An 82,535-nucleotide genomic window follows, 5' to 3' on the forward strand; every position below is an offset into this window, starting at 1 on the left:
CCTGCGCATGTTGCCGGTCTGGTTGGCGTTTCGGTCACCACACCGGCCGGCACGGGATCGGGCCTTGGCCTGTTCACCTATGTGCAGCCGCCGCCATTGGTGGTTCTTGCCACGCCGCTAATAGGGTCAACGGCCGGCGGTACGCCCGTCACCATCACCGGTGTCAATTTCACCGGCGCAACTGCTGTCTCCTTCGGCGGAGTGGCAGCCACAGGCGTAACCGTCGTCAACGATCTGACGATTACCGCGATCGCGCCGGCCCATGCGGCCGGCCTCGTGAATGTGGCCGTGACAACGGCGAGCGGCACCGGTTCGGGCATCGGTCTATTCACCTATGTCCAAGCGCCACCGGTCGTCGTGCTGGCCACGCCACTGACCGGGTCGACATCGGGCGGGACGTCGGTGACGATCACCGGGGTCAACTTTACGGGTGCGACGGGCGTCACCTTTGGCGGAACGGCCGCCACAGGCATAACGGTCGTCAACGATACGACGATCACGGCGACAGCGCCGGCCCATGCCGCCGGTCTGGTCGACGTGACGGTCACCAATGCGGGTGGCACCGGGATCGGCCTTGGCCTGTTCACCTATCTGCCGTCATTGCCGCCATCGGTTCTTCTGGTTGCTCCCCTCACCGGCTCGATCAACGGCGGAACAGCGGTGACGATCACCGGCGCCAATTTCACCGGTGCCACGGCTGTCCGTTTTGGCGGCACTGCCGCCACCGGTGTAACCGTGCTCAACGACACGACCATCACCGCAACCGCACCGGCACATGCCGCCGGACTGGTCGACGTGTCCGTCACCGCGTCCGCTGGCACCGGCATCGGGCTTGGTGTCTTCACCTATCTGCCGACCGCCCCGCCCTCCGTGCTTCTGGCCACGCCTTTGACGGGACCAATAAGCGGCGGCACGGTGGTGACCATTACCGGCGTCAATTTCACAGGCGCAACGGCTGTGCGTTTCGGCGGCACGCTGGCGACAGCCGTCACCGTCATCAACGACACGACGATTACGGCAACCGCGCCAGCACATGCCGCAGGTCTGGTCGATGTGTCGGTAACATCGGCGACTGGCACCGGCCTTGGCCTCGGTCTCTTCACCTATCTGCCGACGGCGGTACCGTCCGTCCTGCTGGCCGCACCGCTGACGGGACCTGCTGCGGGCGGCACGCCCGTCACCATTACCGGCCTCAACTTCACCGGCGCGACGGCCGTGCGTTTCGGCGGCACGCTGGCGACCGCCGTCACCGTCGTCAATGATACGACGATAACGGCAACCGCGCCCGCACATGCCGCAGGTCTGGTCGACGTGACGGTAACATCGCCTGCCGGAACGGGCCTTGGCTTGGGGCTCTACACTTATCTGCCGGCACTGCCCCCTACAGGCATAGCCGTTCTTCCGCTGACCGGCCCGACATCCGGCGGAACGCCGGTCACCATCACCGGTGTCAATTTCACCGGGGTAACGGGTGTCAGCTTTGGCGGAACGGCCGCAACCAGCGTGACTGTGGTCAACGACACCACCATCACCGCCACAACGCCCGCCCATGCCGCCGGCATCGTCAACGTGTCTCTCACCTCCCCTGCCGGGACAGGTACGGGTGTCTCCCTGTTCACCTATCTGCCGGTGGCGCAGCCTTCGGTCCTGCTCGTCGCGCCATTGACCGGCCCGATATCCGGCAACACAACCGTGACCATAACCGGCCTCAATTTTACCGGTGCGACGGCCGTCAGTTTTGGTGGAACTGCCGCAACAGGCGTGACCGTCGTCAACGACAATACGATCACAGCGATTACACCTGCCCATGCTGCCGGTATCGTCGATGTCTCGGTGACGTCGGGCGCAGGCACCGGCCTTGGATTGGGACTGTTCACCTATCTGCCGACAATCCCGCCGAGCACGCTCGCCGTGCTTCCGCTGACGGGTTCGACGGCGGGCGGAACGCCGGTCACGATTACCGGTCTCAACTTCACCGGCGCCAACGCAGTCAGTTTCGGAGGCACGCCGGCCACCAATTTCCAGGTGGTCAACAATTCGACGATCACCGCGACTGCACCGGCCCATGCGGCCGGCCTTGTCGACGTCAACGTGACATCGGGCCAAGGAACGGGCGTGGGCACCGGACTGTTCACCTACCTGCCGACGGCGGCTCCTTCCGTCCTGCTGGTCGGCCCGCTCACCGGCTCCATAAATGGCGGCACCACCGTCACCATCAGCGGCCTCAACTTTACAGGCGCAACCGGTGTCACATTCGGCGGCACGGCCGCCACCAACGTCACCGTCGTCAACGACACCACGATCACCGCCACCACGCCGGCGCATGCGGCCGGCCTTGTCAATGTCGCCGTGATGTCGCCCAACGGCACCGGTCTCGGTCTTGGCCTTTTCACCTATCTGCCGACCGCGCAGCCCTCCGTGCTTCTGGTCGGACCGGCGGCAGGCTCCGCGGATGGCGGCACCAATGTTGTCATAACCGGTGTCAATTTCACCGGTACGCTTGAGGTCCGTTTTGGCGGCATCGCAGCAACCGGTGTGACCGTCGTCAATGACACAACCATTACAGCGACGACACCTGCTCATCCAGCAGGGATCGTCAGTGTAGATGTTGAAACGCCGAATGGAACCGGCTTGGGGGCTGGCCTGTTCGTCTACCTGCCGACCGCACAGCCATCCGTTCTCCTGGTCACACCGCCGACAGGCTCGATCGCCGGCGGCACGTCCGTGACGATAAGCGGACTGAATTTCACCGGTGCGACAGGTGTCAGTTTCGGCGGCACCGCGGCAACCAGCGTGACCGTCGTCAACGACACCACCATTACCGCGACGGCACCGCCGCATTCCGTGGGTGTCGTCAATGTTTCCGTCACCGCGCCGGGAGGAACAGGCATAGGCCTTGGCCTGTTCACCTATCTGCCGACCGCGCAGCCCTCCGTCATCCTGGCGGCGCCGCTGGCCGGACCCGTCTCCGGTGGCACGACGGTGACGCTGACCGGTTTCAACTTCACGGGCGCAACCGGCGTCAGTTTTGGCGGCACGCCCGCCACAGGCGTCACGGTGGTCAACGATACGACCATCGTCGCCACCTCACCGGCACATGCCGTCGGCCTGGTGGATGTTTCCGTCATATCTCCTTCGGGAACAGGCATCGGACTTGGCCTCTATACCTATCTGCCGACATTGCCGCCCTCCGTTCTTCTGGCCGCTCCATTGGCCGGCCCGGTCACCGGTGGCACCAGCGTCACCATCAGCGGGCTTAATTTTACCGGCGCCACCTCCGTCAGCTTTGGCGGGGTTGCGGCCACCGGCGTGACCGTTGTCAACGACAGCACCATTACCGCAACAGCGCCGGCGCACCCGGCTGGTCTGGTCAATGTTTCGGTCAGTTCGCCCACCGGTACTGGTCTCGGGCTTGGCCTCTACACCTATCTGCCGACACTCCCGCCCTCCGTTCTTCTGGTCACGCCGCCGGCCGGCGCAATCGGAGGCGGCACGCCGGTGACGATCACCGGTCTGAACTTTACCGGTGCCACGGGGGTTACGTTCGGAGGCACAGCGGCAACGGGTGTCACCGTCGTCAACGACACGACGATTTCGGCCATTGCCCCTGCGCATGCGGCCGGCATCGTCGATGTGGCCGTGACATCATCGACGAATGGAAGCGGGGTGGGCCTCGGCCTGTTCACCTATCTTCCCACGGCGCCGCCATCGGTTCTCCTGGTCGCACCGCTCACCGGCTCAACCGCCGGCGGCACACCGGTGACTATTACAGGTCTCAATTTCACCGGCGCAATAGACGTCGATTTCGGCGGAACGCCGGCAACAGGCGTCACAGTCGTCAATGATAACACGATCACCGCAACTGCCCCGGCACACGCTGTCGGCATTGTTGATGTCTCCGTCACCTCGCCGGAAGGCACGGGTCTCGGCCTTGGTCTGTTCACCTATCTGCCCACATTGCCGCCATCGGTTGTTCTGGTCGCACCGTTGACCGGATCGACCACCGGCGGCACACCGGTGACCATTACCGGTGTCAATTTCACAGGCGCAACGGCAGTCGACTTCGGAGGGACACCGGCAACCGGCGTGACCGTCATCAACGACACGACGATTTCCGCCACCGCTCCAGCGCATGCGGCCGGTATCGTCGATGTTTCCGTGACATCGCCGGCCGGCCCCGGACTGGGTCTTGGTCTCTTCACTTACCTCCCCACAGTGCCGCCATCGGTTCTTCTTGCAACGCCGCTGACCGGCACCGCCAGCGGCGGAACGACGGTGACACTGACGGGCCTCAACCTGACCGGAGCGACTGACGTCAGCTTTGGCGGAACACCGGCCACGAATGTCGTCGTCGTCAACGACACCACGGTCACGGCAACCGCTCCGGCGCATGCGGCCGGCATCGTCAATGTGTCGGTCACAACGCCGGCCGGAACCGGTCTCGGCCTTGGCCTGTTCACCTATCTACCGATCCTGCCACCTTCAGCCATCCTTGTAACACCGCTGACCGGTTCCACGGCAGGTGGAACAGCGGTCACGATCACCGGCCTGGATTTCACCGGCGCCACCGGCGTCAGTTTCGGGGCCACTCCGGCAACGAATGTGATCGTCGTCAACGACAATACCATCACCGCGACAGCCCCGGCGCATGCGGCCGGCCTCGTCAATGTCTCGGTCGAGTCAGGCGCGGGAACGGGGATTGGAACCGGCGTCTTCACCTATGTGCCGACCCTGCCGCCATCCGTCGTCCTTGCCACTCCGCTCACCGGCTCAACAGCTGGAGGAACACCGGTTACATTGACCGGCCTGAACTTCACCGGCGCCACAGCTGTCAGTTTCGGCGGCACACCGGCAACGAATGTCACCGTCGTCAACGATACCACCATCACGGCAACAGCTCCGGCGCATGCCGCGGGTCTCGTCAATGTTTCCGTCACATCGCCTGCGGGAACGGGCCTCGGTCTTGGCCTCTTCACCTATCTGCCGAGCCTGCCACCGTCCGTCGCTCTGGTTGCGCCGCTGACCGGCACGTCTTCCGGAGGAACACAGGTCACGTTGGTCGGCCTGAATTTCACCGGCGCAACCGCGGTCAGTTTCGGCGGCACACCGGCCACGAATGTGACCGTGGTCAATGATACGACCATCACCGCCACAAACCCGGCGCATGCGGCCGGCATCGTCAATGTGTCCGTCACATCACCTCAGGGAACCGGGCTTGGTCTCGGCCTGTTCACCTATCTGCCGACATTGCCGCCATCCGTCGTGCTCGCCTCACCGCTGACCGGCCCGACAACCGGCGGAACGCAGGTGACGCTGACCGGCCTGAACTTCACCGGTGCCACCGCCGTCAGTTTTGGCGGCACGCCGGCCACGAATATCGCCGTCGTCAACGACAGCACCATCACCGCCACCGCTCCGGCGCATGCCGCAGGCATCGTCAACGTCTCCGTCACATCACCATCCGGCACCGGGCTGGGTCTTGGCCTTTTCACCTATCTGCCAACGGCGCAACCGGTTGTTTTGCTGGCCACGCCGCTGACAGGCCCGATCGGTGGCGGAACTCTCGTCACCATCAGCGGGGTGAATTTTACCGGCGCGACCGCTGTGAATTTCGGCGGCACACCGGCGACAGGCGTGACGGTTGTCAACGACAACACGATCACGGCCATCGCTCCGGCCCATGCTGCCGGCATTGTCGATGTGTCGGTGACGACGCCTGCCGGATCCGGTCTCGGACTTGGCCTCTTCACCTATCTGCCGGCATTGCCGCCAGTGGTGATCGCGGCTCTGCCGGCAACCGGCTCCACCGCCGGCGGCACGCCCGTCACCATTACCGGCATCAACCTGACCGGCGCGACCGGCGTTTTGTTCGGCGGCACCGCCGCAACGAACATCACCGTCGTCAGTGACACGACGATTACCGCAACCGCCCCGGCCCACGGCGTTGGTATTGTCGATGTGTCCATCACAACGGCGCAGGGAACCGGGATCGGGATCGGCATCTACGCCTATGTTCCGGCAGCACCGCCAACCGTCGTATTGGTCACCCCGCCCACCGGCTCCACGGTTGGTGGCACGGCTGTGACGATCACCGGCTTCAACTTCACCGGCGCGACAGGCGTGAGTTTCGGCGGCACACCGGCCACCAGCGTGACCGTCGTCAACGACAATACGATTACGGCAGTTTCGCCGGCCCACGCTGTGGGTGTTGTCGATGTCTCCGTCACATCGACGCTGGGAACAGGAATTGGTCTTGGCCTGTTTGCCTATGTGCCGGACCTGCCGCCTTCGGTTGTCGCCGTTACGCCGCTGACCGGTTCGACGGCAGGCGGAACCTCGGTGACGCTGACCGGCCTCAACTTCACCGGCGCCACGGACGTGAGCTTCGGTGGAACACCGGCGACCAATGTCACCATCGTCAACAACACGACGATCACAGCGACGTCGCCGGCGCATGCTGCCGGCGTGGTCAATGTCTCAGTCACATCACCGGCGGGAACGGGGCTGGGCCTTGGCCTGTTCACCTACCTGCCCACCTTGCCACCTTCGGTTTTCCTTGTCTCGCCATTGACAGGCTCGACAACCGGCGGCACGTCGGTCACGCTGACCGGCCTCAACTTCACCGGCGCAACCGCGGTCAGCTTCGGCGGGGCACCGGCCACCAACGTCACCGTCGTCAACGATACCACGATCACGGCGACCACGCCGGCGCATGCGGCCGGTATCGTCAACGTGTCCGTATCGTCGACAGCCGGGACCGGCCTTGGTCTTGGCCTGTTCACCTACGTGCCGACCTTGCCGCCGTCGGTCCTTCTCGTCACGCCGCTGACCGGTTCGACGACCGGGGGGACATCGGTCACGCTCACCGGTCTCAATTTCACCGGTGCGACTTCGGTCAGTTTCGGCGGCACACCGGCAACCGGCGTGACCGTGATCAATGACACGACGATCGTCGCAACGGCGCCACCGCATGCGGCCGGTGTCGTCAATGTGTCCGTCACGTCGCCGGCAGGAACCGGGCTTGGCCTTGGCCTGTTTACCTATGTGCCAACCCTGCCACCGGTGGTCGCACTCGTTACACCAGTCTCCGGCTCGGCTGCCGGCGGAACTGCAGTGACCATCACCGGCCTGAACTTTACCGGCGCAACGGCCGTGAGCTTTGGCGGCACGCCGGCCAGCAATGTCGCCGTGGTCAACGACACCATCATCACCGCAACCACGCCGGCGCATGCCGTCGGTGTCGTCAACGTCTCCGTCACATCTCTGGACGGGGCCGGCATCGGTATCGGCCTGTTCACCTACCTGCCGCCGACAGGCCCGGTCATCCTGTCGCTTTCTCCTGCCAGCGGCCCGACGGCCGGAGGCAATTCCGTTACCATTTCCGGCATCAACCTGACCGGCACGACAGCGGTTACGTTTGGCGGCGTGGCGGCAAGCGGTGTCACCGTTGTCAATGACACGACAGTGACGGTGGTTGCACCGGCCGGCAGTGCCGGCACAGTCAATGTCGCGCTCACCGCAGCCGGACAGACATTTACAGCCAGCAATGCCTACACCTATCTTGCCGCCCCCATAGCCAATGCCGTTGCCGTGACCGTGCCCGGCAATGCCGTCGGTTTTCCAATCCCGCTGAACATAACCGGCGGCCCGGCAGCCTCTGTCGCCGTTGATACGCCACCCAGCCAGGGCATTGCCACGGCATCGGGAACCAGCATCAGTTACACACCGGTGCCCGGTTACTCTGGGCCGGACAGTTTCACCTACACGGCGACCAACGTATCCGGCACATCTGCGCCGGCAACGGTCAGCATCACGGTCACGCCCAATACGCTGGCCTTGTCACCGGCAGGCGGCGAGCTGCCGGCCGGCAATATCGGTAGCGTCTACCCAGGTGCAACAATCACCGCCTCAAATGGCGCGGCACCCTTTACCTACGCAGTCACCGCAGGGACCCTGCCTGTGGGGCTGACGCTGAACGCCGGAACCGGGACGATCAGCGGCACGCCGACCATTGCAGGCCTGTCGGGTTTCACCATAACCGCAACGGATGCTGCCTCTGCAACGGTTTCGGGAGCCTATACGATCAACATCGGCGCTTCCGCGCTGCCGACCGTGGCAACGGTTGCCCCCGCATGGGACACTACCGCCGGCGGTGCGACGGTGACGATCACCGGGACAAATCTGAGTGGTGCAACGGCTGTGACATTCGGTGGTACAGCCGCCACCAATCTGGTGGTTGTCAATGCAACTGCCGTGACGGTGACGGCACCGGCGCATGCGGCCGGCGCCGTTGATGTGGTCGTCATCACACCGGCAGGTTCGGCGGTCGGTACCGGTCTGTTCAGCTATATCGAGCCGGTTCGCCCGGACCCTTCACTGGATCCGGAAGTTATCGGCCTCGTCAATGCCCAGGCAGCGTCGGCGACCCGTCTGGCGCGTAACCAGATCCGCAATTTCCAGAGCAGGTTGGAACGGCTGCACAATGAACGCGAACGCCGTGCCGCCAGCATGGACATCCGTATCGGCACACCTTCCGAACGTGAGAAAGACCCGATCGAACGCCTGATGGATCGCCAGAACGATCCACGCGGTGATGCGATGGTGAGAGCCCCTCAGTCTTCGGCCTCTGATACCTATGGTTATGGCACCGGCAAAACCGGCCCGGTTTCCAGTGCTGCAGGCGGCGGCGCTGGAGCGGGAGGCGGATCGGATGAAGGTGAGGAATTCAGCCGGCTTGCCTTCTGGTCGGGTGGTTTCGTCAATTTCGGCGACCGGGACGACGAGGGGCTGGATATCGGCCACACGACGATCGGCATCAGCGGCGGCTTCGACTACCGCTTCTCGGAAAAACTGGTGGCCGGTCTGGGCATTGGTTATGGCCGCGATCAGGCCGATATCGGCGACAACGGCACGGAAAACCGCGCCCAGTCGTTCAGCGCCGCGCTCTACGCAAGCTACGAGCCGATCGACAATTTCTTCCTCGACACCTTGCTTGGGGCCGGAACCCTGAACTTCGACAGCAAACGGTATGTGACCTCCACCGGCGATATCGCAACGGGAGAGCGCAGCGGCAGCCAGGTCTTTGGATCTGTCACCGCCGCCTACGAAATCAGGGAGGAAAGCTGGCTCGTCTCACCCTACGCGCGGGTCGAGTTCTCCCGCTCCTGGCTGGATGGTTTTACCGAACAGGGTGGCGGTATCTACAGCCTGACCTATGGCAGCCAGACGGTGGATACCCTGTCAGGTGTCATCGGTGTTCGCGCCAACAAATCGTTCGAGATGGACTGGGGTACACTCACGCCGGGCCTGCGGCTGGAATATGTCCATGATTTCGACGGTTCGTCCAAGGTCAAACTCGGTTATGCCGATCTCGGCACGCTTCCTTACGAAATCGACGGACGCGAAACCGACCAGGATTATGTGACACTCGGCCTGTCGGTGAACATGCAGTTCGAGAATGACTGGGATCTCACGCTGGATTACCGGGCAATGTTTGGAGAGGACGGCAATGCGGACCACACGGTGGGGGCGCAGCTGAGGGTGAAATTCTAGGGAGAAGAAACGTTCAGCGAATCCGGATGATTGCGTCGGTGATCTGCCACTGAACTTTCATCCGGGCGCGACGAGGACAAACCGTCATTCATCGCAGCGATAGCATCTCGGCAGCGAGATATAAGCCACAGGGTTTCCAAGCGGACGGTAGGGAAAATGAAAACAAAACATGGTTGGTACCAACTGATTGACACCAAACTCGCAACCTATTGAATTTTCTGAGGTTTAATGGTGCCCGGAGGCGGATTTGAACCACCGACACGCGGATTTTCAATCCCGGTCGGATCGCAACTCGGCCACGAGTTACGGCAAATTTGACGTCAAACGAGATAGGCAAAATCAAGCACTTAGCCAGCGTTGGTCAAACAGAAATTGGCGACATTTTGCGCTTGTGCCGACCAGTCAACCGCGCTCAAACACAGCGCTGTATCAGGAGCCGGCTCACGCCGGCTCTCTGATGGCCTCCACTGACGGGAGGCTGGCATGAGCGCGTCTAGACCATTTCGAGAAGTGAAGCTGCAGTGGCTCCAGCAGTTGAGTTGCGACAAGGAACTGAGCGACAGCGCTCGATCGATTGCGCTGCACATCATCACCACACATGTAAACGGCCACACCGAGAAGGCGTGGCCGTCTTATCAAACGATTGCCGAAGCGACCGGCAAGAGCGTCAAGACCATTCAGCGCGCGGTCCGCGAACTGGAGCTTAAGGGCTGGTTCGAGATAAAGCGCGGTAACGGCGTTGGGCACAACACGGAATATCGTCCCTCTGCAGCATCGATAATACGCGCAACAGAGGCCCGCGAAAAGACGGACAAAATTGTCCCCCTTCATCCGCGGGAAGGCGGTCAAAATCGTCCTGTGAGGCGGTCAGATATGTCCAGTGAAGGCGGTCAAATATGTCCACCAAACCTAGAGAAAGAAAAAATATATAAATCTAACCCGCGCGAGGGCGCCCCTCCGCGCAAGGAGGCGCGACGGGCCATCCCGCTTGTCTTTCTGGACGAGCGCAAAGCGAAACAGATCTCGTTGTGGCGCGCCTGGCTGCACCGTTACGGCCTCCCGTCGCTTGAGGCTGTCAGAGCCCGAACAATGCGAGGTGGAAGGTTCGGTTACGACTTGCCCGGCTACTGGCCGCCAGAAGATGGCAACGTCGCAACCCTCGACTGGATCGCGTTTTTTCAACGCTGCGGCGGCAGTGGCTGCACAAAAGCTTTTGAGACCATCGAGCTTCTCGAGGCCTCGTGATCAGCGTTGCACATACCCCGCTTAGCAACTTCCGTTATTTCAGCGCTGGCAATGGCATTCGCATAAAGTAGGTATTTCACCTAAACTACCTAAGTAGCTTGGAGACTTGATCATGAAGCAGTTTTCTTTTTCCGACATGAACCGTGTTTCGGGGAAATTCTCGAGAAAACCGGCTTATCACGGTCGCCACCCGCCAGCTGAAATTGCCATAAAGCGTGTAATCGGAAGACAGCAACCGGATGCCATGTTCCTTCATTTTGCCTTTCAAGAAATGCGCCAGCTCTCCCATCTCGATACCGAGCGCCTTAGCCTCCGCGCAACAGACGGAAGTCCTAATCGGCTGCACCTCAATCGAATGCTCGCATGCGCGCGCCCGAAACCCGTTCGCTGCGTGCCAACCATCGCAGAGGCAGCAAGATTGCGATCCATTCAGTCATCGACAGATGCACCACGCCTCTTACGAGGAGTTTGGTCATGCTGCAGCATCGCACAGCCCGATGCGCTGAATGCTAACTTTACGGTGCCTGAGCTTAAGGTATCTGAAAGATGGGTACTACAAACGCTTACCTGCGACGCGAAATTCGATAACGCAACTCTAGCCAACGTGCCATCAGAAGGAATGGCGCGATACGCGCAATGATGCACCAGGGCTTGGGCGAAAAGCCCAGTTCGCGACGCCGGATGGTGTCCATTTCCTTCAGCCCGGTCGATGACATCTGGCTGGATGTCTTTTGCAAGCCGTGAATGCGAAACAGACCCAGGAACGCCGGAATATGTGCCATCCGGACGCCACTGGCGGAGAGTCGCAGCAGAAAGTCCCAATCGATGGCGAATGAGAAACTTTCGTCAATATGGCTGTCGACGATATCCCAAGCCTCTCGCTTCCAGAACAAGGTCTCTTGAGGAACGAAATCAGCCCATTTCAGAACTCCTTGGGAGTGTCCGGGCAGAACCCAACGGCCGATCTCGCGTCCTGCCTCATCGATGACGATACGGTTCCCATAGACTACTTGCACGTTGAGGTTAGCCTTAAAATATCTGTGGATGCGCGCCAGAGCGCCCGGGGCAAGCATGTCGTCGGAATTGAGCCAAGCCATGATGTCGCCGGTCGATCGCTGAAAGCCCTTGTTTATCGCCGAAGCCTGCCCGGTGTCTTTTTCGCTCACCCACCACGCGAGCTTCGATTCGTATTGTCGGATCACTTCCAAGGTGGAATCCGTTGATCCTCCATCCACCACGATCAGTTCTAAATTCGGATATTGCTGATCGACGATCGATTTCAGGGTATCACCAAGAAAAAGCCCCTGATTGTAGGACGGCACGACAATCGTTATGCGCGGAGGGTTGTCTGGTATGGCGACAGGGTGTTCGGCTTGGCTAGGAAAGGCAACAACGCGCGGGTCGTAGGTACCTAATTGGCCTATCCCCGGTCGCAAATAGCGCATGATTCGCAATGAAACCCCATCCTTCGCAATGTATATTTTGCTCGCGACCTATTACTTGATGAGCGACTTGTACCAAACCGCGTATGGCTGGGCTATCCACCATTTTAAAGGCACATGGCCATTATGCTTTCGTACAATCGCGATTGCTTCGCGATAATGGCGACGTCTTTGTGTCTTCGTTTTCGTGTCGTCGTGCTCGCGATTGATGGCAACGAAATCGTCAAGAAAATGCAGCGCGCCCTGGTTTTTGAACAAACGCCACCAGAGATCATAGTCCATAACCATATGCAGCTTTGCGTCCGCTCCGCCGACCGCCTCCCAGGCGCTTCGCCGTATCAGGGTAGCGGGCTGCGAGATAAAGCAGCGTAGTGAAAGTCGATATTGGCTAAACTCCTCGACCCAGACGGGGTATCGCCTTCCAGTCTCTTGAACTTGATTCCAGGCACGTCCATAGACCGCCGGCGCGTCTGTCGCGCCCTCCAGCGCTGTTACCAATTTCTTCAACGCACCAGGCAGGAAAAGGTCATCACTGTTCAACCAACAGACATAAGGAGCTGATCCGAGTGCTATCCCCTCGTTAATTGCCGCGGCCTGACCGTCATCTTGGTGACTACGCCATCCGGAAAGCCGGTCTTTCCACTTTTCGATCACGTCTGCGGTACGATCGGTCGATCCGCCGTCCATCAGAAACACTTCGATCGGCAAATCCTGCTCGAAGATCGAACTCAGCGCCTCGTCGAGAAACTGGCCCTGATTGTAGGATGGAACGGCGACAGTAACCAAAGGTCGCTGCATTTTTACCGGTCCAAACTTTTGAGATAATCGGCGTAGGCCATACCGATCCCGTCCCGCAAGGAGGTCTCAGCCTGCCAGCCGAGCGCAGACAGCCGTTCGACACTCAAAAGCTTGCGGGGCGTTCCATCCGGCTTGCTCGCATCGAAGACTACTTTGCCGTCAAATCCTACGATTTCCATTACTGTATGCGCCAGTTCACTGATACTGACGTCGGTGCCAGTGCCGATATTAATCAAGCCTTCCGACACGTCGTTTTCCATAAGATAAACGCAGGCGTCAGCGAGATCGTCCACATACATGAACTCCCGCATCGGTTGCCCGGATCCCCAAACGGTCATCTGGTTGTCGCCGCGCACCTTGGCTTCGTGCGCCTTGCGAATTAGCGCTGGTAGGACGTGCCCGGTTTGCAGATCGTAATTGTCATTAGGACCATAAAGATTGGTCGGCATAGCACATAAATAATTTGTTCCGTACTGGCGATTATAGCTCTCACACAGCTTCACGCCAGCGATCTTGGCAATAGCATAAGGCTCATTCGTTTGCTCGAGTGGCCCCGTCAGCAAGCTCTCCTCGTGAATTGGCTGAGCGCTGTCGCGTGGATAAATACAGCTTGAGCCGAGGAATAGAAGGTTTTTTACGCCGGTGCTGTAAGCGGCGTGAATCACATTCGCCTCAATCATCAGGTTACGATAAATGAAGTCGGCGCGGTAGGTTTGATTGGCATGGATGCCACCCGTCAGAGCTGCCGCCAGGAAAACATAGTCGAATCTCTGCTCCTCGAAGAACGCCGCTGTCCGAGCCTGATCCATAAGGTCAAGCTCGACACGGGTTCGCACGATGATGTTGTCGTAGCCGTCTGCTTCCAGACGGCGTACAAGTGCAGACCCGACCATCCCCAGATGCCCTGCGACATAGATTTTCGCTGATCGATCGAGCACCTTACTCGTGATAGTCATAAGCAGAATATCCGCTCTTTTTCACCAATTCGTCGCGCTCCGCGTTGCGCAGATCTTCACGTGCCATTTCGGCAACGAGTTCGTGGAAGGCAGTCTTTGGTGTCCATCCCAGCTTTTCCCGCGCCTTAGTCGGGTCGCCGAGCAGGGTTTCTACTTCGGTCGGTCGGAAATAGCGCGGGTCGACGCGTACAACCACATTTCCATTCTGATCAGTGGCCGTCTCATCGACGCCTTCACCCTTCCAGGTCAGGCTTATCCCAAGCTCGTTGGCAGCCGCATCTACGAACTGGCGAACGCTGTACTGGACACCCGTGGCGATGACAAAGTCTTCCGGCACTTCCTGCTGCAGCATCAGCCACTGCATCTCGACATAATCGCGCGCATGGCCCCAGTCACGCAATGCGTCCATGTTGCCAAGGTACAGGCAATCTTGGAGATTTAGCTTGATGCGGGCCAAGGCACGAGTGATTTTACGTGTCACGAAGGTCTCCCCACGCAGCGGCGACTCGTGATTGAACAGGATGCCGTTGCATGCGTAGAGACCGTAGGCTTCACGATAATTCACCGTGATCCAGTAAGCGTACATCTTGGCGACGGCGTAGGGGCTACGTGGATAGAACGGTGTTTTTTCGGTCTGTGGTGTTTCTTGAACCAGACCGTAGAGTTCTGATGTTGATGCCTGGTAGAACTTTGTCTTTTTCTCAAGGCCCAGGATGCGGATGGCCTCAAGGATACGCAATGTGCCTATTCCATCGGCGTTCGCTGTGTATTCCGGCGTCTCAAAACTCACAGCTACGTGACTCATCGCCGCGAGGTTGTAGATCTCGTCCGGCTGAATGCGCTGGATGATACGGATAAGATTCGTCGAATCTGTCAGGTCCCCGTAGTGGAGGATAAAGTTAGCATTGTCGACATGAGGATCTTGGTAGAGGTGGTCGATACGGTCGGTATTGAAAAGCGAAGACCGCCGCTTGATACCGTGAACGACGTAACCTTTCTTCAGCAGAAGCTCCGCCAGATAGGCGCCATCCTGGCCGGTTATGCCGGTGATAAGTGCGACTTTCATTCGTTCTGGTTCCTCATATGGATACGTTGGCGACGCCTCAGAGCCGACGAACGGTTCCCGATCAGGGATATTCGGAGCCTCGGATTATCTACCACCGCGAAATTCGTGCGTCTTGCGTTCTCGCGATTTATAGGGGTTGATGCCTCTGGTCAATTGTGGCTTGGCTCCATACGTCATTGCGCTATCGAAGAAAGCTGGTTAAGGGATCACTGCGTTTGCACTTGGCGGAGATCCTGCAACGTCGCGCTCGCCGTGGCCGGCTGCAGCACCAGTGGGCGCAGTGATGACGCGCGACGCACGGCCAGATTTTGGCGCTACATCGACGCTGACAGAGTTCGGATTAAATATGGTTGAGGCGGAAAGAAATGGCAGCGGAAGGCTCGATTAACTCGTTCTCCGGGCGGCGCGTATGGGTCACAGGACATCGGGGAATGCTCGGCTCCGCCATGATGCGCAACCTCGAGACATCGGGTGCGACATTGCTGGTCGCCGGCCGTGCGGAACTGGATCTGACGGATGCCGTCGCGGTCCGGCGCTGGATGGAAGAGAACCGGCCGGAGCTGGTCTTCCACATCGGCGCGAAGGTCGGCGGCATCCATGCTAATGCAACGCTCCCGGCCGATTTCCTCTACGACAACCTGATGATACAGACGAACGTCATCGACGGCGCACACCGGACTGGCGTCGAGAAGCTGGTGTTCGTTGCCTCGAATTGCACCTATCCGACCAATGCCGAACAGCCAATCACTGAGGAGGCGATGCTGACCGGCCCGCTGGACACCAATATCCGCGCTTATGCAGTCAGCAAGATTGCCGGCATCGAGATGTGCCGCGCATATCGCACCCAGCACGGTTCCAATTTTGTCGCCATTATTCCACCGAACCTCTACGGCCCCGGGGACAATTACCATCCCCAGCACAGCCATGTGGTCGCCGGCATGTTGCGTCGCGCCCATGAGGCTAAGCATGCGGGGGCCCGCGAGTTTACCGTATGGGGCGACGGCACGCCGCGGCGCGAGCTGCTGCATGTCGATGACCTCGCGGCGGCACTGAAATATGTCATGCTGGCGCCAACCACGCATGAACTTTACAATATCGGCTGCGGCCACGATCTTCAGATTTCCGAACTGGCAACATTGATTGCCGAAGTCGTCGGTTTCGAGGGAGAGATCGTCTACGACCGGTCCAAGCCCAACGGCACCATGCGAAAGTTGCTTGACAGCAGCAAAATCAGAGCGCTCGGCTGGCTTCCCGCAGTCGATGAGCGCGCTGGGCTCGCCACCGCCTACGCGGACTTTCAACGTCGCCATACTGCACTCGCGCAGGAGCAAGCGCCACACCGCTTCTGAGCCCGTTATCGCCCGATGACCGTGGGTCTCACGCAAGCCAAATTGCTAGGAAACACAGGATGAACATGGACGTCTGGGTCCCCACAGGCATGCTCAAGCGTTTTGCCGTCGTCAAGCTCTGGCCGGAGCTGAAGACGGCAGAGGATGAATGCATTGCGCGGCTGAAGCTCGCCGCCGAGGCGCTCGGCATCGAATGCATCGAGGTGCATTCGGACGGACGGCTGATCTCCGATCAGGACACCATCGTGTCGAAGCAACTCGTGGACTTCGTGCTGCATCTGCATTTCGACACGCCGAAGAATTACGACGCTTTCTCTTTCGTCGCGCTGTGGAACCCGATCAAATTCTATCACGAGTGGGGTTATTTCCGTTGCTCGCGCAACCTCGTCACCCATGACGATTTTATCAGCTGTAGCTCTAGCGCTGCGGATGACCATGTCAATCGAATGATCCGCGGCACCGGAACCCACCTGTCGCCGCGCTTTCATCTCTATCATTCGACACCCGACATCGTTCATCGACCGTCGCTCGGGGACGGTATGCTTGCCTATGCCGGCATCAACTGGGATGCGCTGCGCGGCGGCCGCTCCCGCCACCAAGAAATGCTAAAACAGCTAGATACCACCGGACTGCTTAGGATCTATGGCCCGACGGTCTTCCAGGGCGTCAAGGTCTGGGACGGATACCAAAGTTACGTGAAGGAAGTGCCCTTCGACGGTGTGTCGATGATCGACGAGATCTCTAAGGCAGGCGTCTCGCTGGTGCTGTCGTCGCAGGCTCACAAGGATTCCGAGCTTATGTCGAACAGGCTGTTCGAAAGCATCGCCGCTGGTGCGCTGGTGATTTGCGACGAGAATCCGTTCGCCAAGAAGTATTTCGGTGACTCGCTACTCTATATCGACACCCGCGGAACTACCGAGGCGACGGTCGCCGAGATCTTGACGCATCTTGATTGGGCCAAGAGCAATCCGGCCGCGGCACTTGCAAAGATCGAGCGCACGCAGGAACTTTTCCGCGAAAAATTCAGCCTGATCAGCAATCTCACCGACCTCTACAGTAATCTCGACCAGCGCAAGGCAGAGCTTCTGAAGCTGCAGTTCGGGGCCGAGGATACGGCACGGCTCAGCGTCCAGCTGAACCTGCTTATGCCGGTCTACTCTTCCAAGGTGCTGCGTGCCCATCTGGCGAGCGTGGAGAGCCAGGACTATGCAAATGTACAGGCGGTGCTTCGGGTCGACGAGGTTGAACTCGTCGCGCATCGCGCCGAGATCGAGCGGCACATCGAAGGCTCCGGCGCGTCGGTGAGGGTGGTGGGCGTGCATTTCACCGATCGGCTGGAGGGCGCGTCGGCGACCTATCCACGCATGATGGGCCGGGTGATCCAGGATGTCGTTGCGGATGCGGCATCCTGCGATGCGGTGGTGATCGTCGCGCCCAACGAGACCTTGCTCTCCAACCACCTGACTGTCCTGGCCGCCGCGCTGCAGCGCGACCATACCGCCCAATGTGTTGCGACCGCGGCAATCCTCAACAATGGCACCGAAACGGTCCACTCAGTCAGCGAACTAATCGATTTTGGCCATGTCGACAAGAACAATCCGCCCGGCTACGGGCGCTTCATCTTCCGCGTTGCTGGGCTGGCGAAGGATCTAGGGATCGCGCTGCCCTACCTGCACGGGCGCCCACTGGCCGTTCTGCGCGGCGACAATCCGATCGAACAGCAATTGCCGGCCACCATCAGCATAGATCTGACCGAGGAGTTTCCGAAGCGGACCTGGGACGATGCCGCTGAGGACGAGGTGATTCGCAGCTTTAGCCCGCACGCGCTTGTGCCGGCGGTAGGAACGACGCCGGTCAGCCCGGCCGTCCAATTGCTGCCGGTTGTCACTCGAGGGCGGATCGGGCTTCTGATGAGCGGGTTCTGGTGGAAAGCCCAGTACCATGCTCTGCGTCGGCATGGAGTGCAGGCTCGGATGTTGGCTGTGAAAAGGAAATTCCTCGGATGAATCCCCACGCGTCTGCCTCCGCTAGCTTGGGCTCGATGGCGGCCAGCCTTTTGCGGAACCGAGACCTAATTCTGCAATTGACGAAGCGAGATGTAGTGGGTCGGTACAAGGGATCTGTTCTCGGCGTTTTCTGGTCCTTTCTCAACCCGATTATCCTCCTTGTAGTCTACACCTTCGTCTTCTCTGTGGTATTCAAGGCGAAATGGGGCGGCGTCGATGAGGATCGGGCGCAGTTCGCGGTCGTCCTTTTCGCGGGGATGATCATTCACAGCCTCTTTTCCGAGGTGTTGCTGCGAGCTCCGACTCTGATCGTGTCAAACGCAAGTTATGTCAGCAAGATACTTTTCCCGATCGAGATTCTGCCGGTCATTACCATGGGAACGGCATTCTTCCACGCCCTCGTCAGTATCTTGGTACTTGCTGTAGCGATAATGGTAATAAGCGGGTCGCTACCCTTGACGATCGTTTGGGTGCCGCTCATCCTTATGCCGCTCATCCTCATGGCGCTCGGCTTTGCTTGGGGCATTGCCTCGTTGGGCGTCTTTCTCAGGGACGTGGCACAGCCAATCGGCTTGCTAATGACGGTGCTTCTCTTTGCGTCGCCGGTCTTCTATCCGATTTCCGCGCTGCCCGAGGGGATTCAACCTTGGCTGCTGCTAAACCCCTTGACCTTCATCATCGAGCAGATGCGCGCGGTGATGATCTATGGTCGGGTGCCGAATTTCGGCACGTGGTCGCTCTATTCGGTCGTCTCAATCTTCGTTGCCTGGGGCGGCTACGCATGGTTCCAGAAGACAAGGAAGGGCTTCGCCAATGTCCTCTGACGTCGCGATCGACATTTCTGGCCTATCCAAGCGGTTTGAGATCTATGAGCATCCACGCGATCAGCTGAAGCAGTTCCTCATCCCGCGCCTGAGGCGAGCCGTAGGTGCTGGTGTACGCGATTACTTCCGCGAATTCTGGGCCTTGAAAAATATCAACCTACAGATCCGCAAGGGCGAATCATGCGGCATCGTCGGTCTTAACGGCAGCGGCAAGAGCACGCTGCTGCAAATCATCACCGGCACGCTCCATCCGACCCATGGTCGCGTCGAGGTTAACGGTCGCGTTGCGGCGCTGCTGGAACTCGGATCAGGCTTCAATCTAGAATTCACAGGGCGTGAGAACGTCTATATCTACGGGGCGGTGATGGGCTTCAACAAGCGCCAGGTAGATGCCCGGATCGAGGATATCGAGGCATTTGCTGATATCGGATCCTATATGGACCAGCCACTCAAATCCTATTCGAGCGGCATGCAAATGCGCGTTGCATTTTCTGTTGCCACAGCCTTTAGTCCTGACATTCTGATCGTCGATGAAGCCTTGGCGGTAGGGGATGCCTATTTCCAACAAAAATGCTTTCACAGGATCGAACAATTCAAGAAGGCCGGAGGTACGCTGCTTTTCGTGTCGCATGATGCCAACACGGTTAAACAGCTCTGCGACAAGGCAGTGCTCCTCAGCCACGGTGATTTGCTCAGCGAAGGATCGCCACGGACGGTCATCGATCTCTACCAGGGACTGATCGCCAAGATGACCGACTTCGGAGATCGCAAAGTCGAGGTGAAGCAGAGGGAAGAAGACATCGCGCAAGCGGAGGAGCAGACTTCCACCTGGTCAAAAGCAACGACGATTACCACTGACAATAACGTAGAACTGATCGACTTTTGGCTTCGGAACGACGCTGACGAGGAAGTCATCCACCTACACAGCGAAGAAGAACTCGTGGTCGGGTATCGCGTTCGTTTTAAGGAAGCGTTTGATCGCCCGGCCTTTGGCCTGATCGTCCGCGACAAACTTGGCAGGTCCATCTTCGAGACCAGCACATATGCGATGCGAATGGCGATTGATCCTATCGGGGAAGAGCAGGTAGCGACCGTTCGCTTCACCTTCAAGTTCAATCTCCGAGCCGGTCAGTACTCGTTCTCCGTCGGAGTCGCCAATCGAGGATTCTCCCGCAGCGAGTTCGAGCAGATGAGCCTGCTGATGCACGACGTCCAGCAGCTTCAGGTCCTCGACTGTCCAACGGCGGCATTCTACGGCGGGATCTACAACATGAATCCCGGGGTCGATGTGATGATCGAGGGGAAGCACCATGTTTAGCCGTCTGCGTGCCATGATACGCGTACGGGCGCTTCTTGCGGATCTGGAAAGCTGCAGATCGACGGTGGCGGAGCAAGGCCGGCAGATTGCATCACACGCCGAAAGTTTGGCGCACGTGACTCGGCTGGTCGATGAGAAGTCGTCTCTTCTGGAGGACCAGGCGACCCTTTTTGTGGAACAAGCACGACAGTTAACTGAGGCAAGGCAGGTAATCCAGCACCAAGCATCCCAGCTCGCTCAGCTTGATCGGTTCGGCATCCTGCTTGCCCATATTGAGAAGCGGGTCTTCTCGCCTGAGGTGCTTCTTGATATCAGCCCGCACATCAAGCGTAATATCCTGCCCAATGATGACGCGGCCCTGCAGAAGCTAATGATGGCGACCTGGGCAGCTGACCCTAAATCGGTGCTTGACTACGCCGACCTGCTGGCCAGCGGCTTTCGGGTGTTCTCGCAGAACGACGAGGATGGCGTTCTCTTACGGATCTTCAGCAAGATCGGCATGACGAACCGCTACGTGCTGGAAATCGGCAGCAATTGCAGCGGATCCGACATCGGCATCCCGGAAAACCTGTCGGCCAACCTGATTATTCATCACGGCTGGCATGGTGTTGTCGTCGAACTTGATCCGGTAGAGTGTGAGAAGATGCGCTACTTCTTCTCGCGCAACCTCGCGACAAAACACTTTCACATGACGGAGGGGGAACGCCATAGCTATTTCTCCCCCAATATTCTCCAGCGGGAAGTGACGCCTGACAACATCGACGCGCTGTTTGCCGAAGCGCGAGCTCCTGCCGAACCCGACCTCTTTATCATTGACATCGACGGCGGCGACTATGCTGTGATGGAAAGTCTCTCTACGGTCAGGCCACGCGTCGTGGTCGTCGAATTCGAAAAGCGATTCCGCGAGCGGTTTTGTGTCGTACAGCCGGATCGGGCAAATTTCAGCCGGCGTTATCCACAATCGGGAACGGCTAGCCTGAGCGCCTGGCAGGCACTCATGGGCGCACGCGGCTATGCGCTGACAGCCATCGCGACCTGCGGATTCAATGCCTTCTTCGTTCGCAACGATCTGGCTGAAGGTCAATTCGCGCCGCTAAGCGCGGATGCTGCTTTCGACCAGCACCCGCTGTTGTCCACCGCGCCCGACAGTCTGTGGCTCGAGCCGGACGACACATGGGTCGAGATCCGGCATGAAGGCAGGTTGCCCACCGCTTAAGATGCGCTCGCTGCTCACCGTGGAGGCATTCCTCCCCTGGCGACGCCTCAAGGAGTGTTACGGCTTTTAACGATCCTTATGGTCAACCAGAAAATGCGCCCTTGTGTTCGATTGCCGCAGCCGATAACTGAAGCGAGGGGAAGATCGAGGCGTTCGAGGGAAATGACACATTTGAAGATATCGGTCGTGGTCCCGTGCTACAATGAAGAGGAAGGCTTGGCCGAACTCTACAAGCGTGTCACCGCGGTCTGTCAGGCGACGGTGCAGAAGTCCTACGAACTGGTGCTGGTGAATGACGGCTCCAAGGATCGGACCTGGGATCTGATGCGCACCTTCAGTGCTACAGATGTTCATATCGTCGGCATCAACCTCTCCCGTAACCACGGCCACCAGTTGGCGCTGTCCGCCGGCCTGAAGATGGCGCGCGGCGAGGCGATCTTCGTCCTGGATGCGGATTTGCAGGACCCTCCGGAACTGCTGCCCCAGATGCTTCTGCGCCTCGAGACCGGCAACGACGTCATCTACGGCCAGCGTATCAAACGCGAGGGCGAGACGGGCTTTAAGCGCCTCACTGCATTTGCCTTCTACCGCCTGCTCAACCGGATCGTCGACATTCACATTCCGCCCGATACGGGGGATTTCCGATTGATGAGTCGGCGTGCGCTCGACGTGCTCAACAGCATGCCAGAGCACCATCGCTTCATCCGCGGCATGGTCAGCTGGATCGGCATGCGCCAAGAAGCCTTTCCCTACGAACGGGCCGCCCGCTTTGCCGGCGAGACAAAATATCCGCTGAGCAAGATGATCCGCTTTGCTATCGATGCGATCACGGCGTTCTCCACGCGTCCCTTGCGCTTTGCCACCTATACAGGAATGTGCTTTGCTCTACTCGAAGTGTTTCTGATCCTGTTCGTCGTCTACCGCTATCTCGCTGGGCATACGATCGAGGGCTGGACATCGCTTGCCGTGATCATTCTGGCCGTCGGCAGCATCCAGTTGTTCGTGGCCGGCATGATGGGAGAGTACCTGGGCAGGCTCTACATGGAAGCCAAAGGTCGGCCGTTATTCATCATCCAGGACATTGTTTGTTCCGATGAACTGGTCCAGCCGCAATCGATCACGCCCACCCCCCTGACGGAACGAAGAGCATGACCGAGAGTCGACCCCACTCCGAGAAGACGCTGCAGGCGGAGTTCGATCTGTTGGCGGACGAATACCGGCAGGTGCACAGCCAGAACATCGCCATCACCGGCGAAGGCCCGGAATATTTTTCTGAATACAAGATCTCAGATCTGCGGCGGTACGCAGACAAAGAGCACCTTGCCGGCAGCCAGATCCTCGATTTCGGCAGCGGCATCGGCAATTCGCTGCCCTACTTCCGCAAATACTTTCCAGACGCGACGATCAACTGTGCCGATGTCTCGTCGCGCAGCATCGAGATTGCCCAGACCCGCTTTCCGGGAAACGAGAACTATCTCCTCATCGACCGGGGGCTGCCACTGGCGGACAACAGCCAGGACATCGTCTTTTCTGCTTGCGTCTTTCACCACATCCCGCATGGCGAACATCACCACTGGCTGACCGAACTCGCCCGGGTCACGAGACCGGGCGGGATCCTGGCAATATACGAGCACAATCCGCTCAATCCGCTTACCCTGCGCGCCGTGAACACGTGTCCGCTGGACGTCAATGCCCATCTGATCCGCGGCGGCGTGATGCGCAAGCGCGCGCTCGATGGCGGCTGGCAGGAAGCCGACGTCGCGTACAAGGTGTTCTTCCCGTCCCTGCTGGGAGCGCTCCGACCGGTCGAGCAGCATCTCGAGTGGCTGGGATTGGGCGCGCAGTATCGCATGGTCGCGCGCAAGGCATGAACGGGCTGGTCCGGCAGCTTGTCCGCTTCGGTCTTGTCGGACTTGTGAACACATCGGTCGGCCTACTTGCCATCTACGCCTTGATGTATGTGTTCCAGGTTAGCCCTGGCTTTGCCAATGCCGGCGGCTATGCGCTAGGCTTGTGCATCAGCTTCCTATTAAATCGGGACTGGACATTCCAGGACAACAGCAAGATCTGCCAGACGCTTCCCCGCTATCTCGCGGTCGCCGCTGTCTGCTACAGCCTCAACCTGGCAATCGTCCTGTCTGCCGTGCACATGCTCGGCATCGATCCATATGTTGCCCAGTTGCTCGGTATCGTCGCCTATACTGCCTGCATGTTCGTCGGGTGCAGGCTATTCGTGTTTGGCGCAAGAACGTCCCACACCAACACCATATGAAAGCTTGTCTTGTGAACGAGTCGTTGCAATCATCTCCCGAGTCTGTTCGGCGGCTATGGCTCACACGGCTGACAGTCGCCGTATTCTTAACGATCGTTCCAATGGTGCTCGCCTGCTATTTTGCTGGACTGGCAGGTTGGAACCTGTCGGTGCCACTGGCTTACGTCGGCGGAGATGACGTCTGGCAGTTCGTGCTGACCAAGGTCTTGGTGGATACTGGTTGGATCCTATATAACCCCTTTCTTGGCGCACCTGATATTGCAAGTTGGCATCATAACGCTGCGGCTCAGACGAGCGCGTTGCATTCTGTTTTTATGCTCGGCCTTTCCATGTTCATTGGCGATGCGGTAGAGCTTCAGCAGGTCTACTATATCCTCAACTTTTCGCTGATTTCTGTCAGTTCCTACGTCGCCTGCCGCCTTATGGGAATAGGGCGACAGCCTGCAGTCGCTGTCGGTCTCCTGTTTTCGTTAACGGCGTTTCGGTTCAACGCCGGCCACTACGCATTCATCGCCAACTATTTCGCCGTCCCTGTGGCGCTCGTTCCGCTCTTCTGGCTCCTCTCGGGACGCTATGCACGCATTTCACAGGGCGAGGGGAGCATACCATTCAGAATTCGCAACCTCCTGACGTCACGCGAGTTCCTGCTCGGATTGCTTTTCATCGTTGCAGGCGTAACCACCGATGGATATTTCGCCTTCTTCTTGCTGCTTCTCTTCGGCTTCGGGCTCGGCGTTCGATTGATCTCCGGCGCTGCGCGCCAGCCTATGGAGCTTCTGGTCCCGTCAACCTATCTGACGACCATCCTCCTTCTGTCTATGCTGCTGCAGCTTCCCCTCGTTGCCTACCAGAAAAGTCACATCGACGAATTCATGCCAGGAGGTGTCAAGGATACCACGCTGATTAAGCATCCGTTCGAAGCGGAAGTCTATTCGACCACGTTGAAGATGATGATAGCCCCACCGACGGACCACCGGGTTCCGGTTCTGGCCCATCTTGGAAAGTATATGCTTCAGTCCAGCGAAGATGCCCGTCGCTTCAAGACCGGTGGCACCATGGTGCCGCTTGGACTCGCGGCGTCGCTCTTTCTGTTGGGATCCTTCACGCTAATGGCTGCACCGGCATGGCGTCGTCGCTTCGTCGATTGGCTCTCGCGGCGCCGGGGCGGCGACGCGCAACCCACACTCGACGCATTCATCTCCGTCGCCTTCTTTGCCTTTCTCTGCTCCATCATGGGGGGCGTTGGTAGTCTGATTGCACTCGTGTTCCCGACCATCCGGGCCTATGATCGCTTCCCGGTCATTCTGATCTTTACCCTGTTGGCGGGCGCTGCCTATGTTGCAACATGCGTGAGCAAGCACGTCAACGGGCGACGGAGCGTAATTGTCGCGGTGGTGGTCGCTCTTGTTGCGACGCTGGGCATCCTCGACCAGGTTCCGATCGGCGCTAAGAAGCGCTCGAAAGAGGTCGAGGAAAAATTTCTCGCTGAGCGGCGGTTTGTGCAGGGAGTCGAGGGATCAGTTTCGCCGAACTCGATGATCTACCAGTACCCGCATTCTCAATATCTGCAGAACAGCACCTATTACGGCTGGGGATCGTTCGCCCACGTACGCCTCTACCTTCATTCCAAGGCCTTGCGCTGGAGCAATGGCGCCTCAAAAAACAGCCCGGTCGAGAACTGGCACTCGCGCATTGCGCAACTGCCGATGGATCAAATGATCGACGAGGTCAGGGCTGCCGGTTTTGCTGGAATGATCATCGACCGGTCGGTCGTGCCGGACGCCGAATACCAGCAGCTGGCGTTGCGTCTCGAAAGCCGCGGTCTGACCGTCACCAATGATGTTCCAAGCAAACTCGCTTTCGCCAAGCTCACCTCTTCAGGGCTGCGTCTTGAATACGCGAAAGACTATAGCCAGGCGGATCGACTTATCGTTACAGACCGCACGAAAATTGACCCGAGCGCCCTGCCATCGGCACTCGATGACCAGACAGTCGCACGCTGGCTGAGGGATGCCTACCCCGGTGAGAACACTTTCACTGTCGAGCGGGTCGGTCATCCCGATGTATTCGTCACCGCAAAGGAAATCGAGCAGGGTACCGGCCTTGCACCGGCGGATCCGCCGTCCTTGCTGCAAGGCACGCTCTCCTGCCGTCCGCTGGCGGGTGGCGATGAGGTTGAACTCACGCTGGAAAACAAGTCACGCTTCGATTGGACGCTGCGGTCGGGCCCTTACCCGATCGCGTTCGGCGTGCACGTAAAGTCGGCCAGTGGCGAGATGATCCGCTTCGACGATGGTCTGCGTTTCCCGCTGGAAAAGAACGAGCCGGCTGCGGTGCAGAAGCAAGTCGAGAAGGTCGTCGTCAAGCGTGGCCAGGCGACCAAGCTGGTCCTGTCAATGAAGGAACTCGTTAGTCGCGATCTGCCGAGCGGGCCGCTGACGGCCCAGTTCGCGCTGGTCCAGGATGGCAACGCCTGGCTCAACGGCATCAGCTGCGAGGTGCCAATATCAAAATAGATTAGCCTCCTTTGTAAGTCGGAGATTGCAGCCAAAGCATGATCCGTCACGCACGCTTTCCAGAACACCTGCCACGCAAGCGTCATCGTCGCCCACGAATTGCGCCTGCTACGGATCGGCCAAAAGGTCGAACCAGGGCGAGGATTCGCGAGTTGTCGAGGATCAGCTGTTGACCTGGCCGCGCTGAAAGCAGGACTGAGGGCGCCGTCGACACGGAGGCTGAGATCCAACGCTTCAAATACATCACGCCGGGCGCCGGCCAGGCCATGACCTACCAACAGAAGGTGGAAGAGGTTCGTGCGCTGGCGCAGGCCCCAGAGCCGAATGCTGCTCATCACCCGATGCTTTCCGTTGAGATTGGCATCACGGCTCCAAGCCTCGCCGAGGTTGCGGCTGTCGTTCTCGCGGCCTATCAACAGTGGCAACAGATCGGCGCCGCGATCGGGGCTACCCGGCTGGGCGCAAAGGCGGCGATTAGCCTCGCTACGTCGTCTGAGGAAGCTGAGGTTGCATACAGCTCCATACATTGGCCTTAGCCTTAGAACAGGCAGGCAATGATTCGATCTAAGGTAGCTGCGAGCGGTATGCAGCCGATGCGGCCGCTGTAGGGTGCGGCGGGCTTTGCCATTTTAAGTGGTTTGCACGTCTGTCGATTAGCAACACCATCGGGACGGCGATTGCGACCGACGCGACAGCGAAGAGAAGGCCTGAAGGCTGAAAGTAGGTTCCCAGCATCTGGATTACCTGGAAGTGGACAATGTACACCGGATAGGAAAGATCACCGATAAAGCCGTCTACTTTTCCGCCGGAGGTGAGGGAGAAAAGTATTGGTATCGTGAGTGTTAGCCCGACAAACTGCCACCATGGAAAATCCGCAGTTGGGAAAAGCGTATCACCAAATATTGCAACTCCTCCGAAGGCGCAGACCATCAAGCCAAAGGATATTCTTGGGCGCCGATCGGAAGAAGTGATTTCCATATAAGCACCGGCCAGCAGGCTCCCCAGCATAAAAAACCAGAGGTGGTCCGGTGCGCGAAGGTGTTCGAGCGCGAGTGGAAGCCCGAGGTACCACACGAGCCATAACCAGGCCCTTCCGAGGTAACCGGTGGCGCTAAGAGCCAAGATTACCGCCGACAGCAATGGCCTTGTCACTACCCAGGGAGCGACGAGATAGAAAACAATTTCAACTCCGATTGTCCAATACTGGCCGATGAAGATGAAACCCATTGCCCAGGCTCCATCGGCCGATCTTGGGATCAACTGACCCGTTTCCCTAGCTAGATCGAGCGCGAGAAACGAATCAATGAAGAGGCCTGTAATATTCCCTAGTGCAGCTAGTAAGAGGGTGCCCGATGAAGCTGCATTCGCATGTTCACTCCAAAACATGGCTGCTTCACGCGATCCGTCGATAACCACTTTCTGATATTCAATGGCGGTGGCCACCGTGAGGTACAGCAAGACGGTGATGATGAGCCAGGCCCAATACATCGGGTAAAGCCGGATCGCCCTATTCCAATAGAAGTGCAGCCGGCCCAAGCGCGTAGCGGCATACTTCTTGTTCAACCCGACCGTTATTAGAAATCCGGAGATCGTGAAGAAGACGAGAACCGCTCCTGCCCCATCCAAAAGATGAATGCCTAGAAGAGTGGTCAGCCCGTGGCTCATTACGACGCTTAACGCCAGATACAGTCTGAGTACGCCCATTTTTGCCTCACCGATAATGAGATTTTAGGGGCCTCTTCGGTAAAGAGCAACAGATTACAGGCGCAGCGACGCAGCGATTTCGAACGCAGGGAGGATCTGGTGGTGTCTTGACTACTACGAGCCTTCCCTTTTCAGAAGCTATCCCTTTTCGCTTGGGAGAAGAAACAAGGCTGAGTGCAGAAGTGCCCGGTCAGGGACAAATCGGAACGTTGACTTCAATGGTTGGCATGGTTGCAATTCGTTCAGCAAATCCGTGGTCTGCCGACCGTATATCGATCCAGTCCTGAATCATGCTGCAGATTTCGTTGCAAAAGATGTCAACTTGGATTTGCAGCTTTCCTCCGGGGGAGGATTTCAGGTGGGAGATACATCCGTTTCCAGGAGGCGACGAGATAAAAAAGTGATCGAGCGACCGCCGTGGCACATGGTCCTTAAGCCGAGTGGTTCCCTCATGACAGAACGCGGCGGGGACCATGCTTTCGCTCTCATCAATCTTTCGACAGTGATATTTTCCGCAGAGGAACGGTCCGAAGGGTCAGCTCAAGACCAGCAATCATAAAATGCAGAAACAATCCAACACACCTTAATTTTATAATATATTGCTAAAACATCACACTCTTATCAAAATCAACCATTCCGCGCATTAGTCATCAGACATATTTCCAGCTTCTTGCTATCCAAATTGAAGGCTGAGTCGTTTTGTCTTGCGTCGCTCTGACCGGGTTTTCAACCAGGGGGATGCTTGATGCCGATTTGTGCGCGTTCTGGACCAGTTCGTTTTCCGTCAATCCGGATTTCATCGAGACATCACCCTCGCATCATAGTCCGCCAACTCGCTTCGGCTGCATATCTGCTGATCCTGTGTAGCATCTTCCTCCTTCAGGCCGCAGCTGCCCAAGCGGCACCAACGATCACCCTTGTTTCTCCCAACACAGGCTCCACCGCTGGTGGATCGATCGTGACCATCACCGGCACGGAATTTACCGGCGCGACCGTCGTCAGGTTCGGCACTTCGGCCGCCACATTGGTGACTGTTGTCAACGCGACCACGATCACCGCCAGAACGCCTTTTCGCCTGACAGCCGGAACCGTGGATGTGACGGTGGTTGCGCCAACAGGAACGATCGTTGCAGCCAATGCCTTCACCTATGTCCCTGAAGCCCCGCCGACAGTCCTTCTGGTCGCACCGCTCACCGGCTCGACCGCCGGCGGTACGAGTGTCACCATCACCGGCACAAATTTTACCGGTGCCACGGCCGTGAGCTTCGGAGGCGTTGCGGCGACAAATGTGACCGTTGTCAACGCCCTCACAATTACGGCGACAACGCCTGCGCATGTTGCCGGTCTGGCTGGCGTTTCGGTCACCACACCGGCCGGCACAGGATCGGGCCTTGGCCTGTTCACCTATGTGCAGCCGCCGCCATTAGTGGTTCTTGCCACGCCGCCAATAGGGTCAACGGCCGCTATCTGACCTTTTACAATAGCCGACGCCCACATTCCTCCCTTGACCGGAAGACGCCGGATCAGGCCTACTTCAACGCGCTGGCACCAATGATGGTGGCGGCATAATCGAGGCGGAAATCCACTTCGCAAAACGCCCGAAACTGTTCAGACAAACCGAACCACCTCTGCCTGTCGGTGAACATGCAGTTCGAGAACGACTGGGACCTCACGCTGGATTACCGGGCAATGTTTGGAGAGGACGGCAATGCGGACCACACGGTGGGGGCGCAGCTGAGGGTGAAATTTTAGCTGAACAGAAGCATCCGGCGCGGAAAAATTCTGCGCCGGATCAATCCCAAAGCTAATGATCGGGCAACCGTATCAGATGGAAAGAAGAGGGCCGAGATTAATTGACGGCACATAATGAGAGCTTTCGGTACAACACCGAATATCTCTCGACCATGGACTTTGAGGCCAGCATGTCGACGTAGTGTTGTCTTGCAGAGATCGGATAGTCTTCAACCTCGGCTGTTTTCTTCAATACTCGCATCATCGCCCGAGCCAGAGCCCTGGCATTCTGCGGTGGCACCACGATCCCCGTTTGCCCGTCCTTGTTGACGAAGCTCGTGCCTGTGCCGATCTCGCAAGTGATCATCGGCTTGCCGAACATGGCGGCCTCCACCAGAGAAAGCCCGTAGGCTTCCGACCTCAGATGCGACGGAAATACAAATGCCGTGCACAGCTCCAAAAGAGCCGCCTTGTCGAGATCGCTGACACCACCCAGGAAATGCACATTGGCCAGACCGGCGTGAGCAGCCTGCGCCTTTAGCTCGCCCTCCATCGGCCCCTCCCCGGCAATTAGGATATCGGCATCCACATCCTTTGCCGCCTCAATCAGGGTGTGCAGGCCTTTGTAATAGCGCAGCACGCCGACGAACAGGAAGAACGGCTTTGGAAATCGGGCCTGCCAGTTGGCCTTCAAATCGTCCGACGCGCGAGGGTAATCCGCCTCGTCGAGGCCAATCGGGATGACCTCAGTCTTGTCCCGGAAGCCCTGCAGCACTTCGCTGCTCTCCAGATAATTCGGCGAGGTCGCGATGATACGATCGACGCTGCCGAGGAAGCGATGCATCAGCGGCTTGTAGAGCCGCAGAAGCAGCTTCTGTTTGACGATATCGGAGTGGTAGGTGACAACGCTCGGCTTTCCCGGCGGATGCAACACATGCAGCAGGTCCATGAACGGCCACGGAAAATGGTAATGAACCACGTCGGCCCTGACGCTCAGGGCCTTGAATTTGGCAATGACATCCAACGAGAAGCCGGTGGAGGCAAATTCGAAATCGAGTTTGGCCTTGTGCGCCATATGCCCGTCGAACTCGACCGTATTGGCTATCGGATCGCGGCTAAGCGACAGTACATCGGACTGGATGCCATACGCCAAAGATCCCTTGGCGATGGCATGGATCGTCCGTTCGACGCCGCCGAAAGTATCCGGATAATACGTCTTGAAGACATGGAGAACGCGCATTTCAAAGCCTCGAATGCATCGTTGCCCGACGCCGTCCACCAAAGCAACTGCGCCGAGAGTTGATTTCGGGCTTTACCCGCGACCGAATTCGTCGGAGACCCGAACGATATCGTCTTCGCCGAGATAGGAACCTGTCTGCACTTCGATCATTTCCAGCATGATACGACCGGGGTTGTAGAGACGATGAAGGTCTCCCTGCGGGATATAAACGGATTCGTTTTCGCGCACGAAGGTGACCTTGTCGCCAACAGTCACTTCTGCCGTGCCCTTGACGCAAATCCAGTGTTCCGAACGATGGAAATGTTTCTGCAGCGAGAGCTTTTTGCCAGGTAGCACGAACAGACGCTTCACCTGGAAACGGTCACCGTTGAACAGCGAGGTATAACCGCCCCATGGACGATAAGAGGTCGGGTGAGTTTCCGTCAGGCTCGATGTCGCCTTGGCCTTGGCCAGGTATTTTACCAGCTTGCCGACTTCCTGCGCTTCGTCGAGGCGGCCGACATAAACGGCATCTTCGCTGGCGATAACCGCGACGTCCTTCAGTCCCTGTACGGCCAGATGCGAGGCGCGCGACAGAACCAGAGAATTTTCGGTGTTCATGACCGTGGCATGCCCGATGACGACATTACCATTCTCATCCTTTTCGCCGAGTTTCCACACGGCATCCCAGCTGCCGAGATCCGACCAAGTGAAAGAAGACGTGACGACCGCGGCATTCGTGGTCTTTTCCATGACTGCATAGTCGATGGAGATGTCCGGGCTTGCGGCAAAGCTCGCCTCGTCGAGACGGACGAAGTCAAGATCGACCGCAGCCTTGGCGACGGCGGCACCTGCTGCCTCGTGCACGGATGGTGCATAGGATTCGAGTTCGCTCAGGAACAGATCGGCGCGACACATGAAGATGCCCGAGTTCCAGAAGAACCCGCCTGCGGCCAGCATCTGCTCAACAGCGGCAGGTTGCGGCTTTTCGACGAACCGCTTGACCTTGTGGGCGCCGGTCGACAGAGCCTCTCCCTGCTCGATGTAACCGTAACCCGTAGCCGGTTCGGTCGGTTCGATGCCAAAAGTGACTATTTTGCCTGAGGCAGCGGTCTGAAGTGCCGTTGCGATCGCATCTCTCCAATCATTGCCGGCATCGATCTCGTGATCGGAGGCAAGAAGCAGAAGAATGGCATCTTCACCAAAGGTCTGCGTCAGGTGGAAAGCGGCAGCAGCGATAGCAGCAGCCGTATTGCGCGCCACCGGCTCAAGAATAATGGCTGACAGATCGACGCCGACTTCGCGGGCCTGTTCCGCTACCGTGAAGCGAAAGTCCTGGTTGGTAATCACGACGGGCGCTTCATAGACAGCGCTGTCCACGACGCGCTCCAGGGTTTCCTGAAACAGCGTCTTTTCGTCGACCACCTGGATGAACTGTTTCGGTGCGCTGGAACGCGACAGAGGCCACAAACGCGTGCCTTTGCCGCCGGCCATGATAACTGGAATGATCTTCTGGGTCATAAAATATCTCCGGTGGTCGGACGGATCGTGTTGTAGTCGGGCAACCTTGAATAGGCAATCAGCTCAATGCGTTTCAGCCCATTGACGCACAAGAGACAGACCCTTGCCCAACAGCAATGATGCCGCAGCTTCGTCTTCCGCCTCCACATAACACCGCATTTCTGGCGCATTGCCGGAAGGGCGTAGGTGAATGACGGTTCGATCAACAAGCGTCACGCGCAAACCGTCGATGTCGCTGATCGAACCGACGTCACCGAGCGGAGCAAGGAAGGCGGTAAGATTTTCAGGTGCTTCCCGTAGATGCGCCATTAGCGCTGCACTGGTATCGACGGAAAAATTCTCCAGCCGGTCAGCAGCAGCGACGGGCAAACCAAATCCCTCAGCGATGACGGAGAGCGGCTTGTCGCGTCCTTTGGCGAGAGACAGCGTTGCCAGAACCGGCAGAAAGCTGTCGCGCGTAGGAAGGGCGGTCAGCGTAGCGGCATTGGCAACGAAGAACGCTGATTGGGTCAGAACGCCGCCATTGGCCTCGAACCCCATCACACCCGTCTCGCCGGCCGCTGCCGCCTGGTTCATGCCTTCGATAACAAACGGGGAACCGACTTTGGTGCGCGTGACACGATATGTGCCGGCCGCCTCGATACCGGAATTGGAAGTGACCGGTGTGACGACCACCTTTGCATCGAGAAAACGGGCGACGATAAGGCCGAGCAGGTCACCGCGCAGCGGCGTGCCAGCTTCATCGGCCACTAGCGGTCGATCCCCATCACCATCGGCAGAAACGATAGCGTCGAGGTTGTGCTCCTGCGCCCATGCCTGCAAAACCTCGATCGTCTGGGGCGACACCGCCTCGGTGTCGACCGGAATGAAGTGCTCCGAATGACCGAGCGCGACGACCTCTGCACCGTAACCGGCGATCACATCGACAAGACTATCGCGGGCAACCGTGCTGTGCTGGTAGACACCCACTTTCAAGCCGGAAAGAGCGCCTGGCGTCAAAACTGCGCGGTTGCGCGACAGGAAAAGCGCCTGCGCCTGGGCTTCCTCATGCAAGGCGGCACCTGGTGTCAGGTCGATTATACTGTCAGAAATTTGTGCTGCGATGCGGGTGATGGCAAGCTCGTCGGTCTTGTCGATTTCACCATCCGGACGATAGAACTTGATGCCGTTGCGATCGGCGGGAATGTGCGATCCTGTTACCATCAACGAAGGCGCGCCTCTCGACATCGCATAAAGCGCCAGTGCCGGCGTCGGTATCGCACCACAATCAACCGGCGTCAGACCAGCTCGCGCCAAGGCGCCAATGCAGGTGGCTGCGATATCGGGGCTGGAGGGCCGGTAATCCCCGGCAACATAGATGCGATCACCCGGCTTTACGAAGCCGGCATCCAGAAGATATTTTGCAAAAGCGGTTGCATACAATACCGATGCGTGACCTTGGAGATCCGTTACCAGGCCGCGGAGCCCGCTGGTGCCGAACTTCATGAATGCTCCTAAAACTTGGTATTTGTATTTTCGGTAACGTGCGGCGTCACTCTCGCAACTCGCCCTCGTGTTCACGACGGTAACTCCCATTTCTCTCATATGATCCGGCACGTTTGTCAAACGAGACTTGGCCGAACTCGGGCTATACCCTCGGCGCCTGGTTGGAGATGGCGAAAATCGATCGTGGCCCTGTGTTTCGCAAGATCGATCGCTGGGGCAATATTGCCAACCGCGCTTGATCCGCAGGCCGTCAATGCCATCGTCAAGCAGCGCGCCGAGATGGCTAAGTTGGACAGCGGGGAATTTTCTGCACATGGGCTGCGATCGGGCTATCTGACCGAGGCAGCCAATCGCGGCATCCCCCTGCCCGAGGCGATGGAACAGTCTCGGCATCAGTCGGTGCAGCAGGCGTCCACCTATTACAACAACGCAACGCGCCGCAGTGGTCGCGCAGCGCGACTATTGTAAAGGCTAATTCAGTCTTAGAATTCCCAGGGCGAGATCAGTTCCAATCCTGTCGTCTGGAAATCCTTGAGGTTGCGTGTCGCCAGACGGCCTCCGTTGATCCTTGCGATCGCCGCGATCATGCCGTCGGGAGCAGACATTGCCCTGCCCTGACGGACCGCATCACCCATGATCTCACCGTACAACAGTGCCGCGTCTTCCGTGAACGAGAACATCCGGTCAGAGAAACGGCGGCGCCAACTCGAAAGCCCCTCCTCCAATCGGTCAGCGCGTTTATCCGGTCGGATTTTGCGAATACCAAAAGCGATTTCCGCAACAGCAACTGTGGGCAATGCAAGTTCCGCGTCATGGCGAACCAACCATGCGATAACCGCCGGGTCGGGCATTTTCTTCAGCGTCTCTGACACAACATTTGTATCCAGGAAGATCAAAGTTCTACGCCTTCGTGAGGAACTCTGTTTTCGTCGATGATGATTTCCAGATCGACATCTGTGCCCGATTGAGACGAAAGGCGTCGATAGAAATCCACAGCGAGCTCACGCCCTGCTTCACGAGATTCATATGTCTCGAGTGCACGTTCCACGATATCAGCGATAGTACGATTCTCGCGACGTGCAAGACGATGCGCAATATCGCGTGCTTTTGAACTGCGAACCGAAAGCTGTGGTGCGGCCATGTTCGTCTCCTTACAGCTCAAATATACTATCACGCACGCGTGCCATCAAGATGGCATTTGCAAGCTTGATGGCATGATCATCTAATGCCGCTTTGCATTTAGTTGCCAGGCTCCGCATCAATTGATTTCAACGAGATGGGCGAGAAGCAGCCAAATTTACTCCACATTGCGCGCCAGATGGGTGCTGCAACTTTTAGATATTCAGAATACTGCGCGTCCACCATGAGTTCAAAATGAAACAGGCTCCGCATCACGATGGCAATGTCATTGTTGGTCTGGTGCTCTTACTCCGAAACTCTGCTCAACAGGCTACTCTTCGGTGGAAACCTTGATGTCGCGCGCTACAAGCGCCTTCAGAAGCTTCGCGCTGGGCTTGCTGTTCAGTAGCATCCGTCGCGGGAGGTTCATGCGCCGGATGAAACCTTAAGCTGATCATCCAGCAACCGCATCCGATGACCATCGGTAAGTATCGCTTATCGGAAGTGAGCACGCCACCGGCCTGACCGACCTTTGTGGCTCGTCCTGGATGGGCGAAAACGCCCGGCTTTCTGGTCTTCAGGCGTATTCTGGCTTGGATCGATGGATGTGATTATAGTGCTGGCCTGAGAGTTTAGGATGTGGGGAAAGTACGTACGGTCTTGGCAGCCTATAGCCGGTTCCACGAACGGATATGGGTGCATAAGTCACTGAGCCGCTCCCGTAGGTCTAGATGATCTAACTCCTCACCTTCAAATACTGATACTACCGAGTGAGCAATCCCAACTTTGTTCTGTTGAAATTGCTTGAGATAGCTGTGTTCTGGGACCTCATCATACAACTCTGCTTTGAAAGGTCCCTTTTTGACTAAGCGCTCGTAAACACCGTTAGGTACATAGTTCTCTATTTCTCGTCCTTCTGTTATCCAGACAAAACCGCCCATTGCTTCAACCTCATCCTTGATTCGCCTCTTAGTGGAGTTGATTGCCACGCGAGGTTTTTTAGCCTTCGCCTTGCCGACGGCGGGTTGTCCAAGATGTCTATCGCTATCAATTACAATTGCGGAATTTCGGTTGAGGCCGAGGATTGATATCAATTCGCGATTGTCCCCGGGCGGGGAGCTTTCCAGGTGGGAAAGCAATCGGCCGCCATAAAACATCATCGAGTAGTGAACCCCTTCTTTCAGTTCACCGTCGGTGAAAAGGTCAATCCACTTGCGAATGTATATTCTATCGGATGGTCCTTCGACCCAGATGACGCCATTCGCTTGTAAGAGGTCGGAAGCCCTGATGTCCAAATCATCTAGTATGGCTCGCTGCTCCAGATACATCGATGATGAAGTTGCAGAGGCGACCCCACTGACATTTTGAACATGGATTATCTGGCTATCCTCGCGTCGCGACGCCCAATCGATGCCGATTGGTGAGTGAGATGTTATGACAAGGATGAAGCCGTGCTCGTCCCGCTTCCGGGCCAAGAAGTTCAGGAGGCGACGTAGCAAGGCCGGATGTAGGTTGTTTTCGGGTTCCTCGACAGCGAATACGATTTTCCTCCAATTCAGACCTCCTAAGACGGAGTGGAGGCGGAGATAGCAGAGGATGATGAATACCGATTGTAGGCTGCTGCCTGACTGTGACAAGCGGACTTCTCCCTTGACACTCTCTTCGAGGAAGATTTCCCAGAGACCATTGTTATCCTCTCTGCATGAAATCCGCTGGAAGTCGCTATCACCTGAGTAAATTTCATTCAGTTCCCTTAGTAAGTCTACCTCCACTGTAGCGCGGGCGTATTGCTCTTGGTTTATGAAGCCACGAATAGCATTTGTCGTTCCTTTCCCATTTGGGGAAAGCGAAAGGGTCGGGTCTCGGATCTCGGGAACAACGTCACGCTCCGCCGCTACCCGGATCAATTTGAAATCCTTGAATGGCCAATTGCTATTGTTGGCGATGTCTGAACCCAATGAACGTGCGGTGTCATCGCTGACACCATCAATTGTGATGCCTTCGAGTAAGGTAACCTGACCTCGTTCGTTGAGTGATTTGGTAATTATGGAATTTGCAAACCTTCTACCGTACTGCCAATGATTGCCCGGCAGGTGGCCGCCGCTGGTGTTTTCCGGAAAGATGCGGCGAAGTTCGGTCTCAGTAAGTGTCGTTGATACAATAACCTCGAATTCCCCTGCTCCGCGCCGATGTTGTCGGGCGACAAATGATTGTCCGTGCGAGGAGGCTAGGTCGAACAGATCCACCAAAGCCGATTTGCCGGTGTTATTTTTTCCAATGATGACGTTAATAGGTTTAATGGATTCAAAACCGGCCGGCACCTCACCGAAGCATTTGTAGTTCTTGACCTTCAACAGAGTATTCTCAAAACCCGAAATTTTAGACATTAAATCACTCAGATTACGGCATTACCTGATTGGCTCAGCCGTATCCTCAGGTGTTTGAATGAATTTTTTGTTGCTTTCGAGAGCTGTTTTGCGGGCCCACCATCCCCAACCGACATGATAATGGCCAGCTTCTCATCGTCGCGCCATCGGCGCCGACGTTCCTGCCCAAGAATCTCAACGCGCATCGCAATCCCCGCATAAGACACGTCGCTAACGACGTCGTTAAATACGTGTCTTAGGCCATCAGGGCGCTAGGCGGCAGGCGGTGCCAATCGGACGGTTACGACCGACCAGCCGTACCGCGAGCTTTTGACCTTCATCCATAACTTGGTGTCCACCTCTTTTTAAGTGGACACCACATGCCAAAGCTCAATCAATTGCAGAAGGTGCGGAGAAATTCGCGCTTACGGTCATGCCGCTGGAGCGCCGCGACAAGCGAAACGCTTCGCTGCCACAGCATCACGAAAAGATGGCCCAAATCATCGCAATCAATAAAAAGGAGACGGTTGCAATCATGACAGGGCGAAAAATATAAAATCTTTGCCAGTTTGTGAGGTTCAGATCATAAATCTGGATTCTGGTGTCGATTTTGAGACGATCCAATCTGCTATCGAGAGAGAAATTCCAAGCATTCGATCTGTAAAATTGGTACTCGAGAAACTGTACCATGGCTTGATGGATTAAAAGGCCTGTCACCGCTGCAACAGTCGCGAATACAGCTGCGAACTCGAGAAAAATCATGTCATCTCCAGACAAAGGTTAATTTTTCCTATCGGAATCGCGTTTTTGGCTGTCTTTTGGTTCACATGAAATTTCATCCGACGTACTCAATATTTCTTGAGTTAAGTCTAATAATTTCGGTCGGATTTAGGATTTATGCTATCGTACAAGATATCCGATCACATCAATCGGGCTGCTGCTGGCATTTGATGGGGGTTACGTACCATCGCCTATGTATACGTCCGGAGAGCCCGTTTGCGCAGTTCCTCCACAGTCGATGGCATCGCCGATACGGCCAGCAGGCTTGCCATTGATGTATACGGTTGACGAGCCGGCAGCTAAAGCGCGCGAATGGGAGGGCTGGGGGCAAGATGGACATCCGTGCGCTACGTAAGCATCTCCAACCCGCATTACCGAGCGATTATTGGCAAACACATTGGAGCTACCACCGGTCGCTTGCGTTGCAGGGAAGTGGCATGAGTGCGCAGAGCCGATGTCTGCTTGCCGGTGAGCACTAGGCATTTATTCATCACTCTTCAGTTGGAACAGAAGCTTCAAGTACGGAGCTCCAAGATCTGTCGTACCAATGGGCCAAGCAAGGATCGGTCGCGTTCATCGAGCTCTGGAGCAGTTGCTGCTGGCCGCGATGCCACGACGAGAGCGATCGCAAAATCATCCCAACCTGCACGCAACAATGCAGACAGGCTCGCGCTAGGTATGGCAGCTGGATTAATCATCAAAGCCGCGAAATCGCCACCGATCTCAGGGCTGATTTTCCAGTCAATAATTTTCGCACGTTCAACAATTTCGCCGAGATTGACCGTGCTCCCGCACCATGAAAGCGCACTACATCCAAGTGGCGTCCAACCTTGACCATCGCATAACTGACGCCAGCGTTCGGCCGGAAAGCCGGAGAGATTCGACAACACCGCGTGTTGAGATGCTATGGCGCGCAAAGCTATCTCAGGGTTCGACGCAGGATTATTCAAAAAATCCAGATAAGTATTTCTCCACTGTCTCTCGGACGAGTGAAGTTCCAACCAAATACCGACCGGATTCGAGCCGTCCGAAAATGTGATAGGAGTTGATAGCATGTTCTACCGCCCCTCATAGAAGATGTGCTGCTTATCAAAATCCACCCAAGGAAGAAATGGGTTGGTCTCGGGCGCTCGTTGACCTGCGTAAAACTCTTGGGTCATTTCCACGGAACGTTGCAGAGCATAATTCTTGTCCGGAAATCCGTAATGTTCTGGCCGTTTCTGCATATCGTCCGTAATACCGTTAATGATTTTGTCCTGTTTTTCTACGATTTCCATGCGTTTGTAATAGCTGTATTCCTCTGATTTCAACTCCCGGAAATACGGATGAACATTGTAGGCTTGGAATGGATATTCTTCCTTTCTGGATTGGTAGAGCTCAGTCCAGAGTGAGTACCACTTCTTAACTCGCCAGAATCCCATCATTGAACCAAGAGACGCTCCGATAAGGGTTTCGCCACCTTTGATATTCAGGGCGGTAGCGCCTTTAAAGAGATTACGTGCGTCTGCTATATAGTACGTTCCGGTGCCAATCGCCGCATCGACGGAAGCACCAGAGACCCAACCAAATGTGTAATCCAAATCCATCAGTGAAAACGGCTTAAGAGCGCTCATCCCATTATGCTGAGCGGACAACGACCGATAGATTTTCTCTGCTGAGTCAAACTCATCGCCCGCCCTCGGAATTTCCGATAGATCTTTATAATCTTTCACTTTCTCGAGACGCTCGAGTTGCTCTGATGCACCGCCCGAGGGTCCAATCCGGTTTGATTGCCCCCCTCCCCTTTCAACCTTCTTCGCTGCTTTCGACATCCCGTAGCCGGCAGTAATCCCTGCACCGTAGAACGTTGCCACACAGGCACAAAGATTCTCTCTTCCGAACAGCAGAAATGTGTGTGCGCCGAGGATTAATGACGCTCCGCTATCGTATCCGATCAGCCAAGACTGGGATTTGGTGCTGTACAACCCGGCCCATGCATTCGGATTTTTCAGGTCGTTGCCATAGGGGAACAAATCATCGCTCATCGGCTGTCTTGGTCTTTTTGAAATGGAACATAAGGGACGAATGGCTTTTTAGGATCGAAGTTACTTTGTCCAGGATATAGGAGGCAGTACAATTTACTCTCATAAGCGACTGCCAGCGGGTAGCAGGTGTCTTCCTTTGTCATTCCTCCGGAATTACACTTTTGAAGACCTTTAAGGATGTCGGTGGATTGGCATCTTTTACTGGGGCATTCGTGCTCGACGATGCGGTGATGACCTTTAGAGTAGAAAATAGTGGTTTTGCTATACTCTCCAAGCGGCTTGATCGCTTCTGATAGCGCTTGATAGGAGCGATCTACCTCTTTCATTTCTCCCATGTTGAAAGTCGACGGGCTGTCCGATGCGAAGTCGAATTTTGCCGCGTCAACTTCGCAGGTCAAGGCGTGGGATATCGAAGAAGTTAGTGTGAGTGACACACATGTCGCCGCGAGGAGTTTGAAAGCCGAGTATGTCAATTTAGGTCGATCCTTCCACCATTGATGACAACTCGCTGCTCTCCGTTGATTTCGGCTTCATCGAAATCAAGGAACAATTTGCTGCCACTGATTACGACAGTGCCATCCTCATGCATCAATATATTAGACTTCCCGCATGTCAGATGGAGCTCGCCCCCGCTATGGACTGTTGTACTATTCTGTGCGGTAAATGACATCGTGTCATTACTCATCAAATTTACGCGCGTCCCCGCGTTGACGCTGTATGACTTACCAACATTGGTCGCCATTCCAACACCGACGTTGACGCCATTGAATATTCCAACACTTTCGGTTTTGTTCTTCTCTACGATAAGCGACAGGTTGCCCTCGCCGGGATTGAGCAGCCCAGGAAAGCCGAGATTTTTGGCAACATCACCGATGCCGGATACAAGGGAAGTCAAGAGCGAGTTCACGACGCGCCCGATTCCACTTGGACCAACGGTAACCATCATATTACCACCGACAACCTCGTGATGGTTGTTTCGAACCTCGATCGATTTGTTGTGTCCAATGGATTGAACCCAATTGTTGTCGATCTGCTCAGTGTGATTGTTCCGGATCTTTTCATTTCGATCCTTCTGGCCATGGATGTAGATTTCTTCCCTGCCCTTGTCATCCTCAAAGCTCAATTCATTGAACCCGACACCTTTATGGGTATTGGTCCGGAACGTGCTCTTCGTCTTGTTCGCCGGAAGCTCATATGGCACCTGTTGCATCGCATTTGGCACCACCCCCGTCACCAGCGGCCGGTCGGGGTCACCGTCCACATAGGCGATCATCACTTCCATGCCGATGCGCGGGATAACCTGACCGCCCCAGGTAGAGCCGGCCCAGTTTTGCGCTACACGTACCCAGCAGGTATCCGATCCGTCCTTCTTCGCCTTGCGGTCCCATGGAAACCACACCTTGATGCGGCCATACTGGTCCGGATGGATCTCTTCGCCCTCGGGACCGGCAACGATCGCCACCTGCGTGCCTTCGATGCGCGGGCGTTTGGTTTCCCGGTGTGGCGTCATCGGCACGCGAGAGGGAACTGCTTCGAACTCGTTGCGATATTCTGGTTCGTTGCTGTTGGTCTCGTAGGAGCGATCCACCACCGTCTGGATCGACTTGATGATCACATGCTCTTCGTAGGCGTGATCGGGATGCGCGACCTCATAGGGCGTAAAACGACGACCGGTCTCGATGATGCGGCTGGTGGAGGCGCCGAACACGCGGTCATGGTCGGCTTCCGATGCTTGGGCACGCAGTTTTTGCGCACGTTCGGCTTCCGCCACCGATGAGATGCGGGCCGGGTATTCGTAAAGCTCGCGTTTCGTGGCATCCGGCATCTGCACCAGAGACGGTGTCATCGTGCCCGGCACCATGCGCGGGGTCTCAAAATTCCAGTCGGCGCCGGCGCGCTGGCCCGGCACGTAGGAGAAACGGCGCGCCCATTCGTTGATATGGTTGCGGTCGGACGAGCCTTGGGCGAGGCGCACTCTCTTTTCGCCCTGCGCCGACGCTGACGGTCCGAGCCAGCCATTGGCCGTATCGGCGACGTGGAGTTTGTGTTTCCCGTCTTCGTGGCTGAACCAGTAGAACAGGCCGTCTTCTTCAAAACGGCGGCAGAGATAGTCGAGGTCTCGTTCGTTGAACTGAACCGAATAATGCTGTTTTGGCGGAGCTGTGATCACACCCGATGTATCGGGGGCCGGAATGCCGTGTTCGGAAAACAGGATTTCGGCGATCTCGATCGAGGTCTTGTCCATCCAGATGCGGCAGTCGGAACGGCGGGTCAGCAGCCACATCTGCGGACGCAGCACCATCGCATAGGAGCGCAGGCCGCGGGTGATCGGCGGACCTTCGTTGAGTTCGGTGACGAGACCGTTGAACGGGCGGCGGATGGCCGGCACGTCTTCGCCATCACCCTGCTGCACTTCGACCGAAACATCGAGCAGACGGCCGATCAGCTCTTCCGGCTTGATCTGCTCCTTCTTGGTGCGGGCGACGAGGCGGATCTCGAACAGCGAGGAAATGCCTTCCTCGATCGTCACGCGCTCGGGCAGGAGCTGGTCTTCACCGAGCGGGGAATTGATTTTCAGGATGCGGCTCGCCTGGATGAAATCGGCGGCGGAAGATGCATTGTCCATAAGTGGCTCCGGCAATCTGAAAACCAAGAAAAGCACAACGGGAACCAGAAAGCGGACACCGGTGATGCCAAAAAATGCACGTCTTAATCGCGGCGAAAACTAGAGCCGCGATCCGTCAGGTCAACCCTGAATGGGCAGGGGTTTGCAGATAGGGGGAATTTACGGGACCCAGCGGTTGCATAAGCTGCCGCGGAAAGCGGGCATTGTCTGTTGCAAAAATCGATGAGACCGGCATCTTTGGTGCCGCGCTTCGATCGAACGGAATTCGGCTTGGGGTGCGGCATGAGGCAAGGCAGACAGGCGGGCGAACAGTTGGCTAGGAAAAAAGACGACAAGGAAGTTATCGCTCCGCCTGCAGACGATGCCGACACCTATGCGCTCAATCGCGAAAAGCCGAACGAACGGCGAGGCGGCGGCTGGACGGTCGCGCTGCGTCGCCGTGGAAAGAAGATCGTGCGGCTGTTCAAGGACAGTATCTACGGATCGTCCGAAGCGGCTTACGCCCAGGCACGTGCCTATCGCGATGCCATCATCACCGCCCTGCCCCCCCCGACCAATCTCGAGCAGGCGGTGAAAATCCGCAAGAACAACAAGAGTGGCATCTCAGGCGTGCGCCGGGTCGAGACCGAAGAGGGTGACGTCTGGCAGGCGACGCTGATGACCAATGAGGGCCAGAAACGCGAGAGCTTTTCCATCGGCCGGCTTGGCGAGGAAGCTGCGAAGTCAGTGGCGATCGCGCAGCGCATGCGCTGGCTAAAGGCGTTGCCAGTCAAACATCTGGCCTATGCCCATCATGCTGAAGAGATCACACGCCAGAACTTTGACCACCAACTCGATGTCGTTGCCGATGTCGCACCGCAGGTGCAGATCAGCGAGGAGGAGGTCGTTGCCCGCATCGCTGCGATCAATGCCCGCTTTGATACCTATCGCCCTCCCCGGCTAAAAGTTCGTGTCAAAAGCTACGGTCGTGGACTATTGGCGGTGGCTGTCTCTGATGGCGGTTCGCCGGCAAAGCGGAAATTGGTCACCCTCAACACGGTGAAGCTGATGCATGGCGGAGCGTTGGCCGCTGCCACCACAATCAGGGACGTCATCGAACAATTCTACAACCCCGGTGTAGGTCATTGGTTTGCCACTGAGCACGGCAATGCGCTGCTCGCGCCGGAGAGCTTTGATCCAGCGATCGGGTTCAACGTCACCGTCTGGGTTCCGGAGAAGCTTCTCGGTTCTGCCTGACTGAGCGTCCATCGATCAAAACCCCAAACTCAAACCTTTGCCGAGCCTCCGAGCCAAAACATAGCGGCGCGACAGTTCCTGCCGTTGAGCATGATCGGCTATGCGTGCCACTTTGACGATCCGGCCGATACGGTCGGCAAGATTCTGATCCAGACGCTCTGTATTCCTGATCAAATCCCGCGGATCGGAACCACCGAACCGTTTTTGCAGCGCCGATACGATCGCGTTGGCCTCGTCCATCGCCTGCTTCCCCTCCGGCGTGTCCATGATTTTCGCGAGAAACACGTTCTTTTCCTCGTGCGGCTTGGCCTCGAGCTCGCTGAGGATGCGTTGGCTACGAGGCGTCAGCCCCGGTACCTCGATCACATCCTGCTTTTCCCGTTTCCAGGTTTCACTCTCCCTCTCTCGATCAAGATGCCGTGCCCAGGCCTCGACGGCAAATCCAACGTGAGCACCAAGCGCGATGGCCGCATGGCGAGCCTCCTTGCGCTGGCCGTTGTCACCGAACATGCCGGTCTTCCCGAGGAGTGGCCCGAACTGTTCCGGCATTTCCGCCGTGGCACGGCCAAGCAACTGGATATCGCCCCCCTGCCCGATGATCATCGACTTCAGGACGGCGGACACGACGGCCGGATCGGCGTAGACCTTGCCGGCCATCTGCCGCACCGTTTCCATCTTTCGGTCCAAGTGCGTAATAGCCTTCGCCTGAGCAACCTCCTCGATGGTCTTGGCATAATGCGTGACCGCCGGCACCAGCGGCTCGACCTTCTCGACGCTCGGCTTTGTGTCCTGCAGACTGGTCGGGTCAAGCCGCACATCGATCTCGCTGCGGATGATGCCTTCCAGCAGACCGCGCCGGTCGGCAAACGCCTTGGTGTAATCGAGCGTGGTTTCCTTGGCGCCCGAGCGGCCAAGGCTGGTGCCAAGCGCTTTCATATCCTTCAGCTCATCCTGCCCAGCATAGAGCCGAACCTGATCACGATGACGGGTCATGGCGACATAGGTCAGATGACGATCCATGGTGGCCGATGCCATGACGAATGCCCTATCGACGGTGGCGCCTTGGGATTTGTGGATGGTGGTCGCATAACCATGGTCAAAAGCCTGGTAACTTTTGACCGGTAGAGTGACGTCACGGGTCATGTTCAGCCCGTTGCCGTCGAGCCGCATTTGTATTGCGTCTGGCTCGACGGCCAGGACCGTTCCCAACATGCCATTCTTCACGCCGAGGTCGCGATTGTTCTCCAGAAGCACGATTCGGTCACCGGGCGCGAATGATCGCGCGCCGTCATTGGTCTGGTAGGCGCGCTCTGACCCTAGCATGTTATCCTGCCCCAGCTGCCCATCCTCTCCACGCGCCAGCTTCCCCTTTTCCTGCAGCGCTTCGCGGATGTCGGCATTGATCGCCCTGACATCGATACGACGATGCGCCAAAGCGATGCGAGAACCGGACGGACGCTGATCGAGATCGGCAAGATAGTCGGCTACGAGATCTACGCGCGTTGCGTCCCTATCGGCAAGGAAACGCACATCCCCCCGCTCGGCATATTTCTCCAGGCCTCCCTGCGTCCGATGGGTGGCAAAGGCGGTCGACGCCTCTCGCTGCCACTCCTGTTTCTGCCGGCGGATTTCCGACAGCTCGACCGCGCCGACTTGCTCGACGATCGCCCGGAACGGCGAGCCGGCGCCGATCGCCTGCAGCTGTTCGTGATCACCAACCAGTACCAGCTTGGCGCCTTTCGCCTGCACCTCGCCGACGAACATCGCCAACTGCCGGCTGCTGACCATGCCGGCCTCATCGATGACAAAAATATCCTGCGGGCCAAGCTCGCCCCTGTCCCGCTGCCAGCCGTAATCCCAGGATGCCAATGTGCGTGATGCGATACCCGAAGATTCCTCCAGACCCTCGGCCGCCTTGCCGGCAAGCGCCGCACCATGGACGCGATATCCCTGACGCTCCCAAGCATCACGCGCCGCCGCCAACATGGTCGATTTGCCAGCACCCGCAAAGCCAACGACGGCCGCGATCTGCTCCGACCCGGTGATGTGCTCGACGGCGGCACGCTGCTCCTGGCTCAAGCCGGCATTGGCGACGTTGCGATCGCGATCCTGTTCGGACATGCGTCCATCGTTCACGCTCTGTTGAAGTGATACGGCAACACCCGCCTTGATTGCGTCATCCTGTACGCCCAGAGCGGCCGCGACGTTTTCGACGTTGATGCCATGGCGTTGTGCACCCCCCATCTCAGATGCGCGCGACGCCATGGTGTGTTCGATCTCCACCATCTCCTTTGTTGAATAGCGCGCCAGTTCGCCATCCTGTTCCGGCCGCAGTTCCACCAGTGCCGGCAACGCCATGACGGCTGCAAAGGCATTCTGGAATTCCTGACCATCGTCGATGTAACGATGCAGCGTGCGCGCCACGTCGTGCCGATCGAACACGCTCTTTTCGCCAGTGATCAGTGTCAGCGCCTGCTCCGGTTTTTCACGGATCAGCGCCGCGTTCTTCTTTGCCGCCGCTGCCTCGTTGCGGGCGCGCGATACGCCAAGCCCGCGCCGGTCCATCTGTGAGGCATGCACGCCCATATGCTCGGTCGGTTCGATCTCGAGGCCGCGCTCCTGGTGCGAGCGATGATCGACACGGATATCGAGGCCAGCCCGCGCCAGTTCACGGTTGGCGTGGTTCTCCCAAGATTGGCGGATATCCCGCAACTGCATGTGCGAGGTCGGCTGATTGTTGTTGAGCAGCCATTTGTTCTCACGCTCGATCAGCGTCTTTTCGCCGAGGCCCTCGGCCGTCACCTCTCGCGTCGTCATCATCACATGCGCATGCACATTGCGGATGTCGGTGTCACCGGTTGGGCGGTGAATGGCAAAGTCGACGGCAGCGCCGTAACGGTCAGCGAGATCCTGCGCGAAGGCGCGGGTCAGCGCGATCTGCCGCTCTCGGGAAAGCTCATGCGGCAGCGCCAGTTCGAATTCGCGGGCAACGCGGGCATCCTTGCGTTTTTCCGCCTGCTCCACCGCATTCCACAAAGCGGCCCGGTCCTTTGCCCATTCCGCCTCAACCCCTTCCGGAGCCAAGATCTCGCAACGATCGACGCCGCGCTTGGCGGTAAAATCATGCATAAGGCCATCGCGTTCGTTCAAAAGGCGGCTTGCGGTGCGGTAGGCGACCGCCGCCACGGCGCTGCGGCCGCCGCTGCGCGCCACCGGCTTCATGCTGCAATGATAAATTGCCATGACCGCCTCCGGACGAGGAAAGAGCGTTTTTGAGCGCTGAGTTGCGCAGCAACTCGTAAGTGCGCCCTTGGAACTCTTTTCGCTTCGCTCCCATCGTTACGGGACTTCCCGCTGCGCGGACACCGTAGGATTCACAGTATTGCGACAAATTCTCAGCGTCGTAGCCTCAGTGCGTACCAAAGGAGGTAAGCATGACCAACTCGGATATCACGACAATGGCGTTGCTGATCGACGCTAACACCACGTCGCCAAAATTTGCTCCGGCACTTCTTTCGGAGATCACCCAATACGGAGTAGTCGGCGTCAGGCGCATCTATACCGACTGGACAATTGCAGCGTCGAACGGATGGAAGGAATTCCTGGCGCTCTACGCCATTCAACCGATGCAGCAGTACACTGACAGCCCCGGCAGGAATGCCGCCGATGGTGCGTTGATCATCGATGCGATGGACCTGTTGCATACGGGACGCTTCTCCGGCTTCCTCCTCGTATCCAGCGATGACTCCCTCGCCCGACTGGCCCTACGCATCCGACAACAGGGTGTCATGGTCTACGGCTTTGGCGAGCGACATACGCCCCGCTCATTCATCACCGCCTGCGACCGGTTCGTCTACCTCGACACACGGGAACCATCATCTTCTGAGCCGGAAAGTGTAGAGCCGCAGGACGCCGGTCGCAGTCCGCTTCGCGCGCTAATCGACAAGCGCGTGATGGCGAAAGCGAAGGAGGTATGCCCGCCCCCCGGCCAGCAGAGGCTGGCAAAACAACGGTGCAGGTTTGACGACCCGGTCTTCGACGAAATCGCGCAAGCGGTCTACGCCATCGCCGACCAGGACGGCCGAGCGACACTGGGCGCTGTGGGTACGCAAATCCTCAAGCAGATGCCGGGTTTCGATGTCCGCGACTATGGCTATGCCAAGCTGAGCGATCTCGCGGAGGACTGCTTCTTCCTGGAGGTCGAACGGGTCGGCGACATCATGCAGGCGATCACCGTCAGGCTCGTATCGATCCATTCGGACGTACCGATACCCATGGACGATCACGGGAGGCATGAAGATCGTCGGCAAAGTGGCGGCCAATGACCCGCAAGCCTATCCCGCAAAGGATTGCCGAACTCGAAGAGCGGCGACGGGTTCTGATGACGCGTCTGGGCAAACAGGAGCGCGCCCGCGACACGCGACGAAAGATCCTCATCGGCGCTCTTGTTCTCCACCGGCTGGAGAATGCCAGGGATCCAGCTTTTTCGATGCGGTTGCGCGACTGGTTGCGCGCCGAGCTTCCCGGGTTTCTCACCCGGGAAGGCGACAGCCAGATGTTTGACGACATTCTCGGTTCTGGACCAGCTCAACCTGGACACGATCGTGAGGAAGGTCGATGAGCTTTTCCCATATCCTCAAGTCGCTGTTGGCCGCGCCATTATTCGTGCTCATCTGTATGATCATCGGAACGGTGTTTTCCGCGCTGATCCTGCTGATCAATTCTGCCATCCTGGTCATCGGTGACGTATCACCAGGACGGATCAGCGAAACGATTGCGTTGGTCGCCCAGTATGTCCCGATGGTCTTTGGCATTCTCGGCGCCCTCTCCGCCTTCATGACGGACGGTCCAATCCCTGCCGTGTTCGGGACTGCGCGATGGGCGGACAGGAAGGAGAGGAAACAGCTCACGGCCGGGAACGATGGCCTCCTGATCGGCCGCGATCCGCAGACAGGCGAACTCCTCCGTTATGACGGACCGGCGCATTTGCTGACCATGGCGCCAACCCGAACCGGCAAGGGCGTCGGCACGATCATTCCCAATCTGCTGACGGCGGATAGATCGGTGATCTGTATCGACCCAAAGGGCGAGAATGCCAAGGTCACCGGCCGCGCACGGCAGATGTTTGGGCCGGTCTTCTACCTCGATCCGTTCGAGGTCACCGGCCGGCCAGGTTCGGCATTCAATCCGCTCGATGGTCTGATGGCCGACGGGATGGATGTGGCCGAAGATGTCGGCATGCTCGCCGACGCAATCGTCGTAGACGAACCGGGCATGTCTGGTGATGCGCATTGGAACGAGGAAGCGAAAGCGCTGATTGCTGGCCTACTGCTCCATATCGTTGCAGCTGAGCCACCAGGCGAAAGCAATCTTGGCACGCTGCGCAAACATCTGACGCTGGCACCTCAATCGTTCGCAGCATTGCTGGCGGACATGCAGGTCATGCCGGACTGCAACGGGCTGATCGCCCGGACCGCCAACAGGCATCTCGGCAAGTCCGATCGCGAGGCGTCCGGCGTGTTGTCGGCGGCGCAGCGGCACACCCATTTTCTCGACAGCCCACGCATGACGACCGTCATGGCACGATCGGATTTTGCCTTCTCGGATCTGAAACGGCGGAACGCATCGGTGTTCCTGGTGCTGCCACCAGATCGGCTTTCGACCTATTCGCGATGGCTGCGGCTGCTCATTACCCAGAGCCTGACCGACATGGCACGCGACGCGACCACGCCCCGCCACCCGGTGCTCTATCTCCTCGATGAGTTTGCAGCTCTCGGCCACCTCGCTCCGGTTGAACGCGCCATGGGCTTGATGGCCGGTTATGGCGTGCAACTCTGGCCGATCCTGCAGGATATTCATCAGCTACGGGCGGCGTATGGGAAACGCGCCGGCACGTTTCTATCGAATGCGGCCGTGCTTCAGGTGTTTGGGGTCAATGATGTGGAAACGGCCGAACTCATCGGCAAGGCGATCGGAAAGACCGATGCAGTCTACACCACACAGTCCTGGGGCGATGGAAAGACATCGACATCGCAGCACATATCGGCGCGGGATCTGATCAACCCGGATGAGATCATGCGGTTGCCGCCGGACCGGATGATATTGCTTCGGCAGGGACAACGGCCGATTTGGGCTGAGAAGTTGAAATACTTTGAGGACGCGGAGTTTGAGCAATGGCTCTAGTAAGGCTCGCGTTGATTGATCGGAGGATGTAGTGCCTATTTACGGTGGATGATCGTTTCGACAATCGCTGCCACGAATGCGAAACCAACGACAATCAACGTCGAAATGCCCAGCCCTCCGGATAAGTCCGTGACTTTGCCATCGCCGCTAACTCCTCCAATTGAGAAACTCAGCCCCAGCGACTGAAACGTCTGCTGAGCTCGCAGCTACCCCGAAGGTCGCAACCAAGGCCCTGCGTAGAGTATATTCTGGCTCCGGTATTAGCGGAGAATTAGCTAAAAGCCCGCAATTGTTAGGACGGGGGCAGCAAGCACGAACCAGTCGACCGCTCCAATGGGAGCCTCAGTGCACCTATACCAACACAGACGCTGAATGCTGAGATACCAATCGTCGTTGGAGCAAGTTGATGGCCGGCTTTTTTCGGCGGTCGAATGTTGGGCCGCAGCCCCTTTTTCAATCGAGATCAAAACCCCTTAGCCCGGCAACTCCGATCCATCACTCTTCCTGCTCAGCAGAGGTGCCGGGATCGCCTTTGTTTGCCTCTCTGAGCCGAAGCTCTTTCTCTATTGCCTCACGGATAAATGCCGCGACCTGATAATTGCCAACCAGTGCCTTTATCCTTGCACGTGTTTCCGGCGAAAGGCGGACCTTGGTTTCTTCAACGTTGAGCGGCGGACGTCCCATATTCGACAGTCGATATCCGTTGTTATTCGGCCTCACGATGTAGCGTTGACGCAATAAACGGGGACGTTTACTATCGGGTCGCTATCGGCCGAATGACGTGCTCCAACACGTTACTCGGCCTGACCACATTCAAGCTATTGGGAGCTCAAATCATGGCTGATTCTGAGACTAGCAGAACTTTGCCTGAAGATGCCCGCAGAAAACGCAAAATTCGCACGGGTCGTGACACCGAACTTCCATCGCGGATCACTCGGCAAAACCTTTTGAGGGCAACCGCGAAAGTATTGCTGTCGCGTACCTCCGAATTGGAGAAGTCACCAGAGCGGAACGTGCCAGGTCCAACGTCAACGGCACGCCTTTGGCTCAACTGGTATCAAGCCCATCAGCGACGGGTCCGTATTACCAAGTATCAGCAGAAGATCGAGGCGAAGGTGCGAGCGATGGCCGGGGCATTTCCGGTGGTCCGAATCGAGATCTCCGCCGATGAGCCGGATGTGACCGTCTATTCGCTTGCCGAAATCAATCGACTGAAATCCCGCGTTGCTCCGGAAAAATTGGCAGCCGCACGATCTCTTATGCGGAAACGTCGGGAGAATTGGAATGCTGCCGATAGGAAGCTTGGGTACAGCCCTGCGCTAGCTTTCGAGCACGATTTGGCGGAACAGGAACAACGGCTGTCGCGCGTGCTTTCCTTATCGAAACCGAAAACATCTGTAGAAGTTGCTGCGAAATTGCATTGCCTTTTGAGCATGCACGATCCCGGCAATAAATTCACTGATGCCCCGTGGGCAGATTTGAGAAGAATATTGCTCGACCTCATCGAGGTTATTCGGTCCCCTACTCTGTAAAAATCCCCCTGCCAATCCTTGCCACGGTTTCTTATAGGTGCCGCGCCGCAGGGTGATTCAGCCGGGGCACGGCATCCGCTGTATCAGTGATACCAGACTAACCGGAAACCTCGGTTTCACCCCGCTCGCCCTGGAGCACGAGCTAAGGAACAGATACTCTTGGGAAAGAATCTGCCTGTCCATCTCAGTGCACGACGCTGACCAGCTTACTCCACACCGAACATAGGGTTTCAGACGCACCCAAAGACAATCTACCTCGTCGCATCGAAAAGTAGCATTACGATATTTGCCGTTCAAATTTTGCGACGATGCGAATGGCAAAATCTCTCACGGAAATGGCTTCGATTTCCCGATACTTTTTCTTTCCCTGGAATGAAGTGATCAGAGCAAGCGGCAAGAAGGTCACCCCATAATCTCTTTCGAATAATAAACGTATATCTATTTTTGAGAAAAATTCATGTTCATTGATACGATGCCTAGACGCAATTTCCTGAATATATATTCGGAATCTTCCCCCGATATAAATTCGAAATTGTTGAATGTATCTGACGAAGATACTTTTCTAGCGTCGATATTTTCGTAATAATTATTCAAGACGGATTGAATAAATTCAATAACGAAATCTATTTTTCCGGGTCCACAGTGAAACCTCTCAGTCAGTACGCTGCCTTTGGAAGAATCGTCTCTTGCAAAAACTGCGTCAGGAAACTCGGCTCATTCCGGCATTTGGCGACACATTGATCAAGAGCGATCAAGTCAGCGGCGAGTAGCCAACTGGACATTTATCCGACTGACAGAGACACCAGAATAGCGCGGCTCTGGACCGATTCGGACACTTCTGCGGTAGCAGCTAGATCACCCCGGACGATCGCTGAGGCACCCCGCCCGTGCTTCATCACAGCCCCGCATAGTTCGAAAATACGCCGGCGAACCAGAGCAAAACCGATCCCGGCATCTTTCGCAAATGCCTTCCATCCATCGGCATCCATCTCAGCCAAGGTCGCTCGCTTCCCAATCCTCATGGCCATTTTTGACGACAAGTCAGGGTAGGCTACCGTCGAAAGCAAATCATACAGTGGCGCCATTCTGGGTCCCTGGTCGTCGTAAAGGATCGAGTAATTCTTGCCGTGAGCATCGGCATTTCCGACAATGAGATTGAAAATCGCTGCATCCAGCAGCTTCGCGATATCCGTCGCCGGCCGCGCCGACACACGCCGCAGCAGCTCAAAGCAATCCTTGAAGGTCGGCCCGCCTTCGCTGGCATATTTGCTTTCCGGTGGCACCCCGAGCGCCTGACAAAAATCTTCCTGGTGGACACGGTGCATGACGCCGAGATCATCGCGCACGCGATCATATCGCTCGACCAAGAGGAATGGACGGCCCTCCGCAGTCCTTGCCTCTACCGGGGCAACGTCAAGGCCTATCGCGGCGGCGAGGCTCATCACGAATGCTTCGTTTTCGGTCGTGCCTTTAAAACGCGCTATCGGCGGCTTGAGAATGTGCGTGGTCGGTTGCCCCGGCAATGGAAGGGCAATCCGCCCATTAATGACCACAACAGGCACCTTCGATTGCGCGCCAGCCAAAGATAGCCTCAACCCCTCCTCCCCGGCTAGTAGAGGCCTGTTAGGAAGAGCGTCCAGTATTCGGACGATCCCGGCATCATCCAGTGGTGTCGGCTGAGTCCCGGCATTCACCGTTACATCAGGCGGCAACTCACCGTCCGGCAGCAGCTGAAGCGCACCGGCGACGTCGCCGCCTAAACGATCGAGAAGCGCGAAGTCGTTCCCTGGCGAAACGCCCAGAGCCTGTGCAGCAACCAGGCGCTGGCTCTCTTCAGGGAGAAGCCCACCAAAAAATGGGCGGCATTCGCGACGAGAGAATTGTTCCGGCCGCTTCGGCAAAGAGGCGGAAAGCGGCGGCGTCGCCTGATCGCCAAGCCATGCGTCTGCATACTGAAAAGCGATATCACCGTGTTTGTCCTGGGTAAACTGGCCGACGACACGGCTATCCCACCATACGTTGAGAACCTTAGTCGTCATCGCCTGCGCTCACCAGGTTCCAAAATGTCGATCGAACAACCGAGCGTTTGCAGAACTTGCAATACTTTTCCGATCTGCGCTGTCGGCTTGCCGGCTTCGAGATCGACAATGAACCGCAGGCCAACCCCCGCGACACCGGCAAGCTCGTCCTGCCGCAAGTTTTGTTCCTTGCGTGCGGTTCTAACCAGGGCGCCGATATCGGCTGGACTATTCACTTGTTTTGCCATTTAAATTTCCCGATCGGGAAAATAACAGCGTATGCGCCGGATTGTCCAGAAAATTTTCCCGATCGGGAAAACACCCCATGTGAACGAGAAAACATCCACCAAAATTCCCGAACGGGAATATTTTCGTTTAGTAAAAGTGCTCTGCAAACCAAAAAAGAGCGTTAACGTTGACGCATCAACGTTGATCTTAACGCATCATGACGCTTTACGCAGAATACTCAGACGCCCGCTCGATCCATCAACTCTTTCAATGCTTCAGGGTAAGACATCCTGTTCTGTTCGCAGAACTGCAAGAACCGGTTGAAGGTCGTCACTGGCGGTCGGATATTGAGATTGGCAGACGGTTCAGACGGCTTTCGCCGTGTCAGCTTTTGTATAGGCTCTCGAGCAACGAACCCGTGTCGATCACCGATCGCGTCGACCTTGGCATCGGTGACGCCAAGACTGTCGTCTTTGTCAGGGGTGATATTGGCAAGCCTGCCGCCAAATCCTAAATTTTTCCCGCTCATGCCGCTTCCTTCGCGCCAATTACCAGATTGACCAGTTCCTCAGCCAGCCGGAACGCGTTGTCACGCGCTGCCGGCAAACCATTGACATCGCGGCTATCGAGCTCATTCAAATCGAGTTGGTAGAAAAACATAGCTTTGTAAGCTGAGCGCTCATTCAGGTGGTTGCGAAACATTGGCACTTCGCTCGCTTTAAGCTGGGATGTAATCTGCCGCTCCAATTTAGTTGCGATTGCAGGCGACGTCCGTGTGAACAGGATTTGATAGGGTATGATCTTCTCAAATGCCTGCTCTTCTTCCTGAATGAGGTTGATCGCACGCGCGGCGAGCTCAGCATCCGTTGGGCTTGCTTGAATAGGGATGACGACCAGTTGAGCTCTAGCGAGCGCCCTGGACATAAGCCGGCTTGCTGTTCCCTCTAGATCGACAAAAACGAACTGGAACTTTTTACGATACTCATCGAGCTTTGCTGTGATGGAACTCTCGGTGACGTCGCCATCGACAAGCACCGGATTTCGGGAAGAACCCGCCCTCCAACCCTTGATCGCTCTATTGGGATCGCAATCCAAAATAACCACGCTAGCCCCCTGCTCCGCCAGAGAGGTTGCAAGAACTAGTGTAGCGGTCGATTTCCCTGCCCCGCCTTTAGGATTAGCTACGGTGATGACAGGCATATCCGATCCCCATTTCCGGTTTAACGTTGACGCATTACCACGCATCATGATGCCTTACAACGCTTCACCGTCAACGCGCGTCAATCATAACGCAATTATGTGTTGCCAACCAAATTTGCAACGGTCTGAATTGATGCCACTTTTCTAGTTAGGCAATGTTTTTCATATGCCCCGGCACACCCCCGTAAACCTCGATTATCCCGCTCAAAAGAGCGCTCATTAAGCTGATTACTGGTCGGATCTCAGGCCGAACAATACCGACATGCTTGGCTTCTGTTCGATGGCATTCCGCTGAGCAAATCCTGATCCGCGGTATTCAAGAATCAAAAAATGAGTTTGATGATCAAACGCCCCGCCATGTTCTTCTTTCGTTCTACGTAGAATTCTACAGTTTCCAGAACTCGTGGAATCGTAGTCCAATGGACCACATGAAAACATTTCGGAGAGAGCGGCGCACCTTCGTTAGTCGTCAAATGGTGTCAAACCAATGGTGCACTGGTTTCCGCAGAACCTTGAAGCGATCGCATAAACATTCTGCCCCAAGCCGAAACTACAAACTAGCAAAAGGAAAAACGCAATGGCGAATGCACTTTTGAATATCCGCATCGTTCAGCCGCGAATGATTTCATTGAAGCAAGCAGCAGACTATGTCGGCCTGCCACTGAAACGATTTCCAAGGATCTGCTCGGTCCGACCAGTCGAAATGCCTGAAAGCGAGAAGCGGTATGATATCCGCGATCTCGATCAGTGGCTCGATCAACTCAAAGCGGGCGACACCGAAGCCGATCAGGACATCTTGGAGCGACTGGGATGACAAAGGCGGAACGGAGACGATCCAACAAATACAAGGGCTGGCAGATCTTCCGGGATAGGAATGGTGACTGGCGCTGCTATCACCGCAAAACTAGAGCTACGATTGATTGCCGAAAGTTCGAAACCTACTCGCTCGCATTTGACATGGAGATCCACCGGATCAACGAGACGATGATCGAGAAACAAAGCAAGCCGGGAACGCTTGGCATGCTAATAACAAAGTATCGTGCCGGCACAAGATTCCAAAAAGAACTCGCACCGCGCACCCAATCTGACTACCAAAAATGCTTCGATTACCTCCAGGCTATAGAGGACACGCCGCTGGACCGGTTCACGCCGCCGCTTGTCGCGAAAATTCGAGACAAGGCACTTGAGAAGCGCCAGTTCAGGTTTGCCAACTATGTACGCTCTGTACTTTCGGTCATTTTCGATTGGGGCCTTGAGTACGGGTACACGACGGACAATCCTGCGGCGAAAGTCAAACCTGCAAGACGACCCAAAACTCTACCGGACGCCAACCGCCCATGGACGGACGCTGAGCGCGAAACAGTGCTGGCAGCCCTTCCGGCGCATATGGAGCTCGCTATCGCACTCATGATGTTCTACGCACTGGATCCTCAGGATGCATTGGCACTCCCGAGATCGGCGATAAGCGAGAAAGGTCTCGATACGCGCCGCAACAAAACCGGCCGCCCGATTTACCTTCCTCTATTTGAACCCGTCGCATCAGCCATGGCGCGGGCACCGAAACACGATGCCGTTACAATCTGCGCTAACAGCTGGGGCCGCCCTTGGACCTATAGCGGTTTCAGCTCAAGCTGGATCACGTTGAAAGGAAAGATGGAGGCAGAGGGTGTCATCCAGCCAGGACTGACACTCAAAGGGCTCAGACACACAGTGGCAACCATCTTGGCCGAAATGGGCAAGGACCACGGAACGATCGCGCTCGTGCTTGGCCATGCCACCGAAGCGATGGCAAAACACTATTCGAGACGCGCGGACATGACTCGGCGTGCAACATCCGCGGTCAGCGATTTTGAGGCCGAATTGAACAAACGGAAAACGAACTCTGTCAAACAAACAGTTTGAAACTGTCAAATCTCTAAACTGAGAAGGTAATGAGAAAGTGAAAAACAATATCTACGTCAAGGACATAGAATGGTGCCCGGAGGCGGATTTGAACCACCGACACGCGGATTTTCAATCCGCTGCTCTACCAACTGAGCTATCCGGGCATCTTGGCTTTTTTCGAAGCCTACCAGCCGTTTCCGGCTGACCAGAGGATGTTTCCTCCGGGAGCGAGCGGGGTTATAACATCTTGTTCGGCCATGGCAAGCGCCCCATTGCAATTTTTTGACAGTTCCACGATTTTATCAAAATCGACCTGTGCAAAACCGCGAAAACGCCTGCAAACCAAGCGCTTACATCAATTATCGTCGAAGTCGTCCGCCTTTGATTCATCGTCCGCGACCGGGATGGCATAGGAACCCTTCAGCCATTTCGACAAATCGAGCGTACGGCAGCGATCAGAGCAGAAAGGATAGTGGTCACGCGCCGACGGCTTTTTGCAGACGGGGCATGGCATGGTCTTGCGCAAGGGTTCCACCTTGCCGCCAGTCCTGATCGGATCAGACATGGATCGTCCTTTCAATATTCGTCCGAGAGCCGCCATCCCTTTAAAGGGAGCGACCAGCCCGCTTGCGGGCCAGTCTGTTGCGGCATCTCACGTGGCTCAGCCCTCGGCCCAGCCGGTCGTCACGTCAAAACCCTCGCCGGACAGCAGGCCAAGCGTCTCATAGAGCGGCAGGCCGACGACATTGGTATAGGAGCCGACAAGTTTCTGCACGAAGCCACCGGCGATACCCTGAATGGCATAAGCGCCTGCCTTGCCACGCCACTGGTCGGAGGCGAGGTAGTGTTCGATCTCGTCGCCGGACAGGCGTTTGAAGCGCACCTTGGTTTCGACGACGCGAATGCGCGCCTGACCACCGGGGGTAATCAGGCAGATGCCGGTATAAACCTTGTGGCCGCGACCGGAGAGGAGATGCAGCGCTGAAGACGCTTCATCCGAGTATTCCGTCTTCGGCAGAATGCGCCGCCCGACGGCCACCACCGTGTCGGCCGAGAGAATGTAACTATGGCGCCATTCGAGATCGCCCTTCAGCACAGCAAGCGACGCTTCCGCCTTTTCCGTCGCAAGACGACGGGCGAGCGAGCGCGGATGCTCCGACTTCTTCGGGGTCTCGTCGATATCCATCGGCATCAACCGAGCCGGCTTGATGCCGGCCTGGTTGAGCAGGTCGAGTCTGCGCGGAGACCCGGAGGCCAGGATGAGTTTCTGTTCCTGTGCCATGAAGACCGCTTACTTGAAGCGGTAGGTGATCCGACCCTTGGTCAGATCGTACGGGGTCATTTCCACCAGAACCTTGTCGCCGGCGAGAACGCGGATACGGTTCTTGCGCATGCGGCCGGCGGTGTGAGCGATGATCTCGTGTTCGTTTTCCAGCTTCACGCGGAAAGTCGCGTTCGGCAACAGTTCCGTCACGACGCCCGGGAATTCGAGAACTTCTTCTTTAGCCATCTAGAGCTTGTCTTCCTGTTTTCTTGAATGCGGAATAGGCCGCCGAACCGGCAGCCTTGAGAATTTGCGCGGAAACTACACAATCAGCGGCGCTTTGTGAACATTGATTCTCGGTCTTGTTCGCAAGCGCCGAAATCAATGCTTTTGCGGCACCCGTCAGGGCGTTTGCGCACGGTGGCGCAGACGACGCGCCAGACGTTCATCGATCAACGCCCAGAGCCGGTCCCGCACACCGCGATAGGCTTCCAGCCGCTGTTCGCGCGAACCGGTCTCCACAGTCGGATCGGGCGTCGGCCAGTAGATCACCTCGACCGCGTTCGACCGCGTCAGTTCAAGGGCCGCGTGATGCGCCTCAGGTGCCAGCGTGATGATCAGGTCGAAAAAATCGTCCTCGAGGTCTTCCATCGTGCGCGGCACATGGCGTTTTTTCAGCTCTAGCCCGAGCTCCTCCAGCACGACGCCTACAAACGGATCAGCGTCGCCGGCCTTCACCCCGCCCGACTGGATATAGATATCAGGTGGCAGAAGGTGTTTTGCAATGACTTCCGCCATTGGCGAACGAATGGCGTTCATACCGCAGACGAACAGGATCGCGTTCGGGCGCTCTATATGGGTTTCGAAAGGAGGGCTATCCATGGTCTCCATGGAGGCTACCCCTTCCAATAGAGCACGCTGACCAGCGTGAACAGCCGGCGGGCGGTATTGAAATCCACCTCGATCTTGCCCTTCAGCCTTTCCTGCAGGGTTTCCGAGCCTTCGTTGTGCACACCGCGACGGCCCATGTCGATCGCCTCGATCTGGCTCGGCGTCGAGGAGCGGATCGCCTCGTAATAACTTTCGCAGATCAGAAAGTAGTCCCTGATGATACGGCGAAACGGCGTCAGCGACAGGATGTGGGTGGCGACGTCACCGCCCTCTTCCGTGGTGATGGCGAAAACGAGGCGTGGGCCTGCCACCGCAATGCTCAGACGATAAGGCCCGCCATCATGGCCGATCGGCTCGAAGCGGTTTTCCTCGACGAGATCGAAAATGGCGACGGCGCGTTCATGCTCGACATCCGGCGTCGACCGGCCGACGCTGTCGTCGAGCACGATGTCGCAGAGCCGGAAGTCGCCAGCCGCCATGGGTCAGCTCTCCTGGTTGAGCCGGATGGCAACGGAACGGGCATGGGCATCCAGCCCCTCGGAATGGGCAAGGGTGATGGCCGCCGGCCCAAGTGCCCGCAGCTGCTCCGGGCCGAGCCGCAGGATCGAGGTGCGCTTGACGAAATCGAGCACGCCGAGGCCCGACGAGAAACGCGCAGACCGCGCCGTCGGCAGGACGTGGTTGGAACCGCCGACATAATCCCCGATCACTTCCGGCGTGTGGCGGCCGACGAAAATAGCACCGGCATTGGTGATTTTTGCCATCAGCGCGTCGGGATCGGCAACGGCAAGTTCCAGATGTTCGGCGGCGATGCGGTTGGCGAGCGGGATCGAGTCGCTGAGATCCTTCACCAGAATGATCGCGCCAAAATCGCGCCAGCTGGCGGCAGCGGTTTCTGACCGCGACAGGGTTTTCAGCTGGCGTTCGACGGCAGCCTCGACCGCGCGACCGAATTCGGCATTGTCGGTGATGACGATCGACTGGGCGCCGGCATCATGTTCGGCCTGGGCCAGAAGGTCGGCGGCGATCCAGTCCGGATCGTTTTCAGCATCGGCAATCACCAGCACTTCAGACGGGCCGGCGATCATGTCGATACCGACAGTGCCAAAGACATGGCGCTTGGCGGCAGCGACATAGGCATTGCCGGGGCCGACGATCTTTGCCACCGGCGCGATGGTTTCGGTGCCATAGGCGAGAGCGGCCACGGCCTGCGCGCCGCCGACACGATAGATTTCCGTGACGCCGGCAATGCGGGCGGCAGCCAGCACGGCGGGATTGATGGCACCGCCACCGGCGGGCACGACCATGACCATGCGCGGCACGCCGGCTACGCGAGCCGGTACGGCATTCATCAGCACCGAGCTTGGATAACTGGCGGTGCCACCCGGCACGTAAAGACCGACCGCCTCGATGGCCGTCCAGCGCGAACCGAGGCCGACGCCGAGCGCGTCCTCATAGATATCGTCCTTGGGCATCTGGCGGGCATGGTGTTTTTCGATGCGTTCGGCCGCAAGCTTCAGCGCGTCGAGCACTTTGGCATCCGTGGCGGCGACGGCGGCATCGATCTCTGCTTCCGTCACCTGCAGGCCGACGGTGTTAAAATCCACCTTGTCGAAACGCAGCGAATAATCGGCGAGTGCTGCGTCGCCACGCACCTGCACGTCCTTGATGATATCGCGCACCACGGCGTTGACGTCTTCCGACACTTCCCGCTTCGTCGTCAGGAAAGTCTTGAATTTTGCCTCGAAATCGGCCGCCTGCTGTTCAAGCCAGATCGCCACTCGTCATCCCCTTACACATTCAATTCAGTCTGCCAATTCAGCCTGCCGGTTACGCGCCTTATCAGGCGTGATCCGGCCTGTTGGTGGTTTCCCAGGCGCCGCCGGTATCGGCCAGCTGTGCCTCGATGCATTCGACGTCGAGGCTGATGGCGGCGTCACCGGCCAGCGTCAGCTCGATCGTGCCATCTGGCCCCTCGCCCTTCTGTTCGAAGCGGATGGCCAGCAGTGCATGCACCGCCTCGTCATTGCCACGGCTGACACCGAGCGAGCGCACGGCCTGCACGCGCTTGAACACCAAAAGCGCGCGGCGGCGCTCATGCCCCTTGGCACGGCGATCGCTCTTTTCCCAGACGAAACGGTTGACGGCCACCGAGAACTGCTGGTGCTTGGCATCCCAGGCGATATCCGGTGCCTTGAAGACGCTGTCCTGCATATGCGCCGAGACGATATCGAGATCGTCCTTGTCCATGGCCAAAAGCCTGAGATCGCTCATTGCAGGTTTCCATCCTTGGCGCGCTTTCCACGATGGAAAACGGCACATCTATTCATGGCTCTGGAAATAGGATGGCACGAGACGAGAAGCAACAGCAATGCGGCAAAGGTGGCATGATGCGGTGAAGCGCGGGCGGAGCGATTTTGACGCCCCGCCCTGCCGGTATTGGCCTATGACGGGAAGTCGGCGCCGAGGCTGGCGCCCTTCAGGCTTTCCACCTGCGCCAGACGTTCCTTCAGCTTGGATGTCACGCCTTCGAAAGCGAACTTGCCGAGCACGAGATGGCGTGGCGGCTTGTCGCTTTGCGTGGCCGCAATCATCGCCTCGCCGGCGCGCACCGGATCACCCGGCTGCTGGCCGCTGTAACCGGCGGTGGTTTTCATGCGGGCACCGGCCGTTTCCTCGTACTCAGCGATTTTCACCGGCGTCTGTTTCAGCGAACGGCCGGCCCAATCGGTGCGGAACGGCCCCGGCGCCACGCAGGTGACATGGATGCCGAGCGGCGCGGTTTCTGCCGCAAGCGAATCCGAAAATCCTTCGACGGCATGTTTGGTGGCGGCGTAATAACCGGAACCGGGGAAGCCGGCGAAACCGGCAAGCGAGGTGATGTTGAGAATATGCCCCTGACGCCGCTGCCGCATGCCCGGCAGCACGGCCCGCGTCATCGCGAACAGGCCGAACACATTGGCATCGAACATGGCGCGGATGTCCTCTTCAACGCCTTCCTCGATCGAGGCCTGATAACCGTAACCAGCATTGTTGACGAGCACATCGATGCGACCAAAGCGGTCTTCGGCGGCTTTCACCGCTGCTTCGACCTGGGCCTGATCGGTGACGTCGAGATCGAGTGCGAGAACGTTTTCGTTGCCGTTTACCAGATCGGCAAGGCGGGCCTTGTCACGCGCGGTGACGACCGTCGGCCAGCCGCGGGCGATGGTGAGTTTGGCCAGTTCGTGGCCGAAGCCGGTCGAGCAGCCGGTGATGAACCAGACGGGATTGGATAGCGTGGTCATGAAAACTCCGTGTCATGCCTATGTCGACAATCATTGATCGCCGGCACGTTGGAGATGGTCGTTCGATGGGAACACGGATTTAGATAGGCATGCGAAAACGGGCGGCAAGAGATGCTCTGCCGCCCGTTTCAAAATGTCACGAATGCTCGAGAAAATTATTCGCTGACGCGCTCGACGATGGCGCCGCAACGCGTGAGCTTTTCTTCCAGACGCTCGAAACCGCGATCGAGGTGGTAGACGCGGTTGACCAGCGTTTCGCCTTCAGCCGCAAGACCGGCAATGACCAGCGATACCGAGGCGCGCAGATCGGTTGCCATGACCGGGGCGCCTTTCAGCTTGGACACGCCTTCGACGCGAGCCATCTGGCCCGACAGCGAGATCTTTGCGCCCAGACGCGCCAGTTCCTGCACATGCATGAAGCGGTTTTCAAAGATGGTTTCGGTGATGTGCGACACGCCCGAAGATTTTGTCATCAGCGCCATGAACTGTGCCTGCAGATCGGTCGGGAAACCCGGGAAAGGTTCAGTGACGACATCGACCGGCTGGATGCCGTTGCCATTGCGCACGACGCGCAGGCCGGTTTCCGTCTGGGTGATGGTGGCACCCGCCTGACGCAGGGCATCCAGCGCGTTTTCGAGAAGCGCGCCATTGGTGCCTTCGAGCGTCACGTCGCCGCCGGTCATGGCAACGGCCATGGCATAGGTGCCGGTTTCGATACGGTCGGGCAGGACGCGGTGACGGGCGCCGTGCAGCGACGACACGCCTTCGACGGTGATGGTCTTGGTGCCGGCGCCTTCGATCTTGGCACCCATGGCGGTGAGGCAGGCGGCGAGATCGACGACTTCAGGCTCGCGGGCAGCGTTTTCGATCACCGTCGTACCCTTGGCAAGCGTTGCCGCCATCAGCATGACATGCGTGGCGCCGACAGAGACCTTTGGGAAGGTATAGTGCGTGCCGACGAGGCCGCCCTTGGGCGCGGTGACTTCGACATAACCGCCATCGATCTCGATGGTGGCGCCGAGCGCCTGCAGGCTTTCGAGGAAGAGATCGACCGGACGCGTGCCGATGGCGCAACCGCCCGGCAGCGAAACGCGGGCCTTGCCTTCACGGGCCAGAAGCGGGCCGATGACCCAGAATGAGGCACGCATTTTCGAGACCAGCTCATAAGGCGCGACCGTATCGACGATGGTGCGGCAGGTGAACTGGATGGTGCGGGCGTAGCTTTCAGCCTGGCCTTCACGACGACCGTTGACGGAGAGGTCGACGCCGTGATTGCCGAGAATGCGCATCAGCTGCTCGACATCGGCCAGATGCGGCACGTTTTCAAGCGTCAGCGTATCGCTGGTCAGGAGCGATGCGATCATCAGCGGCAGGGCCGCGTTCTTGGCGCCCGAAATCGGAATGATGCCGTTCAGCTGATTGCCGCCGATAACTCTGATGCGATCCATTTTTGACAACGGGCCGGGCCCGCCTTTCTTGTTCTTGCGCGAAAGCGGGCGTCTTAGACGATATCCCGCGCGGCTTCAATTCGTTGAAAATACACCCGGAGAAACAGGGCTCATGAGAAAGTCGAACACAATCACGATGATTCGTCCGTTTTTGCGGCAGGAAGGCCAATCGTTGGATCTTCCTCGCCGGCGCGGCGGGCACGCGCCTGCTGTTTGCGCCGCTGCAGGTTTTCGCGCAGTTTTGCCGCAGCCCTAAGCTTGCGCTCGGCCTCGCTACGCTCGCCGCGCTTCAACAGCTGTTCTTCGGTCGCCTCTGCGCCCTTGTGAACAGGCGTTCCGGCGCGGTTCTGCTTGTCGTTTTCGTTCATGAGATCGACATAGAACAAAAGCGGCGCGACCGAAAGCCATCCCAACTTTTCCACGCAAATGTCACGAAGTCGTTTTTTGCCGCTTGCGCTCTCGAAAAACCTATGGCAATAGGCCGCATCCCAACGCGCCGGGGACATCAACCGGCTGCCAGATGCTGCTATAGCTCAGGGGTAGAGCACTCCCTTGGTAAGGGAGAGGCCGAGAGTTCAAATCTCTCTAGCAGCACCATTCCATCCCCCGGAAAACACTCAATCTTTGAGCTTTAGGGCTTTTGTAACTGCTCCTTTGGTACACCAGAGTGGTACACTTGCTATGGTTCTAAGAATGGCCAGCCCCTTTCTCAACGGCTCAATTTACTGGCTCCGGAAGAAAATTCCGGAGGATCTCCGCCCTGTCTTGAAAAAGAGGGAGGAGAAATTCAGCCTGAAGACCAGGGATCCGGCGGAAGCGAAAATTCGCTTTGCAAGAGCGCTGGCGGAAATCGAGGAACGGTGGGGCCGGCTACGCCAGGGCGTGAAGTCTCTGTCCCACAAAGAGTCCTTGGCGATGGCAGGGGAAATCTACCGACGGATGATAGCGGAAGAAGAAGAGAACCCTTGCGGGCTTCTTTTACCGATGCTCTTCGAAGGATATTTTCATGGTCGATCGAAGGTCTTCATTGCGGGAACTGACCCGGAAGCGTCCCAAAGGATGCTCCAGAAGATGGTCGACCGCCGGAATACTGAAATCACGAAAAGGATTGAGAGCTTCCTCGTTGATGGAGGCTATCAAATCGACGATGTCAGTAGGTCGACTCTCCAAAAACACACTGAAGATGCCGTCCTCAAGGCACGTAGAAAGATCTACCAAATGGCTAAGGGGGACTACAGCCCTGATCCGGCTGCTGCTTCCTTCCCACCATACGTGCCGCCACAAAAAATACTGGCTGCTTCTTCGCCATCTCATGCGCCGACCTTATCCACCGCGATCGCCGGCTGGGTGAAAGAGAAAACCCGGAACGAAGGCGACTGGCGCAAAACAACCGCCGCCGCCAATGAGCTTTGGGCTCAGCGCTTCATGGAACTGGTGGGCGACAAGCCGCTCAGGGCCTACACCAAAACCGATGCCCGCACGTTCAAGCAGGCCGTCATGTCGCTCCCGCCCATGTATGGTAACAAGAAGGGCTTCGAAGGACTGAGCTTCTCGAAAGCAGTCGAACGGGCGAAGACCGCCGAAGTCGAACCCATGTCCGACAGGAATGTGAACAAGATTCTCGGCTTCGTCCGTGCGTTCTGGAATTGGGCCGAAGCCCAGTATGACGAGGTACCCGGCAACCCTTTCAACGGAATGAACCTTCGTGTGAAGTCCAAAGCCCGAGACGAGCGTCTACCGTTCTCGATGCCGCAGTTGCAGGCAATTCTCAATGCGCCATTGTTCACTGGATGCAAATCGGAAAAGTCATGGCTGACGCCCGGTGGGCATGTTCCTGCTGACCAGGGAATCTATTGGGTGCCGCTGATCGGCTTGTTCACGGGAGCGCGCGCCGGCGAGATCATTCAACTACGTGTCGACGACATCAAGGATGAGGGTGGTATTCTTCACCTCAACATTACCGATGACGGCGAGGAACAGGAGGTCAAGACGGATACCTCTATCCGTACGATCCCGGTTCATCCGATCCTCAAGAAGCTGGGCTTCGAAAAGTTCGTTGCCGCACAAAGGAAGAGGGGCGCCCGCCTGTTTCCGGATTTCCCCAAAGCGGCGGACGGGTATTATTCGACGGCCTATTCCCCACGATACAAGCGCTTCCTGGAGAGCATCGACGTGAAGATGCCCAAGATCACGTTTCACAGCTTCCGGCATTCCTTTGAAGATGCCTGCTTGAACAGCAGAATTCCGGTAGAGTTCACCAACGCCCTGCAAGGACATGCAGGTAGCGGCATGGCTGCTCGCTACGGCACTGGCATCCTAAGGCTTCGTCTTCTCAACGAGGAGATGGAGAAGCTCGATTATGACGGGTTGGATTTTTCTCGACTGATTGCGGCAAGAACCATTTGATTGCCGACCTTCATCGGGACCCTCATGTGCCAATCCGCGTGACTCCTTCAGACGGAATAAAACCGCATCCTCTGCGTGCCAAGCGGACCGCATGTGTAGGGATCGACGTGCTTGCAGTTTGCCGACGACTCCACGAACTAAGCCCGTGTGCTGCGCACAGACGCATATCCAGGGGCCTTCAAGCGAAACTCGTTGCTTTTCGCCCCGCGAGGGTATGCCGTGCAATCAGGCCATTGCGGATTTACGTCGACTAAGCAGTCCGTGCTTTGAGAGGCGCTACCTGCATATCTACTTCCACGCTACCCATTTGGAAGATCTGATGGGCATACTTGTAGTGGTCCCGCCATTTTTCATCTCTCGCGGGATCGCTGTCACCCGTCGAAACCACAACGCGGCGTATGCCGGCGGCCACAATAGCCCGAGCGCAATCGGCGCAAGGTAGCAGTGTTACGTAAAGTGTCGATCCGGACGACGTTTCGCCCTGCTCCCGCGCCGCTCTGATAGCGTTGCGTTCGGCGTGTTCGAGCAGAAAGTATTTCCACTTAGGATCAGCCATGATTTCCGAATGCGACTCCTCGACTGTGAGTCCAAATTCGCGGGGGGGAGAATTACTGCCCTGGGCGATGATCCGACCTGTGGGATCCACGATAACGACTCCGACCTGCCGATGAGGATCGTGGCTTTCGCGCTTGACCTCCTCGCACATCATCAGAAATTTGTCGTCACTCGGAGAAGTTGTCATCGTCTATCCATTATGGCACAGCTTTGAGAGCACAGCTTTAGGGGGGATTTATGACACTAATAGCGGGACAAGCATTAGATCCGAAGAAATTTTTCAGCAGTGGTGAGGGGGTAGTTCACGGATCCAGTATCGATCTGACTATTGGCGAAATCATCGACGGGAAAGGGAAAATGGCGAGCGATCCGTTTGTACTCGGTCCCGGCGAAATTGTGCAGGTGGTCTCAGCGGAAGTCTTCAATCTGCCCGGACATGTCACTGGTCATGTCACATACAAGACGACATTGACGCACCAAGGCATCTGGGCGCTCACGGTCGGCATTGTCGATCCAGGATGGACTGGACCGCTGACCACAACGCTCCTGAATTTTGGAAAGGTCTGCTATCCGATCCATAGGGGTGATGAATTCCTGCGAGTGAGTTTCTTCGACCATGCCCCGGTTCATGAGGAACACATGCGCCCCGCACCCCCTCTGCGCGAGTATGTGAAGAAGCAGCAGAAGGCAGCCGCCTCGTTGTTTCCCAAGACGTTTCTTGATCGGGATGACATTGCCGCCAAAGCTACGCGCAAGGTAATGAATCGCCTCCGAACCGAGGGACTGGCATGGGTGGCATTGATAGCCATCGTCTTAGCGGTAGCGCAGTATGTTGCGGACTTTGGCTCCTACTCTTTTCCGCCGGGCCAGAGCGTGGAAGAAGTGAGATCAGAGATGGAAAATCTAAGGCGTGAGATCGCAACTCTGAAAGAGAGGGTTGATGCTCCGAGAGCGCCAGACGTAACAGAAAATTCCTCGAAGCAACCTTCTACAGAAGTTCAGAAGGCACCTCCTCAACAGCGTTAGGATAGCGTCGTTCCGGCATCCTTGGCTGTCGACTTGGTACGTGAACCTAGAAAGGTCTCCAGCTCTTCCGCCAGGATATCAGGCGTCTTGATCCCGCACTCCCAAATCACCAGAACTCTATATCCCAGTCTTTCCAGGGCGCGTAGGTTTTCGGCATCCCGTTCAACGTTGCGCTCAAGCTTCGCCCTCCAGAACTCCACCCTAGTCTTGGGAAGGACGGAATTCCTGCATTGCGGGTCAGCATGCTGATGCCAGAAACACCCGTGTACGAATATCACTGCTTTTCGAGACTCGAATACGAGGTCCGGTTTTCCAGGAAGATCTTTCCGATGGAGCCTGTATCGATAACCTAGAGCGTGCACTAGGCGACGAACTACCATTTCAGGCTTGGTATTTTTACCCTTGATTCGGGCCATGTTAGCGCTTCGGCGCTCAGGTGTTATCCTATCCATCTGGCGATCAAATCCTCAAGGAATAAGCCGGGTCTCCTCTATCTGGTGATAGAGCCTGTTCAGGTCGCTGTGCCGTATACGAAACTGACTTCTCCGCTTCGCACGCGGCCGAGGAGAATTGATGTTCTCCAGCTTGAGCCCCGGATCATAGTAGATCGCGCCGGCCGCCAGCGCCTTGAGGAACATGTCAAAGTCGGTCCCGACACAAAGTTGCACCAGATCGCTGTAGGCGTATTCCATGGGCGGCCCCCTTTTTATGGAGGGAATGTATACGGTCTTGGCATGCTTTCTGTTCCAGTGCTCCAGGATGCCTGTGAAGTTCCAGATCGCGGCTGGTGTGCCGTCGTTGCTGAGGAGCGCAATCCCTTGGGTCATGTCGGTAATGACTTTCTTCTCATAATCGAAACCGAGTAAATGGAGCCGGACGCCCGTGTTGGCATTGGCCGGCGCTCCGACCTTATAAATCCCTCCGAAGTTGAGCCTGTCTGCTCTTCCACGCTGATCCGGATAGCCGAAGCGGCGAATGAAGACTTCGACTCCCTCGTCCCTGTAGATCCCTGCGGTAGGCTCTGGCGTCAACAGGGTCACAGGATTCTGCGCGATGTTTGAGATGAAGTCGTTCACCGCGTACTGCTTGACCTCCCATCCGAGGAAGTCAGGTTCCGCATAACCATTGGGTGAGATGCCGAGCTCGGCCTCCAACGTATAGCCGCCGCCATTCGCGGCAACGTATGGCACGGCCAATCCGCCTGGTCCCATGCGTCGCGAAGCAATCCACGATTTCGCGTGGATAGCCCGGAGTGTTGCAAGAAGCTGCCCTCTGGTATCTCCCACGGCACGGGCATCGACACTCAGCTCAATGAATACCCCTTCCTGTGGCGGTGAGCCTAAAGCATCTAGTTGGCTACGTAGCGCGCTTCCTGGCATAACCGCGTGAGCAAGAACGCGCCCGTTGGGAGTGGTTCCCAAGAATAGGGTACGTCCGTCGCAGCGCTGTCTCATAATAGCCGAGGGTGCCATCTCTGAGCGCTTGAGAAACCCCGAGAGGCGAACCTCGGGATACTTCGGGTACAGAATCAGCTTCGCTTCAGGAGCTTCGTGTATGCCGTTTTCATCGAGCCAATAGAAAGACAGCCACGCTTTCGCACGATCCCGCTTCGAGCCTGCCTTGCTGTCGCTATCTGTATCCACCTTGCCAAAGGGAAGGATGTTGAGCGCTGAGTAGTCTCCGCCCAGGTAAACCTGGTTCTTGGAATTATCGTTCGATGCAAGCTTTTTGGCATAGAATTTGGTTGCACCATGAGCCGCCATCGTGCGGAGAAGCTTCTCGAGTGTGTCAATCATAGCTGCCCCGAATCGTTAGTTCGGGACAGTCTAGGCAGTTCAGCCAGCGAGGTCCATTTCAGGCTTCCGGCCGATTAGATCGAGCACGTGCGGCTTCATTATCCGGGCTACCTCGGTGAAGACGGGCACAGCCACAGAGTTGCCAAATTGCTTGTAAGCCTGAGTATCTGAAACCGGAATCCTGAAGTCATTACCAAAACCCATAAGTCTGGCGCATTCACGTGGCGTCAGACGACGAGGGTTTCGACCAGCTCCGCGATGAATAAGGATCTCGGACCCATCTTTATAATATCTGGCTGACAATGTTCTGCATGTGTCTTCCGGGCCCACGAGGCCGAAGCCAAACCCATTGCCTTGGGCCTGATGCTTCAGGGCGTAGTTCTGGAGATAAGCCCACAGTTTGTCGGTAAGCGTATATTTCTCACTGACTCGAGCGAATTCACCTGCGGTAAAATGGCCTTCTGCAACCTCTGTACCGTCCTCAGGATGTAGGATGTCTTTCATAACCTTCGCACCTTTCGGCGGTAGCTTCAGATCATTCCAAGCGAACGGAACTTCTTCACGGAAGCCGACGATGACAATTCGCTGGCGATGTTGCGGAAGAAAATGGCGGGCATCGATGACCATTTCATGGACGTGGTAGCCCAATTCATTCCGCAGCACGTCCATGATGATCGTGAATGTCTTTCCTTTATCGTGGCTCTTCAAATTTTTGACGTTCTCAATCAGGAACGCATCCGGGCGATGATGTTTAAGGATGCGGGCAACATCGAAGAAGAGCGTACCTTGGGTTTCGTCCGCGAAGCCATGGGCTCTCCCTAGCGAGTTCTTCTTGGAGACTCCCGCGATCGAAAAGGGCTGGCAGGGTATACCTGCCACCAGGACGTTATGCTGAGGAATTTCATCGACGGGTACCTTGGTTATGTCGCCCGCGATCGGTCGATTGTCGCGGTTGTTAGCCATGTAAGTCTGCTGAGCATATTTGTCCCACTCAGACGTAAACACACAACGTCCGCCGGCGGCATCGAATGCCTTGCGAAGGCCCCCTATCCCGGCGAATAGATCAATGAACGTAAAGGCATTTCCTTCCGATGCGGCCTCAACTTCAGGAACAAGGCGTTGCATGGCGAGCATAACTGAAAGTCGCGGCTCTTGATTCCCGGAATCCCACCTCCGGATTTGCCGGGAATTGTAGCCTAGGCGTTCTGCCAGCTCCTCTTCCGATAGTCCGGACTGAAGCTTGAGCATGGAAAACTTGTTCTGCATCGGGGAACCTGCACTGGGAATGTTATTGCCAGAATGTCCTGATTTGTCCCAGCGAAGCAAGATCAAATCGCGGATGTGGAAGCGCGCCCACAGCTTCCTTGCGTAAGAATGGCATTGACCGACGAAAGCCGGCGGATGACCATGATGGAAGGCGCTGTCACTGGGCTGGAACCCAAGGTGCCGTTTAAGGAACGTTTCATATGATTGCCTACGGCGACTTTGATCTAAAGACCCCCCACGCGGGTCATTGACCGCCCGGCTGGGACATATCCCAGCCATACCGACGCCACCGCATACCCAAAATCGTTGTCAACAATTTGGTTTTGACTACGGCGCGTTCGGACCCCGCCAACATCTCGAAAATCTCCATCCCTACAATGGTCGCGCTTGCGGCATGCGGAACGGCGTCGTCAGCTTTGCGCAGCGTGTGCGTGACAGGGACGGTAAGCCTTGGCAGGAATGGACTGTCCGCGCGGGCTTGTGCGCTGTCGAGGAAGCCGAACGGTTACTGCGACAGGACAACAGAGCCGACATTTACCTGTCACAGGCTGTCTTCGGAAGATGGCGGTCGATTTCAGATCTGACTGCGATCGGTGCATGTTATGCCGATCTTGATTATCACAATGTATCGCGGTGGCGCGGAAAAGCGCCGGCTGATGTAGTCGTCGCGCTCCTCGGTCATCTGGAAGAGGCGATGTTACCGCATCCTTCTTATATCCTTTCTACGGGCCGGGGGCTTGTCTGCGTCTGGCTGACGGAACTTCTTCCACGTGCGGCCCTGCCGCGCTGGAATGCGGTCCAGAAACACTTGGGGGCGGCCTTGGAGACGTTCGGGGCGGACAAGCGGGCCCAAGATGCGGCGCGTGTCTTCCGCCTCGTCGGCTCCGATAACAGCCGCGCCGATTATGACCGGCGAACCGTTGGCATGGTCTGGTATCATGGATCGCCGGAGGCCCCCACGCGGCACGTCTTCGGCACGCTCGCCGACGAAGTACTTCCTGTAACCCATGCCGACCTCATTTCCCTCCGTACCGAGCGCGCCAAGCGTAAGGCAGAGGGCAAGGACAAGACGGCTCCGGTGAAGTTCCTGTCAGCGGCAACTTACTGGGAGACGGTCCTGACCGACCTCCAGCGTCTTCGGGCATATCGTTGTCCAGAGGGGCCGCTGCCAGGGGGCCAGCGTGATGCTTGGCTGTTTGTGGCGGCTACCGCGATCTCGTGGATTTCTCCTTCGGAGGTTCTTGGACGCGAAATCCTTGCCCTCGGGCACGAGGCGGCCGGGTGGCGTGACAGCGAAACGAAATCGCGCATGTCCGCCGTGATCAAACGTGCGCGTCAGGCCGCTGCGGGGCAGACGGTCCCATTTCGAGGGTTTGAAGTCGACTGCCGCTACCGGATGAAGGTCAGCACGATTCTCGAATGGTTGCGGATTGATCCGACGGAACAACGTGCGGCCGGGCTCCGGGTCCTGGTCGATGAAGATCGGAAGCGGGAACTGAATACCGAGCGAACCAAGGCTTCCCGTCATCGTCGCGGTGGAAAGGATCGCACCGTACAACAGGCCGAACGACGAAAGATGGGGGAGAAAGCCCTGTATCTCCGGGCATCGCAGGGGATGACGGTTGCGGAACTGGCCGCCCACCTTGAGGTGTCGGTCGGGCAGGTTCACAAGGCAATGCGGCAAGCCGAACAACAGTGAACTTGGATCTCTACCGTGCTGAGGGGCAAAGCCCCAGACCCCATGATAGGTAAACACCATACACCGCGACGAATCGTGAATAGCGCCCAGATCAGACGACTCTACTTCGGACGAATGGTGAATACGGGACCGGTTTCGGCGTCGCGGGACAACGGGGAGGACTGTGACGCTATCGTTCCTGTCGGCATCCCCCGCCGTTCGCCGAACCTGATCTTCCGGCGGACAGTCTGGACGAAATGACGAACCTCCTTGGCCAGTTCTCGAAGTCTACCCCAGCCCGGTCGGGAGAGGTATGGTCGCAAATGTCCCGGCATTGGAGCCCGGAGTTCGTCGAGCTCGCGATTGAAAGTAGCGCCCATTTCCCTCTGCATATTTGAAGTGATCGAAAAGCCCTTCAGGCCGCCGGTCAGCCGCGCCGCTTCGACGCGATGGCATCGACTTTCTGATGCAGTTCCAGCATCGACTGGTGCAGTAGGCGTTGCCCGGTCAGAATTGTCTCCAGGACTTCCTGGAGCTGTTCTATCGGAGACGGCCCCTCCTGCGGAACCTCCAAAAGCTGTAGCAAAGGCTCCAGCCTCTCGGCGGCTGTCGTCGCGTTGCGGGCCTCCCGGTATACGATCTTCAGGCCTTCGGTCGGGTTGGTGATCTTCTGGATGCTCATATTCGAACCCTTCCATACGGGCCGCGACCTCGCGGCGCTTGAGTTTCACGATGCGATCAAGGGCACCGACTTCGACATCGCCGTGGCGCACGATGTAGACATTGGTCTTCTCTCCCCGAACAATAGCGATTCCTTCTGCTCGTAATGCTGCGGCAAAGGACCGACCGCCATCGGCGGCGGACCAGGCCGAACGCACGACTTCGGCAACATCGGCCAGTTCCACCCCCTTACGGGCGAGCGCCTGTCGCTTGGAAGGCGAAGCGGCCGATGCTGGCTTGTCTGGATTGTAGCCGAGGGTAGCTTCGAGCCAGTCGGCCACGTCTTCCCGGCCGTTGGCGCGCAGCCATCGGATAGCAGAAGCATGATGGCGTCCGAGGGTCGCGGGTTCGTCCATCTCGAATTCGGCGATACGCATGGCCGTCTCCATGCGGATAATTTCGAAGCCGGCGGGTAGAACATCCCCATCAAGGCCGATTCGGCCCACGACCAGATGCAGATGGCTGCCGCCTTCACCGCCGCGACGAGGCTTGTGGTGGTAGACGAATGCAGACTGGTGCTCCTCTGCGCCGAAATGCCGTAGGACGAGCTCGCCGACCCTTCGGAGTTCGTCACGAGACATGTTGCGGGAAGGTGAGATGAAGATGTGCAGGAAGGCCGCATCGGCCGCCGACCCGTCTCGCGCGAGCTCCATGTCAGCCATAACGGCGCGAAGGTCCGGGGCGGCGCTGTTGACGATCTCGACAGCGATGCCCTGCTCCTTCAGGAGGTGAGCCGCGAGGTTCCGACTGTCTCGCCTCGTGCGTCCGTGCCGACCGATACCGCCGATCATCTTCCGACAAGCTCCTCTCGGACACGGGTGAGCTCGTCGACGATTGCCAGCGATGCCGTGACGGATGCCGCCGCCTTGGTGGCATTCGCGACCTTGGCGAGCTGATTGGCGGACGAGGCTATGCGACCGAGCTGGCCTAGAATCTTCGCTAGGTCAGCGGCATTCGGGTTAGGCGCACGCTCCTTACGTGGAGCTGGCAGCCCAGCCGCCGCGAACGTCGCGCGCCTAGCGAAGGTCGTTGACCCGAGCCCACGGGTCGATGCAGCCAGTCTAATCGCCTCATGCTCATCGGGCATGAGGCGGAACGACAGAACTGAGGTTGCCTTGCGGGATTTCGATCGCGACATGGTGTCCGTCTCCGATATGCGGATGCCCCGCATGAGGCGGGTGGGTTCCACAGGGAAGGGCTCGCCCTCCCTTGGCCAGTTCGGGCGGTGCAACCGCCCGCTGCTGGCTTCCTTCCTTCGGAACATGATGGCGTCGAGTTGACATATAGGACAATAGCCGGTGGGATCAGGCTGTATGGGTTTCTCGTCCTGTGCCGCGGAAAGTCCAGGCCGAAACTCTTCCAGAGCTGGCCGATACCTTCGGCCCCGTCTGCACGCTAGGAAGGATCGTCGCGTGAGCGCTGAAGCGAGCTGTCGATCCTCGGCATCTCGATTGTGACCAAGTGCATAAAGCCGTCATCATCGAGAGTATCGAGCTGCACAGCGAACAAACTGACAAAATCCGCGACGCTCCTTCAAAGCATAGCCACGGCGCGGGTTCAACGGAAAAGCAAAAACAGCTTCGGGCTTCATTGACCAGCTCGCCCAGATCTCGTTCAGAGATACGACGAAGTGCCCTTACGAAAGGATGCAGAATATGCCAGCCATAAGGCCCTGAACGGCGGAAAAATCCGGTTCGTGAAGTGAACGTTTACGAAAGGAAAAACAGGCATGTTCGTAACGTGAAATCACATTACGGCGGGACAGGGATTTAAGTGCGCGTTGTAGAGCTATTTTGCGGGGCGGGGGGAATGTCCCTCGGGCTCAAGCAAGCCGGATTTGATGTTGTTCGGGCATACGACGCATGGCCCATTGCGGTGAAAAACTATAACATCAACCTCGGCGATCATGCACAGGTCCGCGACCTTGGCGACCTCCTCGGTATCATTCCGGAATTGCTGGCCCTTGCCCCCGATATGATTGCCGGCGGGCCTCCCTGTCAGGACTACTCCAGCGCGGGGCGTAGGGAAGAAGCCGATAATGCGAAGCTGACGCTTGCCTTTGCGGTCCTTGTGGCAACGGTGCGCCCTCGGTGGGTCCTGATGGAAAACGTCATCAACGCCGCAAAGTCGAAAACCTGGGCAACCGCGCGCTCGATCCTGAAGGCGGCTGGGTATGGCCTGACAGAATCGAAGCTCGATGCCTCTCGTTACGGTGTGCCGCAGTCAAGAAGACGCCTGTTCGTTGTAGGCCGACAAGGAGAACGCGACGACTTCCTAGCCTCGTCGATCGCCGCAGCGGCGGCACCTGCACCGATGAGCTTGCGCGACCTATTTGGCATAGCCACGCCGGCCGCGATCTATTTCCCGTCCACTTCTGAAGCGCGACGCTCGATCTGGTCCCCAGATGAACCCGCACCCACTATCCGGGAACGGTCGATAAGACCTCTACCTGTGTCGTATCGAGCGCATCCTGACGACGCGGCCCTTATCGAGAAGGGCTTTGTTTACGCAAGACCTGTCCGCGCCGGCCGTGGCGTCCGGTCCGTGGACGAACCTCTTCCAACGGTCACGCGAACCATATGGGAGAGACCGACGCATCGTTATCTCTCTTCTCCGCATCACGCAGACCCGATCGCAGCATCTGAAAGCGCAGTCCTGACTATCCCACAGATTTCTCGCGTCCAAGGTTTTCCTATCTCATGGAAATGGGAGGCATCGGCGAAAAGGGATGTGCTGCAGATGATCGCCAACGCTGTTCCCGCGCCTGTCGCGGCATCAATCGGTCGCGTCATCCTGGATCGGGAAGCCGCAAAATCGGTCCCTGATATTCAGGGGGGATTCGTGCAATGGCTTATCCGTCGTGGAAGGTCGGGCCAGAGTGCACGGAATGTCAAATTCCTCGCGGGCAAAGCGAGGCGTTTACTTGGCGGGAAGACGTTCGAGGTTCTAGCGGTCGAGCTGGCAATGTTGGAAGCGCTCCCGGAATTTCAATCCTTAAAGAGGAACCCGCAGTCGGATTTGCGGCAAGCGTTGCGCCTGCTGGCCGCTTATCAAGCCGAAGGCCAACAGCGTCGAAATCGGCTGCCGATCATCTCGCGGCCGATCGATGTGGAGCCACGTAGAGCTGCACGAAGACCGCTTGCGTCAATTCCGGTCATTGACACTTCTTCTGATCCAAATCAGGTTGTAAGCGTAGGAACTCAATCTCTGGTATACTGACGATCAAGGTTGCCGATGGACCGTTCCATTGTAGGCTCCGGTCAGGGACGATATTCCAGAGCACCGCTCAAAGTACACAGGGGGAATGCTTGGCCAATTCGACAAACGTAGCAAAAGGAACGGAATACGAGCAGTTTGTCCAGGCCGTGTATCAGGCGGTCATTAATTCGGAGGATGTCGAAAACATAACGGTCCAACACAATACGAAATTAACCGGCAAGTCCGGCTGTGAACATCAGATTGATGTCTACTGGGAGTTCCGCGTAGCCGGTCAGACTTACAAGACAGCGATCGAGTGCAAGGCATTCAACGAAACTGTTTCGATTGGGCGGGTCCGTGATTTCTATGGCGTCCTTGTTGATGTGCCGGGACTATCTGGAATATTCGCGACTCTTGTAGGCTACCAGAGCGGTGCCAAGCGATACGCAGATCACTACGGAATAACCCTCAAGGAACTAAGGGCTCCGAACGAGACTGATTGGAAAGGTCGCGTGAAAACGATTGTCATAACGTACCACGTCATCGTCCCGGAGATCACAAAGTTTACTCCTCAAATCAGCAAATCCTTTCTCGATACACTGAAGCCTAACGAGGAAATCAGGATAGAGGCCGCAACTACTACTCACGAGAAGATTATATTCGGTCCGCCTGGCTCACTCTCGTCCTATTCCCTAGAGGACTTTCGGCAATTGCTGCCCCATGGCCGTGAAAATGAGAACGGTCTGACGCATCAGATGTTGCTGCCGCATCATGTTTATAAAGCAGGTGGCTGGGAGTTGCCAATCGACGGCGTGGATTTCACGTACGATGTGAACGTTGAAAAAGAGACCACGACGTTGGATGGAGCTGCACTTGCTAAGGCGATCATCCGAGACGCGGTCTCCGGCGAGCTGAAGTTCATTGATAAAGCGGGTAATGTTAAATCATATTCACAAGCCTCGAACTCTGGGGAGTAAGCTGAACGCGTCCGCTCCAGCTCGAATCCTGTGACCGCTTTGTGTCAAGGATCGTGCCGAAACGCCGCATTAGCGGCGTTCCACCTTCCAGTGCTCGTAAATCGTTTTTCGCCGGGCAAACGCTTCGGGGCCACCTTCCATGATCCTAATGATGCGCGTCTGGCAGTCGGCTGCGTCAATACTGTCGGTTACCACGTCGATTTTGCTGTCGGAAACAGTGAAAGCAGAAACAGACTCTGAGTCACCGAGAACGGGAAAGTTGGCGTTGTGCGTGGCAAAAATGAATTGCCTGGCGCGTTTCAATTCCCGGATGCGCTTGACCACTTCTTCGTAGACGGTCTGGCTGTCCAGATCGTCTTCCGGCTGATCGATCAAAATGAGATCGTGCTCTTTCTGACTCAGGAGGAACAGCATCATGGCGGACGCTCGCTGACCGAGGGAATGCGACCGCAAGGGGCGCCCGTGATAGGTGATCTCGTAGGTGTTGGGCACCTGATAGGTGAGAAGGTCGGAAGCGGCCTTTAGAAAGTAATCCCGGAAAGCATCCGCGCGGCCGCGGGCCATAGCAGAGGCCTCGTCCAGGTTCGCGTAAATCGCGGCGAAGTCTGCATACTTGGTGCAGATCGCCTCGATGGTGTCTGAGCGTACGCTGCTACCCTTAAGGGCCTGTTCCAGCCGGGCGGCGTATGCTACCTTATCTCCCTTGAAGGCCGGCGTGATCTTCAGCTCGGATTGGGCCTGATTTATCTTCTCAAGAGCTTCGGTTGTCGTCCTATACTCCGACAGCCAAGCTTCATTGAGGGTGCTGGACAAGGTAGCGACGCTTTGATGGTGCTCTTCGGCCTTCGATGTCGTACGCTCCAGATCAGTAATTTTACCCTCAACGATCATTTTGCGCTCGGTACTTTTAACATAGTCATCGGGCTGAAGAGAGGTGATGCCCTTGTCCGCGAGCGCTTGCAACAATTCGCGTTCCACGCCGGCGAACTCGTCCTTCAACCCGTCGATGGTGAGATTGAGATCCCCATGTTTGGCGAGGAGCTTGTCGCGCGCTGCTTCAGCAGCCTTATGCGCTGCACGGAGCGTGCCGATAGAGGCCTTCAACTCATTGAGGACAAGGTGGTACTCGGAGAAGAAGGCTGCGTTGTATTTGGATGGAGGTATCGCAAGCGACCCGACAAGGTCATCCCCCTCTTGGACGAGCTGGAGGAGCTTTCCCGTCCATTTCTCGGACTTATCATCAACGGCGGTCGCAAATGCTGCATCGTGATTATGTGCCAGTTGCTTCTCGAGCTTGTCGTTCACTCCGTATTTATCAAACTGCTCGATCTGGTAGTTGAGAGCCTCAAGCTCAGAGCGAAGCACCGTAAGCTTGTCAGAATCGGTCTCGATGGACTGAAGCTGGATGACCGCTCCGTTCAGGTCGACCGACTTAATGCCGATGCTCTCCCGGATGGGACGAAGCAACTCCCCGACTAGCTTCTCGACAAGGTCCTTGCCGAAATCCTGACCGGCAGCCGAGAGATCCTTCTGACCGAAGTAGAGCGGACTACGGATAATGCTCTGGCCAACTGCAACACCCCGTCTGAGCACACCACCAACGAAGACTTCAGGGTCATGCCCAAGGATGCGTCTGATCTCGTATGGGGAACCCAAGTGATCGACAGCCTCGATGATTACCCTGCCGCCGCTCCCGAGTACGAAGGGAACAAGTTCCTCTTTGTACTTTCGGTCCTGTGGACGGTCACCGAACGGCACGTTAAGGGCCCAGCGGAGGCATTCAAGCACGGAGGACTTGCCGCTGCCCTGAATGCCGATCAAGCAGTTTAGGTGCGCCGAGAAAGGAATGCGGGCCTTGTCTAAAAGCCCTCCTTCAAATCGCACGGCCCGGATAAACCCGTGCGAAAGTTTCGGTTCGGACTCCGCCACGCGGAAAGAAAAGTCGCGCAACGCAAATTTGAGGGCGTCGAAGGTGAGGTCGCCGACTTTTACGAATGTGCTCCGCCCTTTGCCGATCTTGTCGATGGCTTTCGGATCACTGCCTTCCACTTCGGCCGGATATGACGGCCACCACTGCTTGACCTTCACTCGGCAGGGACGATCCGACACATCGTGAGTGCGGACCTGCTGGAATCCCAAGGTATATTTCTGGACGAGTGGGTTGGCGGCCAGCTCTTCCATGCGCCCGCCTTTTAGTTCATTCCATAGACCGCTAGAGCGCTCCACATGGGCGAATAGCACGAAGAAATCGCGGTTGAAGCGCTCCAGCGTCGCAAGCGTGGTCACAAGGTCGTCGTTAGACCGCGCATTTTCGTTCTCGTATTGAGCGGCGGTCCGACCCACGAACGTCGTCCCTAAGAACGAATTTATGTAGTCGTTCCCGTTGTCAAGCCATTCGTCAGAGAACACGACGAGCGTGTGGATGCCGTTGCCGCCGTCGTTTACGGAAAGCTCGACGCCTGGAAGAAGGCCGATGCCTTCATGTTTGGCGGCGCGCCTGAGAGCCTTGAACTCTGAAACGTCGAACTTGTTGTGGTTGGTGATCACACCAAGTCGGATGTTGGCCGACTTGAGCGCTGCCACATAAGTGCTGACGAACGCGTTATCGTCACCCTTATAGTCGAACTCCTTGTCCGCCCTAGTATGCAGATGAAAATCGGCCCGCACCCACGCGGAGCCATTTGGAAAGAATGTGTTGAAGGTCGTTGGCTCCTGTCCCTGCTCAGATAGAACAGAGAACTACCACGACGCGGAGGTAAATACGACAAGTCTAACTCGTAGTCCGGGAAGATGGGCTGGTACATTTGCATCGTTTAAGCTCGTGCTCATTCATCATCGCCCGCCCTACCTAAAATGCAAAGGATGACCTCAAGAGCTTCGACTCGTGAGGGTTCATTGTGCAGCCGTTCCGGTGTTGTAGATTATCCAATGACGAAGGACTTTCGTCCCTTGGGGTACACCGGCTTACGAACTGCAGATCGGTGACCGCTATGGCCCCAGAAGGCGACCTCGGTAGCTTTGCGCCATAAGCGGATACCAGAAACGATGCCTAGATGCGCTTGAGAATACCACGGTTCTGGTCTTCAAGGTTGCGGGACTATGGAGGCGACTATGACGATTCGAGAAAAGCTGGACGTGATTAGGAACGAGCTGGGTGGCCGACCCGAGTTCGATCCCGAGATGTGGAAGATGCTCGATCTTACTACTTTGAAGCTCAGGAATGTTCATGGCGACAAGCTGGTCCAAAGATATCGTGATATCGTGACCACGTTGCTCTGGCTACGGCGACCCTCTATGGACAACGAGCCCATTTCCCAAAGCCACTTCAGCACCGTCTGGTGGCTTAGGATGTTGGCGCAGACCGAAGCTGAGCTGGAACGGCGGAAAATTACAGACATCGATGTCTCGGAAGGTGCGTCCCAAGAGCGCCTAATCCCGGACTGTGAGCCGGAGATGGAAACGGACTTCAAGACATGGGCGCGAGTCAGCACGATGGATCGCCTGCTTGAAACCCTTACGGCTGGCGAAATTTGGTTCTCACCGGCGGAAGGCTTCGACGATCCCAAGCTCAATGCCGCCCAACGCGACGACGAGCTCAGAAGACAACGCTCGACACCAGGGCAGACCTTAAAAATAGTCGGCTCCAAAGGTAGATCGATGATACCGATCGGTGATGTTACCTACACGCGCCAAGCTGATGCCTACTGGTTGTCGTCATGGTCGACCGGACCCGATTTGCGTTTGATAGACGAGTTTCAAGTCGATGCTTGCTTGGTGGTCTGGAACCCATCGGAATTTGACGAGAGGATCAATGCCGCAGTCGAGCGTGACTTGCCCGGATGGTTCTATGCCTCGTTTCCGATCCAATATGTCGATGAGTACGACATGGTGAACACTGAACGCATGTCAGTAAGCATGACCAAGGAATTCCGGTTCGCGCGGCAGCGGGAGCTTCGCCTAGGATTGTTGGCAAGTTCAGGTGCTGTAAAGCCCGCAGGCGGCTTCTTGGTGAAGGCTGGCTCGATTGAGGACATTGCCAGTGTCTACGACCGCCGGGGGGACAAAGTCGCGGGTAGCGGCCCAGACTGCATTAGAAGGAGTTGAATGCTTGTCGGATCGCGTTGGGGGTTAGACGACCCATGTGCTGGACGACGGATGATATATCCAGGCTCGCCGCTGATCTAATGGCAAACGCGGCGAGCGCATTCCGAACGGGCATCTCGAAACCGGCGAGGTTCTGAAGCCGGGGAGCGGTTCGCTCTGGCTTCTCGCCAGCAAGGGCACTGGCGAGCTCGCTAATCTGGGCCAGCGATTGCCAACAGACCCCTGCGTTCATCCAACCCTGTTGCTGCGCAGCCATGCGCCAGCTTAGAACGGCTGTCGTCCTCAACCTCGAAAGCCTCGGCCCGCGCAACTTCCGCAATCCAGGCATCGAAGGACTGCCCGGTTTGCCTGATCTCGGCGGCGAGGCCTCCGGAAGCATGCTACCGCCGAATGTCAACGTAGCCGCCAATACGGCGAGCGCACGACTATTGCGCGGCAATCAGGATGAGACGCGGGCGACAATCTGGATGAGATTCTTAGGTCGCGGTCGGGATCAAGTTATC

General features: G+C 57.3%; 66 protein-coding genes, 2 tRNA genes and 2 pseudogenes (1 of these 70 running past the window's edge). 29 read left to right on the top strand and 41 right to left on the bottom strand.

The window, feature by feature from the left end:
• Together AAIH70_RS05225 and AAIH70_RS05230 are read left to right on the top strand one after the other, a co-directional pair.
• On the top strand, window positions 1–9,552 hold the 3' portion of the coding sequence (locus tag AAIH70_RS05225) for an IPT/TIG domain-containing protein (protein WP_430033359.1). 582 nt of this gene lie to the left of the window's left edge; 9,552 of the gene's 10,134 nt are visible here — the last part of the coding sequence; its start codon lies off the left edge, out of view; the stop codon is at window positions 9,550–9,552.
• 483 nt (window positions 9,553–10,035) lie between these two features.
• Entirely contained in the window at window positions 10,036–10,797 is a 762-nt protein-coding gene (locus AAIH70_RS05230) for a helix-turn-helix domain-containing protein (RefSeq protein ID WP_430033362.1), read from the top strand.
• Window positions 10,798–11,360: 563 nt separating this feature from the next.
• Here AAIH70_RS05230 and AAIH70_RS05235 read toward each other — a convergent pair.
• Genes AAIH70_RS05235 through gmd form a run of 4 tightly spaced genes read right to left on the bottom strand, consistent with a single transcriptional unit; the run spans window position 11,361 to window position 15,059 of the window.
• Window positions 11,361–12,242: a glycosyltransferase family 2 protein gene (locus tag AAIH70_RS05235; RefSeq protein WP_430033551.1), complete on the bottom strand. Its 882-nt coding sequence runs from the start codon at window positions 12,240–12,242 to the stop codon at window positions 11,361–11,363.
• A gap of 51 nt (window positions 12,243–12,293) precedes the next feature.
• Entirely contained in the window at window positions 12,294–13,037 is a 744-nt protein-coding gene (locus tag AAIH70_RS05240) for a glycosyltransferase family 2 protein (protein WP_430033365.1), read from the bottom strand.
• A 2-nt stretch (window positions 13,038–13,039) separates the two neighbouring features.
• Window positions 13,040–13,993, bottom strand: coding sequence for a GDP-L-fucose synthase family protein (locus tag AAIH70_RS05245; protein ID WP_430033368.1), 954 nt, complete (start codon window positions 13,991–13,993; stop codon window positions 13,040–13,042).
• On the bottom strand, window positions 13,977–15,059 hold the full coding sequence (gene gmd, locus AAIH70_RS05250) for a GDP-mannose 4,6-dehydratase (RefSeq protein ID WP_430033371.1): 1,083 nt from the start codon (window positions 15,057–15,059) through the stop codon (window positions 13,977–13,979). The genes AAIH70_RS05245 and gmd overlap by 17 nt, the downstream gene beginning before the upstream one ends.
• A gap of 365 nt (window positions 15,060–15,424) precedes the next feature.
• On the opposite strand from gmd, the gene AAIH70_RS05255 reads away from it, so the two are divergent.
• The 10 genes from AAIH70_RS05255 to AAIH70_RS05300 all read left to right on the top strand — a co-directional run bounded on the left by AAIH70_RS05255 (window position 15,425) and on the right by AAIH70_RS05300 (window position 27,096).
• Window positions 15,425–16,408: a GDP-L-fucose synthase family protein gene (locus AAIH70_RS05255; RefSeq protein WP_430033374.1), complete on the top strand. Its 984-nt coding sequence runs from the start codon at window positions 15,425–15,427 to the stop codon at window positions 16,406–16,408.
• A gap of 59 nt (window positions 16,409–16,467) precedes the next feature.
• Window positions 16,468–18,414: a glycosyltransferase family protein gene (locus tag AAIH70_RS05260; RefSeq protein WP_430033377.1), complete on the top strand. Its 1,947-nt coding sequence runs from the start codon at window positions 16,468–16,470 to the stop codon at window positions 18,412–18,414.
• Between the two features lie 35 nt (window positions 18,415–18,449).
• Window positions 18,450–19,238, top strand: a complete 789-nt coding sequence (locus AAIH70_RS05265; RefSeq protein ID WP_430033554.1) for an ABC transporter permease — start codon at window positions 18,450–18,452, stop codon at window positions 19,236–19,238.
• Entirely contained in the window at window positions 19,228–20,556 is a 1,329-nt protein-coding gene (locus AAIH70_RS05270; protein WP_430033380.1) for an ABC transporter ATP-binding protein, read from the top strand. The genes AAIH70_RS05265 and AAIH70_RS05270 overlap by 11 nt, the downstream gene beginning before the upstream one ends.
• On the top strand, window positions 20,549–21,772 hold the full coding sequence (locus AAIH70_RS05275; RefSeq protein ID WP_430033383.1) for an FkbM family methyltransferase: 1,224 nt from the start codon (window positions 20,549–20,551) through the stop codon (window positions 21,770–21,772). Before AAIH70_RS05270 ends, AAIH70_RS05275 begins: the two co-directional genes overlap by 8 nt.
• 162 nt (window positions 21,773–21,934) lie before the next feature.
• Window positions 21,935–22,924 carry a glycosyltransferase family 2 protein gene (locus AAIH70_RS05280; RefSeq protein WP_430033386.1) on the top strand — a complete coding sequence of 330 codons (990 nt, stop codon included), beginning with the start codon at window positions 21,935–21,937 and terminating at the stop codon, window positions 22,922–22,924.
• Window positions 22,921–23,643: a class I SAM-dependent methyltransferase gene (locus AAIH70_RS05285; RefSeq protein WP_430033390.1), complete on the top strand. Its 723-nt coding sequence runs from the start codon at window positions 22,921–22,923 to the stop codon at window positions 23,641–23,643. The genes AAIH70_RS05280 and AAIH70_RS05285 overlap by 4 nt, the downstream gene beginning before the upstream one ends.
• Window positions 23,640–24,044 (top strand): GtrA family protein, encoded by a 405-nt coding sequence (locus tag AAIH70_RS05290; protein ID WP_430033393.1) that lies wholly within the window; start codon window positions 23,640–23,642, stop codon window positions 24,042–24,044. The genes AAIH70_RS05285 and AAIH70_RS05290 overlap by 4 nt, the downstream gene beginning before the upstream one ends.
• Before the next feature lie 101 nt (window positions 24,045–24,145).
• Complete coding sequence (locus AAIH70_RS05295) at window positions 24,146–26,560, top strand: hypothetical protein (protein WP_430033396.1); 2,415 nt, start codon at window positions 24,146–24,148, stop codon at window positions 26,558–26,560.
• Between the two features lie 266 nt (window positions 26,561–26,826).
• On the top strand, window positions 26,827–27,096 hold the full coding sequence (locus tag AAIH70_RS05300; protein ID WP_430033399.1) for a hypothetical protein: 270 nt from the start codon (window positions 26,827–26,829) through the stop codon (window positions 27,094–27,096).
• Window positions 27,097–27,124: 28 nt separating this feature from the next.
• On the opposite strand, the gene AAIH70_RS05305 is transcribed toward AAIH70_RS05300, so the two are convergent.
• Window positions 27,125–28,264, bottom strand: a complete 1,140-nt coding sequence (locus tag AAIH70_RS05305; protein ID WP_430033402.1) for an acyltransferase family protein — start codon at window positions 28,262–28,264, stop codon at window positions 27,125–27,127.
• A 745-nt stretch (window positions 28,265–29,009) separates the two neighbouring features.
• Between AAIH70_RS05305 and AAIH70_RS05310 the strand changes: the two genes are divergently transcribed.
• Entirely contained in the window at window positions 29,010–29,735 is a 726-nt protein-coding gene (locus AAIH70_RS05310; RefSeq protein WP_430033405.1) for an IPT/TIG domain-containing protein, read from the top strand.
• Window positions 29,736–30,113: 378 nt separating this feature from the next.
• On the opposite strand, the gene AAIH70_RS05315 is transcribed toward AAIH70_RS05310, so the two are convergent.
• From AAIH70_RS05315 to AAIH70_RS05325, 3 genes are all read right to left on the bottom strand, one after another.
• On the bottom strand, window positions 30,114–31,235 hold the full coding sequence (locus AAIH70_RS05315) for a glycosyltransferase family 4 protein (protein WP_430033557.1): 1,122 nt from the start codon (window positions 31,233–31,235) through the stop codon (window positions 30,114–30,116).
• A 72-nt stretch (window positions 31,236–31,307) separates the two neighbouring features.
• Window positions 31,308–32,735, bottom strand: coding sequence for a mannose-1-phosphate guanylyltransferase/mannose-6-phosphate isomerase (locus AAIH70_RS05320; protein WP_430033408.1), 1,428 nt, complete (start codon window positions 32,733–32,735; stop codon window positions 31,308–31,310).
• A 63-nt stretch (window positions 32,736–32,798) separates the two neighbouring features.
• The gene (locus AAIH70_RS05325; protein WP_430033410.1) at window positions 32,799–34,220 is read right to left on the bottom strand and encodes a phosphomannomutase; all 1,422 of its coding nucleotides are present in this window, start codon (window positions 34,218–34,220) and stop codon (window positions 32,799–32,801) included.
• Window positions 34,221–34,369: 149 nt separating this feature from the next.
• Between AAIH70_RS05325 and AAIH70_RS05330 the strand changes: the two are divergent.
• A pseudogene (locus AAIH70_RS05330) lies at window positions 34,370–34,688 on the top strand (tyrosine-type recombinase/integrase); the annotation flags it as partial.
• Window positions 34,689–34,702: 14 nt separating this feature from the next.
• Here AAIH70_RS05330 and AAIH70_RS05335 read toward each other — a convergent pair.
• The 9 genes from AAIH70_RS05335 to tssI form a co-directional block, all read right to left on the bottom strand.
• The gene (locus AAIH70_RS05335; RefSeq protein WP_324185713.1) at window positions 34,703–35,116 is read right to left on the bottom strand and encodes a type II toxin-antitoxin system VapC family toxin; all 414 of its coding nucleotides are present in this window, start codon (window positions 35,114–35,116) and stop codon (window positions 34,703–34,705) included.
• Window positions 35,113–35,361 carry a plasmid stabilization protein gene (locus AAIH70_RS05340; RefSeq protein ID WP_324185714.1) on the bottom strand — a complete coding sequence of 83 codons (249 nt, stop codon included), beginning with the start codon at window positions 35,359–35,361 and terminating at the stop codon, window positions 35,113–35,115. The genes AAIH70_RS05335 and AAIH70_RS05340 overlap by 4 nt, the downstream gene beginning before the upstream one ends.
• 646 nt (window positions 35,362–36,007) lie before the next feature.
• Window positions 36,008–37,726, bottom strand: a complete 1,719-nt coding sequence (locus AAIH70_RS05345; protein ID WP_430033414.1) for an ATP-dependent nuclease — start codon at window positions 37,724–37,726, stop codon at window positions 36,008–36,010.
• A gap of 459 nt (window positions 37,727–38,185) precedes the next feature.
• Complete coding sequence (locus tag AAIH70_RS05350; RefSeq protein WP_153352862.1) at window positions 38,186–38,467, bottom strand: hypothetical protein; 282 nt, start codon at window positions 38,465–38,467, stop codon at window positions 38,186–38,188.
• Window positions 38,468–38,662: 195 nt separating this feature from the next.
• Window positions 38,663–38,968: a PAAR domain-containing protein gene (locus AAIH70_RS05355; RefSeq protein WP_153352861.1), complete on the bottom strand. Its 306-nt coding sequence runs from the start codon at window positions 38,966–38,968 to the stop codon at window positions 38,663–38,665.
• 32 nt (window positions 38,969–39,000) lie between these two features.
• Complete coding sequence (locus AAIH70_RS05360; RefSeq protein WP_430033419.1) at window positions 39,001–39,540, bottom strand: hypothetical protein; 540 nt, start codon at window positions 39,538–39,540, stop codon at window positions 39,001–39,003.
• A 3-nt stretch (window positions 39,541–39,543) separates the two neighbouring features.
• Window positions 39,544–40,509 (bottom strand): hypothetical protein, encoded by a 966-nt coding sequence (locus AAIH70_RS05365; protein ID WP_153352859.1) that lies wholly within the window; start codon window positions 40,507–40,509, stop codon window positions 39,544–39,546.
• The gene (locus AAIH70_RS05370) at window positions 40,506–40,907 is read right to left on the bottom strand and encodes a hypothetical protein (protein WP_430033422.1); all 402 of its coding nucleotides are present in this window, start codon (window positions 40,905–40,907) and stop codon (window positions 40,506–40,508) included. Before AAIH70_RS05370 ends, AAIH70_RS05365 begins: the two co-directional genes overlap by 4 nt.
• A gap of 71 nt (window positions 40,908–40,978) precedes the next feature.
• A complete protein-coding gene (gene tssI / locus AAIH70_RS05375) occupies window positions 40,979–43,135 on the bottom strand; it encodes a type VI secretion system tip protein TssI/VgrG (RefSeq protein ID WP_430033425.1) in 2,157 nt (718 codons plus the stop codon).
• Window positions 43,136–43,447: 312 nt separating this feature from the next.
• On the opposite strand from tssI, the gene AAIH70_RS05380 reads away from it, so the two are divergent.
• Window positions 43,448–44,371 (top strand): hypothetical protein, encoded by a 924-nt coding sequence (locus tag AAIH70_RS05380; protein ID WP_430033428.1) that lies wholly within the window; start codon window positions 43,448–43,450, stop codon window positions 44,369–44,371.
• Between the two features lie 15 nt (window positions 44,372–44,386).
• Here AAIH70_RS05380 and traA read toward each other — a convergent pair whose 3' ends face one another.
• Window positions 44,387–47,614, bottom strand: a complete 3,228-nt coding sequence (traA, locus tag AAIH70_RS05385; RefSeq protein WP_430033431.1) for a Ti-type conjugative transfer relaxase TraA — start codon at window positions 47,612–47,614, stop codon at window positions 44,387–44,389.
• Window positions 47,615–47,805: 191 nt separating this feature from the next.
• Here traA and AAIH70_RS05390 point away from each other — a divergent pair, with 191 nt between their 5' ends.
• The 3 genes from AAIH70_RS05390 to AAIH70_RS05400 are packed head-to-tail and all read left to right on the top strand — an operon-like array spanning window position 47,806 to window position 50,554.
• Window positions 47,806–48,696, top strand: a complete 891-nt coding sequence (locus AAIH70_RS05390; protein ID WP_430033434.1) for an NYN domain-containing protein — start codon at window positions 47,806–47,808, stop codon at window positions 48,694–48,696.
• A complete protein-coding gene (locus tag AAIH70_RS05395) occupies window positions 48,693–48,992 on the top strand; it encodes a mobilization protein (RefSeq protein ID WP_430033437.1) in 300 nt (99 codons plus the stop codon). Before AAIH70_RS05390 ends, AAIH70_RS05395 begins: the two co-directional genes overlap by 4 nt.
• Window positions 48,989–50,554 (top strand): type IV secretory system conjugative DNA transfer family protein, encoded by a 1,566-nt coding sequence (locus AAIH70_RS05400; RefSeq protein ID WP_430033439.1) that lies wholly within the window; start codon window positions 48,989–48,991, stop codon window positions 50,552–50,554. Before AAIH70_RS05395 ends, AAIH70_RS05400 begins: the two co-directional genes overlap by 4 nt.
• A 495-nt stretch (window positions 50,555–51,049) precedes the next feature.
• Here the strand turns inward: AAIH70_RS05400 and AAIH70_RS05405 are convergent, their stop codons facing one another.
• Entirely contained in the window at window positions 51,050–51,238 is a 189-nt protein-coding gene (locus AAIH70_RS05405; RefSeq protein WP_430033442.1) for a hypothetical protein, read from the bottom strand.
• 152 nt (window positions 51,239–51,390) lie between these two features.
• Between AAIH70_RS05405 and AAIH70_RS05410 the strand changes: the two genes are divergently transcribed.
• Window positions 51,391–52,086: a hypothetical protein gene (locus AAIH70_RS05410; protein WP_430033445.1), complete on the top strand. Its 696-nt coding sequence runs from the start codon at window positions 51,391–51,393 to the stop codon at window positions 52,084–52,086.
• Window positions 52,087–52,868: 782 nt separating this feature from the next.
• Here the strand turns inward: AAIH70_RS05410 and AAIH70_RS05415 are convergent.
• The 4 genes from AAIH70_RS05415 to AAIH70_RS05430 all read right to left on the bottom strand — a co-directional run bounded on the left by AAIH70_RS05415 (window position 52,869) and on the right by AAIH70_RS05430 (window position 55,532).
• Window positions 52,869–54,125 (bottom strand): type II toxin-antitoxin system HipA family toxin, encoded by a 1,257-nt coding sequence (locus tag AAIH70_RS05415; protein ID WP_430033448.1) that lies wholly within the window; start codon window positions 54,123–54,125, stop codon window positions 52,869–52,871.
• On the bottom strand, window positions 54,122–54,352 hold the full coding sequence (locus tag AAIH70_RS05420) for a helix-turn-helix transcriptional regulator (protein WP_430033451.1): 231 nt from the start codon (window positions 54,350–54,352) through the stop codon (window positions 54,122–54,124). The genes AAIH70_RS05415 and AAIH70_RS05420 overlap by 4 nt, the downstream gene beginning before the upstream one ends.
• A 218-nt stretch (window positions 54,353–54,570) precedes the next feature.
• A complete protein-coding gene (locus AAIH70_RS05425; RefSeq protein ID WP_132276753.1) occupies window positions 54,571–54,861 on the bottom strand; it encodes a hypothetical protein in 291 nt (96 codons plus the stop codon).
• Window positions 54,858–55,532, bottom strand: coding sequence for a ParA family protein (locus AAIH70_RS05430; RefSeq protein WP_153352846.1), 675 nt, complete (start codon window positions 55,530–55,532; stop codon window positions 54,858–54,860). Before AAIH70_RS05430 ends, AAIH70_RS05425 begins: the two co-directional genes overlap by 4 nt.
• A gap of 577 nt (window positions 55,533–56,109) precedes the next feature.
• Between AAIH70_RS05430 and AAIH70_RS05435 the strand changes: the two genes are divergently transcribed.
• Window positions 56,110–56,346 carry a hypothetical protein gene (locus AAIH70_RS05435; RefSeq protein ID WP_430033455.1) on the top strand — a complete coding sequence of 79 codons (237 nt, stop codon included), beginning with the start codon at window positions 56,110–56,112 and terminating at the stop codon, window positions 56,344–56,346.
• Window positions 56,343–57,434, top strand: a complete 1,092-nt coding sequence (locus AAIH70_RS05440) for a tyrosine-type recombinase/integrase (protein WP_430033458.1) — start codon at window positions 56,343–56,345, stop codon at window positions 57,432–57,434. Before AAIH70_RS05435 ends, AAIH70_RS05440 begins: the two co-directional genes overlap by 4 nt.
• Before the next feature lie 70 nt (window positions 57,435–57,504).
• Here AAIH70_RS05440 and AAIH70_RS05445 read toward each other — a convergent pair.
• The 11 genes from AAIH70_RS05445 to AAIH70_RS05495 all read right to left on the bottom strand — a co-directional run bounded on the left by AAIH70_RS05445 (window position 57,505) and on the right by AAIH70_RS05495 (window position 64,674).
• Window positions 57,505–57,580: transfer RNA gene (locus tag AAIH70_RS05445), tRNA-Phe, on the bottom strand.
• Window positions 57,581–57,771: 191 nt separating this feature from the next.
• Entirely contained in the window at window positions 57,772–57,981 is a 210-nt protein-coding gene (gene yacG / locus AAIH70_RS05450) for a DNA gyrase inhibitor YacG (protein WP_132276747.1), read from the bottom strand.
• A gap of 96 nt (window positions 57,982–58,077) precedes the next feature.
• Window positions 58,078–58,698, bottom strand: coding sequence for a Maf-like protein (locus AAIH70_RS05455; protein WP_132276745.1), 621 nt, complete (start codon window positions 58,696–58,698; stop codon window positions 58,078–58,080).
• 9 nt (window positions 58,699–58,707) lie between these two features.
• Complete coding sequence (infA, locus tag AAIH70_RS05460; protein ID WP_004435948.1) at window positions 58,708–58,926, bottom strand: translation initiation factor IF-1; 219 nt, start codon at window positions 58,924–58,926, stop codon at window positions 58,708–58,710.
• 156 nt (window positions 58,927–59,082) lie between these two features.
• A complete protein-coding gene (locus AAIH70_RS05465; protein WP_132276865.1) occupies window positions 59,083–59,562 on the bottom strand; it encodes a low molecular weight phosphatase family protein in 480 nt (159 codons plus the stop codon).
• Window positions 59,563–59,576: 14 nt separating this feature from the next.
• Window positions 59,577–60,050, bottom strand: a complete 474-nt coding sequence (locus AAIH70_RS05470) for a UPF0262 family protein (RefSeq protein ID WP_132276743.1) — start codon at window positions 60,048–60,050, stop codon at window positions 59,577–59,579.
• A gap of 3 nt (window positions 60,051–60,053) precedes the next feature.
• Window positions 60,054–61,352, bottom strand: a complete 1,299-nt coding sequence (gene hisD, locus AAIH70_RS05475; protein ID WP_132276741.1) for a histidinol dehydrogenase — start codon at window positions 61,350–61,352, stop codon at window positions 60,054–60,056.
• A gap of 61 nt (window positions 61,353–61,413) precedes the next feature.
• Window positions 61,414–61,845 (bottom strand): DUF2948 family protein, encoded by a 432-nt coding sequence (locus AAIH70_RS05480; protein WP_132276739.1) that lies wholly within the window; start codon window positions 61,843–61,845, stop codon window positions 61,414–61,416.
• 170 nt (window positions 61,846–62,015) lie between these two features.
• A complete protein-coding gene (locus tag AAIH70_RS05485; protein ID WP_132276737.1) occupies window positions 62,016–62,858 on the bottom strand; it encodes an oxidoreductase in 843 nt (280 codons plus the stop codon).
• Between the two features lie 155 nt (window positions 62,859–63,013).
• Window positions 63,014–64,306 carry a UDP-N-acetylglucosamine 1-carboxyvinyltransferase gene (murA, locus tag AAIH70_RS05490; RefSeq protein ID WP_132276735.1) on the bottom strand — a complete coding sequence of 431 codons (1,293 nt, stop codon included), beginning with the start codon at window positions 64,304–64,306 and terminating at the stop codon, window positions 63,014–63,016.
• Between the two features lie 131 nt (window positions 64,307–64,437).
• The gene (locus AAIH70_RS05495) at window positions 64,438–64,674 is read right to left on the bottom strand and encodes a hypothetical protein (RefSeq protein WP_165932068.1); all 237 of its coding nucleotides are present in this window, start codon (window positions 64,672–64,674) and stop codon (window positions 64,438–64,440) included.
• Window positions 64,675–64,828: 154 nt separating this feature from the next.
• Here AAIH70_RS05495 and AAIH70_RS05500 point away from each other — a divergent pair.
• Window positions 64,829–64,903, top strand: a tRNA-Thr gene (locus AAIH70_RS05500).
• A 96-nt stretch (window positions 64,904–64,999) separates the two neighbouring features.
• Window positions 65,000–66,712, top strand: coding sequence for a DUF6538 domain-containing protein (locus AAIH70_RS05505; RefSeq protein WP_430033466.1), 1,713 nt, complete (start codon window positions 65,000–65,002; stop codon window positions 66,710–66,712).
• Window positions 66,713–66,962: 250 nt separating this feature from the next.
• Here AAIH70_RS05505 and AAIH70_RS05510 read toward each other — a convergent pair whose 3' ends face one another.
• Complete coding sequence (locus AAIH70_RS05510) at window positions 66,963–67,454, bottom strand: deoxycytidylate deaminase (RefSeq protein WP_430033469.1); 492 nt, start codon at window positions 67,452–67,454, stop codon at window positions 66,963–66,965.
• 50 nt (window positions 67,455–67,504) lie between these two features.
• On the opposite strand from AAIH70_RS05510, the gene AAIH70_RS05515 reads away from it, so the two are divergent.
• Window positions 67,505–68,293: a dCTP deaminase domain-containing protein gene (locus AAIH70_RS05515; RefSeq protein WP_430033472.1), complete on the top strand. Its 789-nt coding sequence runs from the start codon at window positions 67,505–67,507 to the stop codon at window positions 68,291–68,293.
• Here the strand turns inward: AAIH70_RS05515 and AAIH70_RS05520 are convergent.
• The 3 genes from AAIH70_RS05520 to dcm are packed head-to-tail and all read right to left on the bottom strand — an operon-like array spanning window position 68,290 to window position 71,355.
• Window positions 68,290–68,745, bottom strand: a complete 456-nt coding sequence (locus AAIH70_RS05520) for a very short patch repair endonuclease (RefSeq protein WP_430033475.1) — start codon at window positions 68,743–68,745, stop codon at window positions 68,290–68,292. The genes AAIH70_RS05515 and AAIH70_RS05520 overlap by 4 nt on opposite strands.
• A 15-nt stretch (window positions 68,746–68,760) precedes the next feature.
• The gene (locus AAIH70_RS05525) at window positions 68,761–70,089 is read right to left on the bottom strand and encodes an MvaI/BcnI family restriction endonuclease (RefSeq protein WP_430033477.1); all 1,329 of its coding nucleotides are present in this window, start codon (window positions 70,087–70,089) and stop codon (window positions 68,761–68,763) included.
• 39 nt (window positions 70,090–70,128) lie between these two features.
• Window positions 70,129–71,355, bottom strand: coding sequence for a DNA (cytosine-5-)-methyltransferase (gene dcm / locus AAIH70_RS05530; protein WP_430033480.1), 1,227 nt, complete (start codon window positions 71,353–71,355; stop codon window positions 70,129–70,131).
• Between the two features lie 394 nt (window positions 71,356–71,749).
• Between dcm and AAIH70_RS05535 the strand changes: the two genes are divergently transcribed.
• The gene (locus AAIH70_RS05535) at window positions 71,750–73,054 is read left to right on the top strand and encodes a hypothetical protein (protein ID WP_430033483.1); all 1,305 of its coding nucleotides are present in this window, start codon (window positions 71,750–71,752) and stop codon (window positions 73,052–73,054) included.
• Window positions 73,055–73,155: 101 nt separating this feature from the next.
• On the opposite strand, the gene AAIH70_RS05540 is transcribed toward AAIH70_RS05535, so the two are convergent.
• Both AAIH70_RS05540 and AAIH70_RS05545 read right to left on the bottom strand, forming a co-directional pair.
• A complete protein-coding gene (locus tag AAIH70_RS05540; protein WP_430033486.1) occupies window positions 73,156–74,544 on the bottom strand; it encodes a relaxase/mobilization nuclease domain-containing protein in 1,389 nt (462 codons plus the stop codon).
• The gene (locus AAIH70_RS05545; RefSeq protein WP_430033489.1) at window positions 74,541–75,017 is read right to left on the bottom strand and encodes a plasmid mobilization protein; all 477 of its coding nucleotides are present in this window, start codon (window positions 75,015–75,017) and stop codon (window positions 74,541–74,543) included. Before AAIH70_RS05545 ends, AAIH70_RS05540 begins: the two co-directional genes overlap by 4 nt.
• 509 nt (window positions 75,018–75,526) lie before the next feature.
• Here AAIH70_RS05545 and AAIH70_RS05550 point away from each other — a divergent pair.
• Both AAIH70_RS05550 and AAIH70_RS05555 read left to right on the top strand, forming a co-directional pair.
• Window positions 75,527–76,972 carry a DNA cytosine methyltransferase gene (locus tag AAIH70_RS05550; RefSeq protein ID WP_430033492.1) on the top strand — a complete coding sequence of 482 codons (1,446 nt, stop codon included), beginning with the start codon at window positions 75,527–75,529 and terminating at the stop codon, window positions 76,970–76,972.
• A gap of 89 nt (window positions 76,973–77,061) precedes the next feature.
• Window positions 77,062–77,928, top strand: a complete 867-nt coding sequence (locus AAIH70_RS05555; protein ID WP_430033495.1) for a restriction endonuclease — start codon at window positions 77,062–77,064, stop codon at window positions 77,926–77,928.
• A 69-nt stretch (window positions 77,929–77,997) separates the two neighbouring features.
• Here the strand turns inward: AAIH70_RS05555 and AAIH70_RS05560 are convergent.
• Window positions 77,998–80,628, bottom strand: a pseudogene (locus AAIH70_RS05560) (TrlF family AAA-like ATPase); the annotation flags it as partial.
• Between the two features lie 411 nt (window positions 80,629–81,039).
• On the opposite strand from AAIH70_RS05560, the gene AAIH70_RS05565 reads away from it, so the two are divergent.
• Window positions 81,040–82,032, top strand: coding sequence for a hypothetical protein (locus AAIH70_RS05565; protein WP_430033498.1), 993 nt, complete (start codon window positions 81,040–81,042; stop codon window positions 82,030–82,032).
• A 254-nt stretch (window positions 82,033–82,286) separates the two neighbouring features.
• The coding region (locus tag AAIH70_RS05570; RefSeq protein ID WP_430033500.1) for a hypothetical protein at window positions 82,287–82,535 on the top strand (249 nt) is incomplete at its 3' end.

This window comes from Neorhizobium sp. BT27B, assembly GCF_050455485.1.
In the GTDB taxonomy this organism is placed as follows: Bacteria; Pseudomonadota; Alphaproteobacteria; order Rhizobiales; family Rhizobiaceae; genus Neorhizobium.

Bases quoted from the DNA above. Each gene is read 5' to 3' on its own strand.
- AAIH70_RS05525 (WP_430033477.1), bottom strand. From the start codon at position 70,089: ATGATTGACACACTCGAGAAGCTTCTCCGCACGATGGCGGCTCATGGT.
- AAIH70_RS05280 (WP_430033386.1), top strand. From the start codon at position 21,935: ATGACACATTTGAAGATATCGGTCGTGGTCCCGTGCTACAATGAAGAG.
- AAIH70_RS05265 (WP_430033554.1), top strand. From the start codon at position 18,450: ATGGCGGCCAGCCTTTTGCGGAACCGAGACCTAATTCTGCAATTGACG.
- AAIH70_RS05420 (WP_430033451.1), bottom strand. From the start codon at position 54,352: ATGGCAAAACAAGTGAATAGTCCAGCCGATATCGGCGCCCTGGTTAGA.
- AAIH70_RS05320 (WP_430033408.1), bottom strand. From the start codon at position 32,735: ATGACCCAGAAGATCATTCCAGTTATCATGGCCGGCGGCAAAGGCACG.
- murA (WP_132276735.1), bottom strand. From the start codon at position 64,306: ATGGATCGCATCAGAGTTATCGGCGGCAATCAGCTGAACGGCATCATT.
- AAIH70_RS05340 (WP_324185714.1), bottom strand. From the start codon at position 35,361: ATGGCCGCACCACAGCTTTCGGTTCGCAGTTCAAAAGCACGCGATATT.
- AAIH70_RS05390 (WP_430033434.1), top strand. From the start codon at position 47,806: ATGACCAACTCGGATATCACGACAATGGCGTTGCTGATCGACGCTAAC.
- AAIH70_RS05315 (WP_430033557.1), bottom strand. From the start codon at position 31,235: ATGCGCGTTCTCCATGTCTTCAAGACGTATTATCCGGATACTTTCGGC.
- AAIH70_RS05285 (WP_430033390.1), top strand. From the start codon at position 22,921: ATGACCGAGAGTCGACCCCACTCCGAGAAGACGCTGCAGGCGGAGTTC.
- tssI (WP_430033425.1), bottom strand. From the start codon at position 43,135: ATGGACAATGCATCTTCCGCCGCCGATTTCATCCAGGCGAGCCGCATC.
- AAIH70_RS05275 (WP_430033383.1), top strand. From the start codon at position 20,549: ATGTTTAGCCGTCTGCGTGCCATGATACGCGTACGGGCGCTTCTTGCG.
- AAIH70_RS05295 (WP_430033396.1), top strand. From the start codon at position 24,146: ATGGTGCTCGCCTGCTATTTTGCTGGACTGGCAGGTTGGAACCTGTCG.
- AAIH70_RS05505 (WP_430033466.1), top strand. From the start codon at position 65,000: ATGGCCAGCCCCTTTCTCAACGGCTCAATTTACTGGCTCCGGAAGAAA.
- AAIH70_RS05410 (WP_430033445.1), top strand. From the start codon at position 51,391: ATGGCTGATTCTGAGACTAGCAGAACTTTGCCTGAAGATGCCCGCAGA.
- AAIH70_RS05350 (WP_153352862.1), bottom strand. From the start codon at position 38,467: ATGATTTTTCTCGAGTTCGCAGCTGTATTCGCGACTGTTGCAGCGGTG.
- AAIH70_RS05435 (WP_430033455.1), top strand. From the start codon at position 56,110: ATGGCGAATGCACTTTTGAATATCCGCATCGTTCAGCCGCGAATGATT.
- AAIH70_RS05400 (WP_430033439.1), top strand. From the start codon at position 48,989: ATGAGCTTTTCCCATATCCTCAAGTCGCTGTTGGCCGCGCCATTATTC.
- AAIH70_RS05440 (WP_430033458.1), top strand. From the start codon at position 56,343: ATGACAAAGGCGGAACGGAGACGATCCAACAAATACAAGGGCTGGCAG.
- AAIH70_RS05270 (WP_430033380.1), top strand. From the start codon at position 19,228: ATGTCCTCTGACGTCGCGATCGACATTTCTGGCCTATCCAAGCGGTTT.
- AAIH70_RS05465 (WP_132276865.1), bottom strand. From the start codon at position 59,562: ATGGATAGCCCTCCTTTCGAAACCCATATAGAGCGCCCGAACGCGATC.
- AAIH70_RS05415 (WP_430033448.1), bottom strand. From the start codon at position 54,125: ATGACGACTAAGGTTCTCAACGTATGGTGGGATAGCCGTGTCGTCGGC.
- AAIH70_RS05495 (WP_165932068.1), bottom strand. From the start codon at position 64,674: ATGAACGAAAACGACAAGCAGAACCGCGCCGGAACGCCTGTTCACAAG.
- AAIH70_RS05510 (WP_430033469.1), bottom strand. From the start codon at position 67,454: ATGACAACTTCTCCGAGTGACGACAAATTTCTGATGATGTGCGAGGAG.
- AAIH70_RS05365 (WP_153352859.1), bottom strand. From the start codon at position 40,509: ATGAGCGATGATTTGTTCCCCTATGGCAACGACCTGAAAAATCCGAAT.
- AAIH70_RS05565 (WP_430033498.1), top strand. From the start codon at position 81,040: ATGACGATTCGAGAAAAGCTGGACGTGATTAGGAACGAGCTGGGTGGC.
- AAIH70_RS05360 (WP_430033419.1), bottom strand. From the start codon at position 39,540: ATGCTATCAACTCCTATCACATTTTCGGACGGCTCGAATCCGGTCGGT.
- AAIH70_RS05520 (WP_430033475.1), bottom strand. From the start codon at position 68,745: ATGGATAGGATAACACCTGAGCGCCGAAGCGCTAACATGGCCCGAATC.
- AAIH70_RS05255 (WP_430033374.1), top strand. From the start codon at position 15,425: ATGGCAGCGGAAGGCTCGATTAACTCGTTCTCCGGGCGGCGCGTATGG.
- AAIH70_RS05290 (WP_430033393.1), top strand. From the start codon at position 23,640: ATGAACGGGCTGGTCCGGCAGCTTGTCCGCTTCGGTCTTGTCGGACTT.
- AAIH70_RS05325 (WP_430033410.1), bottom strand. From the start codon at position 34,220: ATGAAGTTCGGCACCAGCGGGCTCCGCGGCCTGGTAACGGATCTCCAA.
- yacG (WP_132276747.1), bottom strand. From the start codon at position 57,981: ATGTCTGATCCGATCAGGACTGGCGGCAAGGTGGAACCCTTGCGCAAG.
- AAIH70_RS05240 (WP_430033365.1), bottom strand. From the start codon at position 13,037: ATGCAGCGACCTTTGGTTACTGTCGCCGTTCCATCCTACAATCAGGGC.
- AAIH70_RS05405 (WP_430033442.1), bottom strand. From the start codon at position 51,238: ATGGGACGTCCGCCGCTCAACGTTGAAGAAACCAAGGTCCGCCTTTCG.
- dcm (WP_430033480.1), bottom strand. From the start codon at position 71,355: ATGCAGAACAAGTTTTCCATGCTCAAGCTTCAGTCCGGACTATCGGAA.
- infA (WP_004435948.1), bottom strand. From the start codon at position 58,926: ATGGCTAAAGAAGAAGTTCTCGAATTCCCGGGCGTCGTGACGGAACTG.
- AAIH70_RS05485 (WP_132276737.1), bottom strand. From the start codon at position 62,858: ATGACCACGCTATCCAATCCCGTCTGGTTCATCACCGGCTGCTCGACC.
- AAIH70_RS05455 (WP_132276745.1), bottom strand. From the start codon at position 58,698: ATGGCACAGGAACAGAAACTCATCCTGGCCTCCGGGTCTCCGCGCAGA.
- AAIH70_RS05535 (WP_430033483.1), top strand. From the start codon at position 71,750: ATGCGGAACGGCGTCGTCAGCTTTGCGCAGCGTGTGCGTGACAGGGAC.
- gmd (WP_430033371.1), bottom strand. From the start codon at position 15,059: ATGAAAGTCGCACTTATCACCGGCATAACCGGCCAGGATGGCGCCTAT.
- AAIH70_RS05355 (WP_153352861.1), bottom strand. From the start codon at position 38,968: ATGCCTAGTGCTCACCGGCAAGCAGACATCGGCTCTGCGCACTCATGC.
- AAIH70_RS05395 (WP_430033437.1), top strand. From the start codon at position 48,693: ATGACCCGCAAGCCTATCCCGCAAAGGATTGCCGAACTCGAAGAGCGG.
- AAIH70_RS05300 (WP_430033399.1), top strand. From the start codon at position 26,827: ATGACCTACCAACAGAAGGTGGAAGAGGTTCGTGCGCTGGCGCAGGCC.
- AAIH70_RS05230 (WP_430033362.1), top strand. From the start codon at position 10,036: ATGAGCGCGTCTAGACCATTTCGAGAAGTGAAGCTGCAGTGGCTCCAG.
- AAIH70_RS05310 (WP_430033405.1), top strand. From the start codon at position 29,010: ATGCCGATTTGTGCGCGTTCTGGACCAGTTCGTTTTCCGTCAATCCGG.
- AAIH70_RS05425 (WP_132276753.1), bottom strand. From the start codon at position 54,861: ATGAGCGGGAAAAATTTAGGATTTGGCGGCAGGCTTGCCAATATCACC.
- AAIH70_RS05305 (WP_430033402.1), bottom strand. From the start codon at position 28,264: ATGGGCGTACTCAGACTGTATCTGGCGTTAAGCGTCGTAATGAGCCAC.
- traA (WP_430033431.1), bottom strand. From the start codon at position 47,614: ATGGCAATTTATCATTGCAGCATGAAGCCGGTGGCGCGCAGCGGCGGC.
- AAIH70_RS05345 (WP_430033414.1), bottom strand. From the start codon at position 37,726: ATGTCTAAAATTTCGGGTTTTGAGAATACTCTGTTGAAGGTCAAGAAC.
- AAIH70_RS05515 (WP_430033472.1), top strand. From the start codon at position 67,505: ATGACACTAATAGCGGGACAAGCATTAGATCCGAAGAAATTTTTCAGC.
- AAIH70_RS05235 (WP_430033551.1), bottom strand. From the start codon at position 12,242: ATGCGCTATTTGCGACCGGGGATAGGCCAATTAGGTACCTACGACCCG.
- AAIH70_RS05260 (WP_430033377.1), top strand. From the start codon at position 16,468: ATGAACATGGACGTCTGGGTCCCCACAGGCATGCTCAAGCGTTTTGCC.
- AAIH70_RS05470 (WP_132276743.1), bottom strand. From the start codon at position 60,050: ATGGCGGCTGGCGACTTCCGGCTCTGCGACATCGTGCTCGACGACAGC.
- AAIH70_RS05480 (WP_132276739.1), bottom strand. From the start codon at position 61,845: ATGAGCGATCTCAGGCTTTTGGCCATGGACAAGGACGATCTCGATATC.
- AAIH70_RS05430 (WP_153352846.1), bottom strand. From the start codon at position 55,532: ATGCCTGTCATCACCGTAGCTAATCCTAAAGGCGGGGCAGGGAAATCG.
- AAIH70_RS05540 (WP_430033486.1), bottom strand. From the start codon at position 74,544: ATGATCGGCGGTATCGGTCGGCACGGACGCACGAGGCGAGACAGTCGG.
- AAIH70_RS05245 (WP_430033368.1), bottom strand. From the start codon at position 13,993: ATGACTATCACGAGTAAGGTGCTCGATCGATCAGCGAAAATCTATGTC.
- AAIH70_RS05545 (WP_430033489.1), bottom strand. From the start codon at position 75,017: ATGTTCCGAAGGAAGGAAGCCAGCAGCGGGCGGTTGCACCGCCCGAAC.